The 115,343-nt window shown below is 61.5% G+C and carries 93 protein-coding genes and 12 tRNA genes (1 of these 105 running past the window's edge); 71 read left to right on the plus strand and 34 right to left on the minus strand.

The genetic code is table 11. The annotated features are described in order from the left end of the window. Positions 1-173: 173 nt before the first annotated feature. A complete protein-coding gene (locus OO306_RS06810; protein ID WP_085273713.1) occupies positions 174-923 on the minus strand; it encodes a 3-oxoacyl-ACP reductase family protein in 750 nt (249 codons plus the stop codon). A 118-nt stretch (positions 924-1,041) separates the two neighbouring features. Here OO306_RS06810 and OO306_RS06815 point away from each other — a divergent pair, with 118 nt between their 5' ends. Further along, positions 1,042-1,980, plus strand: a complete 939-nt coding sequence (locus OO306_RS06815) for a LysR family transcriptional regulator (protein WP_265968161.1) — start codon at positions 1,042-1,044, stop codon at positions 1,978-1,980. A 127-nt stretch (positions 1,981-2,107) separates the two neighbouring features. Here OO306_RS06815 and OO306_RS06820 read toward each other — a convergent pair whose 3' ends face one another. Beyond that, the gene (locus OO306_RS06820) at positions 2,108-2,578 is read right to left on the minus strand and encodes a GreA/GreB family elongation factor (RefSeq protein WP_265968162.1); all 471 of its coding nucleotides are present in this window, start codon (positions 2,576-2,578) and stop codon (positions 2,108-2,110) included. A gap of 2 nt (positions 2,579-2,580) precedes the next feature. Then, the gene (locus OO306_RS06825; protein ID WP_027596035.1) at positions 2,581-2,967 is read right to left on the minus strand and encodes a hypothetical protein; all 387 of its coding nucleotides are present in this window, start codon (positions 2,965-2,967) and stop codon (positions 2,581-2,583) included. 131 nt (positions 2,968-3,098) lie between these two features. On the opposite strand from OO306_RS06825, the gene earP reads away from it, so the two are divergent. Together earP and efp are read left to right on the plus strand one after the other, a co-directional pair. Continuing rightward, positions 3,099-4,232, plus strand: a complete 1,134-nt coding sequence (gene earP / locus OO306_RS06830; RefSeq protein WP_265968163.1) for an elongation factor P maturation arginine rhamnosyltransferase EarP — start codon at positions 3,099-3,101, stop codon at positions 4,230-4,232. A gap of 48 nt (positions 4,233-4,280) precedes the next feature. Continuing rightward, a complete protein-coding gene (gene efp, locus OO306_RS06835) occupies positions 4,281-4,850 on the plus strand; it encodes an elongation factor P (RefSeq protein WP_265968164.1) in 570 nt (189 codons plus the stop codon). 58 nt (positions 4,851-4,908) lie between these two features. Here efp and OO306_RS06840 read toward each other — a convergent pair whose 3' ends face one another. From OO306_RS06840 to OO306_RS06850, 3 genes are all read right to left on the minus strand, one after another. Next, on the minus strand, positions 4,909-5,337 hold the full coding sequence (locus tag OO306_RS06840) for an organic hydroperoxide resistance protein (protein ID WP_027596038.1): 429 nt from the start codon (positions 5,335-5,337) through the stop codon (positions 4,909-4,911). Positions 5,338-5,477: 140 nt separating this feature from the next. After that, on the minus strand, positions 5,478-5,933 hold the full coding sequence (locus OO306_RS06845; RefSeq protein WP_027596039.1) for a MarR family winged helix-turn-helix transcriptional regulator: 456 nt from the start codon (positions 5,931-5,933) through the stop codon (positions 5,478-5,480). A 54-nt stretch (positions 5,934-5,987) separates the two neighbouring features. Beyond that, on the minus strand, positions 5,988-6,944 hold the full coding sequence (locus tag OO306_RS06850) for a LysR family transcriptional regulator (RefSeq protein ID WP_265968165.1): 957 nt from the start codon (positions 6,942-6,944) through the stop codon (positions 5,988-5,990). 113 nt (positions 6,945-7,057) lie between these two features. On the opposite strand from OO306_RS06850, the gene OO306_RS06855 reads away from it, so the two are divergent. Further along, entirely contained in the window at positions 7,058-7,807 is a 750-nt protein-coding gene (locus OO306_RS06855) for a sulfite exporter TauE/SafE family protein (protein WP_265968166.1), read from the plus strand. A 142-nt stretch (positions 7,808-7,949) separates the two neighbouring features. Here OO306_RS06855 and OO306_RS06860 read toward each other — a convergent pair whose 3' ends face one another. Continuing rightward, positions 7,950-8,801, minus strand: coding sequence for a LysR substrate-binding domain-containing protein (locus OO306_RS06860; protein WP_027596042.1), 852 nt, complete (start codon positions 8,799-8,801; stop codon positions 7,950-7,952). A 96-nt stretch (positions 8,802-8,897) separates the two neighbouring features. Between OO306_RS06860 and OO306_RS06865 the strand changes: the two genes are divergently transcribed. Further along, entirely contained in the window at positions 8,898-9,116 is a 219-nt protein-coding gene (locus OO306_RS06865) for a DUF1127 domain-containing protein (protein WP_027596043.1), read from the plus strand. A 24-nt stretch (positions 9,117-9,140) separates the two neighbouring features. Here the strand turns inward: OO306_RS06865 and OO306_RS06870 are convergent, their stop codons facing one another. Then, complete coding sequence (locus OO306_RS06870; RefSeq protein ID WP_027596044.1) at positions 9,141-10,487, minus strand: class II 3-deoxy-7-phosphoheptulonate synthase; 1,347 nt, start codon at positions 10,485-10,487, stop codon at positions 9,141-9,143. Positions 10,488-10,603: 116 nt separating this feature from the next. Here OO306_RS06870 and OO306_RS06875 point away from each other — a divergent pair, with 116 nt between their 5' ends. After that, on the plus strand, positions 10,604-11,359 hold the full coding sequence (locus tag OO306_RS06875) for a spermidine synthase (RefSeq protein WP_099453281.1): 756 nt from the start codon (positions 10,604-10,606) through the stop codon (positions 11,357-11,359). A 432-nt stretch (positions 11,360-11,791) separates the two neighbouring features. Continuing rightward, complete coding sequence (locus OO306_RS06880; RefSeq protein ID WP_027596046.1) at positions 11,792-13,474, plus strand: DEAD/DEAH box helicase; 1,683 nt, start codon at positions 11,792-11,794, stop codon at positions 13,472-13,474. Between the two features lie 181 nt (positions 13,475-13,655). Here the strand turns inward: OO306_RS06880 and OO306_RS06885 are convergent, their stop codons facing one another. Then, the gene (locus tag OO306_RS06885) at positions 13,656-14,423 is read right to left on the minus strand and encodes a class III extradiol ring-cleavage dioxygenase (protein WP_265968167.1); all 768 of its coding nucleotides are present in this window, start codon (positions 14,421-14,423) and stop codon (positions 13,656-13,658) included. A gap of 111 nt (positions 14,424-14,534) precedes the next feature. On the opposite strand from OO306_RS06885, the gene OO306_RS06890 reads away from it, so the two are divergent. Next, entirely contained in the window at positions 14,535-15,185 is a 651-nt protein-coding gene (locus OO306_RS06890) for a thiopurine S-methyltransferase (protein WP_265968168.1), read from the plus strand. Positions 15,186-15,245: 60 nt separating this feature from the next. Here OO306_RS06890 and htpX read toward each other — a convergent pair whose 3' ends face one another. Together htpX and OO306_RS06900 are read right to left on the minus strand one after the other, a co-directional pair. Next, on the minus strand, positions 15,246-16,133 hold the full coding sequence (gene htpX / locus OO306_RS06895; RefSeq protein ID WP_003259721.1) for a protease HtpX: 888 nt from the start codon (positions 16,131-16,133) through the stop codon (positions 15,246-15,248). A gap of 264 nt (positions 16,134-16,397) precedes the next feature. Then, complete coding sequence (locus OO306_RS06900) at positions 16,398-17,609, minus strand: pyridoxal phosphate-dependent aminotransferase (RefSeq protein WP_085273706.1); 1,212 nt, start codon at positions 17,607-17,609, stop codon at positions 16,398-16,400. Positions 17,610-17,776: 167 nt separating this feature from the next. Between OO306_RS06900 and msrB the strand changes: the two genes are divergently transcribed. Further along, positions 17,777-18,172 carry a peptide-methionine (R)-S-oxide reductase MsrB gene (msrB, locus tag OO306_RS06905; RefSeq protein WP_027596050.1) on the plus strand — a complete coding sequence of 132 codons (396 nt, stop codon included), beginning with the start codon at positions 17,777-17,779 and terminating at the stop codon, positions 18,170-18,172. A gap of 13 nt (positions 18,173-18,185) precedes the next feature. After that, the gene (locus OO306_RS06910; RefSeq protein WP_265968169.1) at positions 18,186-18,674 is read left to right on the plus strand and encodes a glutathione peroxidase; all 489 of its coding nucleotides are present in this window, start codon (positions 18,186-18,188) and stop codon (positions 18,672-18,674) included. Here the strand turns inward: OO306_RS06910 and OO306_RS06915 are convergent. Further along, complete coding sequence (locus OO306_RS06915; protein ID WP_265968223.1) at positions 18,664-21,021, minus strand: response regulator; 2,358 nt, start codon at positions 21,019-21,021, stop codon at positions 18,664-18,666. The genes OO306_RS06910 and OO306_RS06915 overlap by 11 nt on opposite strands. Positions 21,022-21,220: 199 nt before the next feature. Between OO306_RS06915 and OO306_RS06920 the strand changes: the two genes are divergently transcribed. Together OO306_RS06920 and OO306_RS06925 are read left to right on the plus strand one after the other, a co-directional pair. Then, positions 21,221-22,108: an ATP-binding protein gene (locus OO306_RS06920; RefSeq protein ID WP_265968170.1), complete on the plus strand. Its 888-nt coding sequence runs from the start codon at positions 21,221-21,223 to the stop codon at positions 22,106-22,108. After that, positions 22,109-22,591, plus strand: coding sequence for a GAF domain-containing protein (locus tag OO306_RS06925; RefSeq protein ID WP_265968171.1), 483 nt, complete (start codon positions 22,109-22,111; stop codon positions 22,589-22,591). It abuts the gene before it with no gap. Positions 22,592-22,723: 132 nt separating this feature from the next. On the opposite strand, the gene OO306_RS06930 is transcribed toward OO306_RS06925, so the two are convergent. Next, positions 22,724-23,491, minus strand: coding sequence for a hypothetical protein (locus OO306_RS06930; RefSeq protein ID WP_027596055.1), 768 nt, complete (start codon positions 23,489-23,491; stop codon positions 22,724-22,726). Between the two features lie 332 nt (positions 23,492-23,823). Between OO306_RS06930 and OO306_RS06935 the strand changes: the two genes are divergently transcribed. The 5 genes from OO306_RS06935 (at position 23,824) to OO306_RS06955 (ending at position 24,388) form a co-directional block, all read left to right on the plus strand. Next, positions 23,824-23,899 (plus strand) — tRNA-Glu (locus tag OO306_RS06935). Positions 23,900-23,903: 4 nt separating this feature from the next. After that, positions 23,904-23,979: transfer RNA gene (locus OO306_RS06940), tRNA-Gly, on the plus strand. Positions 23,980-24,071: 92 nt separating this feature from the next. Beyond that, positions 24,072-24,147: transfer RNA gene (locus OO306_RS06945), tRNA-Glu, on the plus strand. Positions 24,148-24,150: 3 nt separating this feature from the next. After that, positions 24,151-24,226, plus strand: a tRNA-Gly gene (locus OO306_RS06950). Between the two features lie 86 nt (positions 24,227-24,312). Next, positions 24,313-24,388 (plus strand) — tRNA-Gly (locus tag OO306_RS06955). Positions 24,389-24,446: 58 nt separating this feature from the next. Here OO306_RS06955 and OO306_RS06960 read toward each other — a convergent pair. The 4 genes from OO306_RS06960 to OO306_RS06975 all read right to left on the minus strand — a co-directional run bounded on the left by OO306_RS06960 (position 24,447) and on the right by OO306_RS06975 (position 35,550). Further along, complete coding sequence (locus OO306_RS06960; protein ID WP_265968172.1) at positions 24,447-25,967, minus strand: hypothetical protein; 1,521 nt, start codon at positions 25,965-25,967, stop codon at positions 24,447-24,449. 63 nt (positions 25,968-26,030) lie between these two features. Further along, positions 26,031-28,211 (minus strand): autotransporter outer membrane beta-barrel domain-containing protein, encoded by a 2,181-nt coding sequence (locus OO306_RS06965; RefSeq protein ID WP_265968173.1) that lies wholly within the window; start codon positions 28,209-28,211, stop codon positions 26,031-26,033. Positions 28,212-28,393: 182 nt separating this feature from the next. Beyond that, positions 28,394-30,397, minus strand: a complete 2,004-nt coding sequence (locus OO306_RS06970) for a hypothetical protein (RefSeq protein ID WP_265968174.1) — start codon at positions 30,395-30,397, stop codon at positions 28,394-28,396. Positions 30,398-30,648: 251 nt separating this feature from the next. Further along, positions 30,649-35,550 carry an RHS repeat-associated core domain-containing protein gene (locus OO306_RS06975; protein ID WP_265968175.1) on the minus strand — a complete coding sequence of 1,634 codons (4,902 nt, stop codon included), beginning with the start codon at positions 35,548-35,550 and terminating at the stop codon, positions 30,649-30,651. Positions 35,551-35,742: 192 nt separating this feature from the next. Here OO306_RS06975 and OO306_RS06980 point away from each other — a divergent pair, with 192 nt between their 5' ends. The 6 genes from OO306_RS06980 to OO306_RS07005 are packed head-to-tail and all read left to right on the plus strand — an operon-like array spanning position 35,743 to position 49,825. Then, positions 35,743-37,557: a hypothetical protein gene (locus tag OO306_RS06980; RefSeq protein WP_265968176.1), complete on the plus strand. Its 1,815-nt coding sequence runs from the start codon at positions 35,743-35,745 to the stop codon at positions 37,555-37,557. Positions 37,558-37,583: 26 nt separating this feature from the next. Next, positions 37,584-40,106 (plus strand): hypothetical protein, encoded by a 2,523-nt coding sequence (locus OO306_RS06985; RefSeq protein WP_265968177.1) that lies wholly within the window; start codon positions 37,584-37,586, stop codon positions 40,104-40,106. Positions 40,107-40,163: 57 nt separating this feature from the next. Beyond that, positions 40,164-42,596 carry a hypothetical protein gene (locus tag OO306_RS06990; RefSeq protein WP_265968178.1) on the plus strand — a complete coding sequence of 811 codons (2,433 nt, stop codon included), beginning with the start codon at positions 40,164-40,166 and terminating at the stop codon, positions 42,594-42,596. Positions 42,597-42,600: 4 nt separating this feature from the next. Continuing rightward, positions 42,601-45,498 (plus strand): hypothetical protein, encoded by a 2,898-nt coding sequence (locus OO306_RS06995; protein ID WP_265968179.1) that lies wholly within the window; start codon positions 42,601-42,603, stop codon positions 45,496-45,498. After that, a complete protein-coding gene (locus OO306_RS07000) occupies positions 45,498-45,986 on the plus strand; it encodes a hypothetical protein (protein ID WP_265968180.1) in 489 nt (162 codons plus the stop codon). Before OO306_RS06995 ends, OO306_RS07000 begins: the two co-directional genes overlap by 1 nt. A 35-nt stretch (positions 45,987-46,021) precedes the next feature. Next, positions 46,022-49,825 carry an RHS repeat domain-containing protein gene (locus OO306_RS07005; protein ID WP_265968181.1) on the plus strand — a complete coding sequence of 1,268 codons (3,804 nt, stop codon included), beginning with the start codon at positions 46,022-46,024 and terminating at the stop codon, positions 49,823-49,825. 53 nt (positions 49,826-49,878) lie between these two features. Here the strand turns inward: OO306_RS07005 and OO306_RS07010 are convergent, their stop codons facing one another. From OO306_RS07010 to OO306_RS07035, 6 genes are all read right to left on the minus strand, one after another. Next, positions 49,879-50,448, minus strand: coding sequence for a fimbrial protein (locus OO306_RS07010; protein WP_265968182.1), 570 nt, complete (start codon positions 50,446-50,448; stop codon positions 49,879-49,881). Positions 50,449-51,031: 583 nt separating this feature from the next. Continuing rightward, positions 51,032-53,527 carry a fimbria/pilus outer membrane usher protein gene (locus OO306_RS07015; RefSeq protein ID WP_265968224.1) on the minus strand — a complete coding sequence of 832 codons (2,496 nt, stop codon included), beginning with the start codon at positions 53,525-53,527 and terminating at the stop codon, positions 51,032-51,034. 36 nt (positions 53,528-53,563) lie between these two features. Next, the gene (locus tag OO306_RS07020; protein WP_265968183.1) at positions 53,564-54,316 is read right to left on the minus strand and encodes a molecular chaperone; all 753 of its coding nucleotides are present in this window, start codon (positions 54,314-54,316) and stop codon (positions 53,564-53,566) included. Between the two features lie 84 nt (positions 54,317-54,400). Then, positions 54,401-54,943 (minus strand): fimbrial protein, encoded by a 543-nt coding sequence (locus OO306_RS07025; RefSeq protein WP_265968184.1) that lies wholly within the window; start codon positions 54,941-54,943, stop codon positions 54,401-54,403. Positions 54,944-55,125: 182 nt separating this feature from the next. After that, positions 55,126-55,536, minus strand: coding sequence for a PA2817 family protein (locus tag OO306_RS07030; RefSeq protein ID WP_027596061.1), 411 nt, complete (start codon positions 55,534-55,536; stop codon positions 55,126-55,128). A gap of 83 nt (positions 55,537-55,619) precedes the next feature. Next, positions 55,620-58,067: an acyl-CoA dehydrogenase gene (locus OO306_RS07035; RefSeq protein ID WP_265968185.1), complete on the minus strand. Its 2,448-nt coding sequence runs from the start codon at positions 58,065-58,067 to the stop codon at positions 55,620-55,622. A 284-nt stretch (positions 58,068-58,351) separates the two neighbouring features. On the opposite strand from OO306_RS07035, the gene OO306_RS07040 reads away from it, so the two are divergent. The 3 genes from OO306_RS07040 (at position 58,352) to OO306_RS07050 (ending at position 60,817) form a co-directional block, all read left to right on the plus strand. Next, complete coding sequence (locus OO306_RS07040; protein WP_099453294.1) at positions 58,352-58,975, plus strand: glutathione S-transferase; 624 nt, start codon at positions 58,352-58,354, stop codon at positions 58,973-58,975. A gap of 133 nt (positions 58,976-59,108) precedes the next feature. Further along, entirely contained in the window at positions 59,109-60,041 is a 933-nt protein-coding gene (locus OO306_RS07045) for an ABC transporter ATP-binding protein (protein WP_099428619.1), read from the plus strand. Further along, complete coding sequence (locus tag OO306_RS07050; protein WP_016500910.1) at positions 60,038-60,817, plus strand: ABC transporter permease; 780 nt, start codon at positions 60,038-60,040, stop codon at positions 60,815-60,817. Before OO306_RS07045 ends, OO306_RS07050 begins: the two co-directional genes overlap by 4 nt. Here OO306_RS07050 and OO306_RS07055 read toward each other — a convergent pair. After that, entirely contained in the window at positions 60,701-61,327 is a 627-nt protein-coding gene (locus OO306_RS07055) for a DUF2062 domain-containing protein (RefSeq protein ID WP_265968187.1), read from the minus strand. The two genes, OO306_RS07050 and OO306_RS07055, sit on opposite strands and share 117 nt — an antisense overlap. 141 nt (positions 61,328-61,468) lie before the next feature. On the opposite strand from OO306_RS07055, the gene OO306_RS07060 reads away from it, so the two are divergent. From OO306_RS07060 to murB, 8 genes are all read left to right on the plus strand, one after another. Continuing rightward, on the plus strand, positions 61,469-63,685 hold the full coding sequence (locus tag OO306_RS07060) for a DNA internalization-related competence protein ComEC/Rec2 (protein ID WP_265968188.1): 2,217 nt from the start codon (positions 61,469-61,471) through the stop codon (positions 63,683-63,685). A gap of 179 nt (positions 63,686-63,864) precedes the next feature. Next, on the plus strand, positions 63,865-64,500 hold the full coding sequence (locus tag OO306_RS07065; RefSeq protein WP_027596066.1) for a MotA/TolQ/ExbB proton channel family protein: 636 nt from the start codon (positions 63,865-63,867) through the stop codon (positions 64,498-64,500). Then, positions 64,497-64,931, plus strand: a complete 435-nt coding sequence (locus OO306_RS07070; protein ID WP_027596067.1) for a biopolymer transporter ExbD — start codon at positions 64,497-64,499, stop codon at positions 64,929-64,931. Before OO306_RS07065 ends, OO306_RS07070 begins: the two co-directional genes overlap by 4 nt. Then, complete coding sequence (lpxK, locus tag OO306_RS07075; RefSeq protein WP_265968189.1) at positions 64,931-65,941, plus strand: tetraacyldisaccharide 4'-kinase; 1,011 nt, start codon at positions 64,931-64,933, stop codon at positions 65,939-65,941. Before OO306_RS07070 ends, lpxK begins: the two co-directional genes overlap by 1 nt. 43 nt (positions 65,942-65,984) lie before the next feature. Next, a complete protein-coding gene (locus OO306_RS07080; RefSeq protein WP_003247142.1) occupies positions 65,985-66,170 on the plus strand; it encodes a Trm112 family protein in 186 nt (61 codons plus the stop codon). Beyond that, positions 66,167-66,931: a 3-deoxy-manno-octulosonate cytidylyltransferase gene (gene kdsB / locus OO306_RS07085; RefSeq protein WP_265968190.1), complete on the plus strand. Its 765-nt coding sequence runs from the start codon at positions 66,167-66,169 to the stop codon at positions 66,929-66,931. Before OO306_RS07080 ends, kdsB begins: the two co-directional genes overlap by 4 nt. After that, the gene (locus tag OO306_RS07090; protein ID WP_265968191.1) at positions 66,931-67,395 is read left to right on the plus strand and encodes a low molecular weight protein-tyrosine-phosphatase; all 465 of its coding nucleotides are present in this window, start codon (positions 66,931-66,933) and stop codon (positions 67,393-67,395) included. Before kdsB ends, OO306_RS07090 begins: the two co-directional genes overlap by 1 nt. Beyond that, positions 67,392-68,411: a UDP-N-acetylmuramate dehydrogenase gene (murB, locus tag OO306_RS07095; RefSeq protein WP_265968192.1), complete on the plus strand. Its 1,020-nt coding sequence runs from the start codon at positions 67,392-67,394 to the stop codon at positions 68,409-68,411. Before OO306_RS07090 ends, murB begins: the two co-directional genes overlap by 4 nt. A gap of 190 nt (positions 68,412-68,601) precedes the next feature. Here the strand turns inward: murB and rne are convergent, their stop codons facing one another. After that, positions 68,602-71,811, minus strand: a complete 3,210-nt coding sequence (rne, locus tag OO306_RS07100; protein ID WP_265968193.1) for a ribonuclease E — start codon at positions 71,809-71,811, stop codon at positions 68,602-68,604. A gap of 800 nt (positions 71,812-72,611) precedes the next feature. Here rne and rluC point away from each other — a divergent pair. Genes rluC through sppA form a run of 3 tightly spaced genes read left to right on the plus strand, consistent with a single transcriptional unit; the run spans position 72,612 to position 75,244 of the window. Beyond that, positions 72,612-73,568, plus strand: a complete 957-nt coding sequence (rluC, locus tag OO306_RS07105; RefSeq protein ID WP_027596073.1) for a 23S rRNA pseudouridine(955/2504/2580) synthase RluC — start codon at positions 72,612-72,614, stop codon at positions 73,566-73,568. Between the two features lie 3 nt (positions 73,569-73,571). Then, positions 73,572-74,231, plus strand: a complete 660-nt coding sequence (locus OO306_RS07110) for an HAD family hydrolase (RefSeq protein ID WP_265968194.1) — start codon at positions 73,572-73,574, stop codon at positions 74,229-74,231. Positions 74,232-74,254: 23 nt separating this feature from the next. Then, positions 74,255-75,244, plus strand: a complete 990-nt coding sequence (gene sppA, locus OO306_RS07115; protein WP_027596075.1) for a signal peptide peptidase SppA — start codon at positions 74,255-74,257, stop codon at positions 75,242-75,244. A 224-nt stretch (positions 75,245-75,468) separates the two neighbouring features. Here the strand turns inward: sppA and OO306_RS07120 are convergent, their stop codons facing one another. After that, entirely contained in the window at positions 75,469-76,047 is a 579-nt protein-coding gene (locus OO306_RS07120) for a nucleoside triphosphate pyrophosphatase (protein WP_265968195.1), read from the minus strand. 95 nt (positions 76,048-76,142) lie between these two features. Between OO306_RS07120 and OO306_RS07125 the strand changes: the two genes are divergently transcribed. From OO306_RS07125 to OO306_RS07180, 12 genes are all read left to right on the plus strand, one after another. Then, on the plus strand, positions 76,143-76,670 hold the full coding sequence (locus OO306_RS07125; protein ID WP_027596077.1) for a YceD family protein: 528 nt from the start codon (positions 76,143-76,145) through the stop codon (positions 76,668-76,670). Positions 76,671-76,683: 13 nt separating this feature from the next. Next, on the plus strand, positions 76,684-76,866 hold the full coding sequence (rpmF, locus tag OO306_RS07130; RefSeq protein WP_003247154.1) for a 50S ribosomal protein L32: 183 nt from the start codon (positions 76,684-76,686) through the stop codon (positions 76,864-76,866). A gap of 3 nt (positions 76,867-76,869) precedes the next feature. Continuing rightward, on the plus strand, positions 76,870-77,880 hold the full coding sequence (gene plsX, locus OO306_RS07135; protein WP_099430112.1) for a phosphate acyltransferase PlsX: 1,011 nt from the start codon (positions 76,870-76,872) through the stop codon (positions 77,878-77,880). A gap of 126 nt (positions 77,881-78,006) precedes the next feature. Next, positions 78,007-78,945, plus strand: a complete 939-nt coding sequence (gene fabD / locus OO306_RS07140) for an ACP S-malonyltransferase (protein ID WP_265968196.1) — start codon at positions 78,007-78,009, stop codon at positions 78,943-78,945. A 15-nt stretch (positions 78,946-78,960) separates the two neighbouring features. After that, positions 78,961-79,701 carry a 3-oxoacyl-ACP reductase FabG gene (fabG, locus tag OO306_RS07145; protein ID WP_265968197.1) on the plus strand — a complete coding sequence of 247 codons (741 nt, stop codon included), beginning with the start codon at positions 78,961-78,963 and terminating at the stop codon, positions 79,699-79,701. Positions 79,702-79,905: 204 nt separating this feature from the next. Next, positions 79,906-80,142: an acyl carrier protein gene (gene acpP, locus OO306_RS07150; protein ID WP_008096410.1), complete on the plus strand. Its 237-nt coding sequence runs from the start codon at positions 79,906-79,908 to the stop codon at positions 80,140-80,142. A gap of 188 nt (positions 80,143-80,330) precedes the next feature. After that, positions 80,331-81,575 (plus strand): beta-ketoacyl-ACP synthase II, encoded by a 1,245-nt coding sequence (gene fabF / locus OO306_RS07155; RefSeq protein ID WP_027596081.1) that lies wholly within the window; start codon positions 80,331-80,333, stop codon positions 81,573-81,575. Further along, on the plus strand, positions 81,575-82,390 hold the full coding sequence (pabC, locus tag OO306_RS07160; protein WP_265968198.1) for an aminodeoxychorismate lyase: 816 nt from the start codon (positions 81,575-81,577) through the stop codon (positions 82,388-82,390). The genes fabF and pabC overlap by 1 nt, the downstream gene beginning before the upstream one ends. 4 nt (positions 82,391-82,394) lie before the next feature. Continuing rightward, positions 82,395-83,597 (plus strand): endolytic transglycosylase MltG, encoded by a 1,203-nt coding sequence (mltG, locus tag OO306_RS07165; protein WP_265968199.1) that lies wholly within the window; start codon positions 82,395-82,397, stop codon positions 83,595-83,597. A 9-nt stretch (positions 83,598-83,606) separates the two neighbouring features. Further along, positions 83,607-84,239 (plus strand): dTMP kinase, encoded by a 633-nt coding sequence (gene tmk / locus OO306_RS07170; RefSeq protein ID WP_099430108.1) that lies wholly within the window; start codon positions 83,607-83,609, stop codon positions 84,237-84,239. Beyond that, a complete protein-coding gene (locus OO306_RS07175) occupies positions 84,232-85,218 on the plus strand; it encodes a DNA polymerase III subunit delta' (RefSeq protein ID WP_099453311.1) in 987 nt (328 codons plus the stop codon). Before tmk ends, OO306_RS07175 begins: the two co-directional genes overlap by 8 nt. Positions 85,219-85,249: 31 nt before the next feature. After that, complete coding sequence (locus OO306_RS07180; RefSeq protein WP_027596086.1) at positions 85,250-86,035, plus strand: TatD family hydrolase; 786 nt, start codon at positions 85,250-85,252, stop codon at positions 86,033-86,035. Between the two features lie 223 nt (positions 86,036-86,258). On the opposite strand, the gene OO306_RS07185 is transcribed toward OO306_RS07180, so the two are convergent. Further along, positions 86,259-87,392 (minus strand): aminotransferase class V-fold PLP-dependent enzyme, encoded by a 1,134-nt coding sequence (locus tag OO306_RS07185; RefSeq protein ID WP_265968200.1) that lies wholly within the window; start codon positions 87,390-87,392, stop codon positions 86,259-86,261. A gap of 72 nt (positions 87,393-87,464) precedes the next feature. Between OO306_RS07185 and OO306_RS07190 the strand changes: the two genes are divergently transcribed. From OO306_RS07190 to OO306_RS07205, 4 genes are all read left to right on the plus strand, one after another. Beyond that, positions 87,465-88,100, plus strand: a complete 636-nt coding sequence (locus OO306_RS07190) for a TetR/AcrR family transcriptional regulator (protein ID WP_027596088.1) — start codon at positions 87,465-87,467, stop codon at positions 88,098-88,100. Between the two features lie 96 nt (positions 88,101-88,196). Then, positions 88,197-89,165, plus strand: a complete 969-nt coding sequence (locus tag OO306_RS07195; protein WP_265968201.1) for a GTP 3',8-cyclase MoaA — start codon at positions 88,197-88,199, stop codon at positions 89,163-89,165. A 66-nt stretch (positions 89,166-89,231) separates the two neighbouring features. After that, entirely contained in the window at positions 89,232-89,837 is a 606-nt protein-coding gene (locus OO306_RS07200) for a DUF4823 domain-containing protein (protein ID WP_027596090.1), read from the plus strand. Positions 89,838-89,847: 10 nt separating this feature from the next. Further along, entirely contained in the window at positions 89,848-90,408 is a 561-nt protein-coding gene (locus OO306_RS07205; protein ID WP_265968202.1) for a DUF1285 domain-containing protein, read from the plus strand. Positions 90,409-90,714: 306 nt separating this feature from the next. Here OO306_RS07205 and OO306_RS07210 read toward each other — a convergent pair. After that, positions 90,715-90,790, minus strand: a tRNA-Asn gene (locus OO306_RS07210). Positions 90,791-90,863: 73 nt separating this feature from the next. Beyond that, a complete protein-coding gene (locus OO306_RS07215) occupies positions 90,864-92,060 on the minus strand; it encodes an amino acid aminotransferase (RefSeq protein ID WP_027596092.1) in 1,197 nt (398 codons plus the stop codon). 287 nt (positions 92,061-92,347) lie between these two features. Between OO306_RS07215 and uvrB the strand changes: the two genes are divergently transcribed. Further along, on the plus strand, positions 92,348-94,363 hold the full coding sequence (gene uvrB / locus OO306_RS07220) for an excinuclease ABC subunit UvrB (RefSeq protein WP_027596093.1): 2,016 nt from the start codon (positions 92,348-92,350) through the stop codon (positions 94,361-94,363). A 191-nt stretch (positions 94,364-94,554) separates the two neighbouring features. Here the strand turns inward: uvrB and OO306_RS07225 are convergent, their stop codons facing one another. Beyond that, positions 94,555-96,045, minus strand: a complete 1,491-nt coding sequence (locus OO306_RS07225) for an MDR family MFS transporter (protein WP_177323905.1) — start codon at positions 96,043-96,045, stop codon at positions 94,555-94,557. 49 nt (positions 96,046-96,094) lie between these two features. Continuing rightward, the gene (locus OO306_RS07230; protein ID WP_265968203.1) at positions 96,095-97,150 is read right to left on the minus strand and encodes an HlyD family secretion protein; all 1,056 of its coding nucleotides are present in this window, start codon (positions 97,148-97,150) and stop codon (positions 96,095-96,097) included. Positions 97,151-97,293: 143 nt separating this feature from the next. Here OO306_RS07230 and gltX point away from each other — a divergent pair, with 143 nt between their 5' ends. The 12 genes from gltX (at position 97,294) to OO306_RS07290 (ending at position 103,561) form a co-directional block, all read left to right on the plus strand. After that, positions 97,294-98,775: a glutamate--tRNA ligase gene (gene gltX / locus OO306_RS07235; protein ID WP_027596096.1), complete on the plus strand. Its 1,482-nt coding sequence runs from the start codon at positions 97,294-97,296 to the stop codon at positions 98,773-98,775. A 280-nt stretch (positions 98,776-99,055) separates the two neighbouring features. Then, a tRNA-Ala gene (locus tag OO306_RS07240) sits at positions 99,056-99,131 on the plus strand. A 72-nt stretch (positions 99,132-99,203) separates the two neighbouring features. Continuing rightward, positions 99,204-99,279: transfer RNA gene (locus OO306_RS07245), tRNA-Glu, on the plus strand. Between the two features lie 53 nt (positions 99,280-99,332). Then, positions 99,333-99,408, plus strand: a tRNA-Ala gene (locus OO306_RS07250). Between the two features lie 41 nt (positions 99,409-99,449). Beyond that, a tRNA-Glu gene (locus tag OO306_RS07255) sits at positions 99,450-99,525 on the plus strand. A gap of 65 nt (positions 99,526-99,590) precedes the next feature. Then, positions 99,591-99,666 (plus strand) — tRNA-Ala (locus tag OO306_RS07260). A gap of 42 nt (positions 99,667-99,708) precedes the next feature. Continuing rightward, positions 99,709-99,784, plus strand: a tRNA-Glu gene (locus OO306_RS07265). A gap of 165 nt (positions 99,785-99,949) precedes the next feature. Next, the gene (locus tag OO306_RS07270) at positions 99,950-100,489 is read left to right on the plus strand and encodes a TetR/AcrR family transcriptional regulator (RefSeq protein ID WP_265968204.1); all 540 of its coding nucleotides are present in this window, start codon (positions 99,950-99,952) and stop codon (positions 100,487-100,489) included. Between the two features lie 25 nt (positions 100,490-100,514). Continuing rightward, positions 100,515-101,348 (plus strand): alpha/beta hydrolase, encoded by an 834-nt coding sequence (locus OO306_RS07275; RefSeq protein WP_099430100.1) that lies wholly within the window; start codon positions 100,515-100,517, stop codon positions 101,346-101,348. Positions 101,349-101,397: 49 nt separating this feature from the next. After that, positions 101,398-101,832 carry a thioesterase family protein gene (locus tag OO306_RS07280; RefSeq protein ID WP_027596737.1) on the plus strand — a complete coding sequence of 145 codons (435 nt, stop codon included), beginning with the start codon at positions 101,398-101,400 and terminating at the stop codon, positions 101,830-101,832. Between the two features lie 51 nt (positions 101,833-101,883). Then, positions 101,884-102,855 (plus strand): tRNA-dihydrouridine synthase, encoded by a 972-nt coding sequence (locus OO306_RS07285; RefSeq protein ID WP_265968205.1) that lies wholly within the window; start codon positions 101,884-101,886, stop codon positions 102,853-102,855. Positions 102,856-103,117: 262 nt separating this feature from the next. Further along, positions 103,118-103,561 carry an Hsp20 family protein gene (locus tag OO306_RS07290; protein WP_027596735.1) on the plus strand — a complete coding sequence of 148 codons (444 nt, stop codon included), beginning with the start codon at positions 103,118-103,120 and terminating at the stop codon, positions 103,559-103,561. A 56-nt stretch (positions 103,562-103,617) separates the two neighbouring features. On the opposite strand, the gene OO306_RS07295 is transcribed toward OO306_RS07290, so the two are convergent. Together OO306_RS07295 and OO306_RS07300 are read right to left on the minus strand one after the other, a co-directional pair. After that, positions 103,618-106,914 (minus strand): bifunctional diguanylate cyclase/phosphodiesterase, encoded by a 3,297-nt coding sequence (locus tag OO306_RS07295; RefSeq protein WP_265968206.1) that lies wholly within the window; start codon positions 106,912-106,914, stop codon positions 103,618-103,620. Between the two features lie 61 nt (positions 106,915-106,975). Then, complete coding sequence (locus OO306_RS07300; protein WP_027596733.1) at positions 106,976-107,854, minus strand: LysR family transcriptional regulator; 879 nt, start codon at positions 107,852-107,854, stop codon at positions 106,976-106,978. Between the two features lie 130 nt (positions 107,855-107,984). On the opposite strand from OO306_RS07300, the gene leuC reads away from it, so the two are divergent. The 5 genes from leuC to asd all read left to right on the plus strand — a co-directional run bounded on the left by leuC (position 107,985) and on the right by asd (position 113,297). Then, positions 107,985-109,418 carry a 3-isopropylmalate dehydratase large subunit gene (leuC, locus tag OO306_RS07305; RefSeq protein ID WP_027596732.1) on the plus strand — a complete coding sequence of 478 codons (1,434 nt, stop codon included), beginning with the start codon at positions 107,985-107,987 and terminating at the stop codon, positions 109,416-109,418. Continuing rightward, complete coding sequence (gene leuD, locus OO306_RS07310; protein ID WP_238216361.1) at positions 109,415-110,059, plus strand: 3-isopropylmalate dehydratase small subunit; 645 nt, start codon at positions 109,415-109,417, stop codon at positions 110,057-110,059. Before leuC ends, leuD begins: the two co-directional genes overlap by 4 nt. A 160-nt stretch (positions 110,060-110,219) precedes the next feature. After that, positions 110,220-110,984: a class I SAM-dependent methyltransferase gene (locus OO306_RS07315; protein WP_027596730.1), complete on the plus strand. Its 765-nt coding sequence runs from the start codon at positions 110,220-110,222 to the stop codon at positions 110,982-110,984. A gap of 54 nt (positions 110,985-111,038) precedes the next feature. Next, positions 111,039-112,121 carry a 3-isopropylmalate dehydrogenase gene (leuB, locus tag OO306_RS07320; protein WP_027596729.1) on the plus strand — a complete coding sequence of 361 codons (1,083 nt, stop codon included), beginning with the start codon at positions 111,039-111,041 and terminating at the stop codon, positions 112,119-112,121. A gap of 63 nt (positions 112,122-112,184) precedes the next feature. Then, complete coding sequence (gene asd / locus OO306_RS07325; protein ID WP_027596728.1) at positions 112,185-113,297, plus strand: aspartate-semialdehyde dehydrogenase; 1,113 nt, start codon at positions 112,185-112,187, stop codon at positions 113,295-113,297. 99 nt (positions 113,298-113,396) lie between these two features. Here asd and OO306_RS07330 read toward each other — a convergent pair whose 3' ends face one another. After that, positions 113,397-115,343 carry the 3' portion of a TagA domain-containing protein gene (locus OO306_RS07330; protein ID WP_265968207.1) on the minus strand. 1,143 nt of this gene lie beyond the right edge of the window, so only the last 1,947 of its 3,090 coding nucleotides appear in the window; the start codon falls outside the window, past its right edge; it ends in the stop codon at positions 113,397-113,399.

Consider the following 115,343-nt stretch of genomic DNA (forward strand, 5'->3'; position numbering starts at 1 on the left):
CGCATGGCGCGATATCGCGTCGAACAAACAAGGCGGTCGCGCGCGCCTGTCACAGGCGTTACTGGCCAAAAACAAACGTAGGAGCGAGCGTTGCTCGCGATGCGCCGCGCGGGCGGCGCTCGATCTCCCAGGCGCTAAAAAAACCACGGCCTACCCCCAGAACCGCCCCCACCTCAAGCCGCAAACCCACCATCCGCCGTCAAACTGGCCCCAGTGATGTACCCCGCCTCTGGCCCCGCCAGGTAGGCCACGAAGCTGGCAATCTCATCCACCTGCCCATAGCGCCCAATGGCCATCAGCGGTATCAGGCTGTCGGCAAACTCACCGCTGGCCGGGTTCATGTCGGTGTCTACCGGGCCGGGCTGCACGTTGTTGACGGTGATGCCCTGGGGGCCGAGGTCGCGTGCCATGCCGCGGGTCAGGCCCACCAACGCCGACTTGCTCATGGCGTAGGGGGCGCCACCGGCAAAGGGCATGCGCTCGGCGTTGGTGCTGCCGATGTTGATGATGCGCCCGCCCTGGCCCATGTAGCGCACGGCCGCTTGGCTGGCGACGAACACACTGCGCACGTTCACCGCCAGCATGCGGTCGAAGTCGCCCAAGTCGAACTCGGCGATCGGCGCCACCGTCAGCACGCCGGCGTTGTTCACCAGAATGTCCAGCCCACCAAAGGCCTTCGCGGTGTCATCCACCGCCAATTGCACGGCGGCGGCGTCGGCGCTGTCGGCGCGCAGGGCGAGGGCTTGGCCGCCGTTGCCGATGATTTCCTGGGCCAGCTGTTCTGCCGGGCCGGCGGAGCTGACGTAGGTGAAGGCAACCCGAGCACCGTCGCGGGCCAGGCGGCGCACGATGGCCGCACCAATGCCGCGGGAGCCGCCCTGGACCAGGGCTACCTTACCGTCGAGTGGAAGTTGTTTGGACATGCTGATCTCCTGCTGGGAAGCAAGGCCGAATGCCTTGGATGGGCGCAGTATCGGTGGCTAATTACCTGCTGATAAGATGGCAATCACTATTAGCAGAGTAAACCTTTGGTTGTTAATCATGGCCGTGGAGTCGTTCAACGCCCTCGAATGCTTTATCCGCAGCGCCGAGGTCGGCAGCTTCGCCGAGGCCGCTCGCCGCTTGAGCCTAACCCCCGCCGCAGTGGGCAAGCATGTGGCTCAGCTGGAAGCCCGGTTGGGCGTGCGACTGTTCCAGCGTAGTACCCGCAAGCTGACCTTGACCGAAGCAGGCCAGCGTTTTCTGGGTGAAGTAAGTGACAGCTTTCGTACCATCCAGTACGCCGTGGCTAACCTGGCCAGTGCCGAAGGCCAGCCGGCCGGGCTGCTGCGGGTCAGCATGGGCACGGTGTTCGGGCGGTTGTACGTGTTACCCCTGTTGGGAGAATTCTTGCGCCGTTACCCGGCGATTACCCCGGATTGGCATTTTGACAATCGCCAGGTCGACCTGATTGGCCAGGGCTTCGATGCTGCTATCGGTGGCGGTTTTGATTTGCCGCCGGGGGTGGTGGCGCGCAAGCTGACCCCGGCGCACCGGGTGCTGGTGGCTGCGCCTGCCTACCTGGACCAACAGGCGCCGATCGAGGACCCGCAGGCGCTGCAGCGCCACGCCGGCATTCTGATTCGCTCACCGCAGACCGGTCGGGTGCGCTCCTGGCCGCTGACCAGTCGCTGGCAGGAGCAGCAGCCGTTGGTGCTGCGCCAAGCAATGACCATGAGCGATTCGGATGCGGCCTGCGCGGTGGCGCAGCAGGGGTTGGGGGTTGCCTTGGTCAGTCTGCCGTTTGCCGTGCCTTACCTGCAGGCCGGGCGGCTGCAGCGGGTGTTGCCGGATTGGTATGTGGACGATGGTCATATCAGCGTGTATTACGCCCAGCACAAATTGTTGCCCGGGAAGACGCGGGCGTTTATCGATTTTGTCGTGGAGCAGTTCGCGCAGCAGGGGTTGGCGGGGCAGTTCGATGCGCTGCAGGGCCTTTAGATTGATGCTGCCTGATCCGGCCTCTTCGCGGGTAAACCCGCTCCCACAGGGATGGCGCAATACCTGGGCACAGATTTCAGGCCTGCAGTGATCCTGTGGGAGCGGGTTTACCCGCGAAGAGGCCTGTTCAGACAACATCAACAATGAAGAATACCTGCGCCCCCAAGCTCACCTCGTCATCCACCCGCTTGCCCACCAGCTGCTGCCCCAGTGGCGAGCGCGGTGTGATCACGGTCACCAGTTCATCCCCTTCACCCACTTTCAACCCCGCCGCCTCAGGCCCGAGGAACAGCCTACGTTGCTGGCCATCCTCGTCCTCAAGGGTCACCAGGTTGCTCACCTGCACGCCACGCGCAGGGTCGTAGTCACGCAACAGCAGTTGCTGGTAAATCTGCAACGCCTGGCGAATCTCGGCAGTACGCCGCGCCTGGCCGGTGGCCAGGTACGAAGCTTCAAGGCCCAAGGTGTCATACTTGTTTTCGGCGATGTTCTCTTCCGCGGTGGCGGCTTCGTACGCGGTCTGCGCGGCGCGGCTCAGCACGTCTACGTCATATTCGAGGGTCGCGACGATGCGCGTGAGTAGCAGGGGCTTGTCCATCTTCAGTAACAGAACTCCAGCACATGGGCCTGGCTTTTTTCGGTGGGCGCGGTGCGGTTCTGTTGCAGCCAGAACTGGCACTTGGGGCTGTTGAGGTTGCGAGGGTTGCCTTGGGCAGCCTCGGCGGCCTGTTGCAGTTGCTGCTGGTGCAGGATGTCCTTGTAGCGCTCGAACATTTCGCCCTGGGCATCTACCGGTGGCGGCGCGGCGGGTTGGCTGCGGGCAGGGGCCACGGCCTGGGCGACCGGCTGCACCTGCTCTGGCCACAGCTGCAACGCCAACCACAGGCTCATGGCGATGGCCACGGCGCCCAGCCACAGGCCAAAGGCCACGCAGAGGATCAGTTGCAACGGCTTGAGGGTGATTTTCAGTTCGCGGTGGCGGGGCATGGCAGCCTCCTGGCAGGGCAGTTCGAGGTGCATTGTCGCACGCTGTCGGCGAATTTTACCCGTGGGTGCTTTTGTCCACGGCAATTAATCCGCAGAATTCGCGGTTTTGGGCACCATGAGGGGGAGGGCACATGAAGGCCACCTGGGACATCTTTTGCACCGTCGTCGACAATTATGGCGACATCGGCGTCACCTGGCGCCTGGCGCGGCAACTGGTGGACGAGCACGATCTGGCGGTGCGCCTGTGGGTGGACGACCTGAACGCCTTCGTGCCGATGTGCCCCGGCGCCGATGCCACGGCGCTGCAACAATGGCAGCACGGTGTCGATGTGCGCCAGTGGCCTGCCGAGTGGCTGCCGGTGGAGCCTGCCGAGGTGGTGATCGGCGCGTTCGCCTGCCAGCTCCCGGCGCACTATGTCGAGGCCATGCGTGCGCGGCCCAAGCCGCCGCTATGGCTGAACCTCGACTACCTCAGCGCCGAGGACTGGGTTGAGGGTTGCCACGGTTTGCCGTCGCCCCAGCCCAACGGCTTGCGCAAAGTGTTCTTCTTCCCAGGCTTTACCGAAAAAACCGGTGGCCTGTTGCGTGAGGGCGATTTGCTGGCGCGGCGCGAAGCCTTCGCGCAGTCTGCCGAAGCCCGGCAGGCATTCTTGCAGCGCCTGGGTGTACACCCCGAGGCGCAAGCGCGGCTGATCTCGCTGTTCGCCTATGAGAACACCCAGCTGGGCAACTGGCTGGATGCGTTGGCAGCAGATACCCAGCCGACCCACCTGCTGGTCCCGCAAGGGCGCATCCTGGCTGACGTCGCCCATTGGCTGAGCGAGCCGGGGCTGGCGGTGGGCGATGTGCGCCTGCGCGGGTCGCTGACGGTGCAAATTTTGCCGTTCGTCAGCCAGGACGATTATGATCGCCTGCTGTGGGCCTGCGACTTCAATGCCGTGCGCGGCGAAGACTCGTTCGTGCGTGCGCAGTGGGCCGGGCGGCCGATGCTGTGGCACATCTACGTGCAGGACGAGAACGCCCACTGGGAAAAACTCGAAGCGTTCCTTGCGCATTATCGACAAGGCCTGTCAGACGATGCCGCTGACGCACTGGTTGCGTTGTGGCGTGCCTGGAACATGGACAACGACGTCGGCCAGGCGTGGCAAGCGGCCCAGCGGCACTGGCCAGAACTGCAGCAGCATGCCCGAAATTGGGCGGCCCGTCAGGCCACTCGGCCGGACCTTGCCATGACGCTGGTACAGTTTTACCGAAATTGGCTATGATATGCGGCCTCGATTTTTATAAATCCATCCAGATTCGGATACTTCGTAATGAAAACTGGTAAAGAACTGAAACCCGGTACCGTACTGCGGATCGACAACGACCCGTGGCTGGTTCAAAAAGCTGAGTTCACCAAATCGGGCCGTAACAGCGCGATCATGAAAACCAAGCTGAAGAACCTGCTGACCGGCTACAAGACCGAAACCGTCTACGGTGCGGACGACAAGCTGGACGACGTGATCCTGGATCGCAAAGAAGCGACCCTGTCGTTCATCAGCGGTGACTCGTACACCTTCATGGACACCACCGACTACACCATGTACGAACTGAACGCCGAAGATATCGAGGCTGTTCTGCCGTACGTCGAAGAAGGCATGACCGACATCTGCGAAGCCGTCTTCTTCGAAGACCGCCTGGTATCGGTAGAGCTGCCGACCACCATCAGCCGTAAAGTTACCTACACCGAAAACGCTGCTCGCGGCGACACTTCGGGCAAGGTCATGAAGCCAGCCAAGCTGAGCAACGGCACTGAAATACAGGTTGCTGACTTCATCGAAATCGACGAGATGATCGACATCGACACTCGCGATGGCACCTTCAAGGGCCGTTCCAAGAAGTAATTCTTCTTGTGATGCGCACAAAAAACCCGGCCTCGGCCGGGTTTTTTTATGCCTGCATTCAGACGGTCACGTGCAGCCTTACATCCACATTGCCGCGGGTGGCGTTGGAGTAAGGGCAGACCTTGTGCGCCTTCTCCACCAAACCTTCGGCATCGGCCTGGGCCAGGCCCGGCAGGTTGATGTGCAGGTCGATGTCCAGGCCGAAACCACCCGGGATCTGGCCAATGCCCACGTTTGCAGTGATCGAGGCATCGGCCGGCAGGGCTTTTTTCTCTTGCCCGGCGACAAATTTCAGTGCGCCGATGAAGCAGGCCGAGTAGCCGGCCGCGAACATCTGTTCAGGGTTGGTGCCGTCACCGCCCGCGCCGCCCAGTTCTTTGGGGGTGCTCAGCTTGACTTCCAGCTTGCCGTCGCTGGAGCGGGATTTACCGTCGCGCCCGCCAGTGGAGGTGGCTTCTGCGATGTACAGCGGAGTGACCTTTTGCATCTTGAGCCTCGCTAATGTGCTGTGCGCAACCGGGTGGCGGCGGCGCTGGGTAGGTGTGGGATTTAAATTAGCGCGCAATTAGTTTGCGCGCAAGATAAATCATCACCGTTCATCCGAACGGCCATCACACAGCATAGCGCTCAGAGGTTTTTCTGCAGGTTGTCGCGCAGTTCGAGCAGGTCGGCTTGCAGCTGTTTCAGGCGTTCCAGGCTGCGCCCGCTGGCCTTGAGGATGCACGGAGGCACCTGTTTGGCCTGTTGTTGCAAATCACGGCCCTTGTCGGTCAGTTGCACCAGTACCACCCGTTCGTCCTCGCGGCTGCGGGTGCGCTTGAGCAGGCCTTCGCTTTCTAGGCGCTTGAGCAGCGGGGTCAGCGAGCCAGGGTCGGTGAGCAGGTGCTGGCTGATCTCGCCCACGGTCAGGCCATCCCGCTCCCACAGCACCAGCATGGCCAGGTACTGCGGGTAGGTCAGGCCCAGCGCTTGCAGCAGCGGCTTGTAGACCTTGGTCATCAGCAACGAGGTCGAATGCAGGGCGAAGCAGACCTGGTTGTCCAGCAGCAGCTCGTCACAGGAGGCTTGGGTGTCGGCGTTCATGCAGGTCCTTGGAATAATCAATGGGGAAATCTAGCACGCTGATCATTAGTGCGTTCATTGCCAGCGCAGTTCACTGCGCAGGGCCAGGTCCCAGGGTGGAATGGGGCTGAAACGGCTCTTGAGAAATTCGAGCAGTAAACGGCTGCGAGAGTTCGTTTCATGTGCCAGGCGTAACGCATAAATGCCACTGGACTCGGCGGCTGGCAGGCCACCTTCGCAAAACAGCGGGACCAGTTCGCCGCGCAGCAGGTAGTCGCTGATCAGCCAGGTGGGCAGGTGGGCAATGCCCAAACCCGCGAGGGCGCCGAACAGCAGGGTTTCGGCGTTATTGGCGGCCATGCGCATGCGCGACGGCCGGTACAGGCGGGCCTGGCCGGCCACGCTGAAGCGCCAGGCAAACGGCGGCGCCAGGCCGTCCCAGTCTAGGCCGTCGTGCGCAGGCAACTCGCTGGGGCACGACGGTACGCCTCGGCTGGCCAGGTAGGCCGGGCTGGCGCAGGCGATGCGGACCATGTAGGCCAGCGGTGTGGCGACCAGGCGCGTATCGGCCAGGGGGCCTGCACGCAACACCAGGTCGACTTCGCCGAGGTGGCTGCCTTGCAAGTCGACGAAGCTGTCGATCAGGCGCAGGTGCACGTCCAGCCCGGGGTAGGCCACGAGGAAGTCGGCGATGGCCGGGGCGAGGTGGCGACGGCCAAACGCGGCGGGGGCGTCGATGCGGATGAGGCCTTCCGGGGCGCTGCTCAACGAGACGGCTTCGGCGCGGGCCAGGCGCAGTTCCTCGATGATGCGTCGTGCGCGTTCGGCAAAGGCGTTGCCGGCCGGGGTGGCGCGCACTGCGTGGGTGCTGCGGGTGAACAGCCGGCTGCCCACGGCGCTTTCGAGGTTGTCGATGCGCCGGGCCACGGCCGAGGGCGTCAACGGGTGGCGCCGCGCGGCGGCAGAGAAGCTGCCGGTTTCCAGCACGTCGAGAAACAGGCTGAGTTGGTCGGTGAGGATATCGGGGTTCATGGTGGCTCGGCTTTGCATAAAACGCACAGCCATTGTGCGCTGCTGTGCGTTTCCCCACCAGCCCCGACTCGGTAGCATGCTCACCATTGCAAGCGAGAGGCGCAGAGGCCCTGATGATCGAGTGGTTGTTGTATATCGCGTTGGGCGCTGCCCTGGGCACCATGGGTGGTTTGTTCGGCATTGGCGGCGGGTTGATAGCAATCCCGGCGCTGGGGGTGTTGTTCGGCTTGGACCAACAGCTGGCGCAGGGCACTGCGTTGGTGATGGTGGTGCCGAATGTGTTGCTGGCGCTGTGGCGCTACCACCAGCGCAACCGCATCGAGCTGCGCCATGCGCTGCCGTTGGCACTGTGCAGTTTCCTGTTCGCCTGGCTGGGGTCGATTTGGGCGGTGGGCATCGATGCCCAGTCCATGCGGCTGGGTTTTGTCGGCTTTCTGGTGGCGCTGGCGGTGTGGAACGTGGCGCGGATGTTCCTCAAGGTCGCGCCGCCCAGCCCTGAACTGCGTTACGCCTGGCCGTGGCTGGGCGTGCTGGGGAGTTTTGCCGGGACCATGGGTGGGCTGTTCGGGGTAGGGGGCGCGGTGGTTGCCACGCCTATTCTGACCAGTGTGTTCGGGACCACGCAGGTGCTGGCGCAGGGGTTGTCGCTGGCGTTGGCGGCGCCCAGTACGACGGTGACCCTGTTGACCTATGGCGTGCACCAGAGTGTTGACTGGGGGGTAGGGATCCCCTTGGCGGTGGGTGGGCTGCTCAGCATCAGCTGGGGGGTGAGGTTGGCGCATGCCCTGCCAGAGAAAGTGTTGCGGGCGATGTTTTGTGCGTTCCTGGTGGTGTGTGCGGTGATGTTGGGGTTTGAGCTTTAAGCGCACATGCAGCAGCCATCTCCCTGTAGGAGCAGCCTTGCGCTGCGAAGAGGCCCGTCCAAGCTTCGCAAAATGTCGCTGAAATCACCGGCCTCTTCGCAGCACAAGGCTGCTCCTACACAAAGCTATGGCTGCCACTGATCTATTTGAACCCTTCGACGATGTAATCGGCCATGCAATCGGTGATCGGGGACGGGTGCTGCGTGCTGCGCACCAGCATCACATTGGCCACCGGCAACTGCGGCAGCCCGTCGCTCTCGCCCAAAATCCGTATGTTGCCGCCGATCAGGCTCTGCAACTGTGCCGTCACCGCCAACCCGGCAGTGACGATGGCAAAGATCGCCGCCAGGCTTGGGCTGGTGTAGGCAATGCGGTAGTCGATGCCTTGCGCTTCTAGCGCATTGCAGGTCCAGGCGCGGCAAAAGCAGTCGGTGTTGAACAGCGCCACCGGCATGGGCCGTTGCTCCTGCGGGCAAAACCCTTCGGCGGCAGCCCACACCAGCCGTTCCTGGCGCAACAGCTGGCCGACTTCGTTGCCCGGTTCGCGGGTGACGATGGTCAGGTCCAGGTCCTGGCGCAACATCAATTGCTTTGACGAATCGCAATGCACCTCCACCTGCACCAGCGGGTAAGCCTGGGCAAAACTCGACAGGATGGTCGGCAGAAAGCGCATGGCGTAATCGTCGGGTGTGCCGATGCGTACAACCCCGACCATGTGCGGCATGCGCAAGGTATTGAACACTTCGCCGTGCAGCTTGAGGATGCGCCGGGCATAGCCAAGCAGTACCTGCCCTTCAGCGGTGAGGCGTACCTGGCGGCCCTCGCGCTCGAACAGCTGGCGCTGCAGGATGTCTTCCTCCAGGCGTTTCATTTGCATGCTGACCGCCGACTGGGTGCGGTTGACCACCTCGCCGGCGCGGGTGAAACCGCCTTGCTCGGCAATGGCGACGAAGGTGCGCAATACGTCGGCATCAAGGCTTTGATACTGGGACATTGCATCAATCTCCGAGATGCATGGCATCAGAAACATTCGTTGGATTGATCTTAAGCCCGGCGCGAGACTGGAGCCATCAACACGGAGGGCTTCACGATGAAAGGTCATGTCAGCAGCATCCAGCAACCTGCCTTTTCCCTGAACCACCTGTGGCACGCAGCCCTGCAGCGCCCGGCGCGTTGGTGGGAGCTGTACCGTCAGCGCCAGGAGCTGGCCAGCCTCAGCGATGCCACACTGCATGACCTGGGCTTGAGCCGGGCGGATATCCAGCAAGAGGCCGAGCGGCACTTCTGGGATGATCCGCTGCGCAAATAGGCCGTTTTTTGTAGGTGCGGCGGTTTAGCGGCGCACCTGCTTGAGGGTTTCGGCAATCAGAAACGCCAGTTCCAGCGACTGATCGGCATTCATGCGCGGGTCGCAGTGGGTGTGGTAACGGTCCGATAGGCCGTCTTCGGTGATCGGGCGGGCGCCGCCGATGCATTCGGTGACGTTCTGCCCGGTCATCTCGATGTGAATCCCGCCTGCATGGCTGCCTTCGGCCTGGTGCACCTGGAAGAACTGCTTCACCTCATCGAGGATCTGCGCAAAGTCACGGGTCTTGTAGCCACTGCTGGCCTTGATGGTGTTGCCGTGCATGGGGTCGGAGCTCCACAGCACCTTGCGCCCCTCGCGCTCGACAGTGCGGATCAACCCTGGCAGGTGGTCGCCGACCTTGTTGGCGCCCATGCGCACGATCAGGTTGAGCCGGCCGGGGTCGTTGCTCGGGTTGAGGGTGTCGATCAGGCGGATCAGTTCTTCGGGGTTCATGCTGGGGCCGACCTTGACCCCGATGGGGTTGTGCACGCCGCGCAGGAACTCGACATGGGCGCCGTCGAGCTGGCGCGTGCGGTCGCCGATCCACAGCATGTGCGCCGAGCAATCGTAGTAGTCGCCGGTCAGGCTGTCCTGGCGCACGAAGGCTTCTTCATAGTTGAGCAGCAACGCTTCGTGGGCGGTGAAGAAGCTGGTCTCGCGCAGTTGCGGCGCGCTGTCCAGCCCGCAGGCACGCATGAAGGCCAGGGTCTCGTCGATACGGTTGGCCAATTGATGGTACTTGTCGGCCAGCGCCGAGTTGGCGATGAAGTCCAGGTTCCACTTGTGCACCTGGTGCAGGTCGGCAAAGCCACCTTGGGCAAAGGCGCGCAGCAGGTTGAGGCTAGCGGTGGCTTGGTGGTAGGCCTGCAGCAGGCGGTCCGGGTCGGGGATGCGGCTTTTTTCGTCAAAACCGATGCCGTTGACGATATCGCCACGGTAGGCGGGCAGGGTGACGTTGCCGATGGTCTCGTCGCCCGCAGAGCGCGGCTTGGCAAATTGCCCGGCCATGCGCCCGACCTTGACCACCGGGCAGCCGGCAGCAAAGGTCATGACGATGGCCATCTGCAGCAGCACCTTGAACGTGTCGCGGATCTTCGCGGCGGAAAACTCGGCAAAGCTCTCGGCGCAGTCGCCGCCCTGCAACAGGAACGCGCGGCCTTCGGTGACTTCGGCGAACTGCCGGCGCAGCTCGCGGGCCTCGCCCGCGAACACCAGCGGCGGGTAGCTGGCCAAGGTCTGTTCGACCTTGAGCAGGTGCGCGGCGTCGGGGTAGGTCGGTTGCTGCTGGATAGGCAGGGCACGCCAGCTGTCAGGGCTCCACGGTGCGTTCATTTCGGGCTCGATCTTGTGGGTTGTAGGCTTTGGGTCATGGTAACAGTTGCCGCCGCGCTTGTTGCATCGGGGGTGTTGGCGGACAATGCGCGTTTTTGCACGGGCGAGTGGCGAACATGACGGCGGAACGGGAAGAGCGGCTACTGGCACGGGTCGAAGATGCCTTTGGCGTCATCAGCGTGTACGAGGTGGACGACTACCGTTTTCTCGAATTCGGCGATGCGATCGAGCAGAGCTGCGTATTCACCGCCGACCCCAGCTGGCTGGAATATGACTACACCCGCGCCATGCTGGTCGGCGCCTTGTGCCACGCGCAGCCCGAGAGTGCGCTGTTTCTGGGCCTGGGCGCCGGCACGCTGACCCAGGCCTGCATGAAGTTTCTGCCGCTGGACGATATCGAAGCCATCGAGCTGCGCCCGGACGTGCCGCGCCTGGCCATGGAATACCTGGGCCTGGACGATGACCCGCGCCTGTATGTGCGGGTGGGCGATGCCATCGAGCTGTTGCCCAGCGCAGAAAAGGCCGACCTGGTCTTCGTCGACCTGTACACCGACTTTGGCCCGGGTGTCGGGCATCTGGCCTGGGGGTTTCTGGACAACTGCCAGAAGCAGCTAAACCCTGGGGGGTGGCTGGTGATCAACCAGTGGGCCAGCGATGACGGCAGGCCGCTGGGCGCGGCGCTGCTGCGCGGCTTGTACCACCGGCATTATTGGGAGTTGCCGGTGAAGGAGGGCAACGTGATCCTCTTGGTGCCGGCGGACCTTGAGCAAACGCTGGACATGCAAGGGCTGCGGGCGCGGGCTGAGGCGCTGGCGCCGCAGTTGGGGTATAGCCTTGACGGGCTGATCAAAGAAATTCGGCCTGCTACCTGAGCAGATGACATCCCCTTGTAGGCGCAGCCTTGTGCTGCGAAGAGGCCGGTGAAAGCAGCAAGAATTTACGCTGCCTGCAATGGCCTCTTCGCAGCGCAAGGCTGCTCCTACAAGGGGATGCGAATTAACGATTCAGCCGGTGGTCGCTAATGGCTATAGGGTGGCTCCGGTCTACCGAAAATTTTCCTCACGTAACCCGTTAATTCGGGTATAGTACGCGCCGGTCTTTTAGCGGACCTCAAAATCAGGTGGTGCAAATCCTCCGAGTCCAGCTTCGGCTGCACGTCCGCTAGGCGGACCTTCCCAAGTTTTTCTTTTTCAATCGTTTTCGCAAATCCCCGCCGCCAAAGCTGCCTGGGTGACCTTCTGGTCTTTCAAGGCATGTGCAGCTTTGGAGCATGGGTCTTTGCGGATGCACCTAGAGGCAGACCCATGACCCAGGAAACCGGCGGATTCGCCGCTCTCGATCTCAATCCGAATATTGTTGCTGCTGTACTGGCTACCGGCTATGAAGAGCCGTCCGCCATTCAGCATCAGTCGATCCCGATCATCCTCGCCGGTCACGACATGATCGGCCAGGCGCAGACTGGCACCGGCAAGACCGCTGCCTTCGCCCTGCCGATCCTCAATAAGATCGACGTGAGCAAGCGCGAACCGCAAGCCCTGATCCTGGCGCCAACCCGTGAGTTGGCGCTGCAAGTTGCTACCGCTTTCGAAACCTACGCCAAGCAGATGCCGGGCGTTAACGTGGTCGCTGTTTACGGTGGTGCCCCGATGGGCCCACAGCTGCGTGCCATCCGTAACGGCGCGCAAATCGTCGTCGCTACCCCAGGCCGTCTGTGCGACCACCTGCGTCGTGACGAAAAAGTCCTGTCGACCGTACAGTACCTGGTACTGGACGAAGCCGACGAGATGCTCAAGCTGGGCTTCATGGATGACCTCGAAGTAATCTTCGACGCAATCCCAGCTAGCCGTCAGACCGTTCTGTTCTCCGCAACCCTGCCGTCGTCGATCCGCTCGATCGCTGAACGTCACCTGCGTGAACCCAAGCACGTCAAGATCCAGAGCAAGACCCAGACCGTTACCGCGATCGACCAGGCTCACCTGATGGTCCATGCCGACCAGAAGATCCCGGCTGTTCTGCGTCTGCTGGAAGTTGAAGAGTTCGACGCGCTGATCGCCTTCGTGCGTACCAAGCAAGCCACCTTGGACCTGGCCGCCGCGCTGGAAGCCAAGGGCTACAAGGCTGCTGCGCTGAACGGCGACATCGCCCAGAACCAGCGTGAGCGCGTTATCGACTCGCTCAAGGATGGCCGCCTGGACATCGTCGTCGCCACCGACGTCGCTGCCCGTGGTCTGGACGTACCGCGCATCACGCACGTGTTCAACGTTGACATGCCGTACGACCCAGAGTCCTACGTTCACCGTATCGGCCGTACCGGCCGTGCCGGTCGCGAAGGCCGTGCACTGCTGCTGGTCACCCCGCGTGAGCGCCGCATGCTGCAAGTGATCGAGCGTGTTACCGGGCAGAAAGTTGCCGAAGCACGCCTGCCGAATGCCCAGGCCGTTCTGGATGCTCGCATCAAGAAACTGACCTCGAGCCTGGCGCCGCTGGTGGCCGAATCGGAAGCCAGCCATGGCGACCTGCTCGACCGTCTGACCACCGACCTGGGTTGCAGCCCGCGTGCCCTGGCTTCGGCCTTGCTGCGCAAAGCCACCAATGGTCAGGCGCTGGACCTGGCTGCCGTAGAGCGCGAGCAGCCGCTGGTACCGGGCGTTGGTGCACCGCGTGAGCGTACTGGTGAGCGTGCAGAGCGTGGCGAGCGCAGTGACCGTGGTGACCGTGAGCGTCGTGCGCCAATGCCGCTGGCTGAAGGCCGCGTGCGTTGCCGTACTGCCCTGGGTGCCCGTGACGGCATCGCTGCCAAGAACCTGTTGGGTGCGATCCTCAACGAAGGCGGCCTGGCCCGTGACGCTATCGGCCGTATCCAGGTACGCGACAGCTTCAGCCTGGTCGAGCTGCCGGAAGATGGCCTGGAGCGTCTGCTGTCCAAGCTCAAGGACACCCGCGTGGCTGGCAAGCAGCTGAAGCTGCGTCGCTACCGCGAAGATTGATCCTGGCGTAATAAAAAAATCCCCGGCCTGAGCTGGGGATTTTTTTTGCCTGTATGAAGCACACACGGCCCGTGTAGGAGCAGCCTTGTGCTGCGAAGAGGCCAGTGCAACCACAGTGAATGCTCGCTGCTTGCACCGGCCTCTTCGCAGCACAAGGCTGCTCCTACAGGGGATTGGTGTTTCAGTCGAACCTGTAGATATCCATCCCCAGTGCGCCCAAGGTGAACCCTTGGTGGACGATGCCGAACGTGCCCCCGGCGCCGAGGGCAAAAAACAGCGGTAGCAAATGCTCATCACTGGGATGGTTACGCACCGCAAACGGTGCCGCTTGCCGGTAACCCACCAGCGCCTCCCGGTCATCCTCCTGCAGCCGCGCCACCACCCAATCCCGAAATGCCAGCGCCCAAGGCTCGATCACGTCCGGCCCGGCGTGCCAGTCCAGTTCGCCCAGGTTATGGGTAATGCTCCCCGAGCCCACCAGCAGTACCCCCTGCGCGCGCAAGCCTGCCAGTGCCTGGCCAACCTTGAGTTGCAAGGCAGGCCCCAGCTGACTGGGTAGCGACACCTGCAGCACCGGGATGTTGGCGCCCGGGTACATCAGCGATAACGGCACCCAGGCGCCATGGTCGAACGGCCGGTGCGCATCGGTGCGCGCCGGCAAGCCGGCAGCGCCCAGCAATGCGCACACCTGCTCGGCCAGCGCAGGGGCACCCGGTGCCGGGTACTGCACGGCATACAACGCCTGGGGGAAACCGTGGAAGTCGTGCCAGGTCTCGGGCTGCTGGCTGCCGGTCACCAGCAGCTCACGGCTTTCCCAGTGCGCCGACACCACCACGATCGCCATGGGTTGCGGCAGGGCGTTCGCCAACCCGGCCAAGGCCGGCCCGCTGGCGCCTGGCTGCAGGGCAAGCATGGGGGAACCATGGGAAATGAACAGGCTGGGCAGCATGGTGATGTCCTGAGGGTTAAGATGCAGTCATCTTCGATCAGTTATCGATCGAAATCCAAACCAAGTTTTCTGCGCTATGTATCGAAGCGCTTGATAAGTACAGGAGCAACCATGGAGCCAGCGTTCTGGCACAAACGATGGGCCGACAACCAGATCGGCTTCCATCAAGCGCAGGTCAACCCCTACCTGCAAGCGCACTGGCCAGCGCTGGCGCTGCCGGCTGGCAGCCGTGTGCTGGTGCCGTTGTGTGGCAAGAGCCTAGACCTGGCCTGGCTGGCAGGGCAGGGGCATCGGGTGCTGGGGGTGGAGCTGTCGCGGCGGGCAGTGGAGGGCTTTTTCCAGGAGCACGGTCTTGAGGCAGACGTTACGCAGAAGGGCGCGTTCGAGGTTTGGCGCAGCGCCGAAGTAGAGCTGTGGTGCGGCGACTTCTTTGCCTTGCAGGCCCAGGATGTAGCAGATTGCGCGGGGTTCTATGACCGTGCGGCGTTGATTGCTTTACCGCCCGAGATGCGCCTGAGCTACATGCGGCTGTTGGCTGACGTGCTGCCAGCGGGGTGCCAAGGGCTGTTGGTAACGCTGGATTATGACCAGGCGCTGTTGGCTGGCCCGCCGTTTTCGGTGGCCGATGATGAGGTGCGGCACGGGTTTGCCGGTCGGCAGGTGGAGCCGCTGGAGGTGCTGGAAATCATCGAGCAGAGCCCGAAATTTGCCCAGGCCGGTGCTACCAGCCTGCTCGAGCGGGTGTATCGCATAGGCCTCTGAAGGGGGCCACCCACAAAAAAGGGCGACCGAAGTCGCCCTTTCTTGTTTTTGCCGGGTGGATCAACCGCGACGGCGCAGTGCCTCGATACGGTCTTCCAGCGGCGGGTGGCTCATCAGCAGCCCGGCCAGGCCGTGCTTGAGGCCGCCATTGATGCCAAAGGCCTTCATGGTGTCCGGCATATGGACTGGCAGGCCTTGCTCCACACGCAGGCGCTGCAGGGCGCCGATCATCGCGGCTGTGCCGGCCAGTTGTGCGCCGGCTTCGTCGGCACGGTACTCGCGGCGGCGCGAGAACCACATGACGATCATGCTGGCCAGGATGCCCAGGATCAGCTCGGCAACGATGGTCGCGACGTAGTAGGCAATACCCTGGCCTTCTTCGTTCTTGAAGATGACCTTGTCGACGAAGTTGCCGATGATGCGGGCAAAGAACATCACGAAGGTGTTCACCACGCCCTGCACCAGCGCCAGGGTGACCATGTCACCGTTGGCCACGTGGCCGATCTCGTGGGCCAGCACGGCACGCACTTCATCGGGCGAGAAACGCTCCAGCAGGCCCTGGGACACCGCTACCAGGGCGTCGTTGCGGTTCCAGCCGGTGGCGAAGGCGTTGGCCTCGTAGGCCGGGAAGATACCCACTTCGGGCATCTTGATGCCGGCCTCGCGCGACAGCTCCTCGACCGTTTGCAGCAGCCACTGTTCGTGGCGGGTGCGCGGCTGCGAGATGATCTGGGTGCCGGTGGTCATCTTCGCCATCCACTTGGAGATGAACAGCGAGACAAGGGAGCCGGCAAAGCCGAACACGGCGCAGAACACCAGCAGGCTGCTGAGGTTGAGGTCGACCCCGTTGGCGGCCATGAACCCGTTGAAACCGAACAGGCTCAGGGTAATGCTTGCAACCAGCACCACCGCGAGGTTGGTGGCTACAAACAACAGAATGCGCATCATGGTTGTTACGTTCTCCTGACGGATGAGTGTGTTGCTTACTGCGGGGTATATAAGGTGCAAGCCGTGCCGATTCAATCGGGCGACTATTTCAAACTGTGTACGGCGGAGTATGGCAGAGGATGCGGTGGGGGCTGTGAGGTAGAGCGTTGCAGGATGTAAGAAACATTTGGGGCTGCTTTGCAGCCCATTCGCAGCGCAAGGCTGCTTCTACAGGAGAACGCGTACACCTGTAGGAGCAGCCTTGTGCTGCGAAGAGGCCTTCAGTTACTGCGAATAAGTCCGCAGGAAATTCCCGATCCGCCCGATCGCCGCTTCCAGGTCGTCCACCCGCGGCAAGGTCACCACGCGGAAGTGGTCCGGCCATGGCCAGTTGAACGCTGTACCTTGCACGATCAGCAGTTTTTCCGACAGCAGCAGGTCTAGCGCGAACTTCTCGTCATTGAGGATCGGGCAGACCTTCGGGTCGATCCGCGGGAACGCATACAGCGCGCCCATCGGCTTCACGCAGCTCACGCCCGGGATGTCGTTGAGCAGCTCGTAGGTGCGGTTGCGCTGCTCCAGCAGGCGGCCTTGTGGCAGCACCAGGTCGTTGATGCTCTGGTAGCCGCCCAGGGCGGTCTGGATGGCATGCTGGGCCGGCACGTTGGCGCACAGGCGCATGTTGGCCAGCATGTCGATGCCTTCGATGTAGCTCTGGGCGTGGTGCTTGGGCCCCGAGATGATCAGCCAGCCGGAACGGAAACCCGCCACCCGGTACGACTTGGACAGGCCGTTGAAGGTCAGGCACAGCAGGTCGGGGGCCAGCGAGGCGGTGCTGATGTGCACGGCTTCGTCGTAGAGGATCTTGTCGTAGATCTCGTCGGAGAACACCACCAGGTTGTGCTGGCGCGCCAGCTCCAGCATGCCCAGCAGCAGCTCCTTGGAGTACACCGCGCCGGTCGGGTTGTTCGGGTTGATGATCACCAGGGCCTTGGTGTTCGGGGTGATCTTGGCCTTGATGTCTTCAAGGTCAGGGAACCAGTCGGCCTGTTCGTCGCACAGGTAGTGCACCGGCTTGCCGCCAGCCAGGCTCACTGCGGCGGTCCACAGCGGGTAGTCGGGGGCCGGGATCAGCACTTCGTCGCCGTTGTTGAGCAGCGCCTGCATCGACATGACGATCAGCTCGGACACGCCATTACCGAGGTAGATGTCCTCGATGGTGACGCCTTCGATTTCCTTCTGCTGGCAGTACTGCATCACCGCCTTGCGCGCGCTGAACAGCCCTTTGGAGTCGCTGTAGCCCTGCGCGGTGGGCAGGTTGCGGATCACATCCTGGAGGATTTCGTCCGGCGCCTCGAAGCCAAACGGCGCCGGGTTGCCGATGTTCAGCTTGAGGATGCGGTGGCCTTCCTCCTCCAGGCGTTTGGCGTGCTTGAGCACTGGGCCGCGAATGTCGTAGCAGACATTGGCGAGCTTGTTCGATTTGCTGAACTGCATGATGGGGTCCCGGTTGAGAATACGCACCGCGCCCTTTCGAAAGGTTTGAAAGGGCAGGAAGCGGGTGCCAGACTGAACGCCTGGCACACGAAGCCAACTAATATACGTGCCACCCGCGTTACGGAAAAGACGGCGCGGGGTGAAATTAAGCCTGTCGAGGTCCCTACATGCAAAAGATCGAGAAGACACTTGAACAATGGCGGTCGATGCTCGACCCCGAGCAGTACCAGGTGTGCCGCCTCAAAGGCACCGAGCGGCCGTTCAGCGGCAAGTACAACAGCGAGCGCCGTGATGGTATCTACCATTGCATCTGCTGCAGCCTGCCGCTGTTCGATGCGCAAACCAAGTTCGATTCTGGCTGCGGCTGGCCGAGCTTCTACGCGCCGATCGAAGACAGCGCGATGATCGAGATTCGCGACACCACCCACGGCATGATCCGCACCGAAGTCACCTGCGCCCGCTGCGATGCGCACCTGGGCCACGTGTTCCCCGACGGGCCACCCCCGACCGGCCTGCGCTATTGCATCAACTCGGTGTGCATCGACCTTCGACCACGTGACTGACCGGAGCCTGAACATGGCTGGATCGATGCTGGACATCCCTTGCGTGACCCTGGGTGGCGAGCACAAGAAGCTCGGTGACTTCCCAGGCAAAGTCCTGTTGGTGGTCAACACCGCCAGCCAGTGCGGCTTTACCCCGCAATACAAAGGCCTGGAGCAGTTGTGGCAGGCCTACCGCGAGCGCGGCCTGGTGGTGCTGGGCTTCCCTTGCAACCAGTTTGGCAAGCAAGAGCCGGGCGAAGCGCGGGACATCGCGCAGTTTTGCGAGCGCAATTTCGGCGTGAGCTTCCCGCTGTTTCGCAAGGTCGAGGTCAACGGGCCGGGTGCTCACTCGCTGTTCGTCGAGCTCAAACAGCGCGCCCCCGGCCTGCTGGGCAGCCAGAAGATCAAGTGGAACTTCACCAAGTTCCTGGTCGACCCGGCCAGCGGCCAGGTCACGCGCTATGCGCCGACCACCAAACCGCAGGCACTGGAAGCAGACATCGAGCGCCTGCTCAGCCGCTGATCGGCACCCAGTGCTCGACCAGCGCCAGCAGCTCTTCGCGGCGGAACGGCTTGGCCAGGTAGTCGTTCATGCCCGCCGCCCGGCAGCGTTCGCGCTCTTCGGGCATGGCATTGGCGGTGAGCGCGACGATCGGCAAGTCTGGCCAGCGGCCGCTCTGGCGGATACGCCGGCTGGCTTCGTAGCCGTCCATCACCGGCATGTTGCAGTCCATCAGCACCAGGTCGAAATCCTCTTGTTCTAGCCACGCCAGGGCCTCGGCGCCCTGGGTGGCCAGCTGTACCTGGCAGCCGAGCTTGGCCAGCATGCCCTTGGCCACCAGTTGGTTCACCGGGTTGTCCTCCACCAGCAGAATCCGTGCACGGCCTTGTTCCGGGGAGGTGTGCGGGTTGGCCAGCGGGTGCTCGGGCTCGTGGCCTTGCAGGATGCGCCGTAGCGTCTGGTACAGCGCATTGCGCGCCAGTGGCCGGGCCAGTTGATGCAGCGGCGCAAGGTTGATGGATTGCTCATTGGGCAGGAAATTGCCGTAGGCCGTCACCAGCAGGATGGGCGTTTTCAGTGCAGGGCGCAGCGCCAGCAGGTGCTCCAGGTCGTCGGTGATCAGCAGGTCGAACGTCGCAGTGTGCAGGCCTGCGCTGCTGTCGTGGCGTTGGTACGCCAGGCCCCAGGCGGGCAGCAGGTCTTGCAGCAGCTCATGCAGCCCGCTGCTGGCATCGCTCAGGGCCACCACGCGGCCCTGCAGCGGCGCCGGCGGGATGGCTTCAGTGTGCACGGCCAGTGGCAGCTCTGCGCTGAAGCGGCTGCCAAAGCCTGGTTCGGACTGGATATGCAGGTGCCCCTGCATCGCCTTGCACAGGTTGCGCGTCAGTGCCAGGCCCAGGCCGGTGCCGCCGTACTGGCGGGTGATGCCAGCGCCAGCCTGGGTGAAGGGTTGGAAAATCCGCGCCTGCGCCTCCTCGGGGATGCCGATGCCGGTATCGCGCACTTCCAGGCGTACACCGCCGACAATCGTCACCAGGCGGATGTCGACGCGGCCGAAGCGGGTGAACTTGAGCGCGTTGGACAACAAGTTGCTGACGATCTGGCGCACCCGTGTCGGGTCGCCGAGCACGCTGCTGGGGAAGTCGCGGGCGATAAGGCAGGTCAGCTCTACGCTTTGCGCGGTGTTCTGCGACAGCAGGTTGGCGGTGTCCTCGACCATCGAGCCCATGTCGAAGGCAATGCGTTCGAGCTCCAACTGGCCGGCATCGAACTTGGACAGGTCGAGAATATCGTTCAGCAGCTCCACCAGCACCTTGCCCGAGTCGTGGGCGATGGTCATCTGTTGGCGCTGCTCGCTGGGCAGCGGGCTGTCCAGGGCCAGGGCGATCATGCCGAGCATGCCGTTGAGCGGGGTGCGGATTTCGTGGCTCATGTTGGCCAGGAAGGCCGCGCGCGCCTGGGCCATGTCCAGGGCCCGGCGCCGGGCTTCTTCGAGCTCTTGGTTAGACAGGCTCAAGCTGCTGTTGCTGGCCTTGAGCTGGTCGGTGCGCGCCGACACGATGTCTTCCAGCTCGTTCAGGTACTGGGTCAGGCGGTTTTCAGCGTTACGCCGCTGCTCGATCTCGGTGGCCATGCTGACGAACTGCTGGTTGGCGACTTTGACCAGCACGCCGATCTCGTCGTGTTCGTGGCCGTGGGGGCATTCCAGCCGGGTTTGCCGCGGCTTGCGCGGGTCGCTGCCGCTGAGCGCGCCAATCACGGTCACCAGCGGTTTGGTCAGCATCATGTAGAACAGCGCCAGCAGGATCCCGGTCAGCACCAGGCTGCGGGCGAAGCCGTTGAACAGGGTGATGCCGGCGCGGTCGAGGAAGCGGCTGCCGAAGGCGTAGGTGTCGACGTCCAGGTACAGGGTGCCCAGGTATTCATTGGGCATATGGGCGAGAAACAGGCGGTCTTGAAGCTGGCGCTGCTCGCCGAACAGGAAGTCGCTGAGCGGGCGGTAGCGGTCTTCAAGGCGTGGGCGCTCGACGTCGGCCAGCACGGTATCATTGTTGTCGATCAGCCGGGCGCGGATCACCGCTGGCGATTGCAGCAGGCCGCGGGTCAGCTCCAGGGCCAGTTCGGCATCGATGTTGTAGGCGATGCGCGACGCCGGGTTGTGGCTGATTTGCAGCAGTGCACGCACTTCACGGTTGATGGATGCGTCTTCGCTGGCATAATCGATGCCGATCTGGATGAGACTGAGCAATGTTCCCAGGATGAAGCCGACCAGGACTGTCAGCCGGGCTTGCTTGTATGACAGGCGATTGGTGAACTTGATATCCATGAGTCCCGAGCCGGTTTCACGTCCCTTGCGCTGCGCAAGCATAGCCGAATAGCCCCGGCTGCTGGCGGGTCTGTCACACATTCAACCTTGATTGCTTGTATGCAGTGCCGGCCTCTTCGCGGGTAAACCCGCTCCCACAGGTTATTTCGCAGCCTTCAGCGCTGTGCAGTACCTGTGGGAGCGGGTTTACCCGCGAAGAGGCCGGCACTGCATCCCAGAATCTGAATTTGTAGGAGTCGTCATGGACGCTCGCTTGATTGCTTTCCTGGACCGCGCCGAATCGGTACTGGCGCGCCTTGAGCCGCTGTTGCCCGCACCACGCCCGGACATCGACTGGCACACCACCTTGGCCGCCCGCTGGCAGCGCGATGGCCGCACCGGTTACCTGATGCCCCTTGAAGTCAGCCTGGACATCCGCCTGAGCGACCTGATCGGGGTCGACCAGCAACGTGACCAGCTGGGCCGCAACACCCACCAGTTCATCAATGGCCTGCCCGCCAACCACGCCTTGCTGTGGGGCTCGCGTGGCACCGGCAAGTCGTCGCTGGTGCGCGCCTTGCTGGCCGAGCACGAAGGTGCCGGCCTGCGCCTGATCGAAATCGAGCGCGACCACCTGGCCGACCTGCCGCGGGTGGTCGAGCAACTGCAAAAACTGCCGCAGCGCTTCATCCTGTTCTGCGACGACCTGTCGTTCGAAGCCGGGGAGGGCGACTACCGGGTGCTCAAGAGTGTGCTCGACGGCTCGCTGGAGCAGGCCCCCGACAATGTCTTGCTGTACGCCACCTCCAACCGTCGCCACCTGGTGCCGGAAAAAGAAAGCGACAACGAGAACTGGAAGCGCATCGACGGCGAGCTGCACCCCAGCGAAGCCGTGGAAGACAAGATCGCCCTGTCTGACCGCTTTGGCCTGTGGCTGTCGTTCTACCCCTTCACCCAGGACCACTTCCTTAATGTGGTCGAACACTGGATCGGCCAGTTGGCGCGCCCTGCCGGGTTGAACTGGCAGCGGGACGAAGCCCTGGACATCCTCGCCGTGCGCTGGGCCACTGGCCGCGGCAACCGTAATGGCCGTTGTGCCTATCAGTTCGCCCGCTACTGGGTCGGGCTGCAATTGCTGGAGCAAAAGTAAATGATCGACCTCAATGCCAGTGGCGCTGGCCTCGATGGCTATAACCTGCTGGCCGCGCAAGTGCAGGCGCTGTTTGCCGACGAGCGTGACTTCATCGCCAACGCCGCGCAGTTTTCGGCGTTTCTCTATAACCAGGTGGACGACCTGAACTGGGCGGGGTTTTACCTGAACCGCAATGAAGAGCTGGTGCTCGGGCCGTTCCAGGGGCAGGTGGCGTGTGTGCGCATTCCGTTCAGCAAGGGTGTGTGTGGCGCGGCTGCGGCCACGCGGCAAACCCAGCGTGTGAAAGACGTGCATGCGTTCCCGGGGCATATCGCTTGTGACAGCGCGTCCAACAGCGAGCTGGTGATTCCGTTGGTGAAGGCGGGCAGGTTGATTGGAGTGCTGGACCTGGACAGCCCGAAGGTGGGGCGGTTCAGTGAGGCGGACCAGGTGGGGTTGGAGCGGTTGGCGGCGATCTTTCTGGAATTGACCGACTGCTGATTGCTGTATTGCCTGTACTGGCCCTTGTGGGAGCGGGCTTGCCCCGCGAATGGGGCGCGCGATGCATGGCACCGGCTGCGCCGGTGTTCGCGGGGCAAGCCCGCTCCCACAGGGCCGGCACAGGTTAGCGTATCAGTCGTACATCGCCTTCTTCTTCCAGGTCTCTTCCTCGTCGGTCTTGAGCCCGTCGGTCAGTTCGTTGTGCTCGTCCTCCGCCGGTGCCATGCGGTCCATCACCTGGGCGTTGGCCCGTGCCAGCAGTTTCTCCAAGTAGGTCAGCTGCTCTTCATACACCTTCGGCTCAGGCTGCTTGCGCAAATACTGCACACCCCGCTCGAAGGCGAGGCGTGCCTGGCCCGGCTGAGCTTTCTGCAAGGCCAGCTGGCCAAGGTTGTTGAAGAACTCGATGTGCAGCAGCACCAGGATATGACGGATCTCCTTGACCCACTGCTTGGCCTCGTTGGCAGGCAGGAAGCCCTCCTGTGCGGCGCGGGCGACCTGCGTGTGCAGCGCTTCGAGCAGAAAACGCACGTCCTTGGCCTTGGCCTCGGTCTGGATCGGGTTAGGCGGGTTGTTCACCGGGATCTTTTCGCCCAGGGCGATCTGGCCTTCCAGCTCGGCGATGCGCGCCTTGAGTTCAGCATTGTGTTTGTCCACCGTCAGCTGGCGCTGGTTGAGGTTCAGCTCCAGGCGGGCCAGCAGCAGCTTAAGGGCCGGTGTCATGAACTGGCCAGGGAAGGTCTCGGTGATTTCGCCGCAGCGGCGCAAGCGGTCGGCCAGCTCGATCTTCAACCGTGCGCGTTCCAGCTTGCTGTTCTCGACCACATTGTTGAGGTAGCCGATCACGATCAGCAACGCGATACCCGCCACGATGAGCAGAGTGATCAGAAGTGGTGTCACCGTTAATGCCTCATGAATAGGTTTGCATTATTGAGTGTAGGCGCGAGCTTGCTCGCGAGAGGCCCTGACAGGCATTCTCTTTCTATCGGCAAACTGTGCCATGGCTGGATGCTGGCACATTAATGCTGACTTGACGCCAGAAAATCAACGCCAAACCCCTGCGGGCTGCCTGAAACAGCGCTCGGCACACCCGGAAGTCATTGATTTAAATAAATTTCTACAAAGGGGTTGACGCATCTTCGAAGCATCCATAGAATGCGCGCCACTTGCAGCGTAAAGCACACAGCGAAACGCGGCAGGGAGTGAAAGCAGCATTTAAATGCTTGCAGCGTGTCCCCTTCGTCTAGTGGCCTAGGACACCGCCCTTTCACGGCGGTAACAGGGGTTCGAGTCCCCTAGGGGACGCCATATTGCGGGAATAGCTCAGTTGGTAGAGCACGACCTTGCCAAGGTCGGGGTCGCGAGTTCGAGTCTCGTTTCCCGCTCCAGTTTCTCCGGCAACGCTTAACAGCGGGGCAGGAAAAGAAAGCCCAGGTTGAATCGTGAGGTTCAATATCTGGCGCACTGAAAAGTGTTGTGTGTCCCCTTCGTCTAGTGGCCTAGGACACCGCCCTTTCACGGCGGTAACAGGGGTTCGAGTCCCCTAGGGGACGCCATTTGCGGGAATAGCTCAGTTGGTAGAGCACGACCTTGCCAAGGTCGGGGTCGCGAGTTCGAGTCTCGTTTCCCGCTCCAGTTTAAATACTGTGGCGTCTATGCGGTACAGTGGTGGTGAAGGTCGTCAAGGCGCTTCACGCCGGTTAGCGGTAATGCTTCACAATGCGGGAATAGCTCAGTTGGTAGAGCACGACCTTGCCAAGGTCGGGGTCGCGAGTTCGAGTCTCGTTTCCCGCTCCAAACATGAAAAACGCCACTCTTTCGAGTGGCGTTTTTTTTTAACCTTTTAAAAGGTCTACTAAAAAATCGGCCGGTCCTCAAGCGTAGCCGCCGCATAGGGGAATTTCAGCCAGCTCACTTTATCGTCGAACGAGACCTCTACCGATACGTGGAACTGATAGTTCAGCGCCAGTTTCATCAGGTCGGTCTTGCTCACCGCGCCCAGTGTCAGGATGCCGGCCTCGGTGGATACCGGGAGTTCATTGGCGATGGCAAGCCTGATGACCTTGGAGACGTCGCCGCGCTCCACCCCTTCAATCCATGCGTTGACGAATTGCGACGTGTGCCGGAGTTGCCAGTCTCCCAATGTGAACGTAGCGCTTTCCCCCATTGAGCGCAGGTTAATCGCGCCATTCTGGATTTTGCTGCACTGCACGATCGGTAGGCCTTCGATCGCCCGTACCGTAACATGATGTGAGGGAGAGACCGGCACATCGGGTTTATTGATTTGGTAACGCAACTCGGCCCGATTGTTCATGTGCGGCGGGATATGCACACGTGGGATACGGACCTCACGCACGCCTGGTGGCATGCTGGCGGAGGTCCCCCCCAGTGTTCCTGGTTCGCCCCAGAATGCGGTGACGGTTTCATTCGGCCTGATGTCCGCATCGTCCGGGATGACGAATGTCACGCCATTGACTGCGTCTCTCGGGACCAGCGTGCTGAAGTATTCGTTGCCTGTGGCTTCTTTGATGCGTGGTGGCGGTAGCTCGCGTGGCGGGGGAGAAGGGTCTGAGCTGAGCGAGCGTGCCAGCGCACGCTGGGGCGCCGTACCGGCCCGGTCCTGCACTTCATAGCGGGCGAAGCGGATACCGTTCCTGGACTGGCGAATGAAATCACCGGGATAGATAAGCGTGACCGGTTTGCTGATACTTTGCGCGCCCAGGGTTTCAATGTGGTCGCTGGCAAGTGTCATCATGCCGACCATGTGCTGGCCCACGGGGTCGTCGCTCCAGTACCACTTCACGGTGTCGCCCACCTCCGCACCCAGGATGGGAGGGACAGTGGCTTCTACCTTGTCACCATTGGCCGCGAGGTAATCTTCAGTGACTCCCTGGCGGATGACGTAATCGGAAAACTCAAGCCTGTCGTCATCCGGGTTCAGCAAGGGTGGGGTCTTGTCGATGTAGATATCCAGCGGCCGCGAAGCCGCTTGGGTGTCATTGAAAATGGTGACCTCGTAGTGCAACTGGTGCGGCCCTTCGACCATATTGCGAACGGGTACAAGAATAAAGAGTTCTTCAGGCTTGATGGGCTGGTTGAAGGTCTTCTTTTCAACCAGCACGCCGTTCCAGTACAAGGATAAATATTCTTCGTCCGTCTCGCTGGGGTTCGAGTGAGCCCACAGGGGGAATTCTACCCGCAAGGGCAGATAGGTTGCCCGGAACGACACTGTGTTCGGTATTCCTCCTTCTATATCGGGCACCAGTTCTGGCACGTTTGGAGGTACGAGGAGGGCTGTGTCTTTGGCGGTCGCTTTCTTGGCAGGTGCCTTCCTGGTAGACGATTTCGCTTCTACGGAGCGTTTTTTCTGTGTCATCGACCTTCCCTTCCTCTGATGCATAAATGAAAAAGGGAAGGCGCTTGGGCCTTCCCTTCGTTGTCACCAGTTGTAACGCACGCCGAAATTAACGCCCCACGGCTGTTCTATCTTGCTGCCGTTGCTGTAGTCGAAGTCGGCGTGTGCTTGCCATTTATCGTCCCAGGCGACTGCCATTCCGACACCCACTTCGCCGCGCGTGCCTGACAGGTCGGTGCCGAAGCGGTTGTCGTTCACTTTCACCTGGTTGTCATTGACGAATTCGTGAACGGCGGCAACCCGCAGGTAAGGTTGCACGCTGCGCCCTTCGCCGGCTGTGAAGGTGCGCCCGACGGTGCTGCCCACTTTGCCCAGCACTGAACGGGTGCGTTCGCTTTCGGCACGCATGCCGTTATCCAGGGTGTAGTCCTTGCCTTGCACCACAAGCCCGGACAATTGCGCGAAGGGTTCGACGAACCAGCCATCTGCCAGGGCCAGTTGGCGCCCCACTTCCAGCGATACGCCGGCGCCCAGGGCGGCATAATCGCCCTTGGCCTTGCTGTCGTCGCTCATGCGCACGTCAGCCTGGTTCTTGAACCGGTTGAGCCGAGCCACGGCGTCGAAGTAGTAGCCGCTGTCGGGATCCAGCCAGGTGGCATAAGCGCCGGCATGGTAGCTGTCGACGCTGGCCGACGAGCCCCGGGTGAGGTTGAGGTCGGAGTTGCTGTAGCCAGCCGTGACCCCGACCAGCCAGTTACCGTCGCCGGCTGCCACGGGTGTGTCGGTACCGATCGACAGCCCTTGCTGCTGTTGCTGGTAAGCGGCGCCAGAGGTGCCCGAAACGTTGTACTGGTTGGCGTAGGTGCGTACCCAGCCACCGGCCTTGCGCGGGTCACGGCGCACCTCGCCCATGCGGCTGCGCAAGGTGCCCAGCTCGCCATACCAGATGGTGGGTGCCACATTGGCCAGTGCCATGACCGACTGTGTGCCTGGGCTGACCGTGCGGGTAGTTACGTCCAGGTACCAATCGTTGCTGTCTCGTTGCACCAGGTCGTAGGAATACGCACCCAGGTCCACAGCGCCCCCCGCCAGTGAGAACTGCGCATCGCCCGCGGCGGTGTGCACCACATGCAGGCTGTTGTCGGCAAGCGGGTCATTGCCGCTGGGGCTGATCAGCAGCTGATGAGTGCCGCTGGCGGTGCCGGTCACCTCAAGGAAGTCCGACTGAGCGGTGCTGAAGTCAGCCTCCATGATAAAGGTGCCGTTGCCTGCCAGCTTGTCCACCGACAGGGTGAAGAAGTCCCCTGGCCCGCCGAAGCGCACTGCACCTTCATTGAGGGTGAGGTCGCTGGTGTGGCTGTTCTCGATCAGGACCCACTCGGCGCCGCTGTTGATCCCCAGGCTGGCGACATTATCCAGGCGGCCCGTGAGGGTGGCGCGGTTCTCCAGCAACACGTTCGCGGTGCCGCCGGCGGCCGCGACGATATCGCCGTGCAAGTGGCTGTCATTGACCCGCAGGTTGGCGGAAGCGTCGTCCGCCACCTCTAGCAATACGCCATTGCCACCGCTCAAGGTAGCGCCGTTGAGCACGTCGATCTGCGCGGAAGCTGCGAAGCCTGCACCGCGGCCTACCATGATTGCTGGGCCGTTGCGCCCTTCGACCAGGCTGTTGTCCACGACCAGCGTGGAGCCGCCACGGCCATTGTCTTCAAGGATGCGCGCACCATAGCTGCCACCACTGAGGGTGCTGCCCTCTTTGGCAGTCAGGGTGCCCGCCACCATGCGCACCCCCTCGCTGGCATCATCAGTACCCCTCAGCGCGCTGCGTTGCAGTTCGGCAGTGCTGGCGTTGATGGTTGCGCCCTGGACGCCGCCCTCGACCACGCTGTCGCTGATCACGGCGGTCGAACCGTTGCTCAAGCCAAGGCCGCGGGTGTTGCTGCTGATGGTGGTACGTTGCACGGTGGCGCTGGCGCTTCTGAGCGACAGGCCATTGGCGTTGGTTTCGGCGGTGACCTGGCTGTCGGACAGGTTCACGGTGGAGCCTGCCTCGGCGGCGATCTGCAGGGTCGTCGCACCCTCGGCGGTAAGGGTGGCTGGGCCGATTACCCGGTAGCTGTCCAGCGTGCTGCCTGCACCGAGCTGGGTATCGTCGCTGATCAGGGTTTCGCCCCAGGCAGAGGTGGCGAACAGCAGGGGGCCGAACAGCATGAACCCGGCCGCTGGTGAACGGCGGCGGGCAGGGAAGGGAGGGCGACTTGGCATGGGGGCACCATCAAAGTGAATATTTTCCTGTAAGACCCTTCTCTTATTTGTGAGGGACGGATCTGTTAAGCCGCGAGGTTAGTCACGGTTGGTCGCGAAAAATGTAGGAAAACTCCTACTCAATGGATGGAAAATTCGTCACCAGGTAACGGCCCTGGAGGCAGGCCGTTGCTGGTGCAGGATCACGGCCTGGTCAAGTCGCAAGAACCGTTGGTGCCCTGATCGGACATGCTGATCCTGTTCTCGGTTGGTCTGGATACACGGGGGGGGGTGGTGTTGATGACGTAACTCACCTGCGCGAGCCCACCTCGGGGGTTGGCCGTGTAAATGGGCTGGATATGCTGGAGGTAGGGCTCGACCCTCCAGATGAAGCCGTTTTTGATCTGGTCTTCGGTCAATGTCAGGGTTTCCTGCTTCTCCACCCCAGCGATCAGGTTACCGCCCACAGTTTCGTCATACATCAACCAAGACAGCGTTATGGTGGTGTTGTCTGGTAATTTTGAGCCTTTGTGGGCGGGTACCTTAACCCTGATTGCCGGGTCTGCGGTGGGGGCGAGGGGGTCCCAGAGCGACGGGCAGCTCAGCCAGCCTCGATCGGTAAGGCCATGGAACTCAAGATCGTCCGGCGTCATGTCGATAGCCGTTACATGCACGTACAGAGGGGACGATTCCTGCTCGTTGATTGCTGTGAGGCTGGCACGTACGGTGTAGTGCACGGGCAGTGCCGGGTCGTTGCCTGCACGCTCGATATAGCTCCAGGGAATCGTGACGCTCTTTTCGGTGCCGGTGGCTTGATCTACCACCCAGCGAGCCTCGGTCACCAGGGTGCCGTTCCAGTAGAAGTCCACTACCTGGCCGTTTGCGGCGTCGGGGTATACGTCGAACGTCAGGGTGGCATCTTGGCCACGGTCTGGTAGTGCAATCTCGTTTTCGAGTCCTGTGAAGCTGGTAATCGTTGGCGCAAGCAGGGCGGGGTTGACTGGCCAGGTCGGGTCTGGGTCTGGGCGTTCGGGGCCGGCGACGGAGAAGTCAACATTGAAGTCATCGTCTGCCGGCCCATAAGGGGCGTGATGGCGCAGCACTTTGTAGCTGACGTTGGTGGGCACTACCCCGGTGGCTTTACCGTACTCGTCACGCAATACACGGTGGGGAACGAAAATCTTGATCGGGAATGGACCTGAGCCTACCTGCTCTGTGGGAAGGACCGTCGAGCCCCAGGTCACCAAGATTTTGTCATCGTCTTTGCGGTTGGTGTACAGCTCTATTTCGACGGCCACACCTGCGTGAGCATCATCCAAGCTCAGCACGCCATCATCCGTAGCCAAAGGCACTTTCGGTCGCTGTAGGTTGGCAGGCTCCGGCGTGAGTACCACGTCGATCGTGGCCGGCAAACGGATGCGACTGCGGTTGCGTGCTTTGTCGAAGAGGTAGTACACGATATAGAACCTGCCATCGCCCAATAGGCGGATTGAGTCTGCCGGTAAGATGACTTTGAGGTCGTCGGTAACGGCGCCTGCAGCGGCTGGGTTGTCATAATCGGTATCTTCTTCGGACCATTCTTTCAGGTAGAAGACCTGATAAGTGTCACCTGGTGCCCGGTCTTGGTAGTCAGGCAAGTCCAACTCGATGCCTTCTGGGTGGTTGACCAAATAGTGTTCGTTGATGATTTCGTTGGGCGGCAGGAGTGGGGGCGCTGGGTCGTCCCTCCATGGGGCGACGCTGTCACAGATCAACTCGATAGGGAGAGAAACGTATTTATCGCCTAAATGGTCTATGAGTTCATAGCGCAGCCAGAGTTTGCCATTGCGTGGAATGGAGTCTTGGGGGAACTCGAGAATAAGTGGGAAGTCGCCAGGGACAATCGGTGGTTCGAATCTTCTTACCGGGCCAATAGCCACAAAGGTATGCTCGGCGCCGGTCAAGGTAAATTGCAACTGCAGCGTTACGTAGTCTGAAGGATCACTGCCGGGGGGCAGAAAAGGCCATTGAGGGATCTCTACGATCAGGTTCTGCTTCAAACTGTCCTTGTGCAGCGTGCCGTCATTGACGTCGACGATGCCGCGGACGTTGGGTTTGGTGAGTTCAGCCAATGCGGGTGTTGGTGGTGCATCTTGTAGGTTCAGAAAGTTGCGCCGGGCTTTTTCGGCGCGGAAGCGTTTGAGAGAAGTTGATTTTGAATTGTTCATAGTCACTCTCCGGAGATACACGTACTTGCTTTGCTGTTAGTGGCTTGTGCAACATCGCCGGGAAATTCAGGGTGATGTTGGCGGTGAATTATTTGCTAGCGGCTTCAATTTACCTAATTCCGAGGTCAGCGAGTTCGTGTCAAATAAAATCTCGTCGTAAATACGGAGTTTGCAACACGCTCCGGGTCGTTACGGCGGATGCTGATGCCTGGGCAGCACTCGACACTTCCATCGGCGGTAATGACAATTTTCTAGATGCGTGCGCGATAAATGTTAAAACCCCTGGCCCGCAACAACACGGCATTTGCGCTGATCTTTGGAACTGCGGTGGGGACCCCGTGTGTGCTGATTGCGCCGAATGCAGCGGGTGTGGCAGATGCGGCAGATGCGGCAGATGCGGCAGATGCGGCAGATGCGGCAGATGCGGCAGGCGCTGATGCCTGGCCAGCACTCGAAGCTGCCCGAACGGCCGCAGCTGCCGTTTTGACAAGCTGGGCAGTACCGGCGACCAACAGCGGCAACCCCACGATTGACGCCGCGATGCCGAGAGCCGTTCCGATTCCTTGTCTGGCTTCGCTGCCAGACAATGTTGCTTCGGTACTGACAATGAAGGACGCTGCCCCTAACGCTGCAGCTGTAGCCCCCACAGTTGCGCCTACGACCATTGCAGTCGCCGTGGTACCAATCGCTGCTGCGGTTGTCGTCATGGCAGCACCCAATCCCATTGTTGGTGCGGCTACGGCTAAGCCGACTGCCGCGATTGGGGGAGCCAACAAGGCGGCAGCTACGACGATGCCTAGCGCGAGCGCGGCAACCGATATCCCTAAATTGACCCAGAACATGGTGCCTGGCTTGAAACCGCCTGAGCTCCGGTTTCTACTCAGGTCCTCCAGCGACCGGCTCTGCCCCGAGTGGCCGATGCTGTAATGCCCGGTCGGGTCGCGGAACGTCACCGGGTTGCCCTGGCAATACCCGTAGTAATTCAATCCCCCTTCACCGAACGGGCTGAGCGCATCTGGGCTGTTGAAGCGCATGAGCGCAGGGTTGTAGGCGCGGTAGCCGTTGCCCAGCAGGTACCAGCCACTGTCCGGGTCGAGTGCTTCGCCGTTGTAGCCCAGCGCGCTGTGCGCAGGGCCGTCGGTGTGGCGCTCGCCGTACGCCGAGTAGCGGATGGCGCCCAGGCTGCCTGCCTGGCTTTCAGCAACCACGCTGTGGCTGGCGCTGGTATGCAGCAGCACGGGTGGTTGCGCGCCAACGCCAGTGTGCTGTTGGCCCAGCGGCTGCTCGCCCTGGTGCAGGAACAGTGTTTCCAGGCCATCACGCACAGCCATGCGCAACTGCAGGCCGTCATGCAGCAGCAGGGTCGGCTTGCCCGCTTGCACGGCGGTGATCAACAGGCCGTTGGCGTCGTGGCCGTAGCTGTCGGGGTCACCCGCCTGGTTGAGGCCAAGCAGCCGGTTCTGGCTGTCGTAGCGGGCCGGGCGGCCGCGCTCGTCGCGGGTCAGGTTGCCATTTTTGTCGTAGGTCAAGCGTGGGTTGGGCTCCGCACGCGGTGGGTTGTACTCGATGCGTTGCAGCTGGCAAGGGTCGCTTTCGGCATGGATGAACCTTGCCTGCTCAGGGCGCAGCCCTCCGGCGAAAAATGTGGTGGTTTGGCTGATGTTGTCGTAGGCATCAAACGTGAAAGTCTGCCGGGAGATGCTGCGGCCTTGCGGGTCTTGAGGCAGTTCAAGGCCAGCACAGGTGTGGGTGACAAGGCGCGAGCGCTTGTCGTACCCGAAGCCCTCTTGCAACAACGACACCGCGGCGGCTTTCAAATGCCGGCTCTGCAGCAGGTCATCATCGCCCCAGACCTGCTCCTGGGTGCGTTCGGCATGCCCGGCCTGGCGCCAGGTACGCTTGTCCTCGCGGTCCTGATCGTCGTACGTGATTGCGGTTTCCACCACGTTACCGGTGCTCAGGTCATGGCTGCTGATATGCGATACAAGGCCCAGATCATCGTAGGTAAAGCTAGCCTGCATTAGCCCCTGGCGGGTAGACGCAAGGCGGCCAGTGGCGTCGTCATAGCTGTGCTCGGTCTTCACGCCATTGGCTTCAGTGGTTGTCATGAGCCGGTCGTGAAGCGTGCTGAGGTGCGTTCTGCTCCAGGTCTTACCGCTGCCGTTGTCATCCCAGTGCTCTGCGACCAACTGGTTGGCGATGTTGTAGTCGAAGCGCCGTTTGCCTTGTCTGTTGTTGCAGCTCAGCAGCCGCGCGCTGGAGTCGTGATAGTTGAAGCTGGCGCGATCGTCCGGCGCATCACTGCTGATGGGTTCGTTGGTCAGTTGCAAGTTGTAGTCCAGTTCGAGGGTTTCACCGGCAGGGCTGATGCGCTGACGGGGCATCGGTTCGCCATCACGGAACAGGAAATACTCGGTACGGTTACCGGTGGTGGCACCCATCAGCCGGTTGAGCCCGTCATGGTATTGCGCGCCAATTTGCCGAGCGGGCTGCAGGACGTTGGCCGGTTTCACCACAAGGCTAGCCGGTAGGTCGTCGGAAGCATGTTCGGCATAGGTGCGTGTGAGCTGGGTGTCGTCGGGCAAGTGAGTGCCGAGCATGCGGCCCCAGGCGTCGTAACTGAACGTGGTGGAATGGCCGCGCTCGTCCTTTTCTTCGAGCGTTCGCCCCAGGCCGTCGTAGCGGTAACTGCGCTCGGCGAGCAGCTCGCCCAGCGCGTTCAGGCGCTTGCGCAGCACCGGCTTGTCGAACAGGTTCAGCCAGGTTTCGGTCCGGGCGCTGACCGCGCGCGCTTTTTGGGTGAACTTGGCTTTTTTGCCGTGCCGTGAAACCACTACAGTACGTGTTTTCAGCTCGCCACCTTCGCGCCAGGTGCGACGGATGGGGCCTTTGTGGGTGGGCGTGCCGATGGGGCAAAGTACGTTGTGCTCTTCAACACCATCCGGGCCTATGGTGCAGCTCTGCTCGCCCCAGTCATCGTATTGGAAGCGGGTCGTCAGGGTCAGCGACTTGCTGCCTTGCAGCCAATCCGTGCTGGTTGTTTCAACACTGTTGCCTAAGGCGTCATACTTGAAGGCTGATATTTCGACGAACATACCTGGCCGTGCCTCAAGCACATTGTCCCGTTTCTCGGTAACAGGCCTGCCCAGGCCGTCCAGTTCGGTCAGCGTGCTGACCCCTCGCGCGTTTTTCACCTGCTGGCTGGCAATGTCGCCGTCGGCCGCGCAGAGGGAGTAAGCGTAGTGCCTGCTGGCTTCGTAGCGTGTTCCGGGCGATACCTGCTCACGGGTGGTACGGCGCAGCACATCGAAGTCCCGCTGGGTTTCAACGCCGCTTTGATCACGCTCGAACAGTGTTTCGCCAAGCAGTAACGAGCGTCGCTGCACGGTTGATTGCGCTGTGCCGTCATAACCGATCAGGGTTTCGATGGTTTGCAGGGCCGGGTGCAGGCTGAGGGGGGCGACCACCACTGTGAACTGATACTGGGTTGTGGTCTCGAGCTTGTTGCGCTTGACGACCTGCTGATAGCGCCGGCCATGCAGCAAGCTGGCACTGGGTGCGTCTATGTGACTGTACGTGGTGTGCTCCAGCGGTTCCGTTTCTTTACCCTGTTGCACCAGCGTTTCGCGATGCTCGACCACCATGGGATTGAGCTTTGTGGCATTACCTGCCAGGGGTGGCAGAGCGCTGTATCGGTAGTGGTGAGTAAGGGTAGGGGCCGCCACCTTGCCAGTGCTGGCAGGGGTGATCGTTTTACTTTTGAGGTGGCGAACAAAACCATTGGCGTCGCCTGGGTAGCCGTCCTGCTCCTCGGTGCTATACCAGGTACTGGTTTCGGTCACACCGTTGGCGAGCTTGCGCAGGGTCACGTTGCCGTGGGTGTCGTAGGTTGTCTCGACGGTTTCCAGGCGGCTGCGTGTCGCGTCATTGGTCTTCGACCAGCGTGTCTGCTCTTCGATGGGCAGTTGCAGGGTGGGCGGTTGCTGGTCGAACGGCACATCCCGGAGGTTGTAGGTGGTGCTGACCTCGTGAACGCTCTCGTTCTGGACGGTCCTGGTCGAGGTCAGCAGGTGAAAACGGTTGAAGGTGCGGGTGATGCTGCGCAGGGGCTTTTCATGGGCGTCACACTGCGTCTCCACAGACTTATATTCATATTCACCCGTGTGCTTGTAGAGGTTATCTCTGCCATCGTCGGCCCAGGGTACCTGAATGCCGTGGCCCAGGAAGTTGGCTGAGTTTGGGTAGGTGTAGTCACTCATAAACGAGGGTTGCCCCAGGCCGGGTTCGACGATGTGACGGGTGACACGGGGCAAGGGATCTCGACGGCTGCCGACCGGGAACAGGTGGCCGCCGTCGCGGTATTGCAAGTACTCGCGCGCACCGGTCGGCGTCTCTATTTTCTCAAGGCACAGATGGCCCAATACTTCCCGGTATTCCAGGCGCCAGCTGGCCTGTTCCGGGGTTGGCAGCACAATAGACTTCACCCAGTCGGCGTTGATCAGGTTCATCACATAACGGGCAACAGGCTGGCCATCACCGCCCTCATACGGCCGCTCGCGAAGTTCGATGCGGCCATTGGCACGTTCAACCTCCAACAAGATCTGCCCACTCCCGTCGGTGATCGTGCTGAGCATCATGTAGGCAGCGTTGAACGGTTTGTATGCGAAGTTGAGCCTGTGCCCGGTAGGGGAATACACCTCGACGGGCAGGGCAATGCGCCCGAGCAGACTGCCCATCACTTCGAGGATTTCCACCATGCCCGAGCGGTGGACAACGCGGTAACGTGCGTTGCCGCCAGGCCCTGCGGGTTCGCGATAGAAATGGAAGTGAGGCAGTTTTTGTTCGGGCATGTGCAGGCGATCGCTCGAAGTACCCGTAACTTTGAATGTTTCACCGGTATGGGTGGTGATGACCTGGTTGTGTTCAGTGAACTGCGTCAGTAACAGGTTCCAACCTTTGCCCCACCCCGAGTCGATTATGTTGAGCGGGTTGAAGGTTAACGTGAGGGGTACATCCGGGCCTTGGAAGTAATTGGCGCCAAGTTCCGGCAGCTTGATGGACAAGGTGTATTGCCCGGTGCGGGTGTCTACCCCACTTTCCATAAAGCTCATGAAGTTCAGGGCGTTGGAGTGTAATGAAGATTCCGTGCTCATGGTGGAAGTGCTCGCTTTACACGTGGTGAAAGAGGGTGGGTGCACGACCGTAGTGCCCGGGCATATGAGCAGACACTAGTCGAAGTATGCCTCGCTGGCACCTAGCATTTTTGCCAGGTGTGGGGGCTTGAGTGGGGTGATATACCTGTCGCCAATTCCCATGATTGGTTATTGGTCACAGAGGACACTTTCATGAATACGCCAGACAGGCCGGAGGTCGCGCACCTCGACGTGAGGACAAATTCGGTTGATCTGGATGCGCTGGCATCAGGCCCACTAGATACCTGGATAACCTACAGCGGTATCACACCGGGAGAATACGTGAAGATCAACTGGCGGGGCCTGATGGAAGATGGCTCCGTTGATGATATTTTCGTTGAGGTTGAGGTGGATGTACTTGACGCTCAGCAGCGCTGGCGGTTCAGGATCGAGTTCGATCGTGTTTTGAAGTTGCGAGGCGGTACGGTGTTCTATTCGTTCCAACTTCTGGATAGCACCGGCGGTTTTTTGGAGGAGTCGAAGCGCAGGCACTTTTACATCAACCGAATGGCCGACGGCCTGTGGGCCTTGCCGGTCGCGCACCTGCAGGGTGCCCATGACTTGATCATTGATGTTACTCAACTCAAAGATGAGGGCCTGCAACTGGCGACCTCGCCGTATGTCTCCATGGCTGAAGGGGACAAGGTATTCCTGGTGTGGCAGCCTCATTACAACGAGTTCGCGCCTGGCGAGCCGATCGAATTGCTGCATGAAGTCAGCAACGCTGACATCGGCCAGCCGTTGCTTTGGCACTTGGAACGTGGTGATGTCGAAAACTACATGTTCGGCTTCGGGGTTTTGCGCTACCGCATCGAATATACCGATGGCTCGGTAAGCCGTTCGCCTGAGCAACGTTTCGCCATTGTCTGGCCCGATCCAAGTGACCCTCCTGCCACGCCTCTGCTGGCGGCGCCCAGTATTCCGGGGCATGTAGGAGACACGCTCGACCCCGATGGCGATGCTTATAAAGACGGTATCTGGCTGCTGGCCGAGCCTTACCCAGACCTACGCCTGGGCGATTCCCTGATGCTCTATGTAGACGGCCCGGAGGTGAGCCTGCGCAGCGTGCGAGCAGATGTCAGTTCGCTCGACAGCCAACACCTGGCGTTTCATCTGGACCGTGCGTGGCTGCAGAGCGAGGTCAACCGTGGCAAGCAAATTACCTTCAGCTATGAGTACGGACGCCCTGGGGCACAAAAGCGCTCGGAGGGGCTGACCGTGGCCTTGCAGCGCCCCTTGAACCTGCCACTGCCCGTCATCAAACATGCCGTGCCGGAATGGAACGATGAGCCGTATCAGGGCACTGTCCACCCGCGTAACCTCAATGGCGGTGCCGAAGTGCGTATTCCGGCGGATGCAGAGTTGGGTGAGGGGGAGCTGCCGGCACCGCAGGTCAGTATGCACTGGGAGGGGCATGGCAGCACGGGCTCGGTCATCGTGCCACAGCCCGTCTCTGGTGACCTGCGCCTGTTCAGGGTGCCGCGAACGGCCATCGCCGCCAACATGGGCAGGCGCCTTGAGGTCTATTACACCGTTACCAAAACTGGCGAATTGCCCCGCAGCTCACAGAAATTCGACCTGAAGGTGGCCGATTACGGCCAGCAGAGCTACCCGCTCATACAGGTGAAGGGGGTTGAGAACGAGCAACTGTCGTTGGGTGACGTGCCGCCTGGCGGCGCGCTGTGCTCTTTGGGGGCATGGGCATTCATGGCACAAGGGCACCTGCTGGGGATCGAAGCCGAAGGTGTGCCGAAAAGCCGTAAAAGTGCCAAGCATACCCTGCGCCCGCGCTCAACCGAGGTGAGTGATGACGAGTATTACGATGGCCTTGTTAAAGCGCACTTGCCCACAGCATTCCTTGAAGGGTTGCTACTGAACAGAAAGTTCAGGTTGACGGTGTCTGCCAGTTTTGATGATGGCGAAACCTGGCGGGACTTTCGTTCCGTCGATATCGAATTGATTGATTGAAATCCAATTCTTGCGCGAGGTGAATCATGTCGACTAATTCCAAGGCGAGCTTGCTGAAGTGGTTGGAGACGGGTGATCGACTGCTGGGCAATGACTCTGTTTTTGCAATTGATAAAGCCAAGGCAGACAGGCTGCTGACTCAAGAGTATATCAGGCGCTTCAAGACCAGTTCGTACCTGCCGCCGGTGAATGGTGAGACCAAGGCAGAAAATGGTTATAAGGTGTTCATGCAGAATTTTATTCTGGATCACCCTAGGCTGTCTTTTGATAACACCGATATTACCAGCTCCCGCGCCAGCCTGCGCATGAAGATCGTGGGCGGCAATCAGGTAGGGTTGAAGCAGGCTGGCGCCAACTGGTACCCCCAGCGTATTGATCGGATCGAACCTTTGGTGGGCCCAGAGTTGCGTTTGAATCTGCAGTTGAGTGAGGTGCCGGGGCATGTCGATGACGGCGGCGCGTTGACCTTGGACCTGCGCAATAGTGACGATTTTGTCATGATGTTTTCCGATTCCAGGCGTATTCGAGAGTTGGGTGGCGACTTTTTTAAAGAGTTGTTCAGAGCGTTGCCGGATGAAAAACGCGTCTGGTCACTGGGGCATATCGAGCACGGTGATGATGACTTGCTGCGGCCGGAGTCGTTTCAATTGTATACCCAACGCAATCCTTCAATAGCGAGTTCGCCGATGGATATTGAGGGGGAAGCAGATACGGACGGGGCGTTGCTGGGGACGATTCACATGGTCGGTGGCAGTCTCGAACAAGCGTCTACACCTGGGAAAGACTATCGTTATTTGATCCCTGGCGACAGCAGTGGATATTCCGCGACGGTGATGTTTGGAAAAAATAGGGTTGCGCTCGCAACTATTCTTCGGAATATACCGCGTACCCTTTTCGAGGCGGCAGAATTCAATGTTGAGTACGCGAATGATGGCGCGGCAACCGCAACATTCACGGATGGGCAACTAAATTTTTCAGGTGGGGCCGATAGCGCATTTTTTGAAGGTGACTACGCCGCTGGCGGTTATGGGAGGTTTTTCAGTGAGATGAATATGCGGGTGCCAGCGGGGACGATGCCGTTGGCGGGAAATCTGAAAATTCATATTGCTAATGGTCAGGCGGTCTTGGAGTTTGATAAAACGGCTTGGCTGGATGTTGAGGTAACCCGGTATTGGGATTCTTGGGGGTATGCGGACCCTTGGAACCCAGGAACGCACCCGAGTTTTATGCTGGGGGGGTGGTCGGCGGAGTCTCGATTAATTATAAAAATTACTTGGAACATTGATGATCAGCAAGGCGGTATGTTGAAGTTGGCAGGCATCAACATTGATTTTCCGAATACGTGGGATTTGTATAATCTTGAGAGAGGCTGGCCAGTGCCCCCGGCGGAGGGTAATCAATTTGGTACCAGTGTAGAACACGCTGTTTGGATGAGGAAAAGTGTGTGCGCGGCAGTGGAAAATGTTGTACGTGGCACGTCTATCCCTCTGTTGCGGGCCGCACTCGCAAAAGACTTTGCCACCGATTTGTATATTAATGAGGTGGTAGAGAAAACGATCCAGCTTAACTTCGGCGGTGCCATCGCGGGGCGCGATCTTTACTTGCCTCGCGACGTGGTGAGCTTCGGTAGCGTCAACCCGAAATTGACGACGTTTACCGTCTCGCCACTCGAAAAAGTCATGCTCCAGGGGGACAAGCTACAGCTCTCTGTCGTGCCTGCGCAACAGAAGATCGAGTGGTCCGTCGAGTCAGTGGAAGGCTCTGCTGACGATGCGGGCAATTTCGACCGCGTTACTAATGGACTTTACCTGGCTCCCGGTGCCAGTGGTATCCGAGATGACTTTACCCGTGTGCGCATCACCGCCACCGCGCCAGCCACAGGTTTCTCCAGTTCCGCGTTGGTCACCGTGGTGAAAAACGCGCTCAGTGTGAGCCCACTGGTGGAGCTTTGCCAGGTTGGGGATGAAGGGGTGAGCCTCAAGGCTGGTCATGTGTCCGAGGGCGAATTGAACTGGAGAATTCTGGGCGCGCAACCTCATGGCTCTCTCGCTCATGCATCCGGTGCCACCAACACCTACATACCTGGCCCAGACCTGCAGGGCAAGGCATTTGTGCTTGAGGAGGTAGAGGTCAGCAACAGTACCGGTGAACGCCGTTCGGTGTGCCTGATCACAAATAGCAAACTTAAACCTCCCACCACAGTGATCATGTCAAAGCACGATGTGAAGTTGGGCAGGGCATGGCTGCAGTTATTTGGCGGCGGTGCTGCTATTCCGGGTGAACTGACAGTGGTCCATGGCCCAGGCCAGATCGGCAAAGACGAAGACGGCAATCCCTATTATCAAGCCGTTACGTCAGATGCTCCGTTCAGTGTGGTCCGGTGCAACTTGCAGACGCAGGCGGAGGTGGAGTTTCCGCCAGGCTCGGGGAACTTCATCCCCATCCCCCTCAATTATGACGGTTTCATTGTACTGCCGTTGCCCTTGGTTGAGCACCCGGGGGCCTATGGAACGCTCGAGCTGGCCGCAAGGCGTCTCACACGCAAGTAGCTGAACAACGTTCAATCACACGAATGCCTTACAGCATAAATTGAACAGGGCCATATCATGTCTAGTAACTATCTGTCAGTCATCCTGGCATGGATGAAGCAGCACCCCAGCCATATGAATTGGGACCTCACGTTCGCAATGCGTCCCGAGCAGGCCAACGACCTTGTGGAGCTGGCGCACTACAGTCGCGAGAGCAGCGCGCTGGGCGATATCGAAGGCGAGATCGCTGTGCCGGGTAGCGGTATTACCCACGTGCTGACTGGCTACCGCATGGGGCCGCCACGGTTAGGGGATATCGAGGCGGCGTATTCATCGCCCAACGTGCGGCAAACCATCGCACTGGAAGGCGGTATGCACTTTATCATGGACAAGGCCGACGGCCTTCTCGGTGTGGCGATGCACGACCTGCTGGATCCGTTGCAGGTCAAGCAAGAGCTGGCATTGACAGCCAACTCGCAAGGTGTGCAGGCCGACTTGAAAGAGGGTGTGGAGACTGAGCTTGACCTGGGCGGTGGATTGCCCCAGCGGCTGGCTGCCGGGCGCTTTTTCAAGGACTTCGTCAGTGGGCTGGATATCGCCCGTCGAGTCTATCCGTTGGTGGACTTTCAGGCGCTGGCTGGCAATCCGTACCTGCAGGTGCGTGACAGTGCGGTCCGTACACATGTCAGCAAATTAGACGGCAAAGCTGCGATGGTGGTGTTCGCAGGCCTGGAAAATGGCCCGTTGGGCAACTTCCCTACCGAGCAGAACAATTACCCTTTCCTGCTGCCGGATGATCTGTCGCAACCGGTCACCTCCACCCTGCTGCTGTCTTCGCGCTTGTTGCACAGGGCTGCTTACGCTACAGGGCTTGAAGAGATGCTTGAAGGCGGGGTGTTCGAGTCGCACCTGGACGCGGATAAAACGCTAGCGCGTATGGACGCCAAGGCCGGCCAGTTGCGTGTTCACCCCAGCACCTATGAGAGCAACGATTACCAGTTCGAGTGCGATGAGTTCGTTATTCCGGTGGGGGGGGCTGCGCCTTCAGACGCCGCAGGGGGCAACCGTTCCCTCAGCCAGCATGGGCAGGCATGCTGCTGCTGTTGCTGCACTCCCGCCACTGAGAGCGCCCGCGGACAGGCGCCCCAAGGCGCTTTCCAGTCGCCGCTTAGCATTGAGTTCGACCACGATGAAGTTCGCCAGCATTGGCAGTCGTTCTGTACCTTGACACTGCGTTACAGGACCAAACGCGAGAACTTTTGGCAAACCCATACAGCGACCTTCAAGTTCGATCTGCGCACGTTGTTCCACCTGGACAAACCTGCAACGCCAGAGGAAGAAGCTGGGTGCATGCTGCTGGGCCATGTGTTGTGGCCTTGGGAACAGGCAGCCGAGGTAACACCGGTCAATGGCCTACCCGTTGGCCTGTCAGCGCAGACGAAACGAGAGATCAATGCGTTCGTCGCCTTCGTCATCAAGCAAGCAGTGCTGGAAGGGTTGGCCAAAAAACTGACGGCGATGGTGCCGGAGCAGGTGAGCAACGGCGTGACGCTGGCCCCTGATCATCGGTTCGTCCCATTCCACTTTGAGTTTCCCGCGGGTATGGCGTTGTTCGCGAACCAGAACAGCGCTGCATTTTTCCGTGTTGTTGACCCACCCGTGGTGATTGCACCCGGCAAGCGCCATACCTTTACCGTCGAACCCGCGCGTGAGGGGCTGGTCTGGAGCCTTGAGGCGTTGCCCGGTGCCCAGGGTGATATTGGGCGGATCGATGCTCAGGGTGAATACCGCGCGCCGCCAGCACATGCAATGGGCGGGCAGGAGGTGCGCGCGCGGGTCATCGCCACGGACCCGTTCACCGGCCAGCGCAGCATGAGCAGGGTTACCGTGTTGCTCGCTGCTTTGACCGTCAACCCCTTGATTCGCGTGTGTTACATCGAGGATCAGTTGACCCTCACGGCTGGCACGCTGGGGGGGGATTTGAAGTGGTCGGTGCTCGACCCCGAGACAGAGGGGCGGGGTTCGGTCCAGCCCAGCGAAGATGGCAAGCGGTGCAGTTACTCCGCAGGTGGCCTGGTATCTGCCAACCAGACCTATGTGCTTGACCAGATCAAAGTAGAGGACGCTCAAGCGGGCGAGTCTGGCTTGATTCATGTGCTGGTGCGCCAGCGCAGTCCGGAGCTCATCATTGAGGTTGCCCGTACGTTGCCCAATGGCGCCTTGCAGTTGCAGGTGCGGTTGAGCGGGAATGTCATACCCGGTGTGGAACTGATCCTGCCGATTGCGGGTACCGGCAAGATCGATGCCAGTGGCGTCTTCACGCCTCCTGACCCTGACGCCGGTATGCCTTTCGCGCTGATCCTGGCCAAGTTAGCGATACCAGATTACAACCTCATTTTCGAAGGCCACCTGATCCTGACGCTGCCTTTGTCGCAGTATTTCGATGCCACGCGCCGCGCTGCCATTCCGGCAGGCCTGCGCGTGCGCTCGCAACAGTCTTTCGGAGGGTAATGCCATGTCTAATTCATTGGCGCAGTTGCTTGCACACATGAGTAAGGGGTCGGTGACGCTGGGTTGGGGGGCAGTTGCTGCCTACAGTCGCCAGCGGCTGAACCATTTGCTGGAGCAGCAATACTTGACGCGACTTAAGGAAAACACGTACCTGCCGCCCTACAGTGACTCGCTGCCAGGGCAGGGCGTGGGTGACTCTCTGAGATTACAAGGTCTGGAGTTTGGTTCGCCGTTGCTGTCTTTCGACAGCGCATCGATGAGCGACGCCAAAGCCACGGTGGCCATGAACATTATCAAAGGTACGGTCATTACTACTGGGGCTTTGATCAGCGATATCAAGATTACTGAGGCAGCGGGGTATTGGCTGAAAATGGAGGTAGACCTCGAAACGGTACTCGGTGAGGTAGATCCCTATGGCCGAGTTACGTTGAATCTGGCCAAAGGTGCGTCTTTCAGGACCAACCTGCTGGAGGAGGATGAAAACTTTAACGAGGTGCTTATCAAGGCACTGGAAAGCTGGATGCACGAAAGGCCTGCCCGTTGCGCAATGTTCGATCTTGGGACGGTGGACTTCGAAGGGTACGAACCGCTGACACCCAAGCGTTTCATTCTGCGTACCCAGGCCGCCCCAGGTGCACGCGTGCGTGGTGCGAGCAATCAAGGGGATGGGGCGGTACTGGCGTTCATGCGTCTGCGTGACAACCCAGTTGACGGGCAGTCGCCTGATGACAGTTTTCCGTACCTGCTGCCAGATGGCGACTACTCGGCGACGCTTGTATTGCACAAAGACATGATCGCCCATGCGTCCGACGGGGGCCTGGAGTTGCTCGCAAGCCTGTTGTTCCCCGAGCTCAATGCGTTTGTAATAAAAGAAGATCATATACCGCTGGACCTGGCCGTGTTTGGCAATATCGATCCGCTGCGCACGAGCTTGACGGTTGAACCGGCGCAGCGAGCAGTGATAGCTGCAGGCAAACAGCAGCCGTTCGTGCTGTACGACGGCGAGGGCAAGCCGCTCACCGCTTCGCGCTGGAGCGCAGTCAGCCCACAAAGCAATACCCCGGAAGGCCACGGCAAAATCGATAAGAATGGCCTGTACACCGCCCCCTCCCAGGAAGACATGGGGGAGGAGATCCAGACCATCATCGTTATCGCCGAGTACGACGAGGGCGACAACACTTACAGCGCTGCAGCCCGTCTCTTGGTTACATTCGAGGGTTTGTTGGTAACGCCCAGTGCCGTTGCTTTCCGCCCTGCGCGTCATGCAGCAGGGGTAGACGTATGGAATGCGGGTGAAGAGCCCGTCGGCTGGGAACTGCTTGAGCCACCGATGGGTGAGTTGGCGACCCTTGGCGACAGGCATGCGCGGTTTTCCCCTCATCGTAGAGCATTGAAACGGACCCTGACTGTGCAGCAGGTTCAGGCCGCGGCGAGTGAGCAGAGGAACGCTGCGCTGATCATGGTTAATGGCCAGCCACTGGTGACGCTCGAACCCCCTTTCGTGCCGAAACTCGCTTATGGTGGCAGTATCCAGCTGAACGACGTCCAACGCATTATGCCTAATGAACCCAGACGTTGGCGGGTGTTGGGCGGCGCTGGCAGCGTGACGCCATCGGGTCAGTTCACCGCATCGGCGCAGCACAAACCGCAAAGCAATGTGGTGGCCTGTGAAGTGGTGCGCAACGGTGTGGTATTCGCCGCGGGCTATAGCGTGCTGAAAACGTCCGCACTGCAGGCGCAGACCAGTTGGAAGTCGCTGCAACGGTTCACCATCACCGTCGGCAAGAGCAGCCAGGGCACACGCGGGACGATCGACTCCAACGGCTATCAGCAGCTGGAGGTGGAAGTTACCGTGGAAACCCAACAGGTGGATGGCAAGGATTACAAACTCAGCCCGGCAGAAATCGCGTCAATGACGCTGTACGATCGGGCGGGACAGCAAATCCCCGGCCTGTGTGACAACGAGGAAGGCATTGGTTCTGTTTACGGAAATGTCTGGCGCACCAGCTTGAAAAGAAACATATTTTTGCTGGGCAACGAATCCAGCCCCGTGGCTGTCGACCCAGCAACGCAGCCTGTTACCGAACGGGCGCCGGAAGACCGCACCATCAGGCAGATCTTCTACTTGCAGCGGCGTGGAACATCCAGTTCGCAGGTATTTTACGCGGGCTTTCAGGCCGCGAGTGGCGAGTTGTTCTACTCCAATGACACTTTACACAACAATGCCACCATTGAAGTTCAGGTCCGCACACCGGAGCCTTACAAATCCAGTGATTACACCTTCATTCGCAAACGCGTGGCGGGCGGGGGCGGGGACCTGGGTGGGGCGGACCCGGAACATTTAGATTTCGATGATCACCCGATCACCGACGATTACTGGATGCTGGATTACAAGGCGGGAACGTTCTATACCGCCGAGTTTGTAAAGACTCGGCAAAGTGACAATGAGAGAGACGTCAATACTTCGTTGGTTCGCTGGGAAAGCAGCGCGGGTAACGAAGTGTTCCACAGTTACACGGGGTATTTATTCCAGAACCAGGGGGAGGCGGAACCGGAGAAAGTGTCTTTCGACGGTGGCATGGCAGCGGTGTTGGGGCGAGTGGACTTCGAGCGGCCGGTGGCGACGGCATATGAGGCCAGCTTGCTGGTGATTGCAAACTTCCGCAATTGGAATCGCACATTGAGCGATGCACGTGGTCTTGAAGCATTTGCCAAGATGTCCAAACCGTTGCGTGTGCAGTTACGTGACGCACGGGGCAATTTGCACTTGGTTCAAATTGATTATCTGTCAGCCGACACCATTGGTGACCGGAATGTGCTGGTACACAGTGTCCCTTCCCGTCCAACTGCAGAAAACAGTATGACGATTCGCTTGACTGACCGAAATTCAGGAGGCGTGTGATGAACATTAACGCTAAAGTCGTACAGGTACTATTTGCTGGTCTTCTTGTTGGCAGCAATGCAGGGCAAACGGTGCAGGCAAGTGGAACGCAGGCCCAAGCAGTCATAAGGTTTTCGCAATTTATGAATGACCAGGTACCGAGCGGCAAGCAGTGTTCTGTATCAGCGCCGGCTGTAGGGGCGAATGCCAAGCAGTTCAAGATGGACGGCTGTGGCAACGACGTGGCGACATACTTTAAATTCGAAAACGTCCACTCCAGTACCGTTGTGACACTGATCTCTGAGAGGTCATGTTCTTACGACGGGGATTGGTGGTTCGATGTTCGCGCTATCAAGCATCCCACCACTTCGCTTTGGTATGATATTCGTAAACTCAAGCATGCTTCCAATACGATTGTGACGCCGGGTGTCATGAGGCTGGGGGGTAAAAATCACGACTTTATTGAAGGAAAGTTGTCCTGTGTGGTTATTAGGTCTCCTTCAAAGTGAGTGAAGGAATTTGATTATGGTTTGGAGCTACTTAAATGAGTGCATCAACTTCCGTTCATTCCAATGCTTTTAATTTTTCCTCTTACATCGAGTCGGGTGTCGACTCGCGCACAGGCCAATACACGGTGTCCATCAAGCTGCCCGAGTTGAAAGGTAACGACCTGCAGGGTCCGGACTTCAACCTGGGTTTGTTCTACAGCCCCTTGAACGTTGAAGACTCGGGCTTTGGCAAGGGCTGGAACCTGCAACTTACCCAAGTGCGCAACAATATAGTGACGTTGCGCAGCGGCGAAACGTACAAGATTACCGGTGAGTCCACGGTCGACGACCCTCTGGGAATGAGAGAGCAGAAACTCAGGCAGTTCGACCTCTACCATGAACCACCAGGCCAGAATGGGGCCAAGCGTTACCGCGTTGAACACCGTTCTGGCCTGGTCGAAGTGCTGGAGACCATGGGCCCTCAGCAGGCACAGGTCTCTCTGCCCATCGAGTTGCATTCGCCCCTTGGGCCTGTGCTCTACCTGAAATACGAGCCGACGCTGGCTAACCATATGCGCTTGCGCACTGTTACCGACGGCACTGAGGAAATCCTCAGCCTCGAGCGGCAAGGCAACAGCCGGGTCGATATTCTCTGTTACCCCTATGGTGGCGATGGTGGCGGCCCGCTTGCTCGTTACGTGATGACCCTGAGCCAAAGTGATAACCGAGTCAGTGAGATCATCCTGCCCACCCCCAACCAGGCTCGTTGGCGTTTTACCTATAGTGACGTGCGCGGTTTCTTGTGCTTGAACGAGGTCAAGACCCCGTACGGGGGGCGCGAGAGCATCTTTTACGAGGACTCGGGGCATGAATTTCCACCCAGCGCGCGGCGTGCCAATCTGCCCCGGGTAACCCGCCATGAAACCTCGCCGCGTTTCGAACAGCCGACGATGGTGGTGAAGTATGAATACCCTGGCGTGAACAATTTCGTCGGGGGCGGCAGTACGATTCCCTGGGATGACGAAGGGCTGGATAATCTCTACAAGGTGGGGAAGGAATATTCCTACCAGACGCGCGAGATACAAGGGTCGAATAACGATCGAACGATCACGCGCACGTTCAATCGTTTTCACTTGCTGGTGGCCCAACAGACCTCTCAAGGTGAGAATACCCTGGATGTCATCACTACCTACGGTGAAACTGACGGCTCTTTCGACCAGCAGCCGCCTGCCTTCCAGCTTCCGATCGAGGTAATCAGCCGTTGGACCGGGCCCTTCAAAGAGCCCGGCAAGGATCCAGTGGTAAGACAGCGGTTGGAAAAGCAGGTCACCAGCTACGATAATCAGGGAAATGTGCTGACCCGCCTGGAACCCAACCAGGTGCTTGAAACCAATGTCTGGTACAGCGCCGAGGAGGAAGGCAAGCCACACGGTTTCGTGCGCCATTTGAAATCCCGAACCGTACGGCCCGCCCCCAATGGGCAAGGGGCCGCGCCCACCCTGACCCAGCTCTATGCATACAAGCCGCTGGCGCCGCGGGGCAGCTATCTGACGCAACCCTGGTGGCTGGTGGAAAGTGAGAGCATTTTCGAGGCGGGCGGCAAGCCTGATGATTTCATCGAAAAAATCAGTTTCGAATACTATGACGCGTTAACCGCACCCACTTACCAGTACGGACGAGTCAGTACCAGAACCGTGAGTTACCACGGGTCCGAGGCTTACGATACGATCACCCGTTACGCCTACAGTACACCCGTAGCGAAGGCCGTGTTGCAGACCACCGAGACGCTCGAGGGTTTCGATGGGCAAACCAAGGTCATCACCCTGGAGCACGACCTCCAGACCGGTGAGACGGTGCTCAACCGTGACGACAACGACGTCGAGATTCGTTACGAATTTGACGCGCTGCGTAGAGTAACGCGTGAGATCGTTGCACCGGAGACGGGCTTCGAGGCGTACCGGCAGTACAAGTACCACCTGTGCGCTTACGACAATGAACAGGCTCAGCAATGGGCGTACGACGTCAAGGGGGTCGGGACCAGCACGTACTTCGACGGGCTCAGCCGGGCAATTCTAGAAACACGTGAAGACCATGACAGCAAGACGTTCGCGGGGGGCTCGAGGCCGATCTACCGTGCGAAGTACGATCATCTGGGCCAGTTGAGCGAGGAAACCGAAATCGACTGGTTGGGTGACCAACTGTTGGAGTTGGCCAGCACTTACGCCTACGACGACTGGGGCCAGCAGCGGTCCGTCACTGGCCCCGATGGGGTGACGGAGGTCGAGGAAGTCAGCCAGGTGCAGAGCCCTGATGGCCCGGTTCAGCACAACTGGCGTGAACGTGATGGAATACGGCTCAGCGGTATCACGCAGACATGGCACAACCTCTTTGAAAAGCCAGCGAAAATCGAGCGTTTTGCCCTAGATGGAACGACGAGCATCAGTCTGCAGGTCAATAGCTACGACGGGCTTGGACGGCTTAGCAAGGAGGCCAAGGGCAGCGGCACCGGCCAACGGATCGACGAGTATGTATATGACGCCTTCGACCGTTTGCTCGTCCACACATTGGCTGACCGTAATAATCGGGTTTATCGCACGTATGCCAAGCACAGCCGCAACGACCTGCCAGTCAGCATCAAGGTGGGCACCACCGAAGCGATCGCCAAGTTATTGGGCGAGCAGGCGTTCGATGGCCTGGAGCGGCGTATCAGTGCCACGACCGGTGGGCGCCTGCAAACCTTCGAGTACGACCCGGGTGAGCGGCAGCCGCGCTGGGTGACGGCCCCAGATGGCAGGAAGATCGAATACACCTACGTCCCCGTACTGGGCGAGGAGCCCACAACGCGTGTGCTCAGCGGAAAGCCCGCTTCTTACGAATACGATCCCAAGAATGCCAAGCTGACCCATTGTGAAGAACCAGGGGACGCCAGAAACCCCGGGCACAGCATGGACCGCACTTATTTCCTCAGTAACGGCGAGGTCAAGACCGAAACGCGTATTCTGGAGGGTGAAACCTTCAGCATGACCTATGACTACAGCTACCGTCGGCGGATGCGCGCTTATCTGGACGTGCAGGGTCAGAACCAGGTCTATGAATACGATGATCTTGGGCGCCTGGAAAGCACCACGCTGAGTAAACTTGTGCCCACCCCTTCCCGTTACCCAGTGCGCCGCAATCCGCTGGCTGATCAGATACTCTTGTCGGCATGGTTCACCTATGACGATCTTGGGCGTATGGAAAGTACCACCACCCAGGATGTCACTACCGGTCAGCAATTGACCACACGGCTTGAATACGACGAGTTCGACCGGGAAACGCTGCGCACCTTCGACTTTGGCGACATTCTGCAAACGCTGGAGCAGGGGTATGACGAGTTCGATTGCCTGACGCACCGGATACTCAAAGAGCGCCCCAAGGATGCAGACGAAGAGGATGCCAAGCTGTTGCGCCATGAAAAATACGCGTACGACCGGCGTGGTCGGCTGCAGCGTTATGACTGCACCGGCCCTGAGGCGCCGGTCGATCCTTCCGGCAATCGCATCGAATGGCAGACGTTCGGTTTCGATGGCTTGGACAACATCACCTCGGTCATTACCAAGAGCCCAGGGGGAACACCGCAGCGGACACTGTACGAGTTCAAGAATGTCGACCCGGCGCAATTGAGCAGGATCGTTCCGCCGGCCCCGCCCGCTATCGACTTGTATTATGACGCCAATGGCAACCTGATCAGCGATGAGCAGGCACGCGTGCTGGTGTACGACGAGCTCAACCGCCTGATCAGTGTCGAAACCCAGCAGGGCGAGGCCTGTCGTTACCACTACGACCCTGAAAACATCCTGTCGGGTACCACACAGGCTTAGCCGGATTAACCAGGTGAAACCAGGCCGGCCAGAGGGGCCGGCCTTTTTACCCGCTAGCGGTAGCGGATGGTGAAGTTCAATGCGCCCTTGGCCAAGCCAGCACGCAGGTTGCTGCTGGGTTCTGTTTGGTAGAAGCGCGCCTCGAAGTTCAAAGGCACGGTGCCATCTTGCACCGACCTCAGCCCAATCTCGGTATTCAATGGCATCGGCTGGCCGTTGTGAAGCATCTGGATTCCCATCCCTCGGGCGTCGGAATCGCTGGTCAGGCTGAACACATGCTCACCCACAGGCCCAATGGGTTGTGAGCCATCTCGCCCCTCAAGTTCGATGGTCGCAAGCGTTTCGTTGTTCGGGTCGGGGTCGACCTGGCAACTGCTCAGGCGGATCTGGAACGGCGTAGCGGTGGTGGTGAACCCGGGGCCGGTGAAGTCGCTGGTGCTCCATTTACCGAGCTTCACCGGGTTGGCGCTGACCGCGTCGCTGAGGACCTCGCACTGGCTCTGAATGATCGTTGCCCTGAGGGTGTACTCCATGACCTGGCCCATACCTTGGAAGTCGAGGTGGCCGGTAATCAGTTGGCCATCCAGTTGGTGGACGCCAGGGGCCAGGTCGCCGGTCTTCACCAAGGTAACCTCATGAGCAAAGCTGAGCAGCGCAGCGCCACCTAGCAGCGTTGTATCGTAATAGGCCGCGAAAGGGACCCGCGGTGGGTTGCTGCCAATCGGGATCCACTGATCGTTGCCTCCCTGAAAGGGGCGCCGTACCTTTACGATTGCACCCAAACCAGAAATGTTTGTCCTGAGAACGTGACCGTCCATAGTCTGGCCATCAATGGGAGCCATTGGAGGGTGGACGCCGCGGGCTGCTTTCATGTCGAAGTTCATTCGCACACCGTAGCTGAAACACCTCAAGCTCAAATTATTCTGGTCGCTTGTTTGCTCGTAGGAGTCAGCGGGGCCGATAAGCGTGCCGACCCGCGCGTCCCGTGGAACGTACAACGTACCCATGTCGCGGACGAATACCTTGAGCAAGTTGCTCTTGATCGGCCCGAATTCGCAGCGGGTGTCCAAGTTGGCCATGGCCTCGGCCGCCGGCCATGTCATTGCGGCCAGCAATGCCAGGCGCAAGGTTGTTTTGATGTTTTTCATAGATGTCCTGGAGCTCCCAGCGCGGCAGAATGCGAGGGCCGCGCTGCGAGCTTGGTCGCTAAATACAGGGCAGGGTTTGCAGGCGATAGCCGTCAACGGCCGGCGTGGCTTCTGAGTCGATGGCCAGCTGGCAGCTGTCGTCCGGCCGGTCGCCCCAGCTCACCTGCAACGGGCGATCGGAGGCCTGATGCGTGAGCATTACTTGGCCGGCTTGGCCTACCATGCCAAGCAGTTCGCCTTGCTGGTCTTTTACCTGGGCCCCGAAAGGCAGTGGCTGGCCACTGGCGTCGTGCAGGGTCAGGACCATCCGCGAGACATGGCGTGCTTCGAAGCGGCTTTTCACGATCGCGCCTCGGCGGGGGACCACCTGTGCTGCGCCGTTTTCGATCTCCACGTCAGGCCCCAGCCGGTCGATATCCAGTACAACCGCGTTGGTCCTGTAGGGTTGCAGGTAAGGCAGCAGTGCATACCCACGCGCGTTGGTGCGCGTGCCGGGTACGTTGTGCAGGCCCACATCGGCCACACCCGGCACTTCGATCAGGGCCGCGGTATCTCCCAAGTAGGGGCCGAACTCGACGCCGTCGGCGTGCAGCAGCACGGCCCCACTGGCGTTCAACGACAGATTGCGATAGTCCTCAGCTTCGGTAAAACCACCCGCCAACGTTGCATAGGGGGCCTGATAGCCAAGCGACAGTGCCGCAGTTCGGCGATTGCTTTCGTCCTCGCTCAGGCTGGCGCTGTAGCTCAGCGCTCGCTCGGCGATGCCGCCACCGAGGGAGGCGCGTTTGCTAAGGCCCCGGGCATTGTGTTGCATATCGAAGGTGGCATTGGCGCGGTGCCCGAACTGCAACGGCAACGATACGCTCAAACCGAATTGACGATCGCTACCATATCGGTCGGTCAACGACTGAGAGGCAAACAGGTTGTAGTTTACGCCGCGGTGATGCGTGCTGAAGTTGAACTGGTATTGGCGCTGGGTATCGCTGCGCTGCCAGTAATCCTGCTGAGACAGGGTAAGGGTGAGCGAGCTGTTCTTGCCCATGCTCTGGTGGACCGATGCCTCCAGGCGGCTGCGGCTACTGCCGGTATACCCTGATGCCTGGCTGCGCTGGCGCACGGCTTCATCGAAGTCGCGGTAACCCTCAGTCGAATAACGGTAGCCGGCAAATCGCAGATTGGTCTGGCTGGTGAAGGCTTTACCGTATTTCAGGGCATAACTCGTACCCTGTACGTCACGCTCATGTGGGGTGTCTACGTCGCTGAACGATTGCGTCAAATCGAAAGCCAAGGCACCCAGGCTACCCAGATCCTTACTGATGCCCAGGCTGCCCGCCCGGTAGTAGTCGCTGGCCATCAACCCGCCGTAGAGCGTCGTGTTCCAGTGGCTGCCCATGGCCAAGGTGCCTTGCCAGAGCAAGGGGGTGTCTACATCACTGGAAGGGTTATAGCGCCCAACCGTCGCACTGTAACGCCAAACACCCGGCCTCAGCAGGTTGCTGATGGTCGAAAAGGGCTGAATGAAGCGCCGGACCTGGCCGTCTGACTCGGTCAGAACAATTTCCAGTTCGCCGCTGCCCGAAGTACTGAGGTCGTCAATGGCGTAAGGGCCAGCGCTGACATACGTGGAATAAATTGAATAGCCGTTCTGCCAGACCTCAAGCTTCGCTCGGCTCTGCGCGACACCACGGATGACAGGGGCATAGCCCCGTTGATTGTCGCCGAGCATGCTCATGTCCGATGCCACGCGTATGCCAGAGATGGGAATGCCACGGAATATATCGCTGTCGGTGAATGTTTCCCCGACTGTTAGGTTGGCGCGGGTCCCGGGGATATCGCGTTGCGCGTAAGTCTGGGCCCTGGTCCATTCACGGTTACCCTGTTGGTCCTGACGCCAGGACTGAGTGCTGCGCAAGCGCCATTCGCCAAGGTTGACGCCGCTGTTCAAGTGCAGGTCGTCACTGCTGTAATTGCCCGTGTAACGGCTGCGGCCTTGCAGGGTGGAGGCTTGATAGCTGACGAAGGCAGCGTTGATACCGCTATCCCAGTGCGCGGGGTCGACCTGGCCGCTGGCGTCTCGGCGCATGGCGATTTGCGGAATCGAAATGGCCACCCGCAATTCGCTGGCCCTGAAGTCGATTTGCGCGCCGGGGACAACAGCCTTCAGATCCAGGCAGGCGCGATGCTGATCCTCGATGCTGGCCAGTGCATCAAGTCGCAAACCCCATTCACCCAGCAACTTGGCGGGCAGGCAAGGTTGCAGCTCACCCTCGGCGGTAGGCTGGAAATCCAGTTCGTGCTCGCCCTGTGGTTCAAGGTTGACGTGCACGCTCACCCGGTAGAGGCCTGGTGCAAGGTCCTGGTCGCGGGTCAACATGCCCAATGACCAGGCGCCTACGTCTTCGGACTGGCCCGGCACCTGGCGAAGAAAGCCGCTCTGGAAGCCGATCTCCGCTTTAACAGTGGGCACCAGTATCAATGCCGAGCTACCTAGCAGGCACAGCAATGCGCCGCGCTGATGGCGTGACGCACGCCAGCGTGATAAGGGGAGGAACATCATGACGATTCCTTGCGACTTGCGTGGTGGCTGGCTCTAGTTAGGCAGGTGGATCGGCAGCGTCAGAGGTTCGGTGTAACCGCCATAGTCATTGATGACGGAAAACTGTGCCTGCAAGCCTGGAGCTGGCTTGATTCCCGTGAGCGGGTAGGCATGCTCGGCGAAGGGTTCCAGCATGTCGGTGTTGTTCAAGGTGTGCTGCTGCCCCTGGCCGCTGACCTCGAGTCGAACGAAGGTGATGTGAAACGGCGATGGGTTGCGAACCAGCAAAGAGTGGGTGCCATTTTTCTCGCTCAGCGAGAACACCAGAGACTTCAACTGGCCCGCGGGCGTGCCCTTAAGCGCTGGCGGCCGATAGAACAGTTTGATTCGCGTGCGCAGGGCGATATTGAGTTGGTTGCCGGGCTCGGTGCTGGCTTGGGGGATTTCTTGCAAATTGAAAAAAAACAGTGACTCGCGGTCATTCGGTAATGTGTGGGGTAAACCACTTATTTGAATAAGTTGTTCGTTGGCCGCGTTGAGTTTGAATAAGATGGGGGAGATGGCAAACGGAACAGCCGTGGTGGTGTCGTCCGCGACGGTATTGATCCAGGTTTGTACCGCATACGTACTCTTGGACGGGTTTTTCACGATGACGGACGTGCTTCGCTTATCGCCATTGAAAACAATGCGGGTATTATTCAATGTCAAAGCGGCCTGGCTGATGGCAGGGGCGGCGAGCATGCTTATGGCCAGGGAAATACAAGCGGCAAAACGTAAGCCAGCCGTGAATCTGAGTGGATTGATCATAACGGTTACCCATTGCACCCAGGCGTATCATCAACGCCTGGATGGTTTAGCGAGGTGCGCAAGGCACCGGGTGACACGCGTTGCTTACTTATAAGCAACCGAATAGCGGACGTGAGCCGATGCTGGGCCTGCGGTTACCGTAGCGGCGGTGGAGCGGTAGTAGGCATCAAACTTCAGGTCGGTGGGCCCATTGGCGTTGAGTGCATAGTCAACCGACGTTCCGCCAGGCGCGACCGATGCCTTGCTGCTGTCGCGGATCACGATCGAGACACCCGTGGCGGCGCCGCTCACAGGGTTGATCTTGAAGTAGCTTCCGCTGCCGTCCGCGTCACCGTTGAAGGTGACATTCGCATTGTTTTCGGTAACGCCGCAGCTACCTTTATCCGGTACGCGGACGGCAAAAGTGGCACCACGTACTTCGGTGCCGGCGGCGCCACCGAACCTGCCCAGCGGGACGTCACCCATTGCAACCCGATTGTCCACGCTACCATCGCCTGGGTTAACAATTTCGATCGGGCATGTTTCAGCAGTGATGCTGCCTTCGAAGAAAACGGAAGTGGCGAAGGCGGAGCTGCCCATCAAGCTGGCAAAGAGGCCTAGGGGGAGTGCGATTAGTTTGCGTTTCATACTGTGGCTCATGGTTGAAGGGGTTAGTGAGGGTGAGGAAATTGCACGAAGCGTGCCTGTAACGCCTCGACGCAAATACTAACGGCCATGAGTTTTGCAGGATGTAGGAATAAGCTAATTGATTGTGGGATTTTTAAGGGAGCGCCTTGATGCAAAGCAAGGCGCTGGGGAGGGGGTATAGCTTAGTGCGTACTGCCTTTGTCAGTTTGACTCAGTAGTTGCTTTTCCAAGTGCCAGTCGAATGGCTCACCCTCTTGCTCAGCTTCATGGCGGCGCTCTTCCAGTTGCTGGTAGAGGTCGAGTTCATCATCGGGCATGAAGTGCAGGCAATCACCACCAAAGAACCACAACAAATCGCGTGGCACGAGGTGAGCAATTTGCGGATAACGCTGGATCACTTGGCAGAGCAGGTCCTGGCCGAGGTACTGGCTTTCCAGCGGGTTCTGGGGCAGCAGGGTGAGCAGTTCGTCGAAACGCTCGAGGAATAGGGCGTGGCTTTCTTCCGGCACCTGCTCGGCTTCACCGAGGGCAGCCAGGATGGTGCGCAGGTGTTGCAGCAGTTGCAGGTGATACTCCAGGTGCGGGTTGGCCATGGAAGGGTCCTCGGTGTGTCTGAAAAACGGGGCCGGAGTATACGCTGGCAGGGACCGCTGTGCGGCCCCTTTTGCGCGACCGTTCAACGTACCTTGCCAGGTGTAGGCCCCAGCTGCTCCTTATCGAAAGCATCGACATCGATCACTGCGCGCCGAGCCTGTTCGGCGGCATGAAGGCGCTGTGCCTCAGCAGGCTGCAGTGCGCCAGCCTCGACAGCAGCATCAATAGCCGATTGCCCTGCGGCCGGTTTTACCCTGCCTTCCTTCAGGGCCTGATGCAGTGCCTTGTGCAAAGGTGCGGCGTCATCCAGCAAGTCGCTCGCACGCTGCAGCGCAGCGACCGGATCACCCTCAGCCAGTGGTCGATAACACCCAGCCAGCAGTTCTTCCAGCGCCGGGTCACCCTGCTGCCGGCCAATCAGTTCCGCCACTTCGGCGTCCAGTTCATCGCTGGGGCCGGTGTGGCAGCGGCCGAAGGGGAAGACCAGCACGCGCAGGGCGCAGCCGACGAAGCGGTTGGGGAAGTTGTCGAGAAGCCGGTCGAGCGCCTGCTCGGCCTTGCCCAGGCTCTCTTCCATAGCCCAGCGCAGAAGAGGTTGCATGTGCTCCGGCGAGCCGAGGTCGTGATACCGCTTGAGTGCCGCGCTGGACAGATACAGGTAGCTCAGCACGTCACCCAGGCGAGCGCTCAGGCGCTCGCGGCGCTTGAGTGCACCGCCCAGCAGCATCATCGACAAATCTGCCAGCAGAGCAAAAGCTGCAGCCTGGCGATTCAAGGCACGGAAATAGCCCTGGCTCAAGGCATCGCCTGGCACCCGTTCGAGGCGCCCCAGCCCCAGGCCGAGCACGATGGTGCTGGCGGCGTTGCCGGCAGCGAACATGATGTGCTTCATTAGCAGCTCATCGAACTCGACCAGCGCCTGCTCACGGTCTTCGCGGCCGGCCAGCGCCATCTCCTTGAGCACGAACGGGTGACAGCGAATGGCGCCTTGGCCAAAGATCATCAGGTTGCGCGAGAGGATGTTGGCCCCCTCGACGGTGATGAAGATCGGCGCACCCTGCCAATTGCGCCCCAGGTAGTTGTTCGGGCCCATGATGATGCCCTTGCCGCCGTGCACGTCCATGGCGTGCTGGATGCATTCGCGGCCGCGCTCGGTCAGGTGATATTTGAGGATCGCCGACAGCACCGAAGGTTTTTCGCCCAGGTCGACTGCTTTGGCGGTCAGCAATCGGGCGCTGTCCATCAGCCAGGCATTGCCGCCAATGCGCGCCAAGGACTCCTGGATGCCTTCGAAGGCTGCCAGCGGTACGTTGAATTGCTCGCGGATATTGGCGTACTGGCCCGTCACCAGGCTGGTGTACTTGGCGGCACCAGTGCCCACTGCTGGCAGCGAGATGGAGCGGCCCACCGACAGGCAGTTCATCAGCATCATCCAGCCCTTGCCGAGCATGGCCTGGCCGCCGATCAGCATGTCGAGCGGGACGAACACGTCCTTGCCGCTGTTGGGGCCGTTCATGAAGGCGGCGCCGAGCGGCAGGTGGCGCTTGCCGATCTCCACGCCCGGGGTGTCGGTAGGAATCAGCGCCAGGCTGATGCCCAAGTCCTCTTCGTCGCCCAGCAAGTGCTCCGGGTCGTAGGCCTTGAACGCCAGGCCGAGCAGGGTGGCGACCGGGCCGAGGGTGATATAGCGTTTTTCCCAGTTCAGGCGCAGCCCGATGACTTCTTCGCCTTGCCAATGGCCTTTGCAGATGACGCCGGTATCCGGCATGGCGCCGGCATCTGAGCCCGCCAGTGGGCCGGTCAGGGCGAAGCAGGGGATCTCGTCGCCGCGTGCCAGGCGCGGCAGGTAGTGGCTGCGTTGTTCATCGGTGCCGTAGTGCAGCAGCAGTTCGGCCGGGCCGAGCGAGTTGGGCACCATCACCGTGGACGCCAGGTCGCCGCTGCGGGTGGCCAGCTTCATTGCAACCTGCGAGTGGGCGTAGGCCGAGAAGCCCTTGCCGCCGTACTCCTTGGGGATGATCAGGGCGAAGAAGCCCTGCGCTTTGATGTGCGCCCAGGCTTCAGGGGGCAGATCCATGTCCTGGCCGATCTGCCAGTCGCTGACCATGGCGCACAATTCTTCAGTGGGGCCGTCGATGAAGGCCTGTTCTTCTTCAGTCAGTTTCGGCGCCGGGTAGGCCAGCAAGGTGCGCCAGTCGGGGCGGCCGCTGAACAGTTCGCCATCCCACCAGACGGTGCCGGCGTCGATGGCTTCGCGCTCGGTCTGCGACATGGGCGGCAGGGTACGCTGGAACCACTTGAACACTGGGCCGGTGAACACCTTGCGCCGCCATTCCGGCAGGGCCACCAAGGCGATTTTCACGGCCAGCACGACCCACAGCAGGGCCAGCAGCCAGCCGGGTGCGCTGCTGAAAATACCCATCAGCAGCACGTAGGCTGCCATGATGCCCAGTATCTGCAAGGGCGCCAGGCGCCGGTGCGTGAGGTATGCCGCGCCGATCACCAGTACCACCAACCACAACAGCAACATAATCGGTCCTCCTTGGAACCAAGGGCTTGAGCCGTCCCAGACAGCTTAGACGCAACGCTGTGAACGGCCTGTTCAGAACAGTGACAGGGTGTGGCGGTGGGAGTTTCAGATCATTGTTGGCCTGTGCCGGCCCTTTCGCGGGCAAGCCCGCTCCCACAGGATTACGGTGGCTTGAAGATTGGGGGGCCATCCTGTGGGAGCGGGCTTGCCCGCGAAGAGGCCAGTACAGGCAATAAGACTCTGGAGTAGACTGGACCACCTCTGCATTCCATAAGGACGTTGCCATGCTGAAGATCTGGGGCCGCAAGAATTCGAGCAATGTGCGCAAGGCGCTGTGGATCGCCCACGAGCTGGGCCTTGATTTCGAATCCATCGACGCCGGCGGCGCCTTCGGCGTGGTCAACGAGCCGCATTACCGCGCCCGCAACCCCAACGGTCTGGTGCCGATGCTCGAAGACGGCGACCTGACGCTGTGGGAGTCCAACACCATCGTTCGCTACCTGTGCGCCGAGTACGGCGCCGAGCAGGGCTGGTACCTGGAAGACCCGCGCCAGCGCGCCTTGGCCGACAAGTGGATGGACTGGACCACCTCGTCCTTCGCCACCCCCTTCCGCCCGCTGTTCTGGGGCCTGCTGCGCACGCCGGAAGACCAGCGCGACTGGGTCGCGATCAACGCCGCGCACAAGCAGTGCGCGCAATTGCTGGCCATCGCCGACGAAACCCTGGCCCAGCAGCCGTACCTGTCCGGTGACCAGATCGGCATGGGCGACATCCCACTGGGTAGCTTCATCTACGCCTGGTTCGAAATGCCCATCGAACGCCCGGCCATGTACCACCTGGAGGCCTGGTACGCGCGCCTGAAGCAGCGCCCGGCCTACCAGGCGGCGGTGATGACCGCGCTGACCTGAACCTGCCTCGATAGTCATTATCAATACATCTGACTGTACTTGTGTGGCCGGGCCTTGCACCATGGCCGCACTCACTGCGCCAGTGACTTTGCCTGGCGTGTCCTGAACCTTTTTTTTCGGTAAATGGCCCGCTATGAGTTCCGCCCTGTCCATTCGACAGCTGACCAAGACCTACGGTAATGGCTTCCAGGCCCTCAAGGGCATCGACCTGGACGTTGCCGAAGGCGACTTCTTCGCCTTGCTCGGCCCCAACGGCGCCGGCAAATCCACCACCATCGGTATTCTTTCGACCCTGGTCAACAAGACCAGCGGCACGGTGAACGTATTCGGCCACGACCTGGACCGCGAGCCTTCGGCGCTCAAGCGCTGCCTGGGCGTGGTGCCGCAAGAGTTCAACTTCAACCAGTTCGAGAAGGTCTTCGACATCGTCGTCACCCAGGCAGGCTACTACGGCATCCCGCCAAAGCTTGCCAAGGAGCGCGCCGAGCAGTACCTGACCCAGCTGGGGCTGTGGGACAAGCGTGACGTGCCTTCCCGCTCGTTGTCGGGTGGCATGAAGCGCCGCCTGATGATCGCCCGTGCCTTGATCCACGAACCGCGCCTGCTGATCCTCGATGAGCCCACCGCGGGTGTGGACATCGAGCTGCGCCGTTCGATGTGGAGCTTCCTCACTGAGCTCAACCAGAAGGGCATCACCATCATCCTGACCACGCACTACCTGGAAGAGGCCGAGCAGCTGTGCCGCAACATCGGCATCATCGACCACGGCACCATCGTCGAGAACACCAGCATGCGCCAGCTGCTGGGCAAGCTGCATGTCGAGACCTTCGTCCTCGACATCAAGCAGGACCTGGCCTCGGCGCCTGTGCTGCAAGGCTACCCGTGCCGGCTGCTGACCCCGCACACCCTGGAAGTGCAGGTGGACAAAGACATCGGCATCACCGCGCTGTTCGGCCAGCTGGCGCTGCAGAACATCGAGGTGCAAAGCCTGCGCAACAAGACCAACCGACTCGAGGAGCTGTTCGTGTCCCTGGTGGAAAAAAACCTGTCGAAGGTGGCCGTATGAGTGTGGAACTGCGCACCAACTGGGTGGCCCTCAACACCATCGTCTACCGCGAAGTACGGCGCTTTTTGCGCATCTGGCCGCAGACCCTGCTGCCGCCAGCGATCACCATGGTCCTGTACTTCGTCATTTTCGGTAACCTGATCGGCCGGCAGATCGGCGACATGGGCGGCTTCACCTACATGCAGTACATCGTGCCCGGGCTGATCATGATGTCGGTGATCACCAACTCCTACGGTAACGTGGTGTCGAGCTTCTTCGGCAGCAAGTTCCAGCGTTCCATCGAGGAGCTGATGGTGTCCCCGGTGTCGCCACACACCATTCTCGTGGGGTATGTGCTGGGTGGCGTGCTGCGTGGCTTGGCGGTCGGGGTGATCGTCACCATCCTGTCGATGTTCTTCACCGACCTGCAGGTGCACCACCTGGGTGTGACCGTGGTCGTGGTACTGCTGACGGCAACCATCTTCTCGTTACTGGGCTTCGTCAACGCGGTGTTCGCACGCAACTTCGACGATATCTCGATCATCCCTACCTTCGTGCTGACGCCGCTGACTTACCTGGGCGGGGTGTTCTACTCGATCAACCTGCTGCCGCCGTTCTGGCAGACCGTGTCACTGGCCAACCCGGTGCTGCACATGGTCAACTCGTTCCGCTACGGCATCCTAGGGGTGTCGGATATCAGTATCGGGACGGCGATCACCTTTATGTTGGTGGCTACTGCAGTGCTGTACACCCTGTGCATCCGCCTGCTGGTCAGCGGCCGCGGCATGCGCGCCTGAGCCTTTGAGTTTGCGCCGGCGCCACTGCCGGCCCACCCACCAACGCCAGTACAGCAAGGTGGTGAAGTAGGCGAGGATGCCCAGCACCACGCCACACACCACCGAGCCGAGCAGGAAGGGTTGCCACAGGGTCGACAGCTGGTCGGTGATCCATTCGAAGGTCAGGTCGTCGGGCAGGGTGCGCGGCGGTATCTGCAGCAGCCAGGCGCCGGTCATGTAGGTGACGAAGAACACCGGTGGCATGGTCAGCGGGTTGGTCAGCCACACCAGGCTGACCGCGATCGGCAGGTTGCCACGCACCGGGATCGCCAGCGCAGCGGCCAGCAGCATCTGCATGGGGATGGGGATCAGCGCCGCAAACAGGCCCACGCCCATGGCCCGGGCCACCGAGTGCCGGTTCAGGTGCCAGAGGTTCGGGTCGTGCAGCAACGTGCCGAAAAAGCGTAAGGACTTGTGTTCCCGAATGCTGGTCGGATCCGGCATGTAGCGTTTGAAAAGTCGGCGCGGCATGTAGGCTCCCGGGGCGTTGATCGGGGCAGTATGCCTTGATTCCTTAACGGCCTCGTTTAGAGTTTGTGACAATTGTTGAGCAAGCTTTGCCGGCATTTGCGCTATGCCTGAGAAGGTCATTTCGCAGCGGAGCTCTACCTCATGCGCACAGGGATGTTTGCGCTCGCGCTCGGGCTGCTCTGCCTGGGCTTTCTCCCCGTATTGCCATCGGTCGGATGGCTACTTCTGCTGTTTGTCGGTGGTGTTGCCAGCCTGTTCACGCGGTTTTGGCCAGTGGGCTGTTTTCTGTTGGGCTTGTGCTGGGCGTGCGGGTCGGCCCAGCGAGCGCTGGATGATCGACTCGCGCCTGAACTGGATGGCCGCACGTTGTGGCTGGAGGGCAAGGTTGTCGGCCTGCCGAGCCGTACCGCGCATGGCGTGCGCTTCGAACTGGAACAGCCCCACTCACGGCGTGGCGAACTGCCGCGGCGCTTGCAACTGAGCTGGTTCAACGGGCCGGCTGTGCGTGCGGGCGAACAGTGGCGCTTGGCAGTGACCCTGCAGCGGCCTGCTGGGCTGCTCAACCCCCATGGGCCTGATCGAGAGGCACAGTTGCTGGCTCGGCGAGTGGGGGCTACTGGCACGGTCAAGGCCGGGCAGGTATTGAGCGCTGTAGCGGGCAGCTGGCGAGACCAACTGCGGCAACGGTTGTTGGCGGTCGAGGCCAATGGCCGGCAAGCGGCGTTGGTGGCCTTGGTGCTGGGCGACGGTGCGGGCCTGCCCCGCGAGGACTGGCAGACGCTGCAGGCCACAGGCACGGTGCACCTGCTGGTGATTTCCGGGCAGCACATCGGCCTGGTGGCGGGTTTGCTCTATGGCCTGGTTGCCGGGTTGGCACGCTGGGGCCTGTGGCCCGCGCGGCTGCCCTGGCTGCCCTCGGCCTGCGGCCTGGCGATGACCGCAGCGCTGGCCTACGGCTGGCTTGCCGGTGGCGGTGTGCCGGTGCAGCGGGCCTGCCTGATGCTGGCGGTAGTGTTGCTTTGGCGTCTGCGCTTTCGTCACCTTGGCGCGATGCTGCCATTGCTGCTGGCGCTGGTCGCGGTGCTGTTGTTCGAACCCTTGGCGGCGCTGTTGCCGGGGTTCTGGCTGTCGTTTGCCGCCGTGGCGACCTTGATCTACTGCTTCAGTGCCCGCTTGGGCGGCTGGCGGCCCTGGCAGGCCTGGACGCGTGCGCAGTGGGTGATCGCCATCGGCTTGCTGCCGGTGCTGCTGGCCACTGGCTTGCCAGTGAGCCTGAGTGCGCCCCTGGCCAACTTGCTGGCGGTGCCGTGGGTCAGCCTTGCGGTGTTGCCGTTGGCTTTGCTGGGCACGCTGCTGTTGCCTGTGGCGGGTGTCGGCGAAGCGTTGCTGTGGCTGGCCGGGGGCTTGCTGGAGGTGCTGTTCAGGGTCCTGGCCCTGGCCGCGAGCTGGCGCCCAGCGTGGGTGCCGCCGGCCTTGCCGCTGTGGGCCTGGTCAGTGGTGTGCCTGGGTGCGTTGCTGGTGCTGCTACCCCGTGGCGTGCCCTTGCGGGGGTTGGGCGGGCTTATGCTGTTGGCGTTATGGGTGCCGCGCGAGTCGGTGCCCTTGGGGCAGGTAGAAGTCTGGCAGTTGGACGTCGGCCAGGGGCTCGCGGTGCTGCTGCGTACCCGCCATCACAGCTTGCTCTACGATGCGGGGCCAGCAAAAGGGGAGTACGACGCGGGGGAGCGGGTGGTGCTGCCGACCCTGCGCAAGCTGGGCGTAAGCCACTTGGATGCGATGCTGATCAGCCACGCCCATGCCGACCATGCCGGGGGCGCGCTGGCCATTGCGCAGGGCATCCCGGTCAAGCGGGTGCTCGGTGGCGAGGGGCTGGAGGGCCTTGGGCTGCAGCCGTGTGTCACGGGTGAGGAATGGGAGTGGGATGGCGTGCGTTTCTCCCTGTGGCATTGGGCTGAAGGGCAGAGCAGCAACGACCGCTCATGCGTGCTGCTGGTCGAGGCGCAAGGGGAGCGCTTGCTGTTGGCTGGCGATTTGGAAGCCGCTGCCGAACGGGCCTGGCTGGCATCCACTGAAACACCCCGCATCGATTGGCTGCAGGCCCCGCACCATGGCAGTCGCAGCTCGTCCACCGAGGCATTCATCCGCGCCACGGCGCCACGTGGGGTGCTGATTTCGCGGGGGCGCAACAATGGTTTTGGGCATCCGCATGCCCAGGTGCTCGAGCGCTATCGGCGGCATGGGCTGGCGATTCATGATACAGCGGTGGAGGGCGCGTTGCGCTTGGTGCTGGGGGGGCAGGGTGATGTTGAGGGTGTGCGGGGGCAGCGGCGCTTCTGGCGTGAAGCGGGCAGTGGCTGATCGGGCCCTTTCGCGGGCAAGCCCGCTCCCACAGGTGCAGCACTCCTTTCAGGTTTGGTGCTGTATCTGGACTGCCCCCAAGGTGGCAACTGGGTCCGGCCAATTCCCTGACCTTCGGCAGATGAGCCCCCGGCGGTCCTATGGTAGAGTGGCGGCCTTTTTCCGAAGGGGCGTTTACTGTGTGGGAATTGGTCAAGTCCGGTGGTTGGATGATGCTGCCGATCATTCTGAGTTCCATCGTTGCCATGGCTATCGTCGTCGAGCGCCTGTGGACCCTGCGCGCCAGTCGCGTGACCCCGCCACACCTGCTAGGCCAGGTTTGGATGTGGATCAAGGACAAGCAACTCACCAGTGACAAGCTCAAGGCCCTGCGCGCCGATTCGCCGCTGGGCGAAATCCTTGCCGCAGGCCTTGCCAACTCGCGCCATGGCCGCGAAATCATGAAAGAGTGCATCGAGGAGGCCGCATCGCGCGTCATCCACGAGCTGGAGCGCTACATCAGCACCCTTGGCACCATTGCCGCGATGGCCCCGTTGCTGGGCCTGCTGGGCACCGTGCTGGGCATGATCGACATTTTCAGCGCCTTCATGGGCTCGCAGATGACTGCCAACGCTGCCGTATTGGCCGGGGGTATTTCCAAGGCCTTGGTCACCACCGCAGCAGGCTTGATGATCGGTATCCCGGCGGTGTTCTTCCACCGTTTCCTGCTGCGCCGCATCGATGAGCTGGTGGTTGGCATGGAACAAGAGGCGATCAAACTGGTGGAAGTGATCCAGGGCGACCGTGAAGTCGAAGTGGCCGGAGGCAAGGCGTGAAGTTTCGGCGCAACCGCCAGCGGGAAAACGTCGACATCAACCTGGCGTCGCTGATCGACGTGGTGTTCGTCCTGTTGCTGTTCTTCGTGGTCACCACCACCTTCACCCGCGAGACGCAACTGCGCGTCGAACTGCCCGAGGCCGCCAGCGCCGAGCAGCCGCCGGCCGATGAGCGCAAGCTGGTGGAAGTCACCATCAGCGCCGAGGGCGTGTATTCGGTCAACAACAACCTGCTGCCCAAAAGCGACCTGGCCACCTTGAGCGAGGCCATCGAGCGTGAGTCGGGCGGCGATCACACGTTACCGCTGGCGATCAGCGCCGACGGCAAGACACCGCACCAGGCCGTGGTGACCGCGATGGATGCGGCCGGCAAGCTCGGTTTCAGCCAGTTGCGCATGACCACCGTCGAGGCAGCCCAGGGGACGCCTTGATGGCCTTTGCCGACCGTTTGCTCGCCGCCTGGTACGCCGGGCACCCGGCCCTGGCGCTGCTGCGCCCGCTTGAAGCCCTGTACCGACGTGTGGTGACGCGCAAGCGTGCGCGGTTTCTCAGTGGCGAAAGTGCCAGCTACCGCGCGCCGGTGCCGGTGATCGTGGTGGGCAACATTACCGTGGGTGGCACTGGCAAGACGCCGATGATCCTCTGGCTGATCGAGCATTGCCGCCGGCAGGGGCTCAAGGTCGGTGTGGTCAGCCGCGGTTATGGCGCCAAGCCTGCTCACCTGCCTTGGCGCGTTGAGGCCGACCAGGCTGCCGACCAGGCTGGTGACGAGCCGCTGTTGATCGTCCAGCGCACGGGCGTACCGTTGATGATCGACCCCGACCGCTCGCGTGCGGTGCAGGCGCTGCTGGCCAGTGAGCCGCTTGACCTGGTCCTGTGCGATGACGGCATGCAGCACTACCGCCTGGCGCGAGACCTGGAGCTGGTGCTGATCGACGCCGCCCGCGGCCTGGGCAATGGCCGCTGCCTGCCCGCCGGGCCGCTGCGCGAGCCGGGCGAGCGCCTGCAAGAAGCCGACGCAGTGCTGTTCAACGGTGCTCGCGCCGACTCACCCGCGGGCTTTGCCTTCAGCTTGCAGCCCTCGGCACTAGTCAATGTGCGCAGCGGTGAGCGGCGTGGCGTGAATCTGTTCCCGCCTGGCCAGCGCCTGCACGCGGTGGCGGGCATCGGTAACCCGCAACGTTTCTTCAATACCCTGCAAGGGCTAAACTGGCAGCCGGTGCCGCACCCGTTCGCCGACCACGCGCAGTTCAGCGCCGAGCGCCTGTCGTTCACGCCGCCGTTGCCGTTGGTGATGACCGAGAAAGATGCGGTCAAATGCCGTGCCTTCGCCGCTGACGACTGGTGGTACCTGGCCGTCGAGGCGCAGCCGTCGCCTGCCTTCAGCGCCTGGTTCGACAGCCAGTTGCAGCGCCTGCTGCCTGGGCATCCAACGCCCTGAGCCCCTTTTCAATTTCCGGCCACCTGGCCTCAAGGAAGCTTCCATGGACACCAAACTGCTCGATATCCTGGCCTGCCCGATCACCAAGGGCCCGCTTAAGCTCAGCGCCGACAAGACCGAGCTGATCAGCAAGGGCGCGGGCCTGGCTTACCCGATTCGCGACGGCATCCCGGTGATGCTGGAAAGCGAAGCGCGTACCTTGACCGACGATGAGCGCCTGGACAAATGAGCCTGGACTACACGGTAGTGATCCCCGCCCGCCTGCGCTCTTCGCGCCTGCCGGGCAAGCCGCTGGCGCTGATCGCCGGTAAGCCGATGGTCCAGCACGTGTGGGAACAGGCGCGCAAGAGCGCGGCCAGCCGTGTGGTCATCGCCACGGATGACGCGAGCATCGTCGAGGCCTGCCAGGCATTTGGCGCCGAAGTGCTGCTGACTCGCGCCGACCACGAATCCGGTACCGACCGCCTGGCCGAAGTGGCAGCGCACCTCGGGCTGCCCGCCGACGCCATCGTGGTCAACGTGCAGGGCGACGAGCCGCTGATTCCGCCGGTGATCATCGACCAGGTGGCGGCCAACCTGGCGGCCCACCCGGAAGCCGGTATCGCGACCTTGGCCGAGCCGATCCACGATCCACAGGTGGTGTTCAACCCTAATGCGGTCAAGGTGGTCTGCGACAAGAACGGCCTGGCCCTGAGCTTCAGCCGTGCGCCGCTGCCCTGGGCGCGTGATGCCTTCGCCGCCAACCGCGAGCAACTGCCGGAAGGCGTGCCTTATCGTCGCCACATCGGTATGTATGCCTACCGCGTGGGCTTCCTTCAGGACTTCGTCAGTTGGGGCCCGTGCTGGCTCGAGCAAACCGAAGCCTTGGAGCAATTGCGTGCCTTGTGGCATGGCGTGCGCATTCATGTCGAAGACGCCCTCGAGGCACCCGCGGTGGGTGTCGATACCCCTGAAGACCTGGAGCGCGTACGGCGCTTGCTGGAGGCCTGATGCGCGTCCTGTTCGTTTGCCTGGGCAACATCTGTCGCTCGCCTACCGCCGAAGGCGTACTGCGCCATCAGTTGCAGGCCGCGGGGCTTGCCGAGCAGGTGCACGTGGCGTCTGCCGGTACCGGTGACTGGCATGTCGGCAAGGCGCCCGACAGCCGCACCTGCAAGGCCGCTCTGGCGCGGGGCTACGACCTTTCGCAGCAGCGCGCCCAGCAGGTCAATGTGGCCCACTTTGCCGAGTACGACCTGATCCTGGCCATGGACGAAAGCAACTTGAGCCATTTGCGTGCCATGCGCCCGCAGTCTGCGCCCGGCGAGCTCGACCTGTTCCTGCGCCGCTATGGGGCGAAGCTGGATGAAGTGCCAGACCCGTACTACGGCGGCGCGGAGGGCTTCGAGCAGGTCCTGGACCTGATTGAGGAAGCGTGCAAAGCGTTGGTCGTGGAAATCAAGGGGCGGTTATGACAGCGCTGTGGCAGGAGCACGTTTCGCTCAAGCCTTACAACACCTTTGGCATTGACGTCAGGGCCCGGCATTTCAGCCAGGTGCATGATGACGACGAGGTGCGTGAGGCGCTGGCCGAAGCGCACCGCCGAGGCGTGCCGGTGCTGGTCATTGGCGGTGGCAGCAACCTGCTGCTGACCGGTGATGTCGACGCGTTGGTGCTGCACATGGCCAGCCGTGGTCGCCGCGTGCTCAGCGATGACGGTGAGCACGTTGTGGTCGAAGCCGAGGCGGGCGAGCCCTGGCACCCGTTCGTGCAGTGGACGCTGGCACAAGGTTTTTGCGGGCTGGAGAACCTCAGCCTGATCCCGGGCACGGTGGGCGCTGCGCCCATGCAGAACGTGGGCGCCTATGGCGTCGAGATCAAGAACGTGTTCGCCGGCTTGACCGCGCTGGACCGCCAGACCGGCGAGCTGCGTGACTTTGGGCTGGAAGAATGCGCCTTTGGCTACCGCGACAGCCTGTTCAAGCGTAACCCTGGGCGCTGGCTGATCTTGCGCGTGCGCTTCATGCTGACCCATACGCTGCAAGCCCACCTGGACTATGGCCCTGTGCGCCAGCGTTTGGTGGAGCAGGGCGTAGCGCAGCCGAGTGCGCAGGCGATCAGTGATGCCATCTGCAGCATTCGCCGCGAGAAGTTGCCGGACCCCGCCGAGTTGGGCAATGCCGGGAGCTTTTTCAAGAACCCAGTGGTGTCTGCCGCGCTTGTCGAGCGTATCCGGGGGCAGTTCCCGGGTGTCGTGGCTTATCTCCAGGCCGATGGCCAGGTGAAGCTGGCGGCAGGGTGGTTGATCGAACAGGCGGGGTGGAAGGGCTATCGCGATGGCGATGCCGGCGTGCATCGGTTGCAGTCGTTGGTGCTGGTCAATTATGGCCAGGCGAGCGGGGCACAGCTGCATGACCTGGCGCAGCGGATTCAGGCAGATATCCGTGAGCGATTCGGGGTTGAGCTGGAAATGGAGCCTAACCTGTACTGAGGCGTGCTGTAGGAGCAGCCTTGCGCTGCGAAGAGGCCGGTGAAATCACCGCAGATCTTTGGTGTTTACACTGGCCTCTTCGCAGCACAAGGCTGCTCCTACCTGTTTCGGGTTGAGGCCTGAATAGAGGCAAGCAAGAAAAAGCCCCGCCAGTTCGCACTGGCGGGGCTTTTTCATTCAGCCTTGGCTATCAGCCGTGATGAGGTTTGTGCTCATCAGCGGTTTCCAGGGCAGTTTCCTGCGTCGATGCAGCAGCTTCTTGCGCAGCTTTGGCAGCAGCCTCGGCTTCACGCTTGCGGCGACGCACTTCACGTGGGTCGTTAGGCGCGCGGCCGTTTGCCAGCATCACAGTGGCGGTTTCGACCGCCGCAGGTGCTTCGACCGGTGCAGGCTCTACCGCAACTGGAGCAGGCTCAACGACCACTTCAGGCTGGGCTTCGGCAAGCGGAGCAGGTGCTTCGATGACCGGTGCTTGCTCGATGAAGGCCGGGGCCTTTTCGATTTCACCGGCTTCGACCGCTGCAGCTTCCGCTGGGGCTTCGGCAACCACTGCAGGTTCGGCCGCAGGGGCTTCTTCCACGACCGGCTGTGGCGCAACTTCAACCACAGGTTCGGCAGTCGCTTCCACTACTACGGGTTCGCTGACAGGTTGTTCGACCACCGGAGCAATGGCGACTTCCTCGGCCTGTGCAACGGCTTCGACCTGCTCGGCGGGCTTGGCGACTTCGCGGGTGTCGGTTTCGGCGACTTCAGCGGTGGCGCGCTCGGCCTGCTGGTTGGCTTGGGCTTCGGCATCGGCACTGATGCTGCTACTGGCAACAGCCGCGGTCACAGCCAGGCCGGCAGCCAGTTCGGCACCCAGCTCGCTGGCCTGGTGCTGTTGTGGCTGCTCTTCGCTGCCGTCGTCTTCGCTGCCTTCGATCAGCTCACCGTTGGCATTGCGCTGACGCTCGCGACGGTTGCTGCGACGACGCTGGCCGCGGGAACGGCGGCGCGGACGCTCGCCATCGGCGCCTTCCTGCTCGTCTTGCAGCAGCTCTTCGTTCGGCAGTTGCTCTTCGGCAAGCTCTGCAGCCTGCTCGGTGGCTTCTTCGCTGGCACGTGGCTGGCGCTCTTCACGCGGTGGGCGTGGGGCGCGCTCTTCACGTGGGGCGCGTTCTTCGCGAGGGGCACGTTCTTCACGCGGGGCACGCTCTTCACGCGGAGCACGTTCTTCACGTGGCGCGCGCTCTTCGCGAGGGGCACGTTCTTCACGCGGTGCACGCTCTTCGCGTGGGGCGCGCTCTTCACGGGCTACACGCTCTTCGCGTGGCTGGCGCTCTTCACGGGCAGCGGGTGCTGGCGTGGCTTCCAGCGGCTCGCGCAGTTCGCGTACCGGGCGTTCTTCGCGGTTGCCACGACGGTCTTCGCGAGGCTGACGTGGTTGGCGCTCTTCGCGCGGTGCACGTTCTTCACGCGGGGCACGTTCTTCACGTGGTGCGCGTTCTTCGCGAGGCTGACGCTCTTCGCGTGGTGCGCGCTCGGCACGCTCTTCGCGTGGCTTGCGCTCTTCGTCGCGACGGCCGTTACGGTTGCGGGTCTGCTGGCGGCCGTTGCGACGCTCTTCGTTGCGTGGGGTGCGTTCAGCAGCTGGTTTTTCGGCTGTGACGGCCGGTGCGGCGACCGGTTCGTCCTTGCCGGCGAACAGGCTGACCAGCGACTTGACCAGGCCTTTGAACAGGCTTGGCTCTGGGGCGCTTGGCGCTGGGGCTACCGGTGCGGCAGGCTGCTGCGGCTCTTCGACAGTGCTCGGCACCGGCGCGTTGGCGCGGGCCGGGGCAGTCTTCACCGCGGCTTCCTGGCGAACCAGGGTACGGGTGGCGGTCGGCTGCGGCGCTTCTTCGGTTTCGGTGGCAGCGATCTCGTAGCTGGACAGGTTGTTCAGCACTTCAGGGTTGTCGTCGCGCAGGCGCTGGACTTCGAAGTGCGGGGTTTCCAGGTGATCGTTCGGCAGGATGATGATGCGTGCGCGGGTGCGCAGTTCGATCTTGGTGATCGAGTTGCGTTTCTCGTTCAGCAGGAACGCAGCGACCGGGATCGGCACCTGGGCGCGCACTTCGGCAGTGCGGTCCTTCAGCGCTTCTTCCTCGATCAGGCGCAGGATGGCCAGCGACAGCGATTCGACGTCACGGATAATGCCGGTACCCGAGCAGCGTGGGCAGACGATTCCGCTGCTTTCGCCCAGCGATGGGCGCAGGCGCTGACGGGACATTTCCAGCAGGCCGAAGCGCGAGATGCGGCCAACCTGAACGCGGGCGCGGTCGGCCTCAAGGCACTCACGCACACGCTCTTCGACGGCGCGCTGGTTCTTGGCCGGGGTCATGTCGATGAAGTCGATGACGATCAGGCCGCCGATATCACGCAGACGCAGTTGGCGGGCGATTTCTTCGGCCGCTTCCAGGTTGGTCTGCAGGGCGGTTTCCTCGATGTCGCTGCCTTTGGTGGCGCGCGCCGAGTTGATGTCGATGGAGACCAGGGCCTCGGTCGGGTCGATCACGATCGAACCGCCGGACGGCAGGTCGACAACACGCTGGAAGGCGGTCTCGATCTGGCTTTCGATCTGGAAGCGGTTGAACAGCGGGACGCTGTCTTCGTACAGCTTGACCTTGCTGGCGTACTGCGGCATCACCTGGCGGATGAAGGTCAGGGCTTCTTCCTGAGCGTCCATGCTGTCGATCAGCACTTCGCCGATGTCCTGGCGCAGGTAGTCGCGGATGGCGCGGATGATGACGTTGCTTTCCTGGTAGATCAGGAATGGCGCGGCGCGGTCAAGGGAGGCTTCCTTGATGGCGGTCCACAGCTGCAGCAGGTAGTCGAGGTCCCATTGCATTTCTTCGCTGCTGCGGCCAAGGCCGGCAGTGCGCACGATCAGGCCCATGTCGCCCGGCACGGTCAGGCCGTTCAGGGCTTCGCGCAGCTCGTTGCGCTCTTCGCCTTCGATGCGGCGGGAGATGCCGCCAGCGCGTGGGTTGTTGGGCATCAGCACCAGGTAGCGGCCGGCCAGGCTGATGAAGGTGGTGAGGGCGGCGCCTTTGTTGCCGCGCTCTTCCTTCTCGACCTGGACGATGACTTCCTGGCCTTCGCTGAGGACGTCCTTGATGTTGACGCGGCCTTCGGGGGCCTTCTTGAAGTACTCGCGGGAGATTTCTTTCAGCGGCAGGAAGCCGTGACGTTCGGAGCCGAAGTCGACGAAGGCGGCTTCGAGGCTAGGTTCGATGCGGGTGATCTTGCCTTTGTAGATGTTGGCCTTTTTCTGCTCACGGGCGCCGGACTCGATGTCCAGGTCGTAGAGGCGTTGGCCGTCCACCAGGGCTACACGCAACTCTTCGGGTTGAGTTGCGTTAATCAGCATTCTTTTCATGTTGTACCGTCGGTTTCCGGGCTGCCGGAAACGGCGTTCGGCACACACGACGTCTCATGGTCGGTGCCAAGGTGCGCAAAGGGTGGCGGGCCACCCCCGTGTCGAGCGACGTTCGGCACCAGCCGGTTGCCCAGCCTGCCGTTGTCACGACGACGCGTCCTGTTTGCTGCGGTGCCTACCAGGCCCTTGTGGCTTTCGAATAGGTATCCGAATCAACCCAGCGGGCCAAGTGCACTCAGTCAGGAGGAGGAATCAACCTTCAGCCGTGGACGCCCGGAGGCATCTGTTTCAGGACCTTATCCGCTCGCCGCCCATGTCAGTGGGCCGGTGGCCGGACGCGGTGCTACACGGTCCGAGGGCTGTGCATCTCCACCCTGCACGTATCCCTGATAATTCGGGTGCTGCCGCGCGCTGAATCCGCAACGGGTTGCATTTTTCGCCAGCGCGGGTTCCGCGCTGGCGCCATTCATGTCCAAGGCAGGTATTTCCGAAGCATTCGCCGTGCGTTGCGTGGAAGCGACGAGGCGGGCAGAGGTGCAGCGAAAAGAATCGGGTAAGCAGGTGAAACACCGCACTTGTCGTTTTTTTTCGGTCTTCTCTACACAGCGCTGGTGGCGATTCCAGGCAATTCGGTAAACTGGCGAAAACCCCGTAGGACGGCCTCGCGTCCTGGAGAATTGCGAAGGTCAGGGACCGGCGAAGAGCCTGGTGCCGCTGGCCTGCCGCTTTTGGCGGCGTTCGCGACTATAGCAGCAATGATTAAGTGCTTCAATTCCATAAAAAATTGTTATGATCCCTTGATGACGACCAATACCCCTCCGACTTCCGGCGTTCAGCTGATCGAAGTCGCGCCGGAGCTTGCCGGCCAACGCATCGACAATTTCCTCATCACGGCCCTCAAGGGCGTGCCCAAGACGCTTGTCTACCGCATCCTGCGCAAGGGTGAAGTGCGGGTCAACAAGGGGCGGGTCAAGCCTGAGTACAAGATTCAGGCTGGCGATATCGTGCGGGTGCCGCCCGTCCGCTTGCCCGAGCGTGATGCGCCTGCGCCGGTGGCGCAAGGCCTGTTGCAGCGCCTGGAAGCGGCGATTGTCTATGAAGACAAAGCGCTGATCGTGATGAACAAGCCGGCCGGTATCGCCGTGCATGGCGGCAGTGGCCTGAGCTTCGGTGTGATCGAGGCGCTGCGCCAACTGCGCCCGGACGCCAAGGAGCTTGAACTGGTGCACCGCCTGGACCGCGACACGTCCGGCCTGCTGATGATCGCCAAGAAGCGCAGCATGCTGCGCCACCTGCATGCCGCGTTGCGTGGCGACGGTGTCGACAAGCGCTACATGGCCTTGGTGCGCGGCCATTGGCCGACCGCCAAGAAGCAGGTCAACGCACCGTTGCTCAAGAGCAACCTGCGTTCTGGCGAGCGTATGGTCGAGGTCAATGACGAGGGCAAGGAAGCGCTGACCCTGTTCCGCGTGCTGCGCCGTTTTGGCGAGTTCGCGACCATTGTCGAGGCGCGCCCGATCACCGGTCGTACTCACCAGATTCGTGTGCACACCTTGCATGCCGGGCACATGATCGCAGGCGACAGCAAGTACGGCGATGAAGACTTCAGCCGCGAAATCCGCGAGCTGGGCGGCAAGCGCTTGTTCCTGCATGCCTACGCCCTGACTGTGCCGCTGCCTGATGGCGGTGAGCTCAAGCTCGAGGCGCCGGTGGATGAGGTGTGGGCTAAGACGGTTGAGCGTTTGAGTGCGTCCTGATCTATGAAAAAGCCGTATGAACTGCTGATTTTCGACTGGGATGGCACCCTGGCCGATTCCATTGGCCGCATCGTCGAGGCCATGAATGCCGCCGCTGAGCGTGCCGGTGAGGCGCCAAGCCACGAAGAGGCGGTCAAGGGCATCATCGGCTTGGCCCTGGGTGAGGCGATCCATACCCTGTACCCGCACCTGACGCCGGCAGCGCTCGAGCGCTTCCGGCAGCATTATGCCGACATCTACATGGCGCTCGATCAGCAGCCCTCGCCGTTGTTCGAGGGCGTGGTCGAATCGCTGGATGCCTTCCGTGCCGAGGGTTACCGCCTGGCGGTGGCGACCGGCAAGGCGCGTCGCGGACTGGATCGGGTGCTCAAGGCCAATGGCTGGGAGCAGTACTTCGACATCACCCGTGCTGCCGACGAGACCCGTGGCAAGCCGCACCCGCTGATGCTCGAGGAAATTCTCGGCCATTGTGGTGTCGAACCAGGACGTGCGCTGATGGTTGGCGATTCGGCGTTCGACCTGCAGATGGCCAGCAATGCTGGCATGCATTCGGTGGCTGTCGGGTATGGCGCAATGTCGTTGCAGGCATTGGCCGAATTCGGCCCGCAGCTGTGCATCGATCATTTTTCCCAGTTGCGTGAGTGGCTGGGCCGTTCCGCGTAATTTCACGCCCAAGGCAGGTAAGCATGGCAGACGAATGGAAAGCCCCTGAGTCCGAACCCGAGGAGCGCGAAGAGCGCAAGAGTTGGAAACTGTTGGAGAAGACCCTGCTGGCGGGCGTCCAGGAGCAGCGTCGCGCACGGCGCTGGGGGATCTTCTTCAAGCTGCTGACCTTCGTCTACCTGTTCGGCATGCTGGTGCTGTTCACGCCGCTGATGGACATGGACAAGGCGGCTTCGCGCAGTGCCAGCCATACAGCGCTGATCGAAGTGCGAGGCGTGATCGCCGACCAGGAGGCTGCCAGTGCCGATAACCTCGTCAAGAGCCTGCGTGAGGCGTTCAAGGACGCCAAGACCAAGGCGGTGGTGCTGCGCATCAACAGCCCAGGCGGCAGCCCGGTGCAGGCGGGTTATGTCTATGACGAGATTCGTCGCCTGCGTGCCGAATACCCGGCCATCAAGCTGTATGCGGTAATTACCGACCTGGGCGCTTCCGGTGCTTACTACATTGCCAGTGCGGCGGACGAGATCTATGCCGACAAGGCTAGCCTGGTCGGCTCCATCGGGGTGACGGCAGCGGGTTACGGGTTTGTCGGGTCGATGGAGAAGCTTGGGGTCGAACGACGCACGTACACTGCAGGCGAGCACAAGGCCTTCCTGGACCCGTTCTCGCCAGAAAAGCCGGAAGAGCGGGCGTTCTGGCAGGGTGTGCTGAACACCACGCACCAGCAGTTCATCGCCATGGTCAAGCAGGGGCGGGGTGACCGCCTGAAAGACAAAGAGCACCCGGAGCTGTTCAGTGGCCTGATCTGGACCGGCGAGCAGGCCAAGGCGCTGGGGCTGGTGGATGGCCTGGGCAGTGCCAGCTATGTCGCGCGGGAGATTGTCGGCGAAAAGGAGTTGGTGGATTTCACGGTCGAGGAATCGCCGTTTGATCGCTTCTCGAAGCGGCTGGGCGCCAGCGTGGCGGAGCATCTGGCGATGTATATGGGGTTCCAGGGGCCGTCGTTGCGCTGAAGGTTCGCCTTCGCTGTTTTGGTGCCTGATCGAGCGCCGCCCGCGCGGCGCTTCGCAGCGCAAGGCTGCTCCTGCATGGCATGAATCGATATTGAGGCGGGTGCCAGAAGGGTCGCGCGCAAATGCCCCAGGAATAATTGGCCCGAAACAACTGTAGGAGCAGCCTTGTGCTGCGAAGCGCCGCCCGCGCGGCGCTCGATCTCACAGGCGCCACAAGGTTGAGCCTAAGGTATCTCCACCCCTTCCTTCATCAGCATATCCACCAGCCGAATTAGCGGCAGCCCCACCAGGCTGGTCGCATCGCACCCGTGCGTGCTTTGGAACAGGCTCACCCCCAGTCCCTCCGCCTTGAAGCTCCCGGCGCAATCCAGTGGCTGCTCTGCCGTTACATAGCGCTCGACCCGTTTGCGGTCCAATTCACGCATGGTGACGGTAAAGGGCACGCAATCGACCTGGCAGTGCCCCGTGGCGCTGTTCAGCAGTGCCAGCCCGGTCAGAAAGGTCACCTGCTGCCCACTCGCCTCCAGCAGTTGCTCGCAGGCGCGGGCGAAGGTGTGTGGCTTGCCCAGGATCTGTTCGCCCAGCACAGCGACCTGATCGGAGCCGATGATCAGGTGCCCAGGGTGGCTGCCCGCCAATGCTTCGGCCTTTTGCCTGGCCAGGCGCCGTACCAGCTCCACGGCAGGCTCGTCACCCAGTCGCTGCTCGTCTATATCGGGGCTTGCGCAGGTGAATGGCAGGCGCAGGCGGGCGAGCAGTTCGCGTCGATAAGGGGAGCTGGAAGCCAGTAATAAGGGAAGCATGATAGACTCCTGGTCAGTTGAACCAATTCTAACATGCAACATGCCGCCTAATTTCCTTTGACAGGTGCGGGGGGCATCCCTAGAATGCTGCGCCTATGTTGAATGACCCGATTCCACCTCACGTTGACCCGCGCAAATTAGCCGATCGTGGCGTAACCCTTAACGGTTCGCTGCAACTCGCTGATTTGGAAAGACTCTGCGACCCGCTTTCCGACAATGTCGGTACGGTGCAGGCGAAGTTAAATTTTGAACGAGATGAACAGCACGTGGTGGTTATCCACAGCGAGCTCGACGTCGAGGTCAAGATGGTTTGCCAGCGTTGTCTTGAGCTGGTCACCCTGCCGATCCACAGCGAATGTACTTACGCTGTGGTGAAGGAGGGTGCGAATACCCAGTCGTTGCCGAAAGGCTATGACGTGCTGGAACTGGGCGAAGATCCATTGGATCTGCAGGCGCTGGTCGAGGAGGAGCTTCTGCTCGCCTTGCCAATCGTGCCTGCTCATCATCCGGAAGAATGCCAGCAGCCGGCGGGCGCAGACGAGCCCGATTCGAGCAAGGACGAGGTATCGCGGTCCAACCCGTTCAGTGTTTTGGCGCAGTTAAAGCGTGACCCAAACGTTTAGGAGTTAATCAATTATGGCTGTTCAGCAGAACAAAAAATCCCGCTCTGCCCGTGACATGCGCCGTTCGCACGACGCTCTGTCGGAAAACGCGCTGTCGGTAGAGAAAACCACCGGTGAAGTTCACCTGCGCCACCACGTATCGCCAGAAGGCGTATACCGTGGTCGCAAAGTGGTCGACAAGGGCGCTGACGAGTAATCCTTGTCCGCTCAGATCATCGCGATCGACGCAATGGGCGGGGACTTCGGTCCCCGCAGCATTGTCCAGGCTAGCATTGCCTGCCTTTCGGCTACTCCCTCGCTGCACCTGACCCTCGTCGGTCAACCCTCCCTCCTTGAAGATCTTGTCAGCGGCCTTGCGGCGGCGGATCGCGCGCGCCTGCAGATTGTCGCGGCCAGCGAGGTGATTGGCATGGACGAGCGGCCATCCCAGGCGTTGCGTGGCAAACCGGATTCGTCGATGCGCATTGCGCTCGAACTGGTGCGTGACGGCAAGGCCCAGGCCTGCGTGAGTGCCGGCAACACCGGGGCGCTGATGGCGTTGTCGCGTTTCGTGCTCAAAACCCTGCCGGGTATCGATCGGCCAGCCATGGTGGCGGCGATCCCGACCCAGGCGGGGTACTGCCAGTTGCTCGACCTGGGCGCCAATGTCGATTGCAGTGCCGAGAACCTCTTCCAGTTCGCCGTGATGGGCTCGGTGGCCGCCCAGGCGCTGGGTGTGCATCGGCCGCGCGTGGCGCTGTTGAATATCGGCACCGAGGACATCAAAGGCAACCAGCAGGTCAAGCTGGCGGCCACCTTGCTGCAGAACGCCCGTGGGCTTAACTATGTGGGCTTCGTCGAAGGCGATGGCCTGTATCGCGGCGAGGCTGACGTGGTGGTGTGTGACGGTTTTGTCGGCAACATCCTGCTCAAATCCAGCGAGGGCCTGGCGACGATGATCGCTGCGCGCATCGAGAAGCTGTTCAAGGGTGGCGTGTTGTCGCGCGCCGCCGGCGCGCTGGCCATGCCATTGCTCAAGCGCCTGCAGGCCGACCTGGCACCGGCGCGGCACAACGGTGCGAGTTTCCTGGGTTTGCAGGGGATCGTCATCAAGAGTCACGGTTCGGCAGGGGTGCAGGGCTTTCAGAGTGCGATTCAGCGGGCGCTGATCGAGATTCAGGAAAACCTGCCGCAGCGGCTGCATGGCCGCCTTGAAGACCTGTTGCCTTAGGCAATTCGCCGATGAAGTGCTTAAATGTGACCGCTTGGTCCGCGTCTCCATCCAAGTTTTCAGATTCCGCGTCAGGCTGATGCCCGGCGCACCCTATCCGACGACAAGATCATAAGGGCTTGTTCAATGTCTGCATCCCTCGCATTCGTCTTTCCCGGTCAAGGTTCCCAGTCGCTCGGCATGCTCAAGGAATTGGGCGCCGAAAAGCCGGTGATCGTTGAGACCTTCAAGGAGGCCTCCGAGGCTCTGGGCTATGACCTGTGGAAGCTGGTCCAGGAAGGCCCGGAAGAACAACTCAACCAAACCGACAAGACCCAGCCGGCCATCCTCACTGCCTCGATCGCCCTGTGGCGCCTGTGGCTGGAAGAGGGCGGCGCGCAGCCGGCGTTCGTTTCCGGGCACAGCTTGGGTGAATACAGCGCCTTGGTTGCCGCTGGCAGCCTCTCGCTCAAAGATGCAGTGAAGCTGGTCAAGCGCCGTGGCGAACTGATGCAGGAGGCCGTGCCTGCCGGTCACGGCGCCATGGCTGCGATTCTCGGCCTGGACGACGCCGTGGTGGTCGATATTTGTGCCAAGGCCGCCGAAGATGAAGTGGTCAGCGCGGTGAACTTCAACTCGCCAGGCCAGGTCGTGATCGCGGGCAACAAGGCTGCCGTGGACCGTGCCATGGCGCTGTGCAAAGAGGCCGGTGCCAAGCGCGCCCTGCCGCTGGCGGTCAGCGTGCCGTCGCACTGCGCCTTGATGAAGCCGGCTGCCGAGCGTTTTGCCGAATCGGTCAACGCCATCGAATGGAAGGCCCCGCAGATCCCGGTGGTGCAGAACGTCACCGCCGCTATCGCCGCCGACCTCGATGCACTCAAGCATGACCTGCTGGCACAGCTTTACCAGCCCGTGCGCTGGGTCGAGTGCGTGCAGACCTTGGCCGCCAATGGCGCGGTCAACCTGGTCGAGTGCGGCCCGGGCAAGGTCCTCGCCGGCCTCAACAAGCGTTGCGCCGACGGTGTCACCACCTACAACCTCAATACCCCTGACGCCGTCGCCGCCACCCATGCGGCGCTGGCCTGAATTGGAGAAGCTTGCATGAGCCTGCAAGGTAAAGTTGCACTGGTCACCGGCGCTAGCCGTGGCATCGGCCAGGCCATTGCCCTCGAACTGGGCCGCCAGGGCGCGACCGTGATCGGCACCGCCACGTCGGCTTCCGGCGCCGAGCGCATTGCCGCCACCCTCAAAGAGCACGGCATCGCCGGCACCGGCATGGAGCTGAACGTGACCAGCGCCGAGTCCGTGGAAGCGGTGCTGGGTGCCATCAGCGCAGAGTTTGGTGCGCCGACCATCCTGGTCAACAACGCCGGCATCACCCGCGACAACCTCATGCTGCGCATGAAGGACGATGAGTGGTTCGACGTGATCGACACCAACCTGAACAGCCTCTACCGTCTGTCCAAGGGCGTGCTGCGCGGCATGACCAAGGCGCGTTGGGGTCGTATCATCAGCATCGGCTCGGTTGTCGGTGCCATGGGCAACGCCGGTCAGGCCAACTACGCGGCGGCCAAGGCCGGCCTCGAAGGCTTCAGCCGCGCCCTGGCGCGTGAAGTGGGCTCGCGTGGTATCACCGTCAACTCGGTGACCCCGGGCTTCATCGACACCGACATGACTCGCGAGCTGCCAGAAGCGCAGCGCGAAGCCCTGCAGACCCAGATTCCGCTGGGCCGCCTGGGCCAGGCCGAGGAAATCGCCAAGGTGGTTTCCTTCCTGGCCTCCGACGGCGCAGCCTATGTAACCGGCGCTACTGTGCCGGTCAACGGCGGGATGTACATGTAACAACTGCAACTCAATGTGACGGATTTCGTAAAAAAAGAGTCATACTGCGAGCCTAAAATCCGTTATAAAGCTGCAACCAGATTCCAGGCAGCGGGTGCGGTGACTAATCCGAAGGTGCGTTTAGCTTGAAAAGCGAACGTCTTTCTATAAAATTGGTCACCGGCCAGCTGCCTGACATATGTCCATTAGGAGTGAAAACTAGGTATGAGCACCATCGAAGAACGCGTCAAGAAAATCGTCGCCGAGCAACTGGGCGTCAAGGAAGAGGAAGTGACCAACGAGAAGTCCTTCGTCGATGACCTGGGTGCCGATTCGCTTGACACCGTTGAGCTGGTGATGGCTCTGGAAGAGGAATTCGAGACCGAGATTCCTGACGAAGAAGCCGAGAAGATCACTACCGTTCAAGCCGCTATCGACTACGTCAACAGCCACAAGGCCTAAGACGCAGTAGTCGACGCTTCTTGTCGGGAAAAACCGCACTGCCTTTGCTGGCGTGCGGTTTTTTCTTTGCGAGCCCCCTGCCTTTAGCTCAAGGGTATCGTTCACCGCGCACCGAGAGCCTGTTGTCATTCCATTCCATCGCATGAATGCAATGCCAAGAGACTCTGTTATTAGAAAAGGAGAGTACTGTGTCGCGTAGACGCGTCGTGGTCACCGGTATGGGTATGCTGTCGCCACTGGGTACCGATGTACCGAGCACCTGGCAGGGCATTCTGGCTGGCCGCAGTGGCATCGGTCCGATCGAGCATACGGATCTGTCTGCCTACTCCACCCGTTTCGGCGGCTCGGTGAAAGGCTTTGAGGTCGAACAGTACCTGTCGGCCAAAGAGGCCCGCAAACTTGACCTGTTCATCCAGTACGGCCTGGCGGCCGGGTTCCAGGCCGTGCGTAATGCGGGCCTGGAGGTCAACGACAGCAACCGTGAACGCATTGGCGTGGCCATGGGTTCGGGCATTGGTGGCCTGACCAACATCGAAGAAACCAGCCGGACCCTGCACGAGCAGGGCCCGCGGCGTATTTCGCCGTTCTTCGTGCCGGGTTCGATCATCAACATGATCTCCGGTTTCCTGTCGATCCACCTGGGGTTGCAGGGCCCGAACTACGCCATTGCCACTGCCTGCACCACGGGCACCCACTGCATCGGCATGGCCGCGCGCAACATTGCCTATGGCGAAGCCGACGTGATGATCGCCGGTGGTGCCGAAATGGCCGCCTGCGGCCTGGGCATGGGCGGCTTCGGCGCATCGCGTGCGCTGTCGACCCGCAACGATGAGCCAAGCCGTGCCAGCCGTCCTTGGGACAAAGGCCGTGATGGTTTCGTGCTGTCTGACGGTGCCGGTGCCCTGGTGCTCGAAGAACTCGAGCACGCCAAGGCCCGAGGCGCGACCATTTATGCTGAGCTGGTCGGTTTCGGCATGAGCGGCGACGCTTACCACATGACCTCGCCACCCGATACCGGCGAAGGCGCTGCCCGTTGCATGGCCAATGCCCTGCGCGATGCGGGTATCCAGCCTGAAGAGGTCAGCTACATCAACGCCCACGGCACTTCGACCCCGGCCGGCGATATCGCCGAAGTGGCGGCGATCAAGCGTGTGTTCGGTGAGCATGCCTACAAGCTCGCGGTCAGCTCGACCAAGTCGATGACTGGCCACCTGCTGGGTGCTGCTGGCGCGGTGGAGGCGATCTTCAGCGTGCTGGCGATCAACAGCCAGATGGCGCCGCCGACCATCAACCTGGACGAGCCGGACGAAGGGTGTGACCTGGACTTCGTGCCGCACCAGGCGCGCAGCATGCCGATCGATGTGGTGCTGTCCAACTCGTTCGGCTTTGGTGGCACCAACGGCTCGCTGGTGTTCCGCCGGTTCGCCGGTTGATGCACAGCTGGGTCGACGGCCAGCCGGCGGATGCAGTCAACCTGCAAAACCGCGGCCTGGCATACGGCGATGGTCTGTTCGAGACCGTCGCCGTGCACGGTGGCCGGCCCAGTTTGCTGGCGGGCCACCTCGCACGCTTGGCGCTGGGTTGCCAGCGCCTGGCAATCGACGTCGACCTGGCGTTGGTTGAAGACGAGCTCCTGCGTTACGCCAGCCAGCTCGGTGATGGCGTCGCCAAACTCATCCTGACCCGTGGCGACAGCCAGCGCGGCTATGCCCCGGTTGCCGGCGCCGCACCACGGCGCATCCTTCAGGGCAGCCCACTGCCCAGCTATCCTGTCGAGCATGCCGAGCGTGGCGTGCGTTTGTTCCCGTGCCAGACCCGGCTTGGGGAACAACCGCTGCTGGCCGGGCTCAAACACCTCAATCGCCTGGAGCAGGTGCTGGCGCGTGCCGAATGGCAGGACAGCGAGCATGCCGAAGGCCTCATGCGAGATGGGCAGGGCAGGGTGGTCGAAGGGGTGTACAGCAATCTTTTCCTGGTGCGTGACGGCGTGCTACTGACCGCAGACCTCAGCCGATGCGGCGTGGCTGGGGTGATGCGTGCCGCGTTGTTGCAGCAGGCCCAGGCGCTGGCCATTCCCGTCCAGGTTCGTGACCTGGCATTCGATGAACTGCAGCAGGCGGATGAAGTATTCGTTTGCAACAGTGTCTATGGGATCTGGCCCGTACGGGGAATTGCCGCGCTGAACTGGTCGCCAGGCCCACTCACCCGTAAACTGCAGGCCGTTGCCCGTACGTTACTGGATACCTGAATTCGTGAGACGCAAATTCCTGCTGCTGCTGGAAATGGGGTTGATCCTGGCTGGCCTGGCATTCGGCTGGTCGGCCTGGAAGGTCAACTCGGTCCTGGAGCAGCCCTTGCACGTGACGCAGGAGCGCCTGCTCGATGTGCCCAATGGCACCAACCCCAACCGCATGTTCTACCGCATGCAGAACGAGGGGTTGCTCGATGACGCCTTCTGGCTGCGGCTTTACTGGCGCTTCAACATGGCCGGTACGCCCCTGCACACCGGTGAGTACCGCCTGACCCCGGGCATGACGGTCGAGCAGTTGTTCGATGCGTGGCGCCGCGGCGATGTCGTGCAGTACAACCTGACCCTGGTCGAAGGCTGGACCTTCCGCCAGGTACGCTCGGCGATCGCCAAGCACGAAAAGCTCAAGCACACGCTGGACGGCCTGACCGACGCCGAGGTCATGGACAAGCTTGGCCACACCGGGGTGTTCCCTGAAGGCCGCTTCTTCCCGGACACCTATCGCTTCGTGCGTGGCATGAGCGACATCGAATTGTTGCAGCAAGCCTACATGCGCCTGGACGAAGTGCTGGCCAAAGAGTGGTCGGAACGCACCACCGACCTGCCTTATCGCGACCCCTACCAGGCGCTGATCATGGCCTCGCTGGTGGAGAAGGAAACCGGCATCCCGCAAGAGCGTGGGCAGATTGCCGGCGTGTTCGTGCGGCGCTTGCGCCTGGGCATGATGCTGCAGACCGACCCGACAGTGATCTATGGCATGGGCGAGCGCTACAACGGCAGAATCACCCGTGCCGACCTGCGTGAGCCAACGCCCTATAACACCTACACCATTACCGGCCTGCCGCCGACGCCTATCGCCATGGTCGGCCGTGAGGCGATTCACGCTGCGCTCAATCCGTCCGATGGCACCAGCTTGTATTTCGTCGCTCGCGGCGATGGCAGCCACGTGTTCTCCGACGACCTGGACGATCACAACTCGGCGGTGCGCGAGTTCCAGCTCAAGCGGCGGGCGGATTACCGCTCCAGCCCGGCTCCGCAGGCCCAGCCGGGAGCGGGGGAGGCCGTGGAGCCCGAGACGCCCAAAGCGGACCAGCCGACTGCGCAGCCTGAGCCCGTTGAGGCGCCCGCGCAGGATGCCGCCCCGGCCAGCGACCCTGCCCCCGTCGATGCACCGGCCACTGCGCCGACGCCTGACGAACAACATTAAGGACTGCCTGTGAGCGGCTTGTTTATTACTCTGGAAGGCCCCGAAGGCGCGGGCAAAAGCACCAACCGTGAATACCTGGCGGCGCGCCTGCGCGAGCAAGGTCTGGATGTGTTGCTGACCCGCGAGCCGGGCGGTACGCCGCTGGCCGAGAAGGTGCGTGAACTGTTGCTGGCACCCAGCGATGAAACCATGGCGGCCGATACCGAGCTGTTGCTGGTGTTCGCCGCGCGCGCCCAGCACCTGGCGCAGGTGATCCGTCCTGCGCTGGCCCGCGGCGCCGTGGTGTTATGTGACCGGTTTACCGATGCCACCTACGCCTATCAGGGTGGTGGTCGCGGGTTATCCGTCGAGCGTATCGCCACCTTGGAGCAATTCGTCCAGGGCGACCTGCGCCCTGACCTGACACTCGTATTCGACCTGCCGGTCGAAGTCGGCCTCGCCCGCGCTGCAGCGCGTGGCCGCCTGGACCGTTTCGAGCAGGAAGGCCAGGCGTTCTTCGAGGCCGTGCGCCAGGCCTACCTGCAGCGTGCCCATCGTGAGCCGCAGCGCTACAGCCTGCTGGACGCCGCGCAACCGCTGGAGGCCGTGCAGCGCGCCATCGATGCGCTGCTACCGGGTATTCTGGAGCGTTGCCGTGGCTGAAGCCTACCCCTGGCAGCAGGCCATCTGGCAGCAACTGGCCGGTCGCAGCCAGCACGCCCACGCCTACCTGCTGCATGGGCCGCAGGGCATTGGCAAGCGGGCCCTGGCCGAGCGGCTGATGGCGCGCCTGCTGTGTCAGCAGCCGCAGGGCCTGGATGCCTGTGGTAGCTGCAAGTCCTGCCTGCTGCTCAAGGCCGGTAGCCACCCGGACAACTACGTACTGGAGCCCGAAGAGGCCGACAAGCCGATCAAGGTCGACCAGGTGCGTGAGTTGGTGGCTTTCGTGGTGCAGACTGCGCAGTTGGGTGGGCGCAAAGTCGTGTTGATCGAGCCGGTCGAGGCGATGAACATCAACGCGTCCAACGCCCTGCTCAAAAGCCTTGAAGAGCCCTCTGGCGACACCGTTCTGCTGTTGGTCACGCACCAGCCCAGCCGCCTGTTGCCAACCATCAAGAGCCGCTGCCAGCAGGTCGCCTGCCCGCAGCCCAGCCTGGCCCAGAGCCAAGCCTGGCTGGCCCATGCGCTGGCCGACAGCGATGAAGCCGAGCGCGATGAGTTGCTGACCCTGGCCGCTGGTTCGCCATTGATGGCGGTGAGCTTGCAGGCGCAGGGCGTGCGCGAGCAACGTGCACTGGTCACCGACGGGGTGAAGAAACTGCTCAAGCAGCAGCAATCGCCCAGTCAGTTGGCAGAGGCTTGGAATGGCGTACCGTTGTTGCTGTTGTTCGACTGGTTCTGCGACTGGTCGCACCTGATCCTGCGCTATCAGTTGACCCAGGACGAAGAAGGGTTAGGCTTGGCCGATATGCGCAAGGTTGTGCAGTACCTGGCGCAAAAAAGCCGCCAGGCCAACGTGCTTCAGGTGCAGGCGTGGATCCTGGAGCAGCGCCAGAAGGTGCTGGGCAAGGCTAACTTGAACCGCGCCCTGTTGCTCGAAGCGCTGCTGGCGCACTGGCAGCAGTTGCCAGGCGCCCGCTGACTTTCCCTTTTTTCATGTGTGCCGTTATCCCATGCTCGTAGATTCCCATTGCCACCTTGACCGTCTTGACCTGAGCGCCCACCAGGGCTCCCTCGATGCCGCCCTGCAAGCCGCGCGTGAGCGCGGGGTGGGGCACTTCCTGTGCATTGGCGTCAGCGCCGAGAACGCTGGTGCGGTCAAAGCGCTGAGTGAGCAGTACGCCGATGTCGATTGTTCGGTGGGGGTGCACCCGCTCGACCTGGCACCGGGCGAAACCCCGGCGTTGGAGTGGCTGTTGCGTGAGTTGGCGCATCCGCATGTGGTAGCGATCGGTGAAACCGGCCTGGACTACCACTACGAGCCGGAAGCCGCCGAGTTGCAGCAGGCATCGTTTCGCCTGCACCTGGAGGCCTCGCGCCAGACCGGCAAGCCGGTGATCGTGCATACCCGTGCTGCACGGGCCGACACCCTGGCGCTGCTGCGCGAGGCGAACCTGCCCCAGGCCGGTGTGCTGCACTGCTTCACCGAAGACTGGGACATGGCCAAGGCGGCGCTGGACCTGGGCTACTACATCTCGTTGTCGGGCATCGTCACCTTCCGCAATGCCGATGCCTTGCGTGAGGTGGCGCGCCAAGTGCCTGTCGACCGCTTGCTGGTGGAGACCGATTCGCCATACCTGGCACCGATACCGCACCGGGGCAAGCCTAACCTGCCGCAGTATGTGCGTGAGGTGGCCGAATATGTCGCCTCGTTGCGAGGGGCCAGTTATGAGCAGTTGGCGGAGCAGACCACCGCCAACTTCAAGCGGTTGTTCCCGCTGGCTCGCGTGGCCGGGTAGCGCGACAGGCAAAAAAAAACCCGGGTTCTGGGGGAGGGAATCCGGGTTAAGACCATTAGGAGTAAAACAAAGGTACGCGGTCCCTGAGCACCTTTATCGGCGCGCCACTTGGGGGGGATGCGCCGCGCCAACACTTCAAGTATTGGTCAGGTTTGGCGCAGTGCCAGTGGCTGTTGGTCGTTTTTTAAACAGATTTGGAATACGCCCGCGTTCCGTTGCACTCTCAGTGCATGGCCAGGCGCCGCACCTGCTGAACAGTTTCGTCGATCAGCTGCTCACTGGTATAGAAATGCGGTGAAAATCGCACACCGCCGCCGCGCAAAGCGCAAATTGTGCGCTCGGCCATCAAGGCCTTGTAGATGTCCACGCTGGCCTGCCCTTTGATACTGAATGTGACGATGCCCGCTCGTCGGTCTGGGTCAGCCGGGGTGTGCAGTTCAACACCGGGCACTGATGCCAAGCCTTCGTACAACTGGGCCACGCGCTGCTGCAATTGCTGCGCGACCGTGCCGATACCGACCTCCTCCAGGAGCGACAGGCTTGCCTCCAGCGCATGGGCGCCGAGCATGTTCGGGCTGCCACACTCGAAACGCCGCGCGCTGTGTGCGGGCTGCCATTGGCGTCGGTCGAAGTCGCCCAGGTGTTCCAGCATGTGCCAGCCATAGGCATTGAGTTCAAGTTGCGGGCGTAGCGCGGCGCGGCAATAGAACATCCCCAGCCCCTCAGGGCCGAGCATCCATTTATGGCCATCGGCCACGGCAAAATCACACTGAAAGCGTTGTACGTCGAAGGGCAGGGCGCCGACCTGCTGAATGGCATCGATGCAGAACAGTACATTACGCGCCTGGCAACCTTCACCCAGGCGCGCCAGGTCCAGGCGCAGGCCGCTGCCGAACTGCACCGCGCTGACCGCCAATAACCGGGTGCGCGGGCCGCAGGCCGTCAGCAAGGTAGCTTCGGGGTCTGGGCCGGCCAGGTTGGCCTCAATCACCTGCACGCCACGGTCGGCCAACGCCTCCCACACCACGCGGTTGGAAGGGAACTCCTCGTCGCTGATCACCACCTGGTCGCCCGCTGCCCAGTCCAGCCCAAAGGCGACCAGCGACAGCCCTTCGGAGGTGTTCTTCACCAGGGCGATATCGCCAGGCGAGGGCGCATGAATAAGCCGCGCCAGCCGCGCGCGCAGGCGTCGCTCGGTGGCCAGCCAGGATGGGTACTCGCTGGCACCTAGGCAAACGTTGTCGCGGGCGAAGCGGGCCACTGCCTCGGCAGCCCGCCGTGGCCAGGGGGCGATGGCGGCGTGGTTCAGGTAGCGCAGCCCGGGGGCATGGTCGAACTCATCGTGAAACATAGACATGGTTGGATGATCCGTGCAATTTCCCGCAAGTTAGGCATAATAAACCGCTTCGATTGTCATCCAGTCCTTCCTATGCAGAAAGAACCTCGTAAGGTCCGTGAGTTTCGCCGTCGCGAACAGGAAATCCTCGATACCGCGCTCAAGCTGTTTCTCGAACAGGGTGAAGACAGTGTCACCGTCGAGATGATCGCTGACGCGGTAGGTATCGGCAAAGGCACGATCTACAAGCACTTCAAGTCCAAGGCGGAGATCTACCTGCGCCTGATGCTCGACTACGAGCGTGATTTGAACGAGCTGTTGCATTCGGCCGACGTCGACCGTGACAAGGAAGCCCTGTCGCGCGCCTACTTCGAGTTCCGCATGCGCGACCCGCAGCGCTATCGCCTGTTCGACCGCCTGGAAGAAAAGGTGGTCAAGGGTAATCAGGTGCCGGAGATGGTCGAGCAGTTGCATAGCATCCGCGCCTCCAACTTCGATCGCCTCACCCAGTTGATCAAGGGCCGTATCAGCGAAGGCAAGCTCGAAGACGTACCGCCGTACTTCCACTACTGCGCGGCCTGGGCCTTGGTACATGGCGCCGTGGCGCTGTACCACTCGCCGTTCTGGAGCAATGTGCTTGAAGATCAGGAAGGTTTCTTCCAGTTCCTCATGGACATCGGCGTACGCATGGGCAACAAGCGCAAACGCGACCCGGAACCCACCCACTGACCGGTCCGGTGGCTCCAGCATGAACAAGGTGCTTGCAAAAACCTGATTTATGAGTCAGGTTTTGCCGGCCCCGCTTCATCCATGCTGGAGTCATCCATGATCGTCGATCGTCAAGGCAGGCGTTTTCGCAACCTGCGTGTCAGCCTGACGGCTGCCTGTAACTACGCGTGCACTTACTGCGTGCCCAATGGCAAACGCCTAGTGGCGGCGCAGGACGAGCTGTCGGCGCAAGCCCTGGCGCGGGGCGTTGCTTACCTCATCGAGGCCGCAGGTATCGAGCGTTTACGCATTACTGGTGGCGAGCCGCTGGTCAGCCCCCGGCTGGATGGCTTTCTGGCTGCCATTGCCAAACTCCCCCTCGACGATATCTCGCTGACCACCAATGGCCAGTTGCTCGCGCGCAAGCTGCCAGCGCTTCATGCCGCCGGCATCCGCCGCTTGAATGTTTCCCTCGATACCCTCGACCCGCTGGCGTTTCGCCGCATCGCCCGCGGTGGCGACCTGGCCAGTGTGCTGGCAGGCATGCAGCGCGCCAGCGAGCAGGGCATGCGCATCAAAGTGAACATGGTGCCGATGCGTGGACAAAACCTCGACCAGGTGTTGCCGCTGCTGGATTACTGCCTCGAGCGGGGTTTTGAGCTGCGCTTCATCGAGCTCATGCGCATGGGCCACCTGGCCAGTGATCGCAACGCATTTTTGCAGCAGTTCGTGGGCCTCGACCAGCTGCTCGGGCTGATTGGTGCCAATCATGCCTTCGAGCAGGTCGATGTGCCGGTGGATACTACGGCCCTGCGTTACCAGATCCCGGGTAAAGGCCATTTTGGCGTAATTGCCAACGAGAGCGTGCCGTTTTGCCGCGGTTGCTCACGGCTACGTTTGTCATCGACGGGTTGGCTGCATGGCTGCCTGTCGTCGAGCAACCGCCACTTTGTCGGCGATCTGCTGGAAAAGCCGCGTCATCAAGCGCTTCCTGCCTTGCAGCGGCTGCTGGTCAAAGCCCTGGCAGACAAGCAGGATGTGGCGTTTTCCGGGGGTGTTACGGTGATGAAGGTGATTGGCGGCTGAGTCTGGCGCAAAAGCTGCATCCGCCGGCTATTCGCCGGTTTTTCGTCGCCGGCCACTGGAGGAAAGATGCGTAGCCTGGTCTTGCTGCTGGCGCTGATGGCGTTGGGCGGCTGCATGAATGTCAGCGATATGGGCGAAGGCGTCCGTTACCACATGAGCGACGCCGGTCTGCTCGATCACAGCGATACCCGCAGGACCCTGTCGATCCGCCTGCAGCCCGACTCGTTCATCTTCATTGGTCAGGGTGCCTTCGTGCCGCCCGGTAAAGGGCCAGTACCGCACCAGAATGTGGTTGCCGACCAGGCCTTCAAGAGCTTCGTCGAGTATTTCCCCCTGGTACGCCGCGCCCAAGGCCCACTCGGCTTGGAGGACGCTATCGCCCAGGCGCGCTCGGTGGGCGCGGACTACGTGCTGTACACCCGTTTCGCACGTACCGATGACCGCATCGGCAACGGCGACGAATGGTATGACGAGCAGGCTGTCGACCGCCTCGGCTGGGACACTGGGGTGGTGCAGATGATGCTGATCGAAACCAATACCCGCTACTTGATCGACACCGCACGCATCAAAAGCCGTGGCGGTTTGTTGACGTTCCATGATAATACGCCGGAAGATTTGCTTGCCGCGCCGATGCGCGAGTACGCTCGGAGCCTTCTGGGCATGAGCGAATGAGGCAAGCGTGATGAGCGATTCCGGCAAGGCCAATGACCTTCTGGCGCAAATCCCCAAGGCGAAGGGTTTGCCGCCCGTGCACCTGTGGAACCCGGACTTCTGCGGCGACATCGACATGCGCATCGCCCGTGACGGTACCTGGTATTACCTGGGCACGCCGATCGGGCGCAAGCCGATGGTGCGGTTGTTTTCCACGATCATCCGCCGCGACGGCGATGACTACTTCCTGATAACCCCGGTGGAGAAGGTCGGCATCCGTGTCGACGATGCGCCCTTTGTCGCGGTTACTCTGGAGGTGCAGGGCGAGGGCGAGCAGCAAGTGTTGCGCTTCACCAGCAATGTCGACGACCAGGTCGAGGCGGGGCCGGATAACCCATTGCGGGTCGAGCTCGATCCTGTCACGCAAGAGCCATCTCCCTACGTGCTGATGCGCAGCAACCTTGAGGCGCTTATTCATCGCAATGTGTTCTACCAACTGGTCGAGCTGGCGGTGCCGCGCATTATCGACGGTGAAGAGTGGCTTGGGGTATGGAGCCGAGGCGAGTTCTATCCGATCGGGCGTACCGGCTGAGACCTGTGTGGCTGGCATACGCATGCCTTGAGTATGGCGGTGTCAATAAGACCGAGCGCCGCCCGCGCGGCGCTTCGCAGCACAAGGCTGCTCCTACATCCGTTTCGGGCCAGTCTCGCCTGTGGCATTTGCGCGCGACCGCATGCGCCAAGTCTCCAGGAATAACTGGCCCGGAGCCGATGTAGGAGCAGCCTTGTGCTGCGAAGCGCCGCGCTGGCGGCGCTCGGTCTGCCAGGCGCCGCAACATTCCAGCCATACAACGAAAAAGCCCCCGGTTGCTTGCGCACCCGGGGGCTTTTCAGTGTTTGGCTCCGCGACCTGGACTCGAACCAGGGACCCAATGATTAACAGTCATTTGCTCTACCGACTGAGCTATCGCGGAATCTGCGCATATCTTACTGATCACCAAAGGGAAGTCAAGCTTCCCCCTGGTAAATCACAACCGAATCAAGCAGTTACAGCACTTCGACGATAGCCTTGGTGACCACGTGGATGTTGCTTTGATTCAGTGCGGCAACCGCGATGCGGCCAGTGTCCAGCGCGTAGATGCCGAACTCGTTCTTCAGGCGTGCTACTTGCTCCACGGTCAGGCCGGAGTAGGAGAACATGCCCACTTGGCGGCCGACGAAGCTGAAGTCGCGCTGGGCACCGTAGGTGGCCAGCAGCTCGACCATCTGCTTGCGCATGCCGTGGATGCGCTGGCGCATTTCGCCCAGCTCCGCTTCCCACATCTGACGCAGCTCATCGTTGTTGAGCACGGTGGCGACGATGGTCGCGCCATGGGTCGGCGGGTTGGAGTAGGTGGTGCGGATCACGCGCTTGACCTGGGACAGTACGCGGGTGCTTTCGTCCTTGGAACCGGTCACGATCGACAGGGCACCGACGCGCTCGCCATACAGCGAGAACGACTTGGAGAACGAGCTGGAAACAAAGAAGTCCAGGCCCGACTCGGCGAACAGGCGCACGGCGAAGGCGTCTTCAGCGATGCCGTCACCAAAGCCCTGGTAGGCCATGTCGAGGAATGGCACATGGCCTTTGGCCTTGACCACTTCCAGGACGTTTTTCCAGTCGTCCAGGGTGAGGTCGACGCCGGTCGGGTTGTGGCAGCAGGCGTGCAGGACGACGATCGAGCCGGACGGCAGGCTGTTCAGGTCTTCGAGCATGCCGGCGCGGTTGACGTCGTTGCTCGGTGCGTCGTAATAGCGGTAGTTCTGTACCGGGAAGCCTGCGGTCTCGAACAGGGCGCGGTGGTTTTCCCAGCTTGGGTCGCTGATGGCAACCACGGCATTGGGCGACAGGCGCTTGAGGAAGTCGGCGCCAATCTTCAGCGCACCGGTGCCGCCAACGGCTTGCACGGTGACGACACGGCCAGCGGCCAGCAGCGGCGACTCGGCGCCGAACAGCAGTTTTTGCACGGCCTGGTCGTAAGTGGCGATACCGTCGATCGGCAAGTAGCCGCGCGAGGCATGCTGGGCAGCACGCTGGGTCTCGGCTTCGATCACGGCGCGCAGCAGCGGAATGCGGCCTTCCTCATTGCAGTAGACGCCCACGCCCAGGTTGACCTTGTCGGTACGTGGATCGGCGTTGAATGCTTCGTTGAGGCCCAGAATAGGGTCGCGGGGTGCCAGCTCGACAGCGGAAAACAGGCTCATTGTTACCTTGGCTCTGATTGGAGAGTGATAGGACGTACACGCTCCAGCCGAATGCACTGAAGCGGTGCACAAACGGGGAGTCAGTATAGTGATACCGACCGGTCACTGCGACACTCTGGCGCAGCTTTTCCAGCCATTTACGCAAATATTTTTTGACCATTGGTCTTATTGCCGTGTCCACAGCAATAAGCGTTCACACCTGGGGCTTGAAACCGGCCCCGAGCGAGCGCATTTGGGTATAGACTACTGGCTAAATTTACAGTTGCTGCGACACCGCGAGGTCCCTCATGTCCGAGTTCCAGCTCGTCACCCGTTTCCAGCCGGCCGGCGATCAGCCCGAAGCCATTCGCCAGATGGTCGAAGGCATCGAGGCGGGGCTTTCGCACCAGACGCTGCTCGGCGTGACCGGCTCGGGCAAAACCTTCAGCATCGCCAACGTCATCCAGCAGGTGCAGCGCCCGACCCTGGTGCTGGCGCCGAACAAGACCCTGGCGGCGCAGCTGTATGGCGAGTTCAAGGCGTTCTTCCCGAACAACGCGGTCGAGTATTTCGTTTCCTACTACGACTACTACCAGCCCGAAGCCTATGTGCCGTCGTCCGATACCTTCATCGAGAAAGATGCGTCGATCAACGACCACATCGAGCAGATGCGCCTGTCGGCGACCAAGGCCTTGCTGGAGCGGCGAGACGCGATCATCGTCACCACCGTGTCGTGCATCTATGGCCTGGGCAGCCCCGAGACCTACCTGAAGATGGTCCTGCACGTGGACCGCGGCGACAAACTCGACCAGCGCGCCTTGCTGCGCCGCCTGGCTGACTTGCAGTACACCCGCAACGAGATGGATTTCGCCCGCGCCACCTTCCGCGTGCGCGGCGACGTGATCGACGTGTTCCCGGCCGAATCCGACCTTGAAGCCATCCGCATCGAGCTGTTCGATGACGAAGTAGAGAACATCGCTGCCTTCGACCCGCTCACGGGCGAGGTCTTCCGCAAGCTGCCGCGCTTCACGTTCTACCCCAAGAGCCACTACGTGACCCCGCGCGAGACGCTGCTCGACGCCGTCGAAGGCATCAAGGAAGAGCTCAAGGACCGGCTCGAATACCTGCATAAGGGCAACAAGCTGGTGGAGGCGCAGCGGCTGGAGCAGCGCACCCGCTTCGACCTGGAGATGATCCTGGAGCTGGGTTACTGCAACGGTATCGAAAACTACTCGCGCTATCTGTCCGGGCGCCCCTCCGGCGCGCCGCCACCCACCCTTTACGACTACCTGCCCGCGGATGCGCTGCTGGTGATCGACGAGTCGCACGTCAGCGTCCCCCAGGTTGGCGCCATGTACAAGGGCGACCGCTCGCGCAAGGAAACCTTGGTGGAATACGGCTTCCGCCTGCCTTCGGCGCTGGATAACCGGCCCATGCGCTTCGATGAATGGGAGTCGGTCAGCCCGCAGACCATTTTCGTTTCCGCAACCCCCGGTCCCTACGAGGCCGAACATGCCGGCCGCGTGGTCGAGCAGGTGGTGCGGCCTACCGGCCTGGTCGACCCGCAAGTGGAGATACGCCCGGCGTTGACCCAGGTCGACGACCTGCTGTCGGAGATCCGCAAGCGTGTCGATGCGGGTGAGCGGGTGCTGGCGACCACGCTGACCAAGCGCATGGCCGAGGACCTCAGTGATTACCTGGCCGACCACGACGTGCGGGTGCGTTACCTGCACTCGGACATCGACACGGTCGAACGGGTGGAAATCATCCGCGACCTGCGCTTGGGCACCTTCGATGTGCTGGTGGGCATCAACCTGCTGCGTGAGGGGTTGGACATGCCGGAGGTGTCGCTGGTGGCGATTCTCGATGCCGACAAGGAAGGCTTCCTGCGTTCCGAGCGGTCACTGATCCAGACCATTGGCCGGGCCGCGCGTAACCTCAATGGTCGCGCCATCCTGTACGCCGACCAGATGACCGGCTCCATGCAGCGGGCCATCGACGAGACCGAGCGGCGCCGGGAGAAGCAGATTGCCTTCAACCTGGCCAACGGTATCGTGCCCAAGGGCGTGGTCAAGGACATCACCGACATCATGGAAGGCGCTACCGTACCTGGCTCGCGCAGCAAGAAGCGCAAGGGTATGGCCAAGGCCGCGGAGGAGAGCGCCCGCTACGAGGCCGAGCTGCGCACGCCGGGCGAGATCACCAAGCGTATCAAGCAGCTGGAAGAGAAGATGATGCAGTTCGCCCGGGACCTGGAGTTCGAGGCGGCAGCGCAAATGCGCGACGAGATTACCCAGTTGCGGGAGCGGCTGATCACCAGCTGATCCTTTGCTCCCGGTTAGGCCTCTTCGCGGGGCAAGCCCGCTCCCACAGGTACCTCACTGCCCTTGTGAAAAGTGAGGTATCTGTGGGAGCGGGCTTGTCTCAGGATGAACGCAGCTCTCAAAGTCAGTGGGCATTTGTGGGAGCGGGCTTGCCCCGCGAAGAGGCCGGCACAGGCAACAAACAAATCAGCTCAATGAGCCTCCCCAGCTTTCAACCCCTCCGGCAGCTTGCGCGTCAACAGCACCGCCACCATGCTCACCGCCAAGCCGATGCCGACAAAGTGGAAGGCATCGTTGTACGCCATGATCTGCGCCTGCTGATGGGTGATCTCACTCAGCTTGCCAAGCGCCGCTGTCTCACTGCCCAGTCGCTCCGCCAGTTGCGCCAAGCGCTCTGCCACCTGTGGGTTGCTGGGCACCACCGATTCGCGCAGGTAGTCGAAGTACACCTTGGTCCGCGCATCCAGCAAGGTGGCCAGCAAGGCAATGCCAATCGCCCCACCCAGGTTGCGCAGAATGTTGAACAGGCTCGATGCCGACCCGGCATCTTGTTGCTGGATATAGGCCGTGGCAATCAACGAAATGGTCACCATGATCATCGGTTGCCCCAGTGCCCGAATGATCTGGATGTGGTTGAACTGCGGCCCCGCAAAGTCCGGGTTAAGCACCCCCGAGCCAAAGCTGGCGGCCCCGAACAGGCAGAAGCCTAATGCGCACAGTATTTTCGGCGAGACCACTTTCATCAGCTGGGGCACCAGCGGAATCAGAAACAGCTGCGGTACCCCCATCCACATGATCACCTCGCCGATCTGCAGGGCGTTGTAGCCCTGGATCTGCGCCAGGTACAGCGGCAACAAATAGATTGAGCCATACAGCCCGACCCCCATGCCCAGGCTGGCAATACTCGACAGCCCAAAGTTGCGGTTGCCGAGGATGCGCAGGTTGATCAAAGGGTGCGGCTTGGAAAACTGCAGGATGACAAAGGTAATCAGGCTGATCAGGGCGACGGTGCCCAGGCTGACGATCAGGTTCGATTCCAGCCAATCCTTGCGATGGCCTTCCTCGAGAAAGACCTGCAGGCAGCCCAGCCCCAGGCCGAGCGTGACGATGCCGGCATAGTCGGTGCTCTTCAGCAGCTCCCAATGCGCCTCTTTTTTCTCCAGCCCGTACAGCAGCCCAGCGATCATCACCAAGCCTGGCGGGATGTTGATGTAGAAAATGTACTCCCAGCCCCAGTTCTCAGTCAGCCACCCACCCAGGGTCGGGCCGATCGAGGGCGCGAAGGTGGCCGTCATGGCGAACATGGCCATGCCCTTGGCGCGGTGGTGCTCGGGTAGCTTGATCAGGGTCAGGGTGAAGGCCAGGGGGATCAGCGCGCCACCGGTAAAGCCCTGCAGGGCACGGAACATGATCATGCTCTCCAGGTTCCAGGCCATGGAGCAGAGCAGGGATGACAGCAAAAAGCCGGCCGAAACCCACACCGCCAGGCGTCGGGCAGACAGCAACTGCACCAGCCAGGCGGTCAGTGGGATCATGATGATTTCCGCCACCAGGTAGGAGGTGGAGATCCACGAGCCTTCTTCCAGGGTCGCGGAAAGCGCGCCCTGGATGTCCTTCAGCGACGAGTTGGTGATCTGGATGTCGAGCACGGCCATGAAGGCGCCGAGCATCACGCTCATCACCGCAATCCAGTCGCGCCGGGTGGGCTCGGCAGTGGGTCGGAGCAACTGATCACCGGCCATTGCGGCCTTCATCCTCGGTGCGGATATCGACAGTGGCGGTGACCGACATGCCGGGGCGGATGCGGCCATGCAGCGGGTTGTCGGCGCTGAAGGTCAGCTTCACCGGGATGCGCTGCACCACCTTGGTGAAGTTACCGGTGGCGTTGTCCGGTGGCAGCAGGCTGAACTGGGCGCCGGAAGCTGCGAACAGGCTGTTGACCCGGGCTTCGATGGGGGTGTCTGGGTAGCTGTCGAACAGCAATTCGGCGCGCTGCCCTGGTTGCATGTGGCCAATCTGGGTTTCCTTGAAGTTGGCCTGCACCCAGATGTCTTCGTCGGGCACGACTGACAGCAGATAGGCGCCAGCCTGTACCACCTGACCGTTGCGTGCGTTGCGTTGGCCGATGGTGCCGCTGATCGGGGCGCGGATCTCGCAGCGGGTCAGGTTCAATTCGGCCTGGGCAAGGTCGGCACGGGCATTGGCGATCTGCGCATCAAGGCGTTTGAGCTCAGCAGTCAGGGCATTGACCTGCTGGCGCTGGCTTTGCAGGTCAGCGCGGGCCTTGTCGACTTGGGAGCTGGCGACATGGCTTTCTGCCGAAAGGGTAGTCACCCGCTCCTCGGACACGAAGCCAGGCTTACGCAGGGCTTCTGCGCGGTTGAGGTCCAGGCGTGAGCGGTTGAGCGTGGCCTGGTTGGCGGCGACCTGGGCCTGGCCCGCAGCGATCAAGCTGCCTTGTTGCGTCAGGCGGCTTTCAGCTTGCACGTGTTCCGCTTCACGGGTTGCCAGGGCGGCTCGGGCGCGCTCGACGGCGAGTTGAAAATCGGCGGCTTCCAGGCGTACCAGCAGTTCGCCTTTCACCACGTGCTGGTTGTCCTGCACCCGTACATCTTCGATACGGGCGCCAAGTTGGCTGGAAATACGGGTGATTTCGCCCTGGACGTAAGCGTTGTCGGTGCTTTCGTAAAAGCGCCCTTTGAAGTACCAGTGGGCCAGAAAGGCGAGGGCGATGGCCGCAACCACGACAAAGAAGATCAGCAGGCGGCGTTTGAGTTGAGCAGGCATGAGGACTATGGTTCCAGAAATGTAAACAAATTTAACAGTGACGGACGGCAATTCGACAAGTGTCGTTCGCGCCATTGCTGGAGCCGGGTGCCTGCTCCCTGCTAACATCCCGCCTTTGTTTCATCTTTCGTTCGAGACCTTCCATGACCACCGTACGCACGCGTATCGCGCCATCGCCCACGGGCGACCCCCATGTCGGCACCGCCTACATCGCCCTGTTCAACTACTGCTTTGCCAAGCAGCACGGCGGTGAGTTCATCCTGCGCATCGAAGATACCGACCAGCTGCGCTCCACCCGCGAGTCGGAACAGCAAATCTTCGACGCCTTGCGCTGGCTTGGCATCGAGTGGAACGAAGGCCCGGACGTCGGTGGCCCGCACGGCCCTTACCGGCAGAGCGAGCGTGGCGAGATCTACGCCAAATACGCCAAGCAACTCGTCGATGCCGGCCATGCGTTCTACTGCTTCTGCACCGCTGAAGAGCTGGAGCAGATGCGCGCCGAGCAAATGGCCCGTGGCGAGACCCCGCGTTACGACGGCCGTGCCCTGTTGCTGAGCGCTGAAGAAGTGCAGCGCCGCCTGGACGCCGGCGAGCCCCACGTGATCCGCATGAAGGTGCCGAGCGAAGGCATCTGCGTGGTGCCGGACATGCTGCGCGGCGACGTCGAAATCCCATGGGACCGCATGGACATGCAGGTGCTGATGAAGAACGACGGCCTGCCGACCTACTTCCTGGCCAACGTGGTCGACGACCACCTGATGGGCATCACTCACGTCCTGCGGGGTGAAGAGTGGCTGCCGTCGGCGCCCAAGCTGATCAAGCTTTACGAGTATTTCGGCTGGGAGCAGCCCAAGCTGTGCTACATGCCGCTGCTGCGTAACCCGGACAAGTCCAAGCTGTCCAAGCGCAAGAACCCGACCTCGGTCACCTTCTACGAGCGCATGGGCTTCATGCCCGAGGCGATGCTCAACTACCTCGGCCGCATGGGCTGGTCGATGCCGGACGAGCGCGAGAAGTTCTCCCTGGCCGAAATGGTCGAGCACTTCGACCTGTCGCGCATCTCCCTGGGCGGGCCGATTTTCGACATCGAAAAACTGTCCTGGCTCAATGGCCAGTGGCTGCGCGAGCTGCCGGTCGAACAGTTCGCCGCGCGCTTGCAGAAATGGGCGTTCAACAGCGACTACATGATGAAGATCGCCCCGCATGTTCAAGGCCGGGTCGAGACCTTCAGCCAGGTTGCGCCGCTGGGTGGCTTCTTCTTCGAGGGCGCGCTGAAGCTCGATGCCAAGCTGTTCGAGAGCAAGAAGCTGTCGGCTGATCAGGTGCGCCAGGTCATCCAGTTGATCCTGTGGAAGCTCGAAAGCCTGCGCCAGTGGGAAAAAGACCGCATCACCGGTTGCATCCAGGCCGTGGTCGAATCGCTGGAGCTGAAACTGCGTGACGCCATGCCGCTGATGTTCGCCGCCATTACTGGCCAGGCCAGCTCGGTGTCGGTGCTCGATGCCATGGAAATCCTCGGCCCGGACCTGACCCGCTACCGCTTGCGCCAGGCTCTGGACTTGCTGGGTGGTGTGTCGAAAAAAGAAAACAAAGAGTGGGAAAAGCTGCTGGCGAACATCGCCTGACACAGCAGCCCGTAGTGATGTAGGCGCAGCCTTGTGCTGCGAAGACGTCGGTACAGACGCCAGCAATGTAGCTAGTGTGTACCGGCCTCTTCGCAGCACAAGGCTGCTCCTGCAAGGGGCAGGGCGGTAAGTGATTGTTATCTGTGAAAAAACTTTTGAATATTTTCAAAAATTCGTTTGACAGCCGTGCAATCCGATCTTAATATGCGCCCCGTCCACAGCGATGAGCGAAACGAAACGCCAGGCACCCAGCCAGCGATTCTGCTCAGAGCGACATAGTGGGGCTATAGCTCAGCTGGGAGAGCGCCTGCATGGCATGCAGGAGGTCAGCGGTTCGATCCCGCTTAGCTCCACCAAATTCCGCTTAGCAGCCACGGCTGATAAGCAAGACCTGGTCCAGCAACCGGGTCTTGAAGGTAAGAAGGTTCGTCCCCTTCGTCTAGTGGCCTAGGACACCGCCCTTTCACGGCGGTAACAGGGGTTCGAGTCCCCTAGGGGACGCCAGTTTTACACAAGCGATGTTTCACGATGTCGCTGGGCCGCGAGGCTAAAAATCTGGGGCTATAGCTCAGCTGGGAGAGCGCCTGCATGGCATGCAGGAGGTCAGCGGTTCGATCCCGCTTAGCTCCACCAATTTGCCGCGGTACGTGAAAACGGACCGGCACGAAGGTTACGTCCCCTTCGTCTAGTGGCCTAGGACACCGCCCTTTCACGGCGGTAACAGGGGTTCGAGTCCCCTAGGGGACGCCACTTTTACCCGCGTTTTGCGGGGCTTAAAGAGGCTCATTCGTCTATTGGATGAGCCTTTTGTTTTCGGGGCTATAGCTCAGCTGGGAGAGCGCCTGCATGGCATGCAGGAGGTCAGCGGTTCGATCCCGCTTAGCTCCACCAATTTTGCCGCGGTTTGTGAAAACGAACCGGCACGAAGGTTACGTCCCCTTCGTCTAGTGGCCTAGGACACCGCCCTTTCACGGCGGTAACAGGGGTTCGAGTCCCCTAGGGGACGCCATGTTTACCCGCGTTTTGCGGGACTTTAAAGGCTCATTCGCTTATTGAATGGGCCTTTTGTTTTTCTCCCTTTCCCATTTTTTCGGGCACCGACAGGTGATCGCTAATTTCGCTTGCCAAAAAATATGATGCTTATAATATTACAAGCATCATATTCGAGGTGGCCATGAACGACAAAAAGAGCAAAACCCGCGAGCGGATTCTCGAAGCTGCGCGCAGCGCCTTGATCCAGCACGGGCCGGCTGAACCAAGCGTCAGCCAGGTCATGGGGGCTGCAGGCCTGACGGTAGGGGGGTTCTATGCCCATTTCGAGAGCAAGGACGAACTCATGCTGGAGGCTTTTCGCCAGTTATTGGGCGAACGGCGGGACTTGCTGGCGCACGTCGACCCCAGCCTGGATGGCGAGGCGCGCCGGGCGTTGGTGACGGCGTTCTACCTTTCGCGCAAGCACCGCGACGCGCAAGTGCATGCCTGCCCGCTGCCCAACGCCCTGGGCGAAATGCAGCGCCTGCCAGAGGTGTTCCGCGAGGTGCTGGCCGAGCACATCGAGCTGATGACCGCGAAAATGGTCGATCGCCCCGAAGACATCGACAAAGCACTGGCCGACCTGGCGCTGATGGTCGGTGGCCTGGCCCTGGCGCGCGCCTTGGGCACGAGCGAACTTTCTGACCGTGTATTGCGTGCCGCCAAGTCGGCGGTGATCTGAATAACCACACTGCTGGAGCAAGGCGATGACTACCCTGAGCTGGATTCGTGGCGTCAATGGCACCCTGGGCCACCTGGCCCCTGAGCATGTGGCCGGCAAGATGCGCCGCGCATTCATGACCCCACGTACATTGCCCCCAAAAGCGTGGGAGTTGCCGCTGCTGGCCAAGGCCGAGCGTATCACCCTGCGCTTCGGGCTGTCGGCGTTGCGTTGGGGCAAGGGGCCGACCGTATTGCTGATGCACGGTTGGGAAGGGCGCCCCACCCAGTTTGCCGCGTTGATCGAGGCCCTGGTCCAGGCCGGGCATACAGTGGTGTCGTTGGAGGGGCCGGCACATGGTCGCTCTCCAGGCCATCAAGCTCACGTGGTGTTGTTCGCCCGCGCACTGCTGGAAGCGGCTGCCGAGCTGCCGCCGTTGCGCGCGGTGATAGGCCACTCCATGGGTGGGGCCAGTGTGTTGCTGGCGTTGCAGATGGGGCTGCGCGCGGAGGCGGCAGTGAGCATCGCTGCACCCGCCCGGTTGCTCGGCGTGTTGCGCGGCTTCGCGCATCGCCTGGGGTTGCCGGCGCGCGCACGGGCCGCATTCATACGCCAGGTGGAGCGGGATGTGGGGATGCAGATCACGCGCCTGGATGTCAGTGGTTACCAGCTGGAACTGCCAGGCTTGGTGGTACATGCGGCTGACGATGGCCTGGTGGCTGCCGATGAGGCCCATATCATCCACAAGGCCTGGTTCGACAGCCGCTTGCTGCTACTGGAGGAGGGCGGGCACCAGCGAGTGCTGGCCGACCCGCGCCTGGGCGAGGCGGTGCTCGAATTGCTTGCACGGGCCAGCGCGCCGGCCCGGCAAAGGGCCTGAGCATCCGTTACACTGGCTTTCAGTTGTGTTTTTGTTATTAGGAGCGTGCATGAGCTGGGACTTGGCAACACCCTTCATCATCGACCTGCGTGTCGGCAGCGAGGACATCGACGGCCTCGGCCACGCCAACAATGCCACCTATGTCACGTGGCTCGAACGCTGCGCCTGGCGCCACTCTCAGCGCCTTGGCCTGGACCTCGCCGAGTACCGCCGCCTGGACAGGGCCATGGCGGTGGTGCGCCACGAAATCGACTACCTGGCGGCCGGCTACGAAGACGACGAACTGCAACTGGCGACCTGGATCATCGACTGGGATCAACGCCTGCGCATGACCCGCCGCTTCCAGCTCAAGCGCCCGCGTGATGGCGTGACCCTGTTGCGGGCGCAGACCACCTTCGCCTGTATCGAATTGTCCAGCGGCAAGCCCAAGCGCATGCCTGCAGCGTTCATCGAGGGGTACGGCCAAGCGCTGATCGGTGCCTGAAGGGCTGTGGTTTTTTGTTAGACTGCCGCCTTTTCCCGCCGAGACCCACACATGCAAATTGCCCTGGCCCCCATGGAGGGGCTGGTCGACAACATCCTGCGCGACGTCCTGACCCGAGTGGGTGGCATCGATTGGTGCGTCACCGAGTTCATCCGCGTGTGCGACCGCCTGCTGCCGCCATCCTCGTTCGACAAGCTGGCGCCTGAATTGCGCCAAGGCGCGCGGACCGAGGCCGGGGTGCCGATGCGTGTGCAACTGCTGGGCTCCGACCCGGTCTGCCTGGCCGAGAACGCAGCGCTGGCCTGTGAGCTGGGCGCACCGGTAATCGACCTGAACTTCGGTTGCCCAGCCAAGACCGTGAACAAGTCGCGCGGCGGCGCGGTGCTGCTCAAAGAGCCAGAACTGCTGCACGCCATCGTCCGCGAAGTGCGCCGTGCGGTGCCGGCGCATATCCCGGTGACGGCGAAGATGCGCCTGGGCTTCGACAGCCCCGATGGCGCGCTGGACTGCGCCACGGCCCTGGCCGAAGGCGGTTCGGCGCATCTGGTGGTGCACGCCCGCACCAAGGTCGAGGGCTACAAGCCGCCCGCTCACTGGGAGTGGGTGGCGCGGGTGCAGGATGTGGTCAAGGTGCCGGTGTTCGCCAATGGCGAAATCTGGACCGTGGACGACTGGCGCCGCTGCCGTGAGGTCAGTGGTGCCGAACACATCATGTTGGGGCGTGGGCTGGTGTCGCGGCCCGACCTGGGCGTACAGATTGCCGCTGCTCGCGAGGGCCGCGACTACCAGCCGATGAGCTGGGACGACCTGCTGCCGCTGCTGCGCGAGTTCTGGCGCCAGGCCCAGGCCAAGCTGTCGCCGCGCTATGCGCCGGGGCGGATGAAGCAATGGCTGGCAATGCTGACCCGCAGCTACCCGGAGGCGGTCGTGCTGTTTGCCGAATTGCGTCGCGAAGATGATTGCGCGCGGATCAGCCGGTTGTTGGGGGTTGAGCTGCAGGCATTCGAGGCGTGTGTTGCCTGATCACGAGGAATCGCCCGATTCACGGTAGGAGCAGCCTTGTGCTGCGAAGAGGCCCGTGACCCCAGTGATTTCTCGCTGTGGGCACTGGCCCCTTCGCAGCACAAGGCTGCTCCTACACCGGTTGTGTTGGAACGCAAACCCGCTCAAAAAAATTTTCGTGGTCCCTCTTGAAAGCCATTTCACCGACCTTATCTTTTGAGTACGCGATGCCGAACTCGGGTCGCGCAGTGACTTACTTGCTGAATCTCAGGAGTTTATGACCATGACCACCGCTTTCTCTCTCGCTCCACTGTTCCGCCATTCCGTTGGTTTCGACCGTTTCAACGACCTGTTCGAATCCGCGGCACGTAACGAGGCCGGTAGCAGCTACCCGCCCTACAACGTGGAAAAACATGGCGAAGACCACTACCGCATCGTGGTTGCCGCAGCCGGTTTCCAGGAGCAGGACCTCGACCTGCAAGTCGAAAAAGGTGTCCTGACCGTCTCCGGTGGCAAGCGCGACAACAGCGCCGCTGAAGTGACCTACCTGCATCAGGGCATCGCCCAGCGCGCCTTCAAGCTGTCGTTCCGTCTGGCCGACCACATCGAGGTCAAGGCTGCGGGCCTGGCCAATGGTTTGCTCAGCATCGATCTGCTGCGCATCGTGCCTGAAGAAGCCAAGGCCAAACGCATCCCGATCAATGGCGACAAGCCAGCGCTGAACTGAGTGTAAGGCTGTGACAAAAAGGGCACCTTCGGGTGCCCTTTTTTGCGTGCGGGCAGTCAGTAATCCGCAGGCGCTTCCAGCAGCATCTGCCGGAATTCCTGCAACGGCAGCGGCCGGCTGTGCAGGTACCCTTGATACAAATGGCAGCCCAGTTTCTCCAGAAACTCCAGTTGCTCGGTCAGCTCCACCCCTTCGGCAATTACCGCCAGGTCCAGGCTGTGGGCCATGGCGACGATGGCGCGGACGATCTCGGCGTCGTTAGGGTCTATCGGTGCGTCGCGCACGAACGTCTGGTCGATCTTCAGTGCATCCACCGGCAAGCGCTTGAGGTAGGTCAGTGACGAATAGCCCGTGCCGAAGTCGTCCATGGCAAAACTTACCCCGTAACGCTTCAGCTCGCGCATCTTGCTGATGGTGTCTTCCAGGTTCTGGATGACGATGCCTTCGGTGATTTCCAGCTTCAGCATCCGCCGTGGCAAGCGGTAGTCGTCCAGGCTGCGCAGCACCCGCCCGACGAAATCGTTTTGGCGGAACTGCCGCGGGCTGATGTTTACGCACAGGCTAAAATCATCGGCGTCGATCAACCCGTCCATAAGCATGCGCGCGCAGGCGTCGCAGGCTTCGTCGAGGATCCAGCTGCCTACTTCCAGAATCAGGCCGCTTTCTTCCAATACCTGAATGAACTGTGCCGGTGGCTGCTGGCCGAGCTGCGGGTGGTGCCAGCGCAGCAGCACTTCGGCACCGACGATACGGTTGTCGCGGGCATCCACCTGGGGCTGGAAGTGCAAGGCCAGCTCACCCCGTGCGAGCGCCAGGCGCAGGTCGTTTTCCATGCGCAGGCGCTCGCTGGCAGCCTTTTGCATGGTGGTGTGGAACAACTGGGTGGTATTGCGCCCGGAATCCTTGGCCCGGTACAGGGCGATATCGGCACGCTTGAGCAGGTCGGCGGGGGTGGTGCCGTGGTCGGGGATCAACGCCACGCCGATGCTGGGGGTTACCTGCAGGCGCTGGCCATCCAGCGACATCGGTTCGGCCAGCAGTTCGCGCAGGGTATCGGCCAGCTCGCGCACTTTGCTTTCGACCTGTTCGCGGCTGCCTTCCAGGCCACTGAGCAGCACCACGAATTCATCGCCCCCCAGCCGCGCCACGGTGTCTTCCAGACGCACGCTGGCCTCCAGGCGCGCGGTGATGATCTTCAGTACCGTATCGCCTACCGGGTGGCCCAAGGAATCGTTGATGTGCTTGAAGTGGTCGAGGTCAAGGAACAGCAGCGCGCCACGCAGGTTGTGGCGCTTGAGCAGGGCGATCTGCTGGCTCAGGCGGTCCATCAGCAGGGCGCGGTTGGGCAGGTTGGTCAGCGGGTCGTGGTACGCCAGGTGGCGGATCTGCGCCTGGGCATTTTTCAGTTGGCTGACATCGCGGGCGGTCAGCAGCAGGCAGTCGGTCTCGTTGAGGGTGATCGGTTCCACCGACACTTCGACGGTGAGGATATCGCCGCGCTTGTTGCGCCCGAGCATCTCCCGATGGTGCACCCGGCCACGCTCTTTGAGCTCGGCGAGCAGGGCGCTGCGCTGCTTGTCATCGGCCCAGATGCCCAGTTCATACACGCTGCGCCCGACCACTTCGGCCGCGCTGTAGCCGGTGAGCCGGCAGAAACCGTCGTTGATTTCCAGGTAGCGGCCGCTGTAGCGCTCGGTGATGGTGATGGCATCAGGGCTTGAGTGGAAGGCCTTGGCGAACTTCTCTTCGCTGGATTTCAGCGCCGCCTCGGCCCGTTGCTGCTGGGTAATGTCGCGCAGGGTGGTGACGCTGCAGGGTTGGTTATCGACGCTGATCAGGCAGCTGGATATCACGCAGGTCAAGGGCGCGCCGTTGCGATGGTTGACCACCACCGCCACGTTGCTCAAGGCCTGTTCGCGGATCACCCGCTCGATGCGTTGCGCACGTTCGATGGACTCAGCCCACAGGCCGATTTCCTCGGCGGTGCGGCCGATCACCTGGTCGGCGCTCCAGCCGAACGTCTGGGTAAAGGCCGGGTTGATCTCGATGAACTGGCCGGTGTCCTGGCGGGTCACGCAGATGGGGTCAGGGCTGACCTGGAACAGGCTGGCGAATTTTTCTTCCGAGGCGCTGAGGCGTTGCTCGCGCTCGACCTGGTCGGTGATGTCCAGCAGGGTGCCGGCCATGCGCAAGGGGTTGCCCTGGTCGTCCCGGTACAGCCGTGCGCGGCTTTCGATATAGCGTGACGCGCCGTTCTCCAGCTGCACGCGGTAAGTGATCTGGTAATTGCCCGCAGGCCCTTCGCGCAGGCTGCGGTAGGCCTGGCGCATGACATTGCGCTCTTCCTCCGGTACGCCCTCGAAAAAGGCATCGAACGATTCGTGGAAGGGGATCGGGTCCAGCCCGTGCAGTTGCGCGGCACGGGCCGAGCCATAGAGCATGCCGCTGGGGATGTGCCAGTCCCAGGTGCCCAGCTGGGCTGAGTCCAGGGCCAGGTCGAGGCGTTCCTGGCTGTCCTTGAGGGCCTGTTCGGCACGCTTGCGTTCGGTAGTGTCGACGAAGGTGCTGAGCAAAAACGTCACCCCCTCCAGTTCGATGGCCTGGGTGCAGAGGATGCCGTCGTGCACCTTGTCGTTGCTGGCCCGGAACTGCACTTCCATGATCAGTGGGCCACCGCTGGCGCGGGTAGCGTCCAGCAGTTGCGGGCGCTGCTCGGGGTGCACCCACAGGCCCAGCTCCAGGCTGGTCTTGCCGATCACTTGGTTGCCTGGCCAGCCGAACATGTCTTCGAAATGCTGGTTGACCTCGAAGATCATGCCGTCGTGGCGGCGGGTCAGAAGGATGGCATTGGGGCTCAGGTGGAACAGCGTGGCAAAGCGTTTTTCCGAGTTGATCAGCGCCGTTTCGCGCTCGCGCTGGCGGGTTATCTCACGGATGACCCCGATCATCTGCGGTCGGCCGTGGCGGTCGTGGGTCAGGCTGCCGTTGATCTCCAGCCAGTGCAGGCTGCCATCCGGCCAGCGGATGCGGTGGCGCATGGCTTGCTCCACGGGTTCGCCGTTGACCACTGCCTGGAACAGCTGGCGGGTGCGTGCGCGGTCTTCTTCGGGCAGCAGGTCAAGGTAGTCGATGTCGTTGGGCAGCGGGCGTAGCGGGTCGAAACCGAACAGCGCCTGGGTACCGCGTGACCAGCTGACCCGGCCGGTTTCGATGTCCCACAGCCAGGCCCCCAGGCGGGCGCCGTTGAGCGCGGCGAGCAGTTGCGGGGCGTTTTGCCAGGCCTGTTCGGATTCCTGTGGGTCGGCCGCAGGAATGCGCGGCAGGCGCGGAAAGCGGTTTGCTGATTTGGGCATTGGTACCAGACCTTTGGCGTTTGACGCGTCCTTGAGTTGGAAATGCCGTACTGACGACCGGTCAGGCGGACCCTGCATGGCTGTCGAGCAGGGCCATGAAGGCCCTCGCCGCATTCGATAGCGTTCGCTCCGTGTGCAGAATGTAGCCTAGCTGGCGCGACAGCTGTATGCCGGGTAAAGCGATGGGTGCAACCTGATCATCGAGCATGGTGCGCGGCAGCACGCTCCAGGCCAGGCCGATGGAAACCATCATCTTGATGGTTTCCAGGTAGTTGGTGCTCATGGCGATGTTCGGCGTCAGGCCTTGGCTTTCGAACAGGCGCTGGACGATGTGGTGGGTAAAGGTATTGCCACCCGGGAATACCGCCGGGTGGCGCGCCACATCGGCCAGGCTAACCGCGTGGTTGTTGGCCAGCGGGTGTTCCGGGGCTGCCACGAAGTCCAGCGCGTCGTCCCAGACCGGGATCGCCTTGATCAGGTGGTGGGGCTCTGGCGCCAGGGTGATAACGGCAATTTCAGCGCGGCCATGGAGTATCTCGTCGTAGGCAGCTTCTGAGTCCATGAACTGAATATCCAACGCCACCGAAGGGTACTGCCGGGTGAAGGCCCGTAAAAGCGGGGGCAAGCGGTGCAAGCCGATATGGTGGCTGGTGGCCAGGGTCAACCGACCACTCACTTCCCCGGTCAAATTGGTCAGCGCACGTCGGGTATCATCAAGCACGTTGAGAATCTGATAGGCCCGTGGCAACAACGCCCGCCCGGCTTCGGTCAAGGTCACTTCACGCCCCAGGCGGTCGAACAGGCGTACATCCAGTTGCTGCTCAAGCCCGGCGATGCGTTTGCTGATGGCGGGCTGGGTCAGGTGCAGGCGTTCGCCGGCTCCCGAGAAGCTGCCGGTTTCGGCAATGGCGATAAAAGCGCTGAGGTTGGCCAGATCCATCTTTCAGATTCCTGGTGGTTATGCAAAGCATAAAAATTATGAATTTGAGTTATTCAATCTATCGCCATAGCATCGTCCGTACAAGCCAAGGGGTCTTTGGCATAGAAAGACGCTGATGAGGAACAGTCTGATGGCTGGCAAAACGCTCTACGACAAACTCTGGGAAGCCCATGAGGTCAAGCGCCGTGATGACGGCTCGTCCTTGATCTACATCGACCGCCACATCATCCACGAAGTGACGTCGCCCCAGGCCTTCGAAGGCCTGCGCCTGGCGAACCGCAAGCCATGGCGCATCGATACCAACATCGCCACCCCTGATCACAACGTGCCGACCACGCCAGAGCGCAAGGGCGGTATCGACGCCATCGTCGACCAGGTGTCGCGCCTCCAGGTGCAGACCCTCGATGAGAACTGTGACGAGTACGGCATCGTCGAATTCAAGATGAATGACGAGCGCCAGGGCATCGTCCACGTCATCAGCCCGGAGCAAGGTGCCACCTTGCCGGGCATGACCGTGGTCTGCGGTGACTCGCACACGTCCACTCACGGCGCTTTCGGTGCCTTGGCCCACGGCATTGGCACCTCCGAGGTCGAGCATGTGCTCGCCACCCAGTGCCTGGTCGCCAAGAAGATGAAGAACATGCTGGTGCGCGTCGAAGGTGAATTGCCTGCAGGCGTCACTGCCAAGGACATCGTCCTCGCCGTCATCGGCAAGATCGGCACCGCGGGTGGCAACGGCCACGCCATGGAATTCGCCGGCAGCGCTATCCGTGGCTTGTCCATGGAAGGCCGCATGACCATCTGCAACATGTCGATCGAAGCCGGTGCCCGCGTGGGCCTGGTGGCGACCGATGCCACCACCGTCGCCTATGTCGAAGGCCGCCCCTATGCACCGAAGGGCGAGCAATGGAAGCAAGCCGTCGAGTCGTGGAAAGACCTCGTCTCCGATGAAGACGCCGTGTTCGACACCGTGGTCGAACTGGATGCCGCGCAAATCAAGCCACAGGTCAGCTGGGGCACATCGCCCGAGATGGTGTTGGCCGTTGATCAGCGCGTACCGGACCCAGCTGCCGAAGCTGACCTGGTCAAGCGGGGCTCGATCGAGCGTGCCTTGAAATACATGGGCCTGACCGCCAACCAGGCGATCACCGATATTCAGCTGGACCGCGTGTTCATCGGCTCGTGCACCAACTCGCGGATCGAAGACTTGCGCGCCGCGGCCGAAATCGCCAAGGGCCGCAAAGTGGCCGCTACCGTCAAGCAGGCCATTGTCGTCCCGGGCTCGGGCCTGGTGAAGGCGCAAGCCGAGCGTGAAGGCCTGGACAAGATCTTCCTCGAAGCCGGCTTCGAGTGGCGCGAGCCGGGTTGCTCGATGTGCCTGGCGATGAACCCGGACCGCCTGGAAAGCGGCGAGCACTGTGCCTCGACGTCCAACCGCAACTTTGAAGGCCGCCAGGGTGCCGGTGGTCGTACCCACCTGGTCAGCCCGGCCATGGCCGCCGCCGCTGCGGTGACAGGCCACTTCATCGATGTCCGCGAGTTGATCCAAGGGAGCGCAGCATGAAAGCCTTTACCCAGCACACTGGCCTCGTCGCGCCGTTGGACCGTGCCAACGTCGACACCGACCAGATCATCCCCAAGCAGTTTCTCAAGTCGATCAAGCGCACCGGCTTCGGCCCCAACCTGTTCGACGAGTGGCGCTACCTGGACGTGGGCCAGCCCTACCAGGACAACAGCAAGCGCCCGTTGAACGAAGAGTTCGTGCTCAACCACGCGCGCTACCAGGGCGCCAGCGTGTTGCTGGCGCGGGAAAACTTCGGTTGCGGTTCGAGCCGCGAACACGCGCCATGGGCGTTGGACGAGTACGGCTTCCGCAGCGTCATCGCACCGAGCTTTGCCGACATCTTCTTCAACAACAGCTTCAAGAACGGCTTGCTGCCGATCATCCTCAGCGATGAGGAAGTCGACGAGCTGTTCAAGCAGGTCGAAGCCAACCCTGGCTATCAGCTGACCATCGACCTGCAAGCCCAGGCTGTGACCCGTCCTGATGGCAAGGTGCTGCACTTCGAGATCGACGCGTTCCGCAAGCACTGCTTGCTCAACGGCCTCGATGACATCGGCCTGACCTTGCAGGACGGCGATTCGATCAAGGCCTTCGAAGGCAAGCACCGCGCCAGCCAGCCTTGGCTGTTTCGGGATGCCTGATTGATATAGCCGGCATTTGCTCTGGCTGTGCCGACCTCTTCGCGGGTGAACCCGCTCCCACAGGAACTCCTCTGCCCTAACGTCTTGTGCAGTACCTGTGGGAGCGGGTTTACCCGCGAAAGGGCCGGTAAAGGCAATAAGAAACCAAAAGGATTTATACATGACCAGCACCACCCACACCGACGTGGTCCAACGCCAGTTCGGCGAGCAGGCCAACGCCTACCTCAGCAGCGCCGTACACGCCCAGGGCACCGAATTCGCCCTGCTGCAAGCCGCGCTGGCCGGCCAGGCCGAGGCCCGCGTGCTGGACCTGGGCTGCGGTGCCGGGCATGTCAGTTTCCACGTTGCGCCCCTGGTCGCCGAAGTGGTCGCTTACGACCTGTCGCAGTCCATGCTCGACGTGGTTGCCAGCGCCGCCGCCGACCGTGGCCTGGGCAATATCACCACGCAGCGCGGCGCCGCCGAACGCCTGCCGTTCGCCGACGCCTCGTTCGACTTCGTTTTCAGCCGCTACTCGGCACACCACTGGAGCGACCTGGGCCTGGCCCTGCGCGAAGTGCGCCGCGTGCTGAAACCGGGCGGTGTGGCGGCCTTCATCGATGTCATGTCGCCGGGCAGCCCGTTGCTCGACACCTACCTGCAAACCGTCGAGGTGCTGCGCGACACCAGCCACGTGCGCGACTATTCCGTCGCCGAATGGCAACGCCAGGTCAGCGAAGCCGGCCTGTATGTGCGCAGCCACACCCGGCAGCCGCTGCGCCTGGAGTTTGGCACCTGGGTCGAGCGTATGCGTACCCCCGAACCCATGCGTGTGGCCATACGCCAATTGCAGCAAGCCATGGGCGAGGAAGTGCGGCAGTATTACCAGATCGAAGCCGACGGCTCGTTCAGCACCGATGTGCTGGTACTGTGGGCTGAGCGCTGAGTTTTTTTCGGTGTGGCCGAGCTGGCCACACCGCTTGAATGGATAGAGGAAAGCATGAGCAAGCAGATTCTGATTCTCCCAGGTGATGGCATTGGTCCGGAAATCATGGCCGAGGCGGTCAAGGTGCTGGAGCTGGCCAACGACAAGTTCCAGCTCGGCTTCAGCCTGGCCCACGACGTGATTGGTGGCGCGGCCATCGACAAGCACGGCGTACCGCTGGCTGACGAGACCCTGGAACGTGCGCGCCAGGCCGATGCCGTGTTGCTGGGCGCTGTGGGTGGCCCGAAATGGGACAAGATCGAGCGTGACATCCGCCCTGAGCGCGGCCTGCTGAAAATCCGTTCGCAACTGGGCCTGTTCGCCAACCTGCGCCCGGCCATCCTCTATCCGCAACTGGCCGATGCCTCGTCGCTCAAGCCGGAAATCGTCTCGGGCCTGGATATCCTCATCGTTCGCGAACTGACCGGTGGCATTTATTTCGGCGCGCCACGTGGCCAGCGTGAACTCGAAGGCGGCGAGCGCCAGGCGTATGACACGCTGCCCTACAGCGAAAGCGAAGTGCGCCGTATTGCCCGCGTCGGCTTCGACATGGCCCGTGTGCGCGGCAAGAAGCTGTGTTCGGTGGACAAGGCCAACGTTCTGGCGTCCAGCCAGTTGTGGCGCGAAGTGGTCGAAGACGTGGCCAAGGATTACCCGGATGTCGAGCTGAGCCACATGTACGTGGACAACGCCGCCATGCAGCTGGTGCGCGCGCCCAAGCAGTTCGACGTGGTAGTGACCGACAACATGTTCGGTGACATCCTGTCGGATGAAGCTTCCATGCTGACCGGTTCCATCGGCATGCTGCCGTCGGCGTCGCTGGATGCCAACAACAAGGGCATGTACGAGCCGTGTCACGGCTCGGCGCCGGACATCGCCGGGCAGGGCATCGCCAACCCGCTGGCGACCATTTTGTCGGTGTCGATGATGCTGCGTTACAGCTTCAACCAGCACGCTGCCGCCGAGGCCATCGAGCAGGCGGTCAGCCTGGTGCTGGACCAAGGGCTGCGCACCGGTGACATCTGGTCGGCCGGCTGCGACAAAGTAGGCACGCAGGAAATGGGCGACGCAGTAGTCGCAGCGCTGCGGAATCTGTAATCTCTCTGGCCCGCCACCGTTTTTGGTCGGTGGCGGCCCACTTTTAGCAAAGGTGTAGTTGCGATGAAACGTGTAGGTCTGATCGGTTGGCGCGGTATGGTCGGTTCCGTGCTCATGCAGCGGATGCTGGAGGAGCAGGATTTCGACCTTATCGAGCCGGTGTTCTTCACCACCTCCAATGTCGGTGGCCAGGGCCCGAACGTGGGCAAGGATATTGCTCCGCTCAAGGACGCTTATTCGATTGAAGAACTCAAGACCCTCGACGTGATCCTGACCTGTCAGGGCGGCGACTACACCAACGAGGTCTTCCCCAAGCTGCGTGAAGCGGGCTGGCAGGGTTACTGGATCGATGCCGCCTCGTCGCTGCGTATGCAGGACGATGCAGTGATCGTGCTCGACCCAGTCAACCGCAAGGTGATCGACCAGCAGCTCGACGCCGGTACCAAGAACTACATCGGCGGCAACTGCACCGTCAGCCTGATGCTGATGGGCCTGGGCGGCCTGTTCGAAGCTGGCCTGGTCGAGTGGATGAGCGCCATGACCTATCAGGCGGCCTCCGGTGCCGGCGCGCAAAACATGCGTGAGCTGATCAAGCAGATGGGCGCTACCCACGCGGCTGTGGCCGATGACCTGGCCAACCCGGCCAGCGCCATTCTCGACATCGACCGCAAGGTCGCCGAGGCCATGCGCAGCGAAGCCTACCCGACCGAGAACTTCGGCGTGCCGCTGGCTGGCAGCCTGATCCCGTGGATCGACAAGGAGCTGCCGAACGGCCAGAGCCGCGAAGAGTGGAAGGCCCAGGCTGAAACCAACAAGATCCTCGGCCGCTTCAAGAGCCCGATCCCGGTCGATGGCATCTGCGTGCGCATCGGCGCCATGCGCTGCCACAGCCAGGCGCTGACCATCAAGCTGAACAAGGACGTGCCGCTGGCCGATATCGAAGGCATGATCAGCCAGCACAACCCGTGGGTGAAGCTGGTGCCGAACCAGCGCGAGATCAGCATGCAGGAGCTGAGCCCGACCAATGTCACCGGTACCCTGAACATTCCGGTAGGTCGCCTGCGCAAGCTGAACATGGGTTCCCAGTACCTGGGCGCGTTCACCGTCGGCGACCAGCTGCTGTGGGGCGCTGCCGAGCCGCTGCGCCGCATGCTGCGGATCCTGCTGGAACGTTGAACCGGGTTTGATCGTTCGAAGCCCTGCAAGGCGTTGGCCTTGCAGGGCTTTTTTATTTCACACAGCGTTGGTCATGAGCGGCTCATGCGCGATCTGCAATCATTGCAGTTCAATTGTGTAGACAAAGACCTGGGAGTCACCCGCCAAGGGCTTAAGCGAAACCGAACCATCCTGCCCTACATCCACGAATTGACCAGTCTTCTTGTTCTGAAGGCGAATCCTGTGGAGCTGCCCTGCCAGGTCCTTTCGAGTTAACCAGGTGAGTCTGTCCGCACGCGGTTGCGCGCACCCCTGAAGCTTCAACTCGTCGTTCAGGCATTGGCCAGCGCCGTTCATGAGCGTGAGTTCGGTACTTCCATCTGGCAGCGGCAGGGTGGCCGTGCTGATCATGTACCAACTGTTCAGGTGATTGGGCTCGCAGGTCGACACTGCTACTGTTTCGCCCGAAGTTATCAGGCATCGACCTCTGTGCGTCACCATGAACTTCAGTAGCGCCTGTTTCTGGAACCGTTGGCCTGGGCTGTAGGTCAGCGGGGCAAGCAGTGGGGTATCGTTACCTTGGATGGTGGTGATGAACGTTCCGGTAGTCAGTTCTTGTAGATAGATTTCAGAAGGGGTCTGGGTCAGGTCTTGGCGCGTCCACCAAGCGGTATCTTTGCGAGGGAAATGGCATTCGCCAGTTGCTAACCGAGTGTTGATGCAACGGCCCGAAAGGTCGACTGGCTCGTAGGTGTCGAACAGCTGGGGGAACACATTCTTTTGGGGGAGGCGCCAAATTGCATCCGCATTGCAGGTCGCAAGTTTCAAACCTTGATCGGTGGCCGCTAGGCAGGCGTTTCGTTCTTTTGAATACAACCATTGCGGCTCCCAGACCTGGTTTATCTGCTCGCCGTGCTCAGCCCCCATGCTAATGACCTGGGGAAGGCGGTTATCTTCCAGCGGTCGCTCGTAAATGACGGCGTTATCCACCCTGAGCACCGCTTTGACAGGTTTACGCTGGGAGTTGACATTGAAAACGGCCGTTTTCAATGTGTCTTTCGCGATGGGGCCGGCGTAGAGTGGGTGTGTTTCGACGGCGCCGCTGGCGTAATGAATATCGACCCGATAACTGTGCGGGTTGTGATCGTCGCCTGGCATGAAATGTTGCAATTCGTTATCGCTGCTATTGGGGAGCAAGGCCAGGTCGCGGGGGCCAGTGGGGGTAATGAATTTTCCTGTGTTGCTCTCTTGCAGCTTCAGCAGGCGAGAATGATTCGTGAGGTCTATGCGGCCGCGCCAGCGAACTTGTCGTTCGGCGTTGACGCAACTGCGAAAGTGAAAATTGAATTCCAGGCATTTTCCCTCCCTGTTACGCACGATGACAATCGGCACGTAGGGCGCTTCCGCTGCGTTATCAGGGGGTACGGTTTCTATGGTTAATTGAGCCGATTCGTCATCGCAAGCTTTCAATACCAGCAGGTCGTTATCCGAGGCGAGGCATTGCGAGGTTGTCGTCATCAATACGGAATAGCTCGCGCTGCGCTGTGGGCGGGTCGCAGCACTGGCGGCTAACTGTGCAGGGCTGAAGACATTCCCATAGTTGCTCAAAATGGCCGGATAGATTTGGTTGATGCCGTCCCGGTTGTGAGACGGGTCTGAAAAGGTCGCCACCAAGGTATGTACCGGCACTGCAGTTTCAATAGGGACTTGATTTGATTCGGGCGAAAGCAACGACAGCAGGGGGGCAGGTTGCTGAATGCCTGAGTCAGGGAGACCGTGAGAGGGGGCAGTCACCGCAAGGCCTTTGCCTTCCTTGGCGGCAACGGCAGTGACGCCAATGGCCGGCGGGCGGTGGTCGTCAAACACATCAGCGTACTTTGCGCCGTCCGGCAGCCGTCCGAAGCGCTGTTGTACACGCAGCGTCTGCTGGTGGTTATAGGGAGAAATATAGCGTTTCCAACTGGCGCCTTCTGTCGATTTCAGGCCCAGCTTTTCGAACTCGTCAATCAAGGGCGCGGAAGCGGGACCGGAAGCCCAAGGAGGGGCGGAGAGTGATCCAACAACCTG

Source organism: Pseudomonas sp. DCB_AW (assembly GCF_026240895.1).
In the GTDB taxonomy this organism is placed as follows: domain Bacteria; phylum Pseudomonadota; class Gammaproteobacteria; order Pseudomonadales; family Pseudomonadaceae; genus Aquipseudomonas; species Aquipseudomonas kermanshahensis.

Excerpts from the sequence above, each read along its gene's own strand:
- OO306_RS06810 (WP_085273713.1), bottom strand. The coding sequence starts at position 923 with ATGTCCAAACAACTTCCACTCGACGGTAAGGTAGCCCTGGTCCAGGGC.
- OO306_RS06815 (WP_265968161.1), top strand. The coding sequence starts at position 1,042 with ATGGCCGTGGAGTCGTTCAACGCCCTCGAATGCTTTATCCGCAGCGCC.
- OO306_RS06820 (WP_265968162.1), bottom strand. The coding sequence starts at position 2,578 with ATGGACAAGCCCCTGCTACTCACGCGCATCGTCGCGACCCTCGAATAT.
- OO306_RS06825 (WP_027596035.1), bottom strand. The coding sequence starts at position 2,967 with ATGCCCCGCCACCGCGAACTGAAAATCACCCTCAAGCCGTTGCAACTG.
- earP (WP_265968163.1), top strand. The coding sequence starts at position 3,099 with ATGAAGGCCACCTGGGACATCTTTTGCACCGTCGTCGACAATTATGGC.
- efp (WP_265968164.1), top strand. The coding sequence starts at position 4,281 with ATGAAAACTGGTAAAGAACTGAAACCCGGTACCGTACTGCGGATCGAC.
- OO306_RS06840 (WP_027596038.1), bottom strand. The coding sequence starts at position 5,337 with ATGCAAAAGGTCACTCCGCTGTACATCGCAGAAGCCACCTCCACTGGC.
- OO306_RS06845 (WP_027596039.1), bottom strand. The coding sequence starts at position 5,933 with ATGAACGCCGACACCCAAGCCTCCTGTGACGAGCTGCTGCTGGACAAC.
- OO306_RS06850 (WP_265968165.1), bottom strand. The coding sequence starts at position 6,944 with ATGAACCCCGATATCCTCACCGACCAACTCAGCCTGTTTCTCGACGTG.
- OO306_RS06855 (WP_265968166.1), top strand. The coding sequence starts at position 7,058 with ATGATCGAGTGGTTGTTGTATATCGCGTTGGGCGCTGCCCTGGGCACC.
- OO306_RS06860 (WP_027596042.1), bottom strand. The coding sequence starts at position 8,801 with ATGTCCCAGTATCAAAGCCTTGATGCCGACGTATTGCGCACCTTCGTC.
- OO306_RS06865 (WP_027596043.1), top strand. The coding sequence starts at position 8,898 with ATGAAAGGTCATGTCAGCAGCATCCAGCAACCTGCCTTTTCCCTGAAC.
- OO306_RS06870 (WP_027596044.1), bottom strand. The coding sequence starts at position 10,487 with ATGAACGCACCGTGGAGCCCTGACAGCTGGCGTGCCCTGCCTATCCAG.
- OO306_RS06875 (WP_099453281.1), top strand. The coding sequence starts at position 10,604 with ATGACGGCGGAACGGGAAGAGCGGCTACTGGCACGGGTCGAAGATGCC.
- OO306_RS06880 (WP_027596046.1), top strand. The coding sequence starts at position 11,792 with ATGACCCAGGAAACCGGCGGATTCGCCGCTCTCGATCTCAATCCGAAT.
- OO306_RS06885 (WP_265968167.1), bottom strand. The coding sequence starts at position 14,423 with ATGCTGCCCAGCCTGTTCATTTCCCATGGTTCCCCCATGCTTGCCCTG.
- OO306_RS06890 (WP_265968168.1), top strand. The coding sequence starts at position 14,535 with ATGGAGCCAGCGTTCTGGCACAAACGATGGGCCGACAACCAGATCGGC.
- htpX (WP_003259721.1), bottom strand. The coding sequence starts at position 16,133 with ATGATGCGCATTCTGTTGTTTGTAGCCACCAACCTCGCGGTGGTGCTG.
- OO306_RS06900 (WP_085273706.1), bottom strand. The coding sequence starts at position 17,609 with ATGCAGTTCAGCAAATCGAACAAGCTCGCCAATGTCTGCTACGACATT.
- msrB (WP_027596050.1), top strand. The coding sequence starts at position 17,777 with ATGCAAAAGATCGAGAAGACACTTGAACAATGGCGGTCGATGCTCGAC.
- OO306_RS06910 (WP_265968169.1), top strand. The coding sequence starts at position 18,186 with ATGGCTGGATCGATGCTGGACATCCCTTGCGTGACCCTGGGTGGCGAG.
- OO306_RS06915 (WP_265968223.1), bottom strand. The coding sequence starts at position 21,021 with ATGCTTGCGCAGCGCAAGGGACGTGAAACCGGCTCGGGACTCATGGAT.
- OO306_RS06920 (WP_265968170.1), top strand. The coding sequence starts at position 21,221 with ATGGACGCTCGCTTGATTGCTTTCCTGGACCGCGCCGAATCGGTACTG.
- OO306_RS06925 (WP_265968171.1), top strand. The coding sequence starts at position 22,109 with ATGATCGACCTCAATGCCAGTGGCGCTGGCCTCGATGGCTATAACCTG.
- OO306_RS06960 (WP_265968172.1), bottom strand. The coding sequence starts at position 25,967 with ATGACACAGAAAAAACGCTCCGTAGAAGCGAAATCGTCTACCAGGAAG.
- OO306_RS06965 (WP_265968173.1), bottom strand. The coding sequence starts at position 28,211 with ATGCCAAGTCGCCCTCCCTTCCCTGCCCGCCGCCGTTCACCAGCGGCC.
- OO306_RS06970 (WP_265968174.1), bottom strand. The coding sequence starts at position 30,397 with ATGAACAATTCAAAATCAACTTCTCTCAAACGCTTCCGCGCCGAAAAA.
- OO306_RS06975 (WP_265968175.1), bottom strand. The coding sequence starts at position 35,550 with ATGAGCACGGAATCTTCATTACACTCCAACGCCCTGAACTTCATGAGC.
- OO306_RS06980 (WP_265968176.1), top strand. The coding sequence starts at position 35,743 with ATGAATACGCCAGACAGGCCGGAGGTCGCGCACCTCGACGTGAGGACA.
- OO306_RS06985 (WP_265968177.1), top strand. The coding sequence starts at position 37,584 with ATGTCGACTAATTCCAAGGCGAGCTTGCTGAAGTGGTTGGAGACGGGT.
- OO306_RS06990 (WP_265968178.1), top strand. The coding sequence starts at position 40,164 with ATGTCTAGTAACTATCTGTCAGTCATCCTGGCATGGATGAAGCAGCAC.
- OO306_RS06995 (WP_265968179.1), top strand. The coding sequence starts at position 42,601 with ATGTCTAATTCATTGGCGCAGTTGCTTGCACACATGAGTAAGGGGTCG.
- OO306_RS07000 (WP_265968180.1), top strand. The coding sequence starts at position 45,498 with ATGAACATTAACGCTAAAGTCGTACAGGTACTATTTGCTGGTCTTCTT.
- OO306_RS07005 (WP_265968181.1), top strand. The coding sequence starts at position 46,022 with ATGAGTGCATCAACTTCCGTTCATTCCAATGCTTTTAATTTTTCCTCT.
- OO306_RS07015 (WP_265968224.1), bottom strand. The coding sequence starts at position 53,527 with ATGTTCCTCCCCTTATCACGCTGGCGTGCGTCACGCCATCAGCGCGGC.
- OO306_RS07020 (WP_265968183.1), bottom strand. The coding sequence starts at position 54,316 with ATGATCAATCCACTCAGATTCACGGCTGGCTTACGTTTTGCCGCTTGT.
- OO306_RS07025 (WP_265968184.1), bottom strand. The coding sequence starts at position 54,943 with ATGAAACGCAAACTAATCGCACTCCCCCTAGGCCTCTTTGCCAGCTTG.
- OO306_RS07030 (WP_027596061.1), bottom strand. The coding sequence starts at position 55,536 with ATGGCCAACCCGCACCTGGAGTATCACCTGCAACTGCTGCAACACCTG.
- OO306_RS07035 (WP_265968185.1), bottom strand. The coding sequence starts at position 58,067 with ATGTTGCTGTTGTGGTTGGTGGTACTGGTGATCGGCGCGGCATACCTC.
- OO306_RS07040 (WP_099453294.1), top strand. The coding sequence starts at position 58,352 with ATGCTGAAGATCTGGGGCCGCAAGAATTCGAGCAATGTGCGCAAGGCG.
- OO306_RS07045 (WP_099428619.1), top strand. The coding sequence starts at position 59,109 with ATGAGTTCCGCCCTGTCCATTCGACAGCTGACCAAGACCTACGGTAAT.
- OO306_RS07050 (WP_016500910.1), top strand. The coding sequence starts at position 60,038 with ATGAGTGTGGAACTGCGCACCAACTGGGTGGCCCTCAACACCATCGTC.
- OO306_RS07055 (WP_265968187.1), bottom strand. The coding sequence starts at position 61,327 with ATGCCGCGCCGACTTTTCAAACGCTACATGCCGGATCCGACCAGCATT.
- OO306_RS07060 (WP_265968188.1), top strand. The coding sequence starts at position 61,469 with ATGCGCACAGGGATGTTTGCGCTCGCGCTCGGGCTGCTCTGCCTGGGC.
- lpxK (WP_265968189.1), top strand. The coding sequence starts at position 64,931 with ATGGCCTTTGCCGACCGTTTGCTCGCCGCCTGGTACGCCGGGCACCCG.
- OO306_RS07080 (WP_003247142.1), top strand. The coding sequence starts at position 65,985 with ATGGACACCAAACTGCTCGATATCCTGGCCTGCCCGATCACCAAGGGC.
- kdsB (WP_265968190.1), top strand. The coding sequence starts at position 66,167 with ATGAGCCTGGACTACACGGTAGTGATCCCCGCCCGCCTGCGCTCTTCG.
- OO306_RS07090 (WP_265968191.1), top strand. The coding sequence starts at position 66,931 with ATGCGCGTCCTGTTCGTTTGCCTGGGCAACATCTGTCGCTCGCCTACC.
- murB (WP_265968192.1), top strand. The coding sequence starts at position 67,392 with ATGACAGCGCTGTGGCAGGAGCACGTTTCGCTCAAGCCTTACAACACC.
- rne (WP_265968193.1), bottom strand. The coding sequence starts at position 71,811 with ATGAAAAGAATGCTGATTAACGCAACTCAACCCGAAGAGTTGCGTGTA.
- rluC (WP_027596073.1), top strand. The coding sequence starts at position 72,612 with ATGACGACCAATACCCCTCCGACTTCCGGCGTTCAGCTGATCGAAGTC.
- OO306_RS07110 (WP_265968194.1), top strand. The coding sequence starts at position 73,572 with ATGAAAAAGCCGTATGAACTGCTGATTTTCGACTGGGATGGCACCCTG.
- sppA (WP_027596075.1), top strand. The coding sequence starts at position 74,255 with ATGGCAGACGAATGGAAAGCCCCTGAGTCCGAACCCGAGGAGCGCGAA.
- OO306_RS07120 (WP_265968195.1), bottom strand. The coding sequence starts at position 76,047 with ATGCTTCCCTTATTACTGGCTTCCAGCTCCCCTTATCGACGCGAACTG.
- OO306_RS07125 (WP_027596077.1), top strand. The coding sequence starts at position 76,143 with ATGTTGAATGACCCGATTCCACCTCACGTTGACCCGCGCAAATTAGCC.
- rpmF (WP_003247154.1), top strand. The coding sequence starts at position 76,684 with ATGGCTGTTCAGCAGAACAAAAAATCCCGCTCTGCCCGTGACATGCGC.
- fabD (WP_265968196.1), top strand. The coding sequence starts at position 78,007 with ATGTCTGCATCCCTCGCATTCGTCTTTCCCGGTCAAGGTTCCCAGTCG.
- fabG (WP_265968197.1), top strand. The coding sequence starts at position 78,961 with ATGAGCCTGCAAGGTAAAGTTGCACTGGTCACCGGCGCTAGCCGTGGC.
- acpP (WP_008096410.1), top strand. The coding sequence starts at position 79,906 with ATGAGCACCATCGAAGAACGCGTCAAGAAAATCGTCGCCGAGCAACTG.
- pabC (WP_265968198.1), top strand. The coding sequence starts at position 81,575 with ATGCACAGCTGGGTCGACGGCCAGCCGGCGGATGCAGTCAACCTGCAA.
- OO306_RS07180 (WP_027596086.1), top strand. The coding sequence starts at position 85,250 with ATGCTCGTAGATTCCCATTGCCACCTTGACCGTCTTGACCTGAGCGCC.
- OO306_RS07185 (WP_265968200.1), bottom strand. The coding sequence starts at position 87,392 with ATGTCTATGTTTCACGATGAGTTCGACCATGCCCCCGGGCTGCGCTAC.
- OO306_RS07190 (WP_027596088.1), top strand. The coding sequence starts at position 87,465 with ATGCAGAAAGAACCTCGTAAGGTCCGTGAGTTTCGCCGTCGCGAACAG.
- OO306_RS07195 (WP_265968201.1), top strand. The coding sequence starts at position 88,197 with ATGATCGTCGATCGTCAAGGCAGGCGTTTTCGCAACCTGCGTGTCAGC.
- OO306_RS07200 (WP_027596090.1), top strand. The coding sequence starts at position 89,232 with ATGCGTAGCCTGGTCTTGCTGCTGGCGCTGATGGCGTTGGGCGGCTGC.
- OO306_RS07205 (WP_265968202.1), top strand. The coding sequence starts at position 89,848 with ATGAGCGATTCCGGCAAGGCCAATGACCTTCTGGCGCAAATCCCCAAG.
- OO306_RS07215 (WP_027596092.1), bottom strand. The coding sequence starts at position 92,060 with ATGAGCCTGTTTTCCGCTGTCGAGCTGGCACCCCGCGACCCTATTCTG.
- uvrB (WP_027596093.1), top strand. The coding sequence starts at position 92,348 with ATGTCCGAGTTCCAGCTCGTCACCCGTTTCCAGCCGGCCGGCGATCAG.
- OO306_RS07230 (WP_265968203.1), bottom strand. The coding sequence starts at position 97,150 with ATGCCTGCTCAACTCAAACGCCGCCTGCTGATCTTCTTTGTCGTGGTT.
- gltX (WP_027596096.1), top strand. The coding sequence starts at position 97,294 with ATGACCACCGTACGCACGCGTATCGCGCCATCGCCCACGGGCGACCCC.
- OO306_RS07270 (WP_265968204.1), top strand. The coding sequence starts at position 99,950 with ATGAACGACAAAAAGAGCAAAACCCGCGAGCGGATTCTCGAAGCTGCG.
- OO306_RS07275 (WP_099430100.1), top strand. The coding sequence starts at position 100,515 with ATGACTACCCTGAGCTGGATTCGTGGCGTCAATGGCACCCTGGGCCAC.
- OO306_RS07280 (WP_027596737.1), top strand. The coding sequence starts at position 101,398 with ATGAGCTGGGACTTGGCAACACCCTTCATCATCGACCTGCGTGTCGGC.
- OO306_RS07285 (WP_265968205.1), top strand. The coding sequence starts at position 101,884 with ATGCAAATTGCCCTGGCCCCCATGGAGGGGCTGGTCGACAACATCCTG.
- OO306_RS07290 (WP_027596735.1), top strand. The coding sequence starts at position 103,118 with ATGACCACCGCTTTCTCTCTCGCTCCACTGTTCCGCCATTCCGTTGGT.
- OO306_RS07295 (WP_265968206.1), bottom strand. The coding sequence starts at position 106,914 with ATGCCCAAATCAGCAAACCGCTTTCCGCGCCTGCCGCGCATTCCTGCG.
- OO306_RS07300 (WP_027596733.1), bottom strand. The coding sequence starts at position 107,854 with ATGGATCTGGCCAACCTCAGCGCTTTTATCGCCATTGCCGAAACCGGC.
- leuC (WP_027596732.1), top strand. The coding sequence starts at position 107,985 with ATGGCTGGCAAAACGCTCTACGACAAACTCTGGGAAGCCCATGAGGTC.
- leuD (WP_238216361.1), top strand. The coding sequence starts at position 109,415 with ATGAAAGCCTTTACCCAGCACACTGGCCTCGTCGCGCCGTTGGACCGT.
- OO306_RS07315 (WP_027596730.1), top strand. The coding sequence starts at position 110,220 with ATGACCAGCACCACCCACACCGACGTGGTCCAACGCCAGTTCGGCGAG.
- leuB (WP_027596729.1), top strand. The coding sequence starts at position 111,039 with ATGAGCAAGCAGATTCTGATTCTCCCAGGTGATGGCATTGGTCCGGAA.
- asd (WP_027596728.1), top strand. The coding sequence starts at position 112,185 with ATGAAACGTGTAGGTCTGATCGGTTGGCGCGGTATGGTCGGTTCCGTG.